General features: G+C 67.5%; 99 protein-coding genes and 1 tRNA gene (1 of these 100 running past the window's edge). 64 read left to right on the forward strand and 36 right to left on the reverse strand.

The genetic code is table 11. The annotated features are described in order from the left end of the window. The 5 genes from fmt to mobB form a co-directional block, all read left to right on the forward strand. Positions 1 to 395 carry the 3' end of a methionyl-tRNA formyltransferase gene (fmt, locus tag AzCIB_RS00220; protein ID WP_050414040.1) on the forward strand. Its footprint begins 568 nt before the window's first position, so only the last 395 of its 963 coding nucleotides appear in the window; the start codon falls outside the window, past its left edge; its stop codon occupies positions 393 to 395. 99 nt (positions 396 to 494) lie between these two features. Beyond that, positions 495 to 1,343 (forward strand): zinc metalloprotease HtpX, encoded by an 849-nt coding sequence (gene htpX / locus AzCIB_RS00225; protein WP_050414041.1) that lies wholly within the window; start codon positions 495 to 497, stop codon positions 1,341 to 1,343. 185 nt (positions 1,344 to 1,528) lie between these two features. After that, positions 1,529 to 3,604, forward strand: a complete 2,076-nt coding sequence (locus tag AzCIB_RS00230) for a sensor histidine kinase (protein ID WP_050414042.1) — start codon at positions 1,529 to 1,531, stop codon at positions 3,602 to 3,604. Positions 3,605 to 3,706: 102 nt separating this feature from the next. Continuing rightward, positions 3,707 to 5,095: a sigma-54-dependent transcriptional regulator gene (locus AzCIB_RS00235; RefSeq protein ID WP_050414043.1), complete on the forward strand. Its 1,389-nt coding sequence runs from the start codon at positions 3,707 to 3,709 to the stop codon at positions 5,093 to 5,095. Between the two features lie 34 nt (positions 5,096 to 5,129). Beyond that, positions 5,130 to 5,633 (forward strand): molybdopterin-guanine dinucleotide biosynthesis protein B, encoded by a 504-nt coding sequence (gene mobB / locus AzCIB_RS00240; protein WP_050414044.1) that lies wholly within the window; start codon positions 5,130 to 5,132, stop codon positions 5,631 to 5,633. 92 nt (positions 5,634 to 5,725) lie between these two features. On the opposite strand, the gene AzCIB_RS24000 is transcribed toward mobB, so the two are convergent. From AzCIB_RS24000 to AzCIB_RS00255, 4 genes are all read right to left on the reverse strand, one after another. After that, a complete protein-coding gene (locus AzCIB_RS24000) occupies positions 5,726 to 6,550 on the reverse strand; it encodes a hypothetical protein (protein ID WP_157058390.1) in 825 nt (274 codons plus the stop codon). A 168-nt stretch (positions 6,551 to 6,718) separates the two neighbouring features. Then, positions 6,719 to 7,642 carry a substrate-binding domain-containing protein gene (locus tag AzCIB_RS00245; RefSeq protein WP_050414045.1) on the reverse strand — a complete coding sequence of 308 codons (924 nt, stop codon included), beginning with the start codon at positions 7,640 to 7,642 and terminating at the stop codon, positions 6,719 to 6,721. Further along, complete coding sequence (mobA, locus tag AzCIB_RS00250) at positions 7,639 to 8,223, reverse strand: molybdenum cofactor guanylyltransferase MobA (protein WP_050414046.1); 585 nt, start codon at positions 8,221 to 8,223, stop codon at positions 7,639 to 7,641. Before mobA ends, AzCIB_RS00245 begins: the two co-directional genes overlap by 4 nt. Continuing rightward, positions 8,220 to 9,056 (reverse strand): formate dehydrogenase accessory sulfurtransferase FdhD, encoded by an 837-nt coding sequence (locus tag AzCIB_RS00255; protein ID WP_050414047.1) that lies wholly within the window; start codon positions 9,054 to 9,056, stop codon positions 8,220 to 8,222. Before AzCIB_RS00255 ends, mobA begins: the two co-directional genes overlap by 4 nt. 117 nt (positions 9,057 to 9,173) lie before the next feature. Here AzCIB_RS00255 and AzCIB_RS00260 point away from each other — a divergent pair, with 117 nt between their 5' ends. The 12 genes from AzCIB_RS00260 (at position 9,174) to AzCIB_RS00310 (ending at position 20,159) form a co-directional block, all read left to right on the forward strand. Further along, complete coding sequence (locus AzCIB_RS00260; protein WP_050414048.1) at positions 9,174 to 9,641, forward strand: DUF3305 domain-containing protein; 468 nt, start codon at positions 9,174 to 9,176, stop codon at positions 9,639 to 9,641. After that, positions 9,638 to 10,198 (forward strand): DUF3306 domain-containing protein, encoded by a 561-nt coding sequence (locus AzCIB_RS00265; RefSeq protein ID WP_050414049.1) that lies wholly within the window; start codon positions 9,638 to 9,640, stop codon positions 10,196 to 10,198. Before AzCIB_RS00260 ends, AzCIB_RS00265 begins: the two co-directional genes overlap by 4 nt. Positions 10,199 to 10,363: 165 nt before the next feature. Further along, entirely contained in the window at positions 10,364 to 12,433 is a 2,070-nt protein-coding gene (locus AzCIB_RS00270; protein WP_050414050.1) for a 4Fe-4S binding protein, read from the forward strand. Next, positions 12,430 to 12,693, forward strand: coding sequence for a hypothetical protein (locus tag AzCIB_RS24525; RefSeq protein ID WP_232299309.1), 264 nt, complete (start codon positions 12,430 to 12,432; stop codon positions 12,691 to 12,693). Before AzCIB_RS00270 ends, AzCIB_RS24525 begins: the two co-directional genes overlap by 4 nt. Next, entirely contained in the window at positions 12,686 to 13,081 is a 396-nt protein-coding gene (locus AzCIB_RS24530; protein WP_232299310.1) for a TorD/DmsD family molecular chaperone, read from the forward strand. Before AzCIB_RS24525 ends, AzCIB_RS24530 begins: the two co-directional genes overlap by 8 nt. A 52-nt stretch (positions 13,082 to 13,133) precedes the next feature. Then, positions 13,134 to 13,340: a hypothetical protein gene (locus tag AzCIB_RS00280; protein ID WP_050414051.1), complete on the forward strand. Its 207-nt coding sequence runs from the start codon at positions 13,134 to 13,136 to the stop codon at positions 13,338 to 13,340. A 14-nt stretch (positions 13,341 to 13,354) separates the two neighbouring features. Then, on the forward strand, positions 13,355 to 16,261 hold the full coding sequence (locus AzCIB_RS00285; RefSeq protein ID WP_050414052.1) for a molybdopterin-dependent oxidoreductase: 2,907 nt from the start codon (positions 13,355 to 13,357) through the stop codon (positions 16,259 to 16,261). Between the two features lie 16 nt (positions 16,262 to 16,277). Beyond that, entirely contained in the window at positions 16,278 to 16,883 is a 606-nt protein-coding gene (fdh3B, locus tag AzCIB_RS00290) for a formate dehydrogenase FDH3 subunit beta (protein ID WP_050414053.1), read from the forward strand. Then, positions 16,880 to 17,104 (forward strand): hypothetical protein, encoded by a 225-nt coding sequence (locus AzCIB_RS00295; RefSeq protein WP_050414054.1) that lies wholly within the window; start codon positions 16,880 to 16,882, stop codon positions 17,102 to 17,104. The genes fdh3B and AzCIB_RS00295 overlap by 4 nt, the downstream gene beginning before the upstream one ends. Positions 17,105 to 17,114: 10 nt before the next feature. After that, the gene (locus AzCIB_RS00300; protein ID WP_050414055.1) at positions 17,115 to 18,119 is read left to right on the forward strand and encodes a formate dehydrogenase subunit gamma; all 1,005 of its coding nucleotides are present in this window, start codon (positions 17,115 to 17,117) and stop codon (positions 18,117 to 18,119) included. 151 nt (positions 18,120 to 18,270) lie between these two features. Next, positions 18,271 to 18,771, forward strand: a complete 501-nt coding sequence (tpx, locus tag AzCIB_RS00305; protein WP_050414056.1) for a thiol peroxidase — start codon at positions 18,271 to 18,273, stop codon at positions 18,769 to 18,771. 137 nt (positions 18,772 to 18,908) lie between these two features. Further along, the gene (locus AzCIB_RS00310; protein WP_050414057.1) at positions 18,909 to 20,159 is read left to right on the forward strand and encodes an HD-GYP domain-containing protein; all 1,251 of its coding nucleotides are present in this window, start codon (positions 18,909 to 18,911) and stop codon (positions 20,157 to 20,159) included. Positions 20,160 to 20,168: 9 nt separating this feature from the next. Here AzCIB_RS00310 and pbpC read toward each other — a convergent pair whose 3' ends face one another. The 4 genes from pbpC to AzCIB_RS00330 all read right to left on the reverse strand — a co-directional run bounded on the left by pbpC (position 20,169) and on the right by AzCIB_RS00330 (position 31,168). After that, positions 20,169 to 22,469, reverse strand: a complete 2,301-nt coding sequence (pbpC, locus tag AzCIB_RS00315) for a penicillin-binding protein 1C (RefSeq protein WP_050414058.1) — start codon at positions 22,467 to 22,469, stop codon at positions 20,169 to 20,171. After that, on the reverse strand, positions 22,466 to 27,613 hold the full coding sequence (locus tag AzCIB_RS00320; RefSeq protein ID WP_050414059.1) for an alpha-2-macroglobulin family protein: 5,148 nt from the start codon (positions 27,611 to 27,613) through the stop codon (positions 22,466 to 22,468). The genes pbpC and AzCIB_RS00320 overlap by 4 nt, the downstream gene beginning before the upstream one ends. A gap of 100 nt (positions 27,614 to 27,713) precedes the next feature. Continuing rightward, a complete protein-coding gene (locus AzCIB_RS00325) occupies positions 27,714 to 28,847 on the reverse strand; it encodes an aminotransferase class V-fold PLP-dependent enzyme (protein WP_050414060.1) in 1,134 nt (377 codons plus the stop codon). Between the two features lie 62 nt (positions 28,848 to 28,909). Continuing rightward, the gene (locus tag AzCIB_RS00330; protein ID WP_157058391.1) at positions 28,910 to 31,168 is read right to left on the reverse strand and encodes a WD40 repeat domain-containing protein; all 2,259 of its coding nucleotides are present in this window, start codon (positions 31,166 to 31,168) and stop codon (positions 28,910 to 28,912) included. Positions 31,169 to 31,579: 411 nt separating this feature from the next. On the opposite strand from AzCIB_RS00330, the gene AzCIB_RS00335 reads away from it, so the two are divergent. The 4 genes from AzCIB_RS00335 to AzCIB_RS00350 all read left to right on the forward strand — a co-directional run bounded on the left by AzCIB_RS00335 (position 31,580) and on the right by AzCIB_RS00350 (position 34,747). Then, the gene (locus tag AzCIB_RS00335) at positions 31,580 to 32,476 is read left to right on the forward strand and encodes a transporter substrate-binding domain-containing protein (protein ID WP_050414062.1); all 897 of its coding nucleotides are present in this window, start codon (positions 31,580 to 31,582) and stop codon (positions 32,474 to 32,476) included. A 91-nt stretch (positions 32,477 to 32,567) separates the two neighbouring features. Next, positions 32,568 to 33,305: an amino acid ABC transporter permease gene (locus AzCIB_RS00340; RefSeq protein ID WP_050414063.1), complete on the forward strand. Its 738-nt coding sequence runs from the start codon at positions 32,568 to 32,570 to the stop codon at positions 33,303 to 33,305. 13 nt (positions 33,306 to 33,318) lie between these two features. Then, complete coding sequence (locus AzCIB_RS00345) at positions 33,319 to 33,999, forward strand: amino acid ABC transporter permease (protein ID WP_050414064.1); 681 nt, start codon at positions 33,319 to 33,321, stop codon at positions 33,997 to 33,999. A 19-nt stretch (positions 34,000 to 34,018) separates the two neighbouring features. After that, complete coding sequence (locus tag AzCIB_RS00350) at positions 34,019 to 34,747, forward strand: amino acid ABC transporter ATP-binding protein (protein WP_050414065.1); 729 nt, start codon at positions 34,019 to 34,021, stop codon at positions 34,745 to 34,747. A gap of 27 nt (positions 34,748 to 34,774) precedes the next feature. Here AzCIB_RS00350 and AzCIB_RS00355 read toward each other — a convergent pair whose 3' ends face one another. Next, entirely contained in the window at positions 34,775 to 35,116 is a 342-nt protein-coding gene (locus AzCIB_RS00355) for a zinc ribbon domain-containing protein YjdM (protein WP_050414066.1), read from the reverse strand. A 187-nt stretch (positions 35,117 to 35,303) separates the two neighbouring features. Here AzCIB_RS00355 and AzCIB_RS00360 point away from each other — a divergent pair, with 187 nt between their 5' ends. After that, positions 35,304 to 36,608, forward strand: a complete 1,305-nt coding sequence (locus AzCIB_RS00360; protein ID WP_050414067.1) for a tetratricopeptide repeat protein — start codon at positions 35,304 to 35,306, stop codon at positions 36,606 to 36,608. Here AzCIB_RS00360 and AzCIB_RS00365 read toward each other — a convergent pair. Further along, positions 36,605 to 38,014: a rhomboid family intramembrane serine protease gene (locus tag AzCIB_RS00365; protein WP_050414068.1), complete on the reverse strand. Its 1,410-nt coding sequence runs from the start codon at positions 38,012 to 38,014 to the stop codon at positions 36,605 to 36,607. The genes AzCIB_RS00360 and AzCIB_RS00365 overlap by 4 nt on opposite strands. 136 nt (positions 38,015 to 38,150) lie before the next feature. Between AzCIB_RS00365 and AzCIB_RS00370 the strand changes: the two genes are divergently transcribed. The 14 genes from AzCIB_RS00370 (at position 38,151) to AzCIB_RS00435 (ending at position 51,036) form a co-directional block, all read left to right on the forward strand. Next, a complete protein-coding gene (locus tag AzCIB_RS00370) occupies positions 38,151 to 39,533 on the forward strand; it encodes a DUF805 domain-containing protein (protein ID WP_050414069.1) in 1,383 nt (460 codons plus the stop codon). Positions 39,534 to 39,714: 181 nt separating this feature from the next. Then, positions 39,715 to 41,646: a tRNA uridine-5-carboxymethylaminomethyl(34) synthesis enzyme MnmG gene (gene mnmG, locus AzCIB_RS00375; RefSeq protein WP_050414070.1), complete on the forward strand. Its 1,932-nt coding sequence runs from the start codon at positions 39,715 to 39,717 to the stop codon at positions 41,644 to 41,646. Further along, entirely contained in the window at positions 41,643 to 42,278 is a 636-nt protein-coding gene (rsmG, locus tag AzCIB_RS00380; RefSeq protein ID WP_050414071.1) for a 16S rRNA (guanine(527)-N(7))-methyltransferase RsmG, read from the forward strand. The genes mnmG and rsmG overlap by 4 nt, the downstream gene beginning before the upstream one ends. Further along, on the forward strand, positions 42,279 to 43,049 hold the full coding sequence (locus AzCIB_RS00385) for a ParA family protein (RefSeq protein WP_050414072.1): 771 nt from the start codon (positions 42,279 to 42,281) through the stop codon (positions 43,047 to 43,049). It begins immediately after the preceding gene. Between the two features lie 28 nt (positions 43,050 to 43,077). Continuing rightward, entirely contained in the window at positions 43,078 to 43,938 is an 861-nt protein-coding gene (locus tag AzCIB_RS00390; protein WP_050414073.1) for a ParB/RepB/Spo0J family partition protein, read from the forward strand. A gap of 198 nt (positions 43,939 to 44,136) precedes the next feature. Further along, positions 44,137 to 44,478: an ATP synthase subunit I gene (locus AzCIB_RS00395; protein ID WP_050414074.1), complete on the forward strand. Its 342-nt coding sequence runs from the start codon at positions 44,137 to 44,139 to the stop codon at positions 44,476 to 44,478. Between the two features lie 2 nt (positions 44,479 to 44,480). Beyond that, on the forward strand, positions 44,481 to 45,311 hold the full coding sequence (gene atpB, locus AzCIB_RS00400; protein WP_050414075.1) for a F0F1 ATP synthase subunit A: 831 nt from the start codon (positions 44,481 to 44,483) through the stop codon (positions 45,309 to 45,311). 59 nt (positions 45,312 to 45,370) lie between these two features. Further along, a complete protein-coding gene (gene atpE, locus AzCIB_RS00405) occupies positions 45,371 to 45,616 on the forward strand; it encodes a F0F1 ATP synthase subunit C (protein WP_050414076.1) in 246 nt (81 codons plus the stop codon). A gap of 58 nt (positions 45,617 to 45,674) precedes the next feature. Beyond that, a complete protein-coding gene (locus AzCIB_RS00410; protein ID WP_050414077.1) occupies positions 45,675 to 46,148 on the forward strand; it encodes a F0F1 ATP synthase subunit B in 474 nt (157 codons plus the stop codon). Between the two features lie 3 nt (positions 46,149 to 46,151). After that, positions 46,152 to 46,688, forward strand: a complete 537-nt coding sequence (locus tag AzCIB_RS00415) for a F0F1 ATP synthase subunit delta (protein WP_050414078.1) — start codon at positions 46,152 to 46,154, stop codon at positions 46,686 to 46,688. A 12-nt stretch (positions 46,689 to 46,700) separates the two neighbouring features. After that, positions 46,701 to 48,239: a F0F1 ATP synthase subunit alpha gene (gene atpA / locus AzCIB_RS00420; RefSeq protein ID WP_050414079.1), complete on the forward strand. Its 1,539-nt coding sequence runs from the start codon at positions 46,701 to 46,703 to the stop codon at positions 48,237 to 48,239. A gap of 21 nt (positions 48,240 to 48,260) precedes the next feature. Beyond that, the gene (gene atpG / locus AzCIB_RS00425; RefSeq protein ID WP_050414080.1) at positions 48,261 to 49,130 is read left to right on the forward strand and encodes a F0F1 ATP synthase subunit gamma; all 870 of its coding nucleotides are present in this window, start codon (positions 48,261 to 48,263) and stop codon (positions 49,128 to 49,130) included. Between the two features lie 26 nt (positions 49,131 to 49,156). Further along, on the forward strand, positions 49,157 to 50,557 hold the full coding sequence (gene atpD / locus AzCIB_RS00430; protein WP_050414081.1) for a F0F1 ATP synthase subunit beta: 1,401 nt from the start codon (positions 49,157 to 49,159) through the stop codon (positions 50,555 to 50,557). A 53-nt stretch (positions 50,558 to 50,610) separates the two neighbouring features. Next, a complete protein-coding gene (locus tag AzCIB_RS00435; RefSeq protein WP_050414082.1) occupies positions 50,611 to 51,036 on the forward strand; it encodes a F0F1 ATP synthase subunit epsilon in 426 nt (141 codons plus the stop codon). Between the two features lie 192 nt (positions 51,037 to 51,228). Here AzCIB_RS00435 and AzCIB_RS00440 read toward each other — a convergent pair whose 3' ends face one another. The 4 genes from AzCIB_RS00440 to AzCIB_RS00455 form a co-directional block, all read right to left on the reverse strand. After that, on the reverse strand, positions 51,229 to 51,831 hold the full coding sequence (locus tag AzCIB_RS00440; RefSeq protein WP_050414083.1) for a ubiquinone biosynthesis accessory factor UbiJ: 603 nt from the start codon (positions 51,829 to 51,831) through the stop codon (positions 51,229 to 51,231). A 21-nt stretch (positions 51,832 to 51,852) separates the two neighbouring features. Next, on the reverse strand, positions 51,853 to 52,710 hold the full coding sequence (locus tag AzCIB_RS00445; protein ID WP_050414084.1) for a Tim44 domain-containing protein: 858 nt from the start codon (positions 52,708 to 52,710) through the stop codon (positions 51,853 to 51,855). A 79-nt stretch (positions 52,711 to 52,789) separates the two neighbouring features. Then, positions 52,790 to 53,527 carry a bifunctional demethylmenaquinone methyltransferase/2-methoxy-6-polyprenyl-1,4-benzoquinol methylase UbiE gene (gene ubiE, locus AzCIB_RS00450; RefSeq protein WP_050414085.1) on the reverse strand — a complete coding sequence of 246 codons (738 nt, stop codon included), beginning with the start codon at positions 53,525 to 53,527 and terminating at the stop codon, positions 52,790 to 52,792. Between the two features lie 2 nt (positions 53,528 to 53,529). After that, entirely contained in the window at positions 53,530 to 53,952 is a 423-nt protein-coding gene (locus AzCIB_RS00455) for a gamma-butyrobetaine hydroxylase family protein (RefSeq protein WP_050414086.1), read from the reverse strand. Positions 53,953 to 54,114: 162 nt separating this feature from the next. On the opposite strand from AzCIB_RS00455, the gene phoB reads away from it, so the two are divergent. Together phoB and phoR are read left to right on the forward strand one after the other, a co-directional pair. Continuing rightward, entirely contained in the window at positions 54,115 to 54,819 is a 705-nt protein-coding gene (phoB, locus tag AzCIB_RS00460; protein ID WP_050414087.1) for a phosphate regulon transcriptional regulator PhoB, read from the forward strand. 62 nt (positions 54,820 to 54,881) lie between these two features. Beyond that, positions 54,882 to 56,195 (forward strand): phosphate regulon sensor histidine kinase PhoR, encoded by a 1,314-nt coding sequence (gene phoR, locus AzCIB_RS00465; RefSeq protein WP_050414088.1) that lies wholly within the window; start codon positions 54,882 to 54,884, stop codon positions 56,193 to 56,195. On the opposite strand, the gene AzCIB_RS00470 is transcribed toward phoR, so the two are convergent. The 7 genes from AzCIB_RS00470 to gatC form a co-directional block, all read right to left on the reverse strand. Next, positions 56,137 to 57,777, reverse strand: coding sequence for a cyclic-di-GMP receptor FimW-related protein (locus AzCIB_RS00470; protein WP_050414089.1), 1,641 nt, complete (start codon positions 57,775 to 57,777; stop codon positions 56,137 to 56,139). The genes phoR and AzCIB_RS00470 overlap by 59 nt on opposite strands. Before the next feature lie 38 nt (positions 57,778 to 57,815). Continuing rightward, positions 57,816 to 58,238 carry an HIT family protein gene (locus tag AzCIB_RS00475; RefSeq protein WP_050414090.1) on the reverse strand — a complete coding sequence of 141 codons (423 nt, stop codon included), beginning with the start codon at positions 58,236 to 58,238 and terminating at the stop codon, positions 57,816 to 57,818. Positions 58,239 to 58,307: 69 nt separating this feature from the next. Beyond that, entirely contained in the window at positions 58,308 to 59,129 is an 822-nt protein-coding gene (locus AzCIB_RS00480) for a class II glutamine amidotransferase (protein WP_050414091.1), read from the reverse strand. 37 nt (positions 59,130 to 59,166) lie between these two features. Next, positions 59,167 to 60,624 (reverse strand): Asp-tRNA(Asn)/Glu-tRNA(Gln) amidotransferase subunit GatB, encoded by a 1,458-nt coding sequence (gatB, locus tag AzCIB_RS00485; protein WP_050414092.1) that lies wholly within the window; start codon positions 60,622 to 60,624, stop codon positions 59,167 to 59,169. 27 nt (positions 60,625 to 60,651) lie between these two features. After that, positions 60,652 to 61,176 (reverse strand): hypothetical protein, encoded by a 525-nt coding sequence (locus AzCIB_RS00490; RefSeq protein ID WP_050414093.1) that lies wholly within the window; start codon positions 61,174 to 61,176, stop codon positions 60,652 to 60,654. Positions 61,177 to 61,183: 7 nt separating this feature from the next. Continuing rightward, complete coding sequence (gene gatA / locus AzCIB_RS00495) at positions 61,184 to 62,647, reverse strand: Asp-tRNA(Asn)/Glu-tRNA(Gln) amidotransferase subunit GatA (RefSeq protein ID WP_050414094.1); 1,464 nt, start codon at positions 62,645 to 62,647, stop codon at positions 61,184 to 61,186. 3 nt (positions 62,648 to 62,650) lie between these two features. Next, positions 62,651 to 62,938, reverse strand: a complete 288-nt coding sequence (gatC, locus tag AzCIB_RS00500) for an Asp-tRNA(Asn)/Glu-tRNA(Gln) amidotransferase subunit GatC (RefSeq protein WP_050414095.1) — start codon at positions 62,936 to 62,938, stop codon at positions 62,651 to 62,653. A gap of 119 nt (positions 62,939 to 63,057) precedes the next feature. On the opposite strand from gatC, the gene AzCIB_RS00505 reads away from it, so the two are divergent. The 11 genes from AzCIB_RS00505 to lipA all read left to right on the forward strand — a co-directional run bounded on the left by AzCIB_RS00505 (position 63,058) and on the right by lipA (position 73,782). Next, entirely contained in the window at positions 63,058 to 64,101 is a 1,044-nt protein-coding gene (locus AzCIB_RS00505) for a rod shape-determining protein (RefSeq protein ID WP_050414096.1), read from the forward strand. A 57-nt stretch (positions 64,102 to 64,158) separates the two neighbouring features. Continuing rightward, positions 64,159 to 65,055 (forward strand): rod shape-determining protein MreC, encoded by an 897-nt coding sequence (gene mreC / locus AzCIB_RS00510; RefSeq protein WP_050414097.1) that lies wholly within the window; start codon positions 64,159 to 64,161, stop codon positions 65,053 to 65,055. A 3-nt stretch (positions 65,056 to 65,058) separates the two neighbouring features. Continuing rightward, positions 65,059 to 65,580 carry a rod shape-determining protein MreD gene (gene mreD / locus AzCIB_RS00515; RefSeq protein WP_050414098.1) on the forward strand — a complete coding sequence of 174 codons (522 nt, stop codon included), beginning with the start codon at positions 65,059 to 65,061 and terminating at the stop codon, positions 65,578 to 65,580. Positions 65,581 to 65,584: 4 nt separating this feature from the next. Beyond that, positions 65,585 to 67,573, forward strand: a complete 1,989-nt coding sequence (mrdA, locus tag AzCIB_RS00520) for a penicillin-binding protein 2 (protein WP_050414099.1) — start codon at positions 65,585 to 65,587, stop codon at positions 67,571 to 67,573. After that, on the forward strand, positions 67,570 to 68,712 hold the full coding sequence (gene rodA / locus AzCIB_RS00525) for a rod shape-determining protein RodA (RefSeq protein WP_050414100.1): 1,143 nt from the start codon (positions 67,570 to 67,572) through the stop codon (positions 68,710 to 68,712). Before mrdA ends, rodA begins: the two co-directional genes overlap by 4 nt. Before the next feature lie 16 nt (positions 68,713 to 68,728). Further along, a complete protein-coding gene (locus AzCIB_RS00530) occupies positions 68,729 to 69,733 on the forward strand; it encodes a septal ring lytic transglycosylase RlpA family protein (RefSeq protein WP_050414101.1) in 1,005 nt (334 codons plus the stop codon). A 133-nt stretch (positions 69,734 to 69,866) separates the two neighbouring features. Further along, positions 69,867 to 70,994, forward strand: a complete 1,128-nt coding sequence (locus tag AzCIB_RS00535; protein ID WP_050414102.1) for a D-alanyl-D-alanine carboxypeptidase family protein — start codon at positions 69,867 to 69,869, stop codon at positions 70,992 to 70,994. Positions 70,995 to 71,013: 19 nt separating this feature from the next. Further along, the gene (locus tag AzCIB_RS00540) at positions 71,014 to 71,871 is read left to right on the forward strand and encodes an aminotransferase class IV (RefSeq protein WP_050414103.1); all 858 of its coding nucleotides are present in this window, start codon (positions 71,014 to 71,016) and stop codon (positions 71,869 to 71,871) included. Further along, the gene (locus AzCIB_RS00545) at positions 71,864 to 72,136 is read left to right on the forward strand and encodes a YbeD family protein (RefSeq protein WP_050414104.1); all 273 of its coding nucleotides are present in this window, start codon (positions 71,864 to 71,866) and stop codon (positions 72,134 to 72,136) included. Before AzCIB_RS00540 ends, AzCIB_RS00545 begins: the two co-directional genes overlap by 8 nt. Continuing rightward, complete coding sequence (gene lipB / locus AzCIB_RS00550) at positions 72,136 to 72,783, forward strand: lipoyl(octanoyl) transferase LipB (RefSeq protein WP_083446825.1); 648 nt, start codon at positions 72,136 to 72,138, stop codon at positions 72,781 to 72,783. The genes AzCIB_RS00545 and lipB overlap by 1 nt, the downstream gene beginning before the upstream one ends. Before the next feature lie 51 nt (positions 72,784 to 72,834). Further along, entirely contained in the window at positions 72,835 to 73,782 is a 948-nt protein-coding gene (gene lipA / locus AzCIB_RS00555) for a lipoyl synthase (RefSeq protein ID WP_050414105.1), read from the forward strand. A 239-nt stretch (positions 73,783 to 74,021) separates the two neighbouring features. Here lipA and dksA read toward each other — a convergent pair whose 3' ends face one another. Next, positions 74,022 to 74,453, reverse strand: a complete 432-nt coding sequence (gene dksA / locus AzCIB_RS00560) for an RNA polymerase-binding protein DksA (protein ID WP_083446826.1) — start codon at positions 74,451 to 74,453, stop codon at positions 74,022 to 74,024. A 147-nt stretch (positions 74,454 to 74,600) separates the two neighbouring features. Between dksA and AzCIB_RS00565 the strand changes: the two genes are divergently transcribed. The 5 genes from AzCIB_RS00565 to AzCIB_RS00585 all read left to right on the forward strand — a co-directional run bounded on the left by AzCIB_RS00565 (position 74,601) and on the right by AzCIB_RS00585 (position 82,673). Then, positions 74,601 to 75,284 (forward strand): DUF4197 domain-containing protein, encoded by a 684-nt coding sequence (locus AzCIB_RS00565; RefSeq protein WP_050414106.1) that lies wholly within the window; start codon positions 74,601 to 74,603, stop codon positions 75,282 to 75,284. Positions 75,285 to 75,544: 260 nt separating this feature from the next. After that, positions 75,545 to 77,527 (forward strand): UvrD-helicase domain-containing protein, encoded by a 1,983-nt coding sequence (locus AzCIB_RS00570; RefSeq protein WP_050414107.1) that lies wholly within the window; start codon positions 75,545 to 75,547, stop codon positions 77,525 to 77,527. A 182-nt stretch (positions 77,528 to 77,709) separates the two neighbouring features. Next, positions 77,710 to 78,450, forward strand: coding sequence for a sulfate reduction electron transfer complex DsrMKJOP subunit DsrO (gene dsrO / locus AzCIB_RS00575; protein WP_050414108.1), 741 nt, complete (start codon positions 77,710 to 77,712; stop codon positions 78,448 to 78,450). A gap of 19 nt (positions 78,451 to 78,469) precedes the next feature. After that, positions 78,470 to 79,567, forward strand: a complete 1,098-nt coding sequence (nrfD, locus tag AzCIB_RS00580) for an NrfD/PsrC family molybdoenzyme membrane anchor subunit (protein ID WP_050414109.1) — start codon at positions 78,470 to 78,472, stop codon at positions 79,565 to 79,567. Positions 79,568 to 79,589: 22 nt separating this feature from the next. Next, positions 79,590 to 82,673 (forward strand): molybdopterin dinucleotide binding domain-containing protein, encoded by a 3,084-nt coding sequence (locus tag AzCIB_RS00585; protein ID WP_050414110.1) that lies wholly within the window; start codon positions 79,590 to 79,592, stop codon positions 82,671 to 82,673. 4 nt (positions 82,674 to 82,677) lie between these two features. Here AzCIB_RS00585 and AzCIB_RS00590 read toward each other — a convergent pair whose 3' ends face one another. Then, positions 82,678 to 83,310: a response regulator transcription factor gene (locus tag AzCIB_RS00590; RefSeq protein ID WP_050414111.1), complete on the reverse strand. Its 633-nt coding sequence runs from the start codon at positions 83,308 to 83,310 to the stop codon at positions 82,678 to 82,680. Continuing rightward, entirely contained in the window at positions 83,294 to 85,138 is a 1,845-nt protein-coding gene (locus tag AzCIB_RS00595) for a sensor histidine kinase (protein WP_050414112.1), read from the reverse strand. The genes AzCIB_RS00590 and AzCIB_RS00595 overlap by 17 nt, the downstream gene beginning before the upstream one ends. 233 nt (positions 85,139 to 85,371) lie before the next feature. Between AzCIB_RS00595 and AzCIB_RS00600 the strand changes: the two genes are divergently transcribed. After that, positions 85,372 to 85,929, forward strand: coding sequence for a hypothetical protein (locus AzCIB_RS00600; protein WP_050414113.1), 558 nt, complete (start codon positions 85,372 to 85,374; stop codon positions 85,927 to 85,929). Positions 85,930 to 85,986: 57 nt separating this feature from the next. Here AzCIB_RS00600 and AzCIB_RS00605 read toward each other — a convergent pair whose 3' ends face one another. Together AzCIB_RS00605 and AzCIB_RS00610 are read right to left on the reverse strand one after the other, a co-directional pair. After that, entirely contained in the window at positions 85,987 to 86,469 is a 483-nt protein-coding gene (locus tag AzCIB_RS00605) for a c-type cytochrome (RefSeq protein ID WP_198149591.1), read from the reverse strand. 124 nt (positions 86,470 to 86,593) lie between these two features. Next, complete coding sequence (locus tag AzCIB_RS00610; protein WP_050414114.1) at positions 86,594 to 87,079, reverse strand: OmpA family protein; 486 nt, start codon at positions 87,077 to 87,079, stop codon at positions 86,594 to 86,596. Between the two features lie 258 nt (positions 87,080 to 87,337). Here AzCIB_RS00610 and AzCIB_RS00615 point away from each other — a divergent pair, with 258 nt between their 5' ends. The 3 genes from AzCIB_RS00615 (at position 87,338) to AzCIB_RS00625 (ending at position 93,099) form a co-directional block, all read left to right on the forward strand. Then, positions 87,338 to 88,435, forward strand: coding sequence for a response regulator (locus AzCIB_RS00615; RefSeq protein ID WP_050414115.1), 1,098 nt, complete (start codon positions 87,338 to 87,340; stop codon positions 88,433 to 88,435). Between the two features lie 34 nt (positions 88,436 to 88,469). Next, complete coding sequence (locus AzCIB_RS00620) at positions 88,470 to 92,909, forward strand: response regulator (protein ID WP_050414116.1); 4,440 nt, start codon at positions 88,470 to 88,472, stop codon at positions 92,907 to 92,909. A gap of 113 nt (positions 92,910 to 93,022) precedes the next feature. Beyond that, a tRNA-Arg gene (locus AzCIB_RS00625) sits at positions 93,023 to 93,099 on the forward strand. Positions 93,100 to 93,447: 348 nt separating this feature from the next. On the opposite strand, the gene AzCIB_RS00630 is transcribed toward AzCIB_RS00625, so the two are convergent. From AzCIB_RS00630 to AzCIB_RS24535, 3 genes are all read right to left on the reverse strand, one after another. Then, complete coding sequence (locus tag AzCIB_RS00630; RefSeq protein ID WP_050414117.1) at positions 93,448 to 93,873, reverse strand: PIN domain-containing protein; 426 nt, start codon at positions 93,871 to 93,873, stop codon at positions 93,448 to 93,450. Then, positions 93,863 to 94,123 (reverse strand): prevent-host-death protein, encoded by a 261-nt coding sequence (locus AzCIB_RS00635; protein WP_050414118.1) that lies wholly within the window; start codon positions 94,121 to 94,123, stop codon positions 93,863 to 93,865. Before AzCIB_RS00635 ends, AzCIB_RS00630 begins: the two co-directional genes overlap by 11 nt. 167 nt (positions 94,124 to 94,290) lie before the next feature. Further along, a complete protein-coding gene (locus AzCIB_RS24535; protein ID WP_232299311.1) occupies positions 94,291 to 94,512 on the reverse strand; it encodes a helix-turn-helix domain-containing protein in 222 nt (73 codons plus the stop codon). Between the two features lie 209 nt (positions 94,513 to 94,721). Here AzCIB_RS24535 and dcm point away from each other — a divergent pair, with 209 nt between their 5' ends. Continuing rightward, on the forward strand, positions 94,722 to 96,797 hold the full coding sequence (gene dcm / locus AzCIB_RS24810) for a DNA (cytosine-5-)-methyltransferase (protein ID WP_198149592.1): 2,076 nt from the start codon (positions 94,722 to 94,724) through the stop codon (positions 96,795 to 96,797). Positions 96,798 to 96,800: 3 nt separating this feature from the next. Further along, entirely contained in the window at positions 96,801 to 97,175 is a 375-nt protein-coding gene (locus AzCIB_RS00645) for a hypothetical protein (protein WP_050414119.1), read from the forward strand. A gap of 286 nt (positions 97,176 to 97,461) precedes the next feature. Here the strand turns inward: AzCIB_RS00645 and AzCIB_RS00650 are convergent, their stop codons facing one another. Further along, on the reverse strand, positions 97,462 to 98,562 hold the full coding sequence (locus AzCIB_RS00650; RefSeq protein WP_050418133.1) for an NADH:flavin oxidoreductase/NADH oxidase: 1,101 nt from the start codon (positions 98,560 to 98,562) through the stop codon (positions 97,462 to 97,464). Between the two features lie 343 nt (positions 98,563 to 98,905). On the opposite strand from AzCIB_RS00650, the gene AzCIB_RS00655 reads away from it, so the two are divergent. Next, the gene (locus AzCIB_RS00655) at positions 98,906 to 104,062 is read left to right on the forward strand and encodes a RecQ family ATP-dependent DNA helicase (protein ID WP_050414120.1); all 5,157 of its coding nucleotides are present in this window, start codon (positions 98,906 to 98,908) and stop codon (positions 104,060 to 104,062) included. Between the two features lie 399 nt (positions 104,063 to 104,461). On the opposite strand, the gene AzCIB_RS00660 is transcribed toward AzCIB_RS00655, so the two are convergent. The 5 genes from AzCIB_RS00660 to AzCIB_RS00680 all read right to left on the reverse strand — a co-directional run bounded on the left by AzCIB_RS00660 (position 104,462) and on the right by AzCIB_RS00680 (position 109,370). Further along, entirely contained in the window at positions 104,462 to 105,652 is a 1,191-nt protein-coding gene (locus AzCIB_RS00660; RefSeq protein ID WP_050414121.1) for an ATP-binding protein, read from the reverse strand. A 106-nt stretch (positions 105,653 to 105,758) separates the two neighbouring features. Then, the gene (gene tmpT, locus AzCIB_RS00665) at positions 105,759 to 106,397 is read right to left on the reverse strand and encodes a thiopurine S-methyltransferase (RefSeq protein ID WP_050414122.1); all 639 of its coding nucleotides are present in this window, start codon (positions 106,395 to 106,397) and stop codon (positions 105,759 to 105,761) included. A gap of 79 nt (positions 106,398 to 106,476) precedes the next feature. Beyond that, positions 106,477 to 107,379 carry a fructosamine kinase family protein gene (locus tag AzCIB_RS00670; protein ID WP_050414123.1) on the reverse strand — a complete coding sequence of 301 codons (903 nt, stop codon included), beginning with the start codon at positions 107,377 to 107,379 and terminating at the stop codon, positions 106,477 to 106,479. A gap of 31 nt (positions 107,380 to 107,410) precedes the next feature. Beyond that, positions 107,411 to 107,824 carry a bacteriohemerythrin gene (locus AzCIB_RS00675; RefSeq protein ID WP_050414124.1) on the reverse strand — a complete coding sequence of 138 codons (414 nt, stop codon included), beginning with the start codon at positions 107,822 to 107,824 and terminating at the stop codon, positions 107,411 to 107,413. 127 nt (positions 107,825 to 107,951) lie between these two features. Next, positions 107,952 to 109,370 (reverse strand): MFS transporter, encoded by a 1,419-nt coding sequence (locus tag AzCIB_RS00680; protein WP_050414125.1) that lies wholly within the window; start codon positions 109,368 to 109,370, stop codon positions 107,952 to 107,954. Between the two features lie 273 nt (positions 109,371 to 109,643). On the opposite strand from AzCIB_RS00680, the gene AzCIB_RS00685 reads away from it, so the two are divergent. From AzCIB_RS00685 to AzCIB_RS00695, 3 genes are all read left to right on the forward strand, one after another. Then, positions 109,644 to 110,060 (forward strand): hypothetical protein, encoded by a 417-nt coding sequence (locus tag AzCIB_RS00685; protein ID WP_050414126.1) that lies wholly within the window; start codon positions 109,644 to 109,646, stop codon positions 110,058 to 110,060. Between the two features lie 14 nt (positions 110,061 to 110,074). Then, on the forward strand, positions 110,075 to 110,593 hold the full coding sequence (locus AzCIB_RS00690; protein WP_050418134.1) for a YMGG-like glycine zipper-containing protein: 519 nt from the start codon (positions 110,075 to 110,077) through the stop codon (positions 110,591 to 110,593). Between the two features lie 206 nt (positions 110,594 to 110,799). After that, positions 110,800 to 112,914 carry an AAA family ATPase gene (locus AzCIB_RS00695; RefSeq protein WP_050414127.1) on the forward strand — a complete coding sequence of 705 codons (2,115 nt, stop codon included), beginning with the start codon at positions 110,800 to 110,802 and terminating at the stop codon, positions 112,912 to 112,914. A 35-nt stretch (positions 112,915 to 112,949) separates the two neighbouring features. Here the strand turns inward: AzCIB_RS00695 and AzCIB_RS00700 are convergent, their stop codons facing one another. Further along, positions 112,950 to 113,525, reverse strand: a complete 576-nt coding sequence (locus tag AzCIB_RS00700; RefSeq protein ID WP_083446828.1) for a class I SAM-dependent methyltransferase — start codon at positions 113,523 to 113,525, stop codon at positions 112,950 to 112,952. Between the last annotated feature and the right edge of the window lie 206 nt (positions 113,526 to 113,731).

Here is a 113,731-nt window from a genome sequence, read left to right on the forward strand (position 1 = left end):
TGCGCGCGCTGCCGCAAGGCACACTGCAGGCCGAGCCGCAGCCCGCGGCGGGCGTGACCTACGCGGCGAAGATCGGCAAGGCCGAGGCGGCGATCGACTGGCGTCGTCCGGCGGTCGAGATCGGGCGCGCGGTGCGTGCCTTCAATCCCTTCCCGGGCGCGGTCGGCACGCTGCGCGATGTCGCCGTGAAGATCTGGCGCGCGGAGCCCGTCGCGGGAGCTGGCGCGCCGGGCACGGTGCTGTCGGCGGACGAGTCCGGGGTCGTCGTCGCCTGCGGTGAAGGCGCGCTGCGCCTCGTCGAATTGCAGAAGCCGGGTAGTCGGCGCATGCCCGCCGGGGAATTTCTGCGCGGATTCCCGGTCAGTGCAGGCGAACGCTTCGGCAGCGGGAGCTGAAGGCGCGCGGGGAGAAATTCCCGCCCCGCATTGAAGCCGCGGCGTCCGGCCCCACATAGGGGTCACACAAGCCCAATCACTGAGGAAGGAATTACGCACATGTTCGGCAACTGGCTCAAGACCTCGATCCTCATGGCAGGTATCGTCGCCCTGTTCGGTGCCGTGGGTGCCATGCTCGGCGGCAAGCAGGGCATGCTGATGGCGCTGGTGTTCGGCGGCGCGATGAACGTGTGGGCCTACTGGTTCTCCGACAAGATGGTGCTGCGCATGTACAACGCGCGCCAGGTCGACGAGACCAGTTCGCCCTACCTGTACAACATGGTGCGCGGGCTTGCGCAGCGCGCCGGCCTGCCGATGCCCAAGGTGTACCTCATCGACGAGGACCAGCCCAACGCGTTCGCGACCGGGCGCAATCCCGACCACGCGGCCGTCGCGGCGACCAGCGGCATTGTCCGCATGCTGTCCGAGCGCGAGCTGCGCGGCGTGATGGCGCACGAGCTCGCTCACGTGAAGAACCGCGACATCCTGATCTCGACGATGTCGGCGACGGTGGCCGGTGCGATCTCGATGTTGGCGCAGTTCGGCATGTTCTTCGGCGGCAGCCGCGACGGCGAGCGGCCCAACCCCGTGCTGGGCATCCTCGTGATGATCCTCGCCCCGCTGGCGGCGATGATCATCCAGATGGCGATCTCGCGCACCCGCGAATTCGGCGCGGACCGTGGCGGCGCGGAGATCTCGGGCGATCCCGAGGCGCTTGCGAGCGCGCTTGCGAAGATCGACGCCTACGCGCGCGGCATTCCGATGCACGCCGCCGATGCGCATCCCGAGACCGCGCAGATGATGATCATGAACCCGCTGTCGGGCGGCGGCCTGCGCGGATTGTTCTCGACCCACCCGTCGACGCAGGAGCGTGTCGCGCGCCTGCGCGAGATGACGGTCCGCGGCTAATAACCCGGCAGCAATTACGCGAGTCAGATTGAGTGCTGCACGGTCACTCCCTCCCCTTCAAGGGGAGGGTTGGGGTGGGGATGGGTCAAGCACGCGTGGCAGAAACCCATCCCCCTCCTAACCTCCCCCCTTGAAGGGGGAGGAACGGCGCTTTCCTGCGCTGGCTCCGCGCGGAGCTTGGACTGATGTCTCGGCAGCCGCGCCCGCGCTGGACCGACCGCCTGCGCAGCTCGGTGCGCGCCAAGCTGCTCGTGCTCGTGCTGGCCCCGCTGGTGGTGGGGGTGCCGGTGCTGCTGGGGCTGGTGTGGACCTGGGGCAACGAGGCCTACGAGCGCCTGCTCAACTTCAAGATCAGTTCCGATCTCGTCACCGCGCACGAGTATTTCGACCGCGTGCGCATCGGCGTCGGCTACGACGTGCAGGCCCTCGCCGAATCGCACCGCGTGGTCGGAACGCTGGCCGCAGCGCCGGGCGCCATGTCGGCCCTGCTTGCGGAACTCGCGCCCGGGCGGCGGCTGGACTTCCTGCTGCTGCTCGATCGCGAAGGTCGTCCGCTGGCGGCGTCGCAGCCGCTGCCGGGCACGGCGACCCCGCGCCTGGATTGGCCGGTCGTCGCCTCGGCGCTGCACGGATCGGCGCTGACGACGGTAGAACGATTCTCCGCCGACGCGCTCCAATATTTGTCCCCGGCGCTGCGCGAGCGCGCCTGGCTGCCGCTCGTGGAAACGCGCGCGGCCGCACCCGATGCGCGCACGGCAGAGGACCGGGGACTGGTGATCCACGCCGCCGCACCGGTGTATGACGAAAAGCGCAACCTCGTGGGGGTGCTCGAGGGCGGCGTCCTGCTCAACGGCAATCTGGAGATGGTCGACCGCATCAACGCCATCGTCTATCGCGACGGCTCGCTGCCGCTCGGCAGCCGCGGGACCGCCACCCTGTTCCTCGACGACACCCGCATCGCCACCAACGTGCGCCTGTTCGGCGACACGCGGGCGCTCGGCACGCGCGTGTCGCAGGCGGTGCGCGAGCGCGTGCTGGGGCGCGGCGAGACCTGGCTGGGCGCGGCCTTCGTCGTGAACGACGACTATGTCTCGGGCTACGAACCGATCGCCGATGGCCGCGGCGAGCGTGTCGGGATGCTATACGTGGGCTTCCTCGAGGCGCCTTTCCGCGATGCGGGCCGCATGGCGATGGGGGCCTTGTTCGTCCTGTTCATCGGCATCAGCGTGGCCGGCGCGGTGCTCAGCCTGCGCTGGGCGCGCAGCGTGTTCCGGCCGATCGAGCGCATGAACGCGGTGATCCAGCGCGTCGAGCAGGGCGAGGCGGACGCGCGCGTGGGCGAGGTCGCGAGCCGTGACGAGCTGGGGCGGCTGGCGGGCGAGTTCGACCAGCTCCTCGACACGCTGTCGGCCAAACGCGAGGAGTTGCAGCGGTGGGCCGAGGAGCTCGACCGCAAGGTCGCCGAGCGCACCGTGGAACTGCGCGAGGCCAACGAGACGCTGCGGCGTGCGCAGCAGCAGCTGGTGATGAGCGAGAAGCTCGCGGCGATCGGCGAGCTGACGGCGGGCGTCGCGCACGAGATCAACAATCCGGTCGCCGTGATCCAGGGCAACCTCGACGTGATGCGCGACGTGCTGGGGCCGGCCGCCGAACCGGTGCGCCAGGAAATCCGCCTGATCCACGAGCAGACGGACCGCATCCGCCAGATCGTCACGAAACTGCTGCAGTTCGCGCGCCCGGGCGAGTTCGCGGGCTATGCCGAGGCGGTGGACGTGAATGAGGTGGTCGCCGACTGCCTGTTCCTGACGCAGCACAATTTCGACCGCCGCGCGATCGAGGTCGCGACCGAGCTCGCAGCATGCGCGCGCATCGAGATCAACCGCAGCGAGCTGCAGCAGGTGCTGATCAACCTGATCGTCAATGCGGTGCAGGCGATGCCCGACGGCGGGCGCCTGAGTCTCGCGACGGCGGACTGGAGCGAGGACGGCGAGACCGTCGGCGCGGTGATCCGGGTGCGCGATACCGGCCATGGCATCGCGCCGGAGGACCTGTCGCACATTTTCGACCCCTTCTTCACGACCAAGAAGGGCAGCGGCACCGGCCTGGGCCTGTCGATCAGCTACACGATCGTCGAGCGTTACGGCGGCCGCATCACGGTCGACAGCCGGCCGGGCGAGGGCACGGAGTTCGCGCTGTGGCTGAGGCGCGAGCCGCGTTACGACGAATCCCCGAGCGCCCCGGGGTTTTTGCGGCGCTGGTGAGTCATAGTAGGGACAACGCCCCGACCGACTCGGTTATTATCAAAATGTAACTGCGTGCGGCGCGGCCGTGCGCACCGAGCCACGCCCATGACAAGGACAGCGATGCAGCACGAGCGCGAGGGGGGAGCAGCCGGCCCCGCCGGCACTCCGGAATTCAACTGGCAGGCGCATTCGGTCCTCATCGTCGATGACGAGGAAGGGATGCGCAGCTTTCTCGAGCGTGCGCTCAAGCCGCGCTGCGGGCTCGTCGAGACGGCGCCGGACGCCGAGCATGCGATGCGCCTGATGGCGCGGCTGCACTTCGACCTGCTGATCCTCGATATCGCGCTGCCGGGCAAATCCGGCCTCGACTGGCTGCATGAACTGCGCGAGTCGGGCTTTGCCGGCGACGTGATCCTGATCACCGCCTTCGCCGATCTGGACACCGCGATCAACGCGCTGCGCGGCGGCGCCTCGGACTTCATCCTCAAGCCCTTCCGCGTCGACCAGATCCTCAACTCGATCAAGAACTGCTTCCAGCGCGCCCACCTCGCGCGCGAGAACTTCATCCTGCGGCGCGAACTCGCGGGCCTGTCGGCGGACGTCGAGGGCCTGGTCGGGCGTTCGGCGGCGATGGAGAACTTGCGCACCGTGCTGCGCCGCGTCGCGCAGATGCCCAGCACCGTGCTGCTGCTCGGCGAATCGGGCACCGGCAAGGAAGTCGCCGCGCGCGCGCTGCATCGCATGAGTCCGCGCGCGCAACGCCCCTTCGTGCCGGTGAATTGCCCGGCGATCGCCGCCGGGCTGATCGAGAGCGAACTCTTCGGCCACGTGAAGGGCGCCTTCACCGGCGCGACCGAGACGCGCAACGGCCTGTTCTATTATGCTCACGGCGGCACGCTGTTCCTCGACGAGATCAGCGAGCTGCCGCTCGCGTTGCAGACGCGCCTGCTGCGCGTGCTCGAGGAGCGCAAGCTGAGGCCGGTCGGCTCGGAACGCGAGGTGCCGGTGGATGTGCGCATCATCGCCGCGTCGAACCGCGATCTAGCCGCCGAGGTCGCCGCGGGGCGCTTCCGCCAGGACCTGTACTTCCGCCTCGCGGTGGTGGAGATCGTGAGCCCGCCGCTGCGCGAGCGCGCCGAGGACATCCCGGATCTGGTGCGGCACTTCATGCAGCAGCTGACCGCGCAGTTGGGCGTTCCGGCGCTGGCGCTGTCGAACACGCTGTTCGCGCGCCTCGAGGCCTATGGCTGGCCGGGCAACGTGCGCGAGCTGCGCAACTTCATCGAGCGCTCGCTGATCCTCGGCGGCTTTCCGGTGGAGGCGCTGGGGGCACGCGCGGACGTGCTCGCGGGCGGCACGGACCTGCCGCTCGACGAGGTCGAGAAGCGCCACATCCTGCGCATGCTGGATGCGTGCGGGGGGAACAAGTCGGAGGCGGCGCGGCGGCTGGGGGTGTCGCGCAAGACGCTGGAGCGCAAGTGCGCGGAGTGGGGCGAGTCGGTCGCGTGAGCGCGCGCCGACGCCCGTGAGACAGGACAGAGCATTGAAAGTGATCGGATTCGCCGGCTGGTCCGGCAGCGGCAAGACTTCGCTGATCGAGAAGGTCGTCGCGGTGCTGTGCGAGCGCGGCCTCGACGTGTCGCTGATCAAGCACGCGCACCACAGCTTCGACATCGACCACGAGGGCAAGGACTCGTGGCGCCACCGCAACGCCGGCTGCCGCGAGGTGCTGGTCAGCTCGGGGCGGCGCTGGTCGCTGATGCACGAGCTGCGCGGCGACCCCGAGCTGCCGCTGGAAGCGCTGCTGCAGAAACTCTCGCCCTGCGACCTCGTGCTGGTCGAGGGTTTCAAGCGCGCGGCGATTCCGAAGATCGAGGTGCGCCGCACCGCGGTGCGCGAGGCGCCGTTCTACCTGCAGGACCCGCACATCGTCGCGGTCGCGACCGACGTCGCACTCGACACCGCGCTGCCGCAGCTCGACATCAACGACCCGCAGGCGGTGGCGGATTTCGTCGTGGATTACGCGTTCAGGATGGCTCCGGCCTAGTCATGGGGGGCGCGGCCGATCAGGGCCGCATACCCCCTTCCCGAGTTCGTGCGATAGCTCTGTGGCCTTGCCCTGTCATCCCGCAGGTGAGTTTAGTGCGAGTAGGCTGTTGCGGGTGTTGGTGCGGGTCGCCATAGCGGATTAACCCGGCGCATCTCTCGCTCAATCATGTTTTGCCGGGCAAGATCAGTACTTGCTTGATTAGTCTCGGGCACCGCGGCAGCGACGGGCTTATCGTCCGGGCATGCCGAGCGCTGCGCGACGCGCTGAATGAAAAGTTGTGCGTCAGCGTCCGGAACGTAATAAATATCGCTCCGACGTGTCACGAAACGGTTCTGGTCGGTGATCGATGTCGTCACAATAATCTCGGTGCGGGTTGGACGAGCCGCATGACCGAGGCCAAAGTCAGATAAGGCTCCGGCCGCGAGCAAGGCAGCATTCGTTTCGTTGTCAAATACCGCATTACGGATTACTGCCACACCTGCCGCGAGGGCGGTCAGTCGTCCGGGCGCGTAATTTGGCACATCGTTACCGTGCACGATCAGCTGACTGTCATACTGAATCTCCACGACCTGACCATCTGCCTGGAAACCCCTCCCGGTAGCGACGTCCATTTTGCAAACGCTAACTTGTGCGCCGGCAGTTACCAGGTGGGTGATCATGAATTCACGAAATGCGGTATTGAACGCGGTATTGCGGGCTGGCGCGACGATCAGAGCGCGCCCCTGCAACTGCGCTTTCGTGCTCACCTCCTGAAGCGTTTGCGAAACAACGTCATCGGCAACTACATCCCAATGATGTGCCGTACGTGCAACCTTTTGATATGAAATAGGGAAATTTTGTGCAACCGGCGCAGGGCTCGCACATCCGACAAGCGCAGCGATAGTTGGGATGATTACTGCGTAACTGGATTTCATGATTACTCCATGCGGACGTGATCGGTTCTCATACCCTAGTATGTACGCCTCATGATCCACCATGGCTAGATTTGCCCAATGACCCGTGACAAGTGTCATAGGACGTGGTGTGCTCGATCTGTCGCCCTGATGGAATCGGGGCTGAGTTCGCGGGGAGACCGTAGTCCTTCAGCCTGCAGCCAGCACCCGTCCCAGTGCCGTAAGCTCGTAGCCGCCCAGCTGGGCCGCGAGGTCGCGTATCGCGGCGCTGCCGAGGCGCGCGAGCAGGCGCTGGAAGAGGTGGCGGAAGTAGATTTCCTTCGGCAGCGCAAGGTCCAGCGCTTCCCAGCCCAGCGGCAGGAAGTCGAGGCCGAATTCGCTCGCGGTCGCGCGCGTGCCGGGGGTGCAGTCGGCGGCGTTACGCACGAGGAGTGCCGCGGCTTCGCGTTCGCCGGCGATCGTCGCGACGGCGCTGCAGTCTTCCGGGCGCAGGCCGCGCGCCTTGAGCGCCGAGGCGAGGAAGTGCGCGGCGCCGGAACCGGCTTCGCGCATGGCCCAGCGCACGTCGAAGGCGGCGAGCGTTTCGAGCTGGTCGATGCCCAGGCCGGGACGCAGCAGCACCCCCTGTTCGCGCTGGCCGATGCGTACCAGCGTCCAGCGCGCATGGCCGGGATGGGCGCGCAGCAGCGTTGCGTGCTGGGTCGCGCTGTGCTCGACGTCGCCCCAATGCACGACGGAGATGTCGGCGCGGCGGCGGGCGAGCTGTTCGAGGCCGGGCAGGGTTGCGGTCGGGCTGTAGGCGACGAAGGCTTCGGCGCCGAGTTCGGCGGCCAGTGCGCGCACCGCGGCGGCGAGCAGGGCGTCGTCGCCGCCAGCGATCAGCAGGCGGTCGGTGAGCACGCCGCCGTGCGCCTGTTCGAGCAGCCAGTCGTCGAGCAGGCGGCGTGGAAACAGCCACTTGCCGCCGACGCGCGCGGCCGGGACTTCGCCGCTGTTGGCGAGCTCGTACAGCTTCTTCTCGTTGAGGTGCAGGTAGGCCGCCGCCTGCCTCGCTGTGAGGCAGGGGCTTTCCGGCGCAAGGTGTTCGACGACTGGCGGCTCGGGCGCGCTCATCGTCCGACGTCGTCGAGCTCGTCGCGGGTGTTGATGTTGCGGAACGCGGCTTCCTCGTCGTCGAACTGCACTTCGACGACCTTCAGTGTGGCGTACCAGAAGTCGATCTTGCGGCCGCCGCCGGCGAGGAACGCGTCGAGGTGCGGCAGCACGTCGCGCCGGCACAGGCAGAACACCGGGTGGGGCTGGTCGAAGGTGCGCGCGACGGCGAGCTCGGCGCCGGCTTCCGCGAGGCCGCGATACAGGCGTTCGACGAGATCCGCCGGAAGGAAGGGCGAGTCGCAGGGGGCGGTCGCGACGAGCGGATGCTGCGCCCGCGACAAGGCTGCATGCAATCCGGCGAGCGGGCCGGCGAAGCCGCCGATGTCGTCGGGGAACACGGGATGGCCGAAGGCGGCATAGCGTTCGGCGTTCTGGTTGGCGTTGATGATCAGTTCGTCGACCTGCGGGCCGAAGCGCTCGATCACCCATTCGGCCATCGGCCGCCCGCGCAGCTCGACCAGACCCTTGTCGACGCCGCCCATGCGCCGTCCCTGCCCGCCGGCGAGGATGACGCCGGTGATTTTTTCGCACGCGCTCATCGGGTGAATCGCTCCTCGCCGGTGAATAGAAGGTAGTGCTTGCCCTGCGCGCGGCCGATCATCGTGAGGCCGATCTTGCGCGCGATCTCCCAGCCCATCTGCGTGAGGCCGGAGCGCGAGACGAGGAAGGGGATGCCCATCTGCGCGGTCTTGATGACCATCTCGGAGGTGAGCCGGCCCGTCGTGTAGAAGATCTTGTCGCCGCCGTCGAGGCCGTCCAGCCACATCTGCCCGGCGATCGCGTCGACGGCGTTGTGGCGGCCGACGTCCTCGACGAACATGAGGATGTCGCAGCCGTCCGCGGTGGCTTGGGCGAGCGCGCAGCCGTGCACGGCGCCGGCCTGCTTGTAGATCGATTCGTGGTGGCGCACCGCGTCCATCAGCGCGTACAGCGTCGCCTGCGTGAGTGTGCGGTCTTCCGGCAGGCGGATCGCGTCGATCTCGTCCATCAGCCCGCCGAACACCGTGCCCTGGCCGCAGCCGGTGGTGACGGTGCGGCTGCCGAGGCGTTCGTCGGCGTCCACGAGGCCGTTGCGCGTCTTCACCGCGACGGCATTGACCTCCCAGTCAACCTGCACCGCCTCGATGTCGTCGAGGCTCGCGACCAGGCGCTGGTTGCGCAGCCAGCCTATCGTCAGCGCCTCGGGCGCGGCGCCCAGCGTCATCAGCGTGACGATCTCGCGGCGGTCGACGTAGATCGTCAGCGGGAACTCGCCGGCGATCTGCGTCGGCACGTTCTCGCCGTTCTCGTCGACGGCCGGGATCGTCACCGTCAGCGGGTGGCTCGCGTGGCTCAGCAGCGGACGGCGCGGCGTGTCGGGGGCTGGGGGCATGGAGATGGACGGGTAGGTTCGAGGGGGTATTCTAGCCGCAGGCGCCGCTCGCGAGGTTCGCCGGCCGCGGCCGCTTCGCCTATCCTATGAGGGATCGAGTCACCCGGAGTTCGCCGCATGGACCGCTTTCCCGTCGCCGTCATCATGGACCGCCGCCGCCTGCAGAGCCGCTGGGCGGACGAGGCCTGGGAGGCCGTCGGCGTCGTGCCGGCCTTCGGCGACAACCCGGCGGCGACGCGCCAGCTGGTCGCCGAGACCGACCGCGACCAGTACCTCGTCGGCGGTTTTGCGCTGGAGCTGTTCCGCGACGAGGCGGACAACTACTTCCTCAACCTGAGTTCGCCGGTGCCCAAGGTGTTCGTGATGTGGCGCAAGGAGGACGGCGTCGCCAAGCCGCTCGTCGTCACTGTGAGCTACGGCGAGGCGGCGCGCCTGCTCGACTCGGGCGAACAGGTCGATGGCGTCGCGATGTCGCGCGAGATCGCCGACTGGGTCGGTGCGTTCGTGAACCTGCACTACAAGCCGGCACCGCGGAAGAAGATCCGCCGCAACGACCCGCTGGCGCAGGACCGGGAGCAGGGATGAGCCGTTTCCTCGAACGCTGGTCGCGGCTGAAGCGCGGCGACGCAGCCGCGGCCGAGCCCGTGGCCCCGGTGGTGCCGGCGACCCCGGCCGCGCAAGGCAGCGCCGCACCCGCCGTGGCGCCGCCCGCCGACGCCGGGTCCCCGGTGTCGCCCGCGGAGGCTGCGCTACCGCCCATCGACAGCCTGGATCTCGCGGCGGATTTCAGCGCCTTCATGAAGAAGGAGGTCAGCGAGTCGCTGCGCCGCGCGGCGCTGCGCAAGCTCTTCAGCGATCCGCACTTCCACTTCGAGCGCATGGACAAGCTCGACATCTACATCGACGACTACTCGGGCAGCGACCCGATCCCGGCCGACATGCTGAAGCGCCTGCGCCAGTTCGAGACGCTGCTCAAGGATGAGGATGCGGCCGCACCGGCGCCGGACTTCGTGGACGCGGACGCGGACGCGTCGACGGCGGCTGCGGACGCCGCAGCGCCGGCCGCCGAAGACCCGCCGCGCGAGCCGGCCCCCCAGTCGGTGTCCCCGCAGATGGGGCAAGAACGGGGAAAAACCCCGTAGCAAATGCGACATTTTGGGGACGCTGCGACTTTTAGTCCCGACTGACCCGATTTCGGGCTTGTTGCTACGGTAAATCAGGGATTCCTGCTCCCTTTTATTACCGCTTCCCTGGTACGTCCTCTGCTTGGGCTATAGCACCTCAATCAGCCAGGCAGACCATCCAAAGTGGAGAGACAGCTCAGACTGTGCGACTGCAATCGCAGTTTCGCGGTCGATGAAAAAGCCCTCGCGGCGGGCAGTACGGTGCCGCTCAAAGTCCATCACGAACTGTGCCGGCGGGAGATCGGCGAGTTCGAGTCTGCGCTCGCGTGCGGCGACGTGCTCGTCGGCTGTACGCAGGAGGCCGCGCTGTTTGCCGAAGTGGCGGCGGAGCGGCCGATGGCGCGCATCGACTTCTTCAACCTGCGCGAGAACGCCGGCTGGTCCGCCGAAGGCCGGGGCGCGACGCCCAAGATGGCGGCGCTGATCGCCGCGGCGATGCTGCCCGAGCCGGAACCGGTCGCGGGCGTGACGCTCGCGGCGGGCAACCAGCTGCTGATCGTCGGCGAGGCGGGCGCGGCGTTGGGCTGGGCCGAGCGGCTGGCGGCGCGCTTCGACGTGTCCGTGCTGCTCACCGGCACGAGCCGCGATGCCGAACTGCCGACCGAGCGGCGCTACGCGGTCTGGTCCGGCGCGGGCGTGGCGCTCACCGGCCACCTTGGAGCCTTCGACGCCGCGTGGACGCAGCAGAACCCGATCGACCTCGATCCGTGCGTGCGCTGCAACGCCTGCATCCGCGCCTGTCCGGAAGGTGCGATTGGCTGGGACTACCAGGTCGACGCTGCGCGCTGCCGCTCGCACCGTGCGTGCGTGACGGCCTGCGGCACGGTCGGCGCGATCGATTTTGCGCGCACCGACACGCGCCGAGAAGGGCGCTTCGACCTCGTGCTGGACCTCTCCGCCGAACCGCTGATCAAGCGCGTCGAGCCGCCGCAGGGCTACGCCGCGCCGGGGCGCGACCCGCTCGACCAGGCGCTCGCGGCGCAGGCGCTGGGCGAGCTCGTCGGCGAGTTCGAGAAGCCGCGCTACGTCGCGCTGGATGCCAAGCTGTGCGCGCACAGCCGCTCGCGCAAGACCGGCTGCACGGCGTGCATCGAGTCCTGTTCGGCGGAGGCGATCGCATCGGCGGGCGACACGGTGCGCGTCGATCCCTACCTGTGCCAGGGTTGCGGCACCTGTTCGACGGTGTGCCCGACGGGCGCGCTCGCGTCGCAATATCCGCGCGTCGAGGACCTCGGTCTGCGCGTGAAGACGGTGCTGACGCGTTATCGCGACGCCGGCGGCGAGGCGCCCGCGCTGCTGTTCCATTCGGCCGAGGCCGGCCGCGCGCTGATCGAGCGGCTCGCGCGCCGCGGCAAGGGCCTGCCGGCGCGCGTGATCCCGCTCGAGACCTGGAGCGCCGACGCGGTGGGGCTGGACCTGATGCTCGGCAGTCTCGCGCTCGGCGCCTGCCAGGTCGCCGTGCTCGCGGCCGGCACGCACGACGCGGCGCCGCTGCGCGCGCAGGCCGCGCATGCGCAGGCGATCCTCTCCGGCCTCGGCTATGGCGGCGAGCACGTCCGCGTGATCGATGCCGGCGACTGGCCCGAATTCGAATCCGCGTTGTGGGACTGGGCGCCCGCGCAGGGCGTGAGCCGCCCGGCGACTTTCCGCCTCGTGCCGAGGAAGCGCGACACGCTGGACCTCGCGCTGCGCCACCTGCACGCGCTGGCACCCGTGCCGGTCGCGGCGCTGGTAACCGAAATCCCGCTGCAGGCCGGCGCCCCCTTCGGCGCCGTCGCCGTCAGCGATGCCTGCACGCTGTGCATGTCCTGCGTCGGCACCTGTCCGACCGGGGCGCTCAGCGCTGCGACGGACGCGATGCGCCTCGGCTTCCTCGAGAAGAGCTGCGTGCAGTGCGGACTGTGCGCGAACGCCTGTCCCGAGAACGCGATCGCGCTCACGCCGCGCCTGTTGCTCGACGACGTGGCGCGCCGCGTGGTGCCGCTGAAGGAGGCCGAGATCTTCCACTGCATCCGCTGCGGCACCGCGATGGGCGCGAAGCCGATCATCGACGCGATGTTCGCGCGCCTTGCCGGCCACTCGATGTTCGCGAGCGAGGCGCAGCGCCGGCGCCTGCACATGTGCGCCGACTGCCGCGTGATCGACCTGATGGAAACCGAGAACGGCACCAAAGCCTGGGACATGACCGAATGAACGCCCCTGTCACGATCTTCCAGCCGCAGCACCCGGCGCCCGACGACGTACCGGTGCTCACCGACGAGGACCGCGCGCGGGCGCACCACTACGCGCTGCTGGGCAACCTGTTCTTCGCCGCGCCGGAGGGGCCGCTGCTCGGCGCGCTGGTCGCCTCCGCGCACGTGCTCGGCAGCGGCGACACGGCGTTCGCGGCCGCTTGGGCGGGGCTCGGCGAGATCGCCGCGGGCCGCGGGCAGCGACGCGGCCACCGTGCATGACGAGTACGACGCCCTGTTCTACGGCATCGGCCGGCCCGACGTGATGCTCTTCGGTTCCTTCTACCTCGCGGGATTCCTGATGGAGGAGCCGCTCGCCGAGCTGCGCGACGACCTCGCCGAACTCGGTCTTGCCCGCCGCTACGGCGTCGCCGAGACCGAGGATCACATCGCCGCGCTCGCCGAAGTGATGCGCCACCTGGTGCTGACCGGCCCCGACGAGGCCGGCCTCGCGCGGCAGCGCCGCTTTTTCATCCGTCACCTGCAGCCCTGGTACGCGCGCCTCGCCGACGCGCTCGCCGTGGCGCCGCAGGCACGGTTCTATGCTCGCGCCGGTGCGCTGATGCGGGCGTTTTTCGACATCGAGAGCGAAGCTTTCGCAATGGAGTAGGTCGCACCCGGTCCGCTGGGCCGGCCAAGCGATCCGATACGGGAGAAGGACCATGGAAGACAAGAAATCCGGCCTGCAGCGCCGTCATTTCCTGCTGACCCTCGGCGCCGGCGGCGCCGCTGCCGCGGCGGCCGTCGCGACGGTCGCGGGCAAGCCGGCCGCGGTCGCCACCCCGCTCGCACAGGCGGCGGGCGAAACGGGGGCGGAGCGCGGCGTCAGCGAGCACGCCCGCAACTACTACCGCACTGCGCGCATCTAGGCGGGGGACACGCGATGCTTACGAGGAAATCCACCCAGGCGACGGGCGCGGCCCGTCAGCTGCGCAGCTCGGCGGCGCGGCACTTCGGCCAGACTATGGACCGGCGCACCTTCCTCAAGCGCTCGGGCCTCGGCATGGGCGCCGGCGCGCTGGCCGCACAGTTGCCCTACAACCTGATCGGCAGCGCCGACGCGGCGAGCCCCGAAGCGGCGGGCGCGACCGGCGACGCGACCGTGCGTCGTACCGTGTGCACGCACTGTTCGGTCGGCTGCGCGATCGACGCGGTCGTCAAGAACGGCGTGTGGATCCGTCAGGAGCCGGTGTTCGATTCGCCGATCAACCTCGGCGCGCACTGCGCCAAGGGCGCGTCGATCCGCGAGCACGGCCACGGCGAGCACCGCCTGAAGTACCCGATGAAGCTGGTCGACGGCAAGTACCAGAAGATCACGTGGGACCAGGCGCTCCAGGAAGTGGGCGACCGCCTGCTGAAGATCCGCGCAGAGTCCGGCCCCGACGCCGTGTACTGGATCGGATCAAGCAAGCACAGCAACGAGCAGGCCTACCTGCTGCGCAAGTTCGTGTCCTTCTTCGGCACGAACAACATGGACCACCAGGCGCGCATCTGCCACTCGACCACCGTCGCCGGCGTCGCCAACACCTGGGGTTACGGCGCGATGACGAACTCCTACAACGACATGCAGAACGCGAAGGCGATGCTGTTCATCGGCTCCAACGCCGCCGAGGCGCATCCGGTGTCGCTGCTGCACATCCTGCATGCGAAGGAGAACGGGTCGAAGATGGTCGTCGTCGACCCGCGCTTCACGCGCACCGCGGCGAAGGCCGACTATTACGTGCGCATCCGCTCGGGCACCGACATCCCCTTCATCTGGGGCATGCTGTACCACATCTTCCAGAACGGCTGGGAAGACCAGGAATACATCCGCCAGCGCGTGTACGGCCTCGACAAGGTGCGCGAGGAAGTCGCGAAGTGGACGCCGGACAAGGTGCAGGAAGTCACCGGCATCCCCGAGGAACAGGTGCTGAAAGTCGCCGAGACGCTGGCGAAGAACAAGCCCTCGACGGTCGTATGGTGCATGGGCCAGACCCAGCACACCGTCGGCAATGCCAACGTGCGCGCGATGTGCATCCTGCAGCTGGTGCTCGGTAACGTCGGTGTCGCCGGTGGCGGGACCAACATCTTCCGCGGTCACGACAACGTGCAGGGCGCGACCGACGTTGGCCCCAACCCCGACTCCCTGCCCGGCTACTACGGCCTCGCGGCGGGCTCGTGGAAGCACTGGTGCAAGGTGTGGGGCGTCGACTACGAGTGGGTCAAGGCGCGCTACGCCTCTGAAGACCTGATGACCAAATCGGGCATCACGGTGTCGCGCTGGATCGACGGCGTGCTCGAGAACCCGGAAGCCATCGACCAGCCCGGCGGCAACCTGCGCGCAGTGGTCTACTGGGGCCACGCGCCGAACTCGCAGACGCGCGGCGCCGAGATGGTCGAGGCGATGAAGAAGCTCGACACGCTGGTCGTCATCGACCCCTACCCGTCGGCCACCGCGTCGATGGCGGCGATGGTCAGGAAGGACGGCGTCTATCTGCTGCCGGCGTGTACCCAGTTCGAGACCTCCGGCTCGGCCACCGCGTCGAACCGCTCGCTGCAGTGGCGCGACAAGGTCATCGAGCCGCTGTTCGAGTCCAAGCCCGACCACACCATCATGTACGCCTTCGCGAAGAAGTTCGGCTTCGCCGACGAGCTCGTGAAGAACATCCCGCTGGTGAAGGACAAGCAGGGCTGGGACGAGCCGGTGACCGAGGACATCCTGCGCGAGATCAACCGCGGCACATTCACGATCGGCTACAGCGGCCAGTCGCCCGAGCGGCTCAAGCTGCACATGCAGAACATGGCCACCTTCGACGTGAAGACGCTGCGCGCCACCGGCGGCCCGTGCGACGGCGACTACTTCGGCCTGCCCTGGCCGTGCTACGGCACGCCCGAGCTCAAGCATCCGGGCACGCCCAACCTCTACGACACCTCGAAGCACGTCATGGAAGGCGGCGGCAACTTCCGCGCCAACTTCGGCGTCGAGCGGGACGGCGTGTCGCTGCTGGCCGAGGAGGGCTCCGCCTCCAAGGGCGCCGAGCTGCAGATGGGCTATCCCGAGTTCGATGACGTGTTGTTGAAGAAGCTCGGCTGGTGGGACGAGCTCACCGACGCCGAGAAGGCCGCCGCCGAGGGCAAGAACTGGAAGACCGACCTCTCCGGCGGCATCATCCGCGTCGCGATGAAGAACCACGGCATGCACCCCTTCGGCAACGCCAAGGCGCGCGCGCTGGTGTGGAACTTCCCCGACCCGGTGCCGCTGCACCGCGAACCGATCTACTCGCCGCGCCCGGATCTGGTCGAGAAGTACCCCACGCACGACGACAAGATGAAGTTCTGGCGCCTGCCGACGCTGTACAAGTCGCTCCAGGACAAGGTCAAGGACATCTCCAAGGAGTATCCGTTGATCATGACCTCGGGGCGTCTCGTCGAGTACGAGGGTGGCGGTGAGGAGACGCGCTCCAACCCGTGGCTCGCCGAGCTGCAGCAGGAGATGTTCGCCGAGGTGAATCCCAAGGACGCCAACGACGCCGGCTTCCGCAACGGCGACTACATCTGGGTCGAATCGCCGACCAAGGCGAAGCTGAAAGTCCGCGCGCAGGTCACGCAGCGCGTCGCGCCCGGCACCGTGTTCCTGCCCTTCCACTTCTCCGGCTGGTGGTCGGGCAAGGACATGCTCGAGTTCTACCCGGAAGGGGCGGCGCCGATCGTGCGCGGGGAATCGGTCAACCACGCGACGACCTACGGCTACGACTCGGTGACGATGATGCAGGAAACCAAGACGACGCTTTGCCGCGTGTCGAAGGCCTGAGCAAGGGGACAAACAAATGGCACGCATGAAATTCCTGTGTGACGCCGAGCGCTGCATCGAGTGCAACGGCTGCGTCACCGCCTGCAAGAACGAGCACGAGGTGCCGTGGGGCGTAAACCGCCGACGCGTCGTCACGATCAACGACGGGGTGCCGGGCGAGCGCTCGATGTCGGTCGCCTGCATGCATTGCGCCGATGCGCCGTGCATCGCGGTATGCCCGACCAACGTGATCTACCAGACCGAGGAAGGCGTCGTCCTGCATGACAAGGACGGCTGCATCGGCTGCGGCTACTGCTTCTACGCCTGTCCCTTCGGCGCGCCGCAGTTCCCCAACGGCCCGGCGGCTTTCGGTGCGCGCGGCAAGATGGACAAATGCACCTTCTGCGCCGGCGGCCCCGAGGAGAACGGCTCGCAGGCCGAGTTCGACAAGTACGGCCGCAACCGCCTGGCCGAAGGCAAGCTGCCGCTGTGCGCCGAGATGTGTTCGACCAAGGCGCTGCTCGCCGGCGATGCGACCGAGATCTCCGATATCTTCCGCGACCGCGTCCTGCGCCGCGGCAAGGGCGTCGAGGCCTGGGGCTGGATGACCGCCTACGGCAAGGAAAAGGAGGGGGCGAAATGAAAGCGCGCATTGCGTACGTGATTGCCGCCGTGTTCGCGGCCGCCCTTCTCGCCGGCTGCGGCGAGCAGCCGCAGGTCGGCAAGTACGAACAGGGCAAATATGCCGGCAAGGCCGACACCCGGCCGTGGGAGGGCGGAACGTTCAAGGGCGACAAGGGGGCCTGGGAGCAGGCCCAACGCGACCGCATCCGCGCGCAGAACGAATACAAGCGTGTCGAATGAGGAGGCGGCCATGAGCACAATCCTCGGACGGCGCAGCGGCTTCGGGCTGCTGCTGGCGCTGGTGGTGTGGCTGTTCATGCTGGGCAGCGGGTCGGCGCAGGCGCAGGCCGATCCGGCCGCAGCACAGGTCGAGCGCCAGCAGGCGCAGCCGCTCAACAACGCCCCGATGTGGCGCGAGGTGCGTTCCGGCGAGGCGCACTTCACCACCGTGCGCGGCCCCGAAACCGGCGTGCTGATCCAGACCGAAGGCCAGGTGTGGCGCCAGTGGCGCAACGGTCCCATGACCTTCTGGGGCGGCGTGCTGCTGCTGGTCGTGCCCACCGCGATCGGGCTGTTCTTCGCGGTCAAGGGCGCGGTCAAGCTGCACGGCGCGCCGACCGGGCGCAGGATGCAGCGCTTCAACCGGTTCGAGCGCTTCGTGCATTGGGGCACCGCCGGCAGCTTCGTCGTGCTGGGCCTCACCGGCGTGTGCATCCTGTTCGGCAAGCACTTCATCGAGCCGGTGTTCGGCAACGCGGTGCTCGGCGGGCTGCTGTGGGCGGGCAAGACCGTGCATAACTACCTCGGCCCGGTGTTCGGCGTGTTCACGTTGGTGATGATCCTCGCCTTCCTGCGCGACAACGTGTGGCAGGCGATCGACAGCGTGTGGATCCGCAAGGCCGGCGGCATCGCCAGCGGCGAGCACGTGCCCTCGGGGCGCTTCAACTTCGGCGAAAAGACCTGGTTCTGGATCGGCGTGACCTTCCTCGGCCTGATCGTCGCAGGTTCCGGCCTGGTGATGGATTTCCCCAACTTCGGCCAGACGCGCGCGACGATGCAGCTCGCGAACATCATCCATGGCGTCGGCGCGATCCTCCTGATCGCCCTGTCGCTGGGCCACATCTACATGGGCACGATAGGCGTCGAAGGCGCGTACCAGTCGATGAAGACCGGCTACGTGGACGAGACCTGGGCCAAGGAGCATCACGAGCACTGGTACGACGAGGTCAAGGCCGGCCGTTCGGGCCATCCCTGATCCGCCGCATGCGGGAGGCGCGCCCCTCGGCCGCCTTCCGCGAAGACCCCTCCGTCCGCGCGGTTCCCCTGCGCGCTGTTCCCGACTAGACTGATCGGATAAAGCCGGCGCCCGCCGCCGGCCCCGACATCTCAACGGAGGAGACGTACTTATGAGTACCGTGACCCTGGGTGGCAACCCGATCGAAGTCGCCGGCAAATTCCTGCAGAAGGGCGACACCGCCCCGCCGCTGTCGCTGGTCGGCGCGGACCTCAAGGACGTGACGCTCGCCGACCATGCCGGCAAGCGCAAGGTCCTCAACATCGTCCCCAGCCTCGACACCCCCACCTGCGCGACCTCGACGCGCAAGTTCAACGCCGAAGCCGGCAAGCTCGACAACACCGTCGTGCTGATCGTCTCCGCCGACCTGCCTTTCGCGTCGAAGCGCTTCTGCGTCGCCGAAGGGTTGGAGAACGTCGTCACGCTGTCGACGATGCGCGGGCGCAACTTCATGAAGGACTACGGCGTCGAGATCGCCTCCGGCCCGCTCGCGGGCGTCACCGCCCGTGCCGTTGTCGTGCTCGATGCCAATGACAAGGTGCTGTACTCGCAGCTCGTCGGCGAGATCAAGGACGAACCGGACTACGCGGCGGCACTCGCGGCGCTGAAGTAGGCGCCCGGCGGAATCCGTTAGTGCAATTGGGTTTATGATGCGGGTACGGCGCGCGCGACCGGTTTCCGGCCGCCCTGCCGTTCCGCATCCGGCTGGCGGAAACAGCCGCTTCCCGAGCCGTCGCCCGATGTAACAAGATGCCGGACCCACTCCCGAAAGTCGGCGTCGAACAACTGCAGGTAGGCATGTTCGTGTCGCTGGACATGCCTTGGCTCGACCACCCCTTCCTGGTCAATTCCTTCCGCATCAACAGCGAGAAGCAGCTGCGGGCCTTGCGCGAACTCGGCCTGCCCCGCATCGCCTACGATCCCGCCCGCTCGGCGGTCGCGCCGCGCGAGTCGGCAGGCGCCCCGCCGGCGCCGCCCGCAGCGGCGCCCGGACCGGACAGCGGCACCCTGATCGCGGCCAAGCGCCAGGGCGCGACACGCATGGCGGAGCAGCGCGAACTCATCCGCAGCTGCGAGAAGGCCTACGGGCAATGCGTCGATTCGACCCGGAACCTGATCGCCGACCTGCTGCGCGAGCCCGCGGCGGCCACCGCACTGGCCGGTGCCATGGTCGGAGAGCTCACATCGACCTTCCTCGACGACCCCGGCGCGACCGTGATGCTGGTCGCCTCGCGCAAGCGCGACGATGCGACGAACCAGCACGCGCTCAACGTCATGATCCTGACGATGATCCTCGCGAAGGGCCTGGGGCTGAAGCGCGAGGTGTTCGAAGCGGCCGGCATGGGCGCGCTGCTGCACGACATCGGCGCCAAGCGGATCAATCCCATCGTGTTGCGCACCAAGGAACGCAGCCGCCCGGAAGAGTCCCTCTACCGCATGCACGGCGAGTACGGACTGCAGATTGTCGGCAAGCACGTCTCGTCCTCGGTGTGCGCGATCATCCGCGAACATCACGAATGCGTGGACGGCAGCGGTTTCCCGGCCGGCCGCAAGGGTCCGGACATCAACCCGCTCGCGCGCATGGTTGCGATCGCGAACCGCTACGACAACCTGTGCAATCCCCATTCGCTCGCCGAGGCCCTGACGCCCGCGGAAGCGCTGTCGCAGATGTATGCGCGCGAGGCCGCGCATTTCGACGCCTTCATGCTGTCGACCTTCATCAAGGAGCTGGGGATCTATCCGCCCGGCTCCTTCGTGCGCCTGTCGACCGGCTCGATCGCGATCGTCGTTGCGGTCACGCGGGGCAACACGCTCAAGCCGACCGTGCTGGTGTACGAACCCGGCGTGCCGCGCCGCGATGCGCTGGTGCTGAGCCTTGCCGACTCCGACGAGGTCACGATCGACGCCGTGCTCAAGCCGCGCGGGCTGCCGCGCGAAATCGTCGATTACCTCAATCCGCGCATGAACCTCGCGTACTTCGCGCAGCGCGCGCACGGCTGAGGCTGCGCCTCACTCGCGGACGCTGATCTCCACGCTGTCGAAGCGGCCCGCTTCGTCCAGCGCCGTGATCCGGTACGGGCCGGCGACGGGAAATTTCCACAGCAGCGACCGGCCGGCCGCCACGCGCCCGACCTGCACGCCGTTCACGAGCCAGGTCAGGGTGTCTTGCCCGCCGCGGGCCTCCAGCCGCAGCTCGGGGGCAGGGCCGGTGCCGGCGCGACGTATCGTCTCCCCGTCGGTGACGCCGACGATCTTCAGTCCCGCCTCGGGCGCGACGGCATCCTTGCACGCCGGCGCCCATGCGGGGGGCAGGGCGTGTCGTCGGGTCCCGCTGTCCAGCCAGGGTTCGAGCGCGGCCGGCCAGCGTGCCATCTCCACCGCGCGCATCTCGCCGGGCGCGCAGCCGGCACGCACCCGCAGGCCGCTTTCCGCGTCGCGGTAGTCCGTGTAACGGGGCGTGCCGCCGCGCAGGCGGTCGGGAAAGGTCGGCGGCGCGGCGCCGTTGAGGATCCAGGCGGTGCGCTGTTCGTGGCACAGCCCGGGCGGGAGGTCCGCGCTCCAGGTGCCCAGCGGCCAGCAGATCTTTGCCTGCGATACCCCCTCGGGCGGGACGCGTGGGCCGGGCGGCGCGCCATCGACCGCGGCGAAAACGTCGATCAGCAGCGGCGCGGCGATGTTCGCGCCGAAGAAACCGGGGTTGGGCGTGCCGTCGGGGCGGCCGACCCACACGCCCACCGTCAGGCGGTCGCTGACGCCGACCGACCAGGCGTCGCGGAAGCCGAAGCTCGTGCCGGTCTTGAAGGCGATGCCGCGCCGCACGCCGACCCCGCCTTCGACCGCGCGCGCCAGCGGCCCGCCCGATTCGAGGATGTCGCGCACGATGAAGGCCGCGCCCGCGCTCATCATGCGCGTCTCCTCGAGCGGGGCGTCCTGCGCGTAGCGCGGCCGGGCGGCGATGCCGCCGCGCGCGAACGAGGTATAGGCGCCGACCAGGCCTTCCAGGCTCGTCGCGGCGCCGCCGAGGATCACGCTGAGGTTGGGCCCGGCGCCCCGCGGCAGTTCGAGCCTGAGGCCGCCGCGGCGCAGCTGCGCGACGAAGCGCTGCGGCCCGAGATGGTCCAGCACCTCCACGGCCGGCACGTTCAGCGACTTCTGCAGCGCCTGCGACACGCCGACCGGGCCGCTGAAGTTCGCCTGGAAGTTGCCCGGCTGGTAGCCGGAAAATGACTGCGGTACGTCGGCCAGCAGCGATTCGGAATGGATCAGGCCCTCGTCGAGCGCCAGCCCGTAGAGGAAGGGCTTCAGCGTCGAGCCGGGCGAGCGCATCGCCCGCACCATGTCCACGTGCGAGAAGCGGCTCTCGTCGGCGAAGTCGGCGGAGCCCGCGTACGCGAGCACTTCCAGCGTCGCGTTGTCGACCACCAGCGCCGCCATCGACACGCGCGGCGGCAGCACCGACAGCCGCGATGCGATGAGCTGTTCGACCATACTCTGCATGCCCGCATCCAGCGTCGTCTCCACGCGCGGCTGGCGGGGGCGCTCGCGGCGCACGCGCTCGGCGAACAGCGGCGCGAGCAGGGGTTCGCGTACCGTCTGTGCGATCACCGGCTCCTCGCGCGCCTCGCGCACGCGCTCGGCGCCCCAGTGCGGCGCCATGCGCGCCAGCACCTTGTCGCGCGCCGCCCGCGCGCGTTCGGGATAGCGGTCCGGGCGCAGCAGCGAGGGGGCCTGCGGCAGCACCGTCAGCAGCGCGGCCTCAGATTCGGTCAGGCGTGCCGCGGGCTTGCCGAGATAGGCCCGGCTGGCCGCCTCGACCCCTTCGAGCACGCCGCCCATCGGCGCATAGCCGAGGTAGAGCTCGAGGATCTCGCGCTTGGACAGCCGCAGTTCCAGCTGCAGCGCGCGTGCCATCTGGCGCAGCTTGCCGCGCAGCGTGTGCGGCGTCGGATCGAGGATGCGCGCGACCTGCATCGTCAGCGTCGAGCCGCCCGAAACGACACGGCCGCTGGTCGCCCACTGTCCCGCGGCGCGCAGCAGCGCCAGCGGATTCACGCCGGGATGCCAGTGGAAGAAGCGGTCCTCGTAGGCGATCAGGGCCTCGAGGTAGCGCGGCGACACCTCGTCCTCACGGACGGGATGGCGCCAGATGTGGGTGCGGTCGGGGAAGGCGCGCAACGGGGTGCCGTCGCGCGCCAGCACCACCTGCGCATGCGGTGCCGCGCGCCCGGGGAGGGGCGGCGGGAAGAGCTGGTCCGCCAGGAGCAGCAGGGCCAGCGCCGCCGCGAGCGCAAGGCGCAGGCGGTGGCTCATTGCCCGTTGCCGGCCCCGTCGCTGCTTCCGCCACTGCTTCCGTCGCTGATCTGCAGCGTTTCCTCGCCCCCGGCCAAGCCGTAGATGTGCGGCTGGTACATGTCTTCGGCGTAGGTCGGCGGCACGACGAAGCGCCCCGGCGTGACGACGCGCACGCGGTAGAAGAAGTTCATCTCGCCCCGCAGCCTGGCGGCGACGACGAAGCGGTCGTCGCGGAACTCGACGTGCTGGATCGCGCCGTCCTGCATCGCCTGGCGCGGGTCTATCCCGGCGATGTTCATCGCCGACTGCTCGCCCTGCACGATGTTGGCATTCTCGATCTCGACCCCTGCCGGCACGTAATCGACGACCAGGCCGTTGGCGTGGCGGCCGGGCGTGTACACGCGCAGGCGGACCATCAGCGTTTCGCCGACGCGCAGCGGACGCTTGCCGAGCGGCTGGCCGTCCGGCGTGTACCACTCGCGCTTGAGGTCGAAGGCATCGCGCCGCGCCGCGGGCATCGCCGCGGGGTTGCCCGCGAGATCGAGCTCGGCGAAGAGCTTTTCCTGATGGGTATTGGTGAGGCGCACGCCGCCGGCGACGTCCTCGGCGGACAGGGACAGGAACTGCGTGCCCTTGCCGCCGATCGCCTGCGTCCTGCCGCCGCCGGCCGTTTCGGCCGTCCAGTTGCCGCCTTCGCCGGTCATGAAGCTGCGGCCGAGCAGGAACAGCGCGAGTTTTTCCTGGGTGCTGTGGTAATGGTGCCGGCCGCGCTCCAGCTCCCCGGCGACCAGGTTCACGAGGTTCTCGCGGCCTTCCGGCTTGAGGCCGTGCTTCTCGAGCAGCACGTACGTCAGCGCCCAGTCGCGCAGGTTGCTGCCATAGTCGCCCCACCAGTGATTGTCCGGCCGGCCTTTCCGGATGCCGGCGTCGACCGCGCTGGTCGCGCGCGCCTCGTCGCCCATGAGCTTCAGTGCGATCCCGAGGTGCACCAGCCCGAGGCCCGAGTGCGCCGCGGCCTGCGACTCGTGCAGCTGCCGCAGCGTCGCCAGCGGGGCCTTGCCCTGCCGCGCGAGGACGTAAGCGCCGTAGGCGAGCACCGCGAAGCGCCCCGATCCGGCGTAGCGGTGGTCGGCCCACACCGAATCCGCGCTGTATTTCACCGCTTCGCGCGGTAGGCCGGCGACGCCCTCCTGCAGGCCCTTCAGCAGGAATTCGACGGCGCGTTTTTCCATCTCGGCCGGGACATTGAAGCCCTGTTCGCGCGCGTCGAGCAGGAAGTTCGTGACGTAGGCCGACAGCCAGTACTCGTAGTTGCCGACGTTGCCCCACAGGCTGAAACCGCCGTTGGGCGCCTGCATCCCGGCCAGCCGCCCGATCGCCTTCTCGAGCATCTCGGCGCGCTGGGCCTGCGTGTAGGGCTTCAGGCCGAACTGCTTCGCGGCCGTCTCGTCGATGAACACGTGCGGGTAGGCGGTGCTCGTCGTCTGCTCGGTGCAGCCGTACGGGTAGGTCAGCAGGCCGCGCACAGCATTGCGCACGTCGATCGGCGCCTTGTCGGATACTGCCAGCGTCGCAGCGACGCTGTGCTTGAGGAATCCACCCAGTTCGGTGTCACGCAATTCCACCGTTTCGCCCGGTGCGACGACGACGCGCTTCATCACCGACTGGCGCGGCGTCGGTGCCTGCACCTGTAGCGGGAAGCTGCGGTCGAGCTTCACCGCGTCGCTTTCGACATGCACGCGCACCTCGGTGAGTCCCAGCGCCGTCCCCGCTTCGACGGGGATGCGCAGGATGCGCTTCTGCTGGTCCTTGAGCGCAATGCGCTGTTCGCCGGCCCGGATCACGAGGCCGTCGCCGTTGGTCACGCTGATGCGCACGTCCTGGGCGGCGCCGGAGAGGTTTTGCACGTCCATCGCGAGCACGGCGCTGTCGCCGACCGACAGGAAGCGCGGGGTCGCGAGTTCGACGACCAGCGGCGCCGCCACGACGACCTCGGCCTCCTGCATGCCGAAGCGCTCGCCGCTGGTCGCCACCGCCATCAGGCGCAGGCTGCCGTTGAAGTCCGGCACCGGCAGCGAGATCTCCGCCTCGCCCTTGTCGTCGAGCGCCACCGGGCCGCTGAAGAGATCGACCAAGCGCACCTTCTTGGGCAGGCTCTTGGTCGGCTTGGGGGCCGCGTCGCCGCCGAACTTGAGCCGTCCCTTGTCGCCCGCCATCTTCTCGATCAGGCGCCCGTACACGTCATGGGCGTCGGCGCCGTAGCGCAGCTTGGCGAAGAAGAAGCCGAACGGGTCGGGGCTCTTGAACGCGGTGATGTTGAGGATGCCGGCATCGACCGCGGACAGCGTGACCATCGCCTTCTGGCCCTTGGCCTCGGGCACCTTCACGCGAACCTTCAGCGGCTGCTCGGGCTTCATCTTCTGCGGCGCTTCGAGCGCCACGTCGAGCTTGCGCTGGCTGCGGTCGAGCGGCAGGTGGATCAGACCCAGCGCGCGCGCCGGTGTGACCGTGTCGCCGCTGCTGCCCGGACGCAGCACCATGACCGAGACGTACAGGTCGTGGCGCTTCCACTCCTTGTCCACGGGGATGTCGATCGTCGTGCCGTCGGCGCCGATCGACAGGCGGCGCACCCACAGCGCCTGGTTGCCTTCGACGGTCACGAGCGCCTCGCCGGCATGCGGCGGCGTGATCGTCAGGCGCGCCGTTTCGCCGTCGGCGTAGCCCGCCTTGTCCAGCTTCAGCGCGACGAGGTCCGGGCGCACGCCCCGGGTTTCGTCGTCCTGCGCGTACCAGCCGGCGTAGAAGCGGTAGCGTGCGGTCTGTTGCGTTTCCGGGTCGAACACCTCGAGCCGGTAGCGGCCGTACTTGACCGGCAGCGCGAGCTTGCCGCGGCCGCCGGCGGGCATGGACACCTGCGTGGTGGACACCAGCTCATCGGTTTCGGTGAAGCCCGAGTTCCAGCCGCGCTGGTCGTCGAAACGCCAGTAATAGTTGCGGCTCTCGCGGAACAGCCGCACCGGCAGCGCGGTGCCGGCCCTGAGGGTGCCGGCGGTGTCGGCGCGCACCACTTCGAACTCCGCCGCGGCGCCTTCGCGCGCGTAGGCGCCGACGAACAGCGGGCGTACGCCGACCAGCACCGGCGCGGGCCAATGCACGCGCTCGATGCTGCGGATGACCGGCCGGCCGCCGCTCTCGAGCAGGCCGATGGTGGCGCGCACGGTGAAGGGCGAGCGCCGTCCGGCGACCGGCTCGAGATCCACGTCGACGCTCGTCTTGCCCGTGTCGTCGAGTGCGGTTTCCGACAGCTCGGTGCGCGATTTGACCGTATCCTCGTCCGCATCGCCGAACACGAAGCCGGGCAGCTTGTGTGCGAGCGGATTGCGGTTGCGCTCGGTGTTCACGACGCCGACGAGGCTGTTGCCGGCGGCGGGGGCGCCGTACAGGTAGCGCCCGCTGACGTCGATGCGCCAGCTCGCGCCGTCCGCGAGACTGTCCTCGGTGCTCGCGAGGTCGAGCTTCATGCGTTCCGGCAGGAATTCCTCGACGCCGAAGCGCATCACCGCCGCGGCCGTGCTGGCCGCCGGGTCGGTGCGCAGCTCGAGGGCCCACGAGCCGGTCGCGGCGTCGATCGGCAGCTCGATCGCCTGGGTGTAGTAGCCGGGGTCGAGGTCCTGCGGCTTCCACGTCCGGGTCCATTGCAACTTGCCGTCCGGTCGGCGCAGCGCGGCCTGGATCGGCTGCGGCGGCACGGTGCGTCCGTCGGCGTCGCGGGCGATCACCGACACGTCGAAGCGCTCGCCCGGGCGGTAGAGATTGCGTCCGCTGTAGGCGAACAGGCGCACCGGGACGAAGGGCGTGCCGGCGATGTCGAATTCGCCGAGGTCGAGCGCGGGCTCCTTCAGGGCGACGAGCGACAGGTGCTCGCCCTTGCGGGCCGTCAGCACGCGCGCGCCTTTCGGGCGTTCGGCGAAGTTCGCCCGCCCGTCGCCGTCGGTCTCGCCGCGCGCCAGGGTCTTGCCCTCGCTGTCGATCCAGCTCAGCTCGGCGCCGCTCACGGCCTTGCCGCTGGCCAGCGAACTCACGTAGGCGTCGGCCCCGGCGGCGTACTGGCGCACATGCAGGCCGAGATCGCTGACGTAGAAATAGGTGGTCTGGAACTCGTGGCGGAAGCGGTTCGGCTGCGACATCACGGCGACATAGACGCCCGGTTCGCGCAGCGCGGGGATGTCCTCGACGGGAATGAAGGTCACGCGGCGCCGGTCGGACTTCTGTTCGGTGACGAAGCGCCCGATGAAGGCGCTGGTCGTGAGGCGGTGCAGCTGGTCGAGTTGCCAGCCGTCGACGGCGCCCTTGAGGCGGGTGCCCGAATCGCCGTAGTAGTACGCTTCCTCGTCATCGGATTCGCCGTCCTCCTCGCCGGCCGACGCATCGCGGGACGGCTGGCCGGCCACGACCTGGTCGAGAAATTCGGACAGGCGTTCCGGCTTGACCTTGAGGAACTGTATATCGACCTCGGGCACGTTCACGGTCGTGACCGGCAGACCACCGTTCTGCCCGGCGGGCAGCACCATGCCGCGGCTGGCGAAGTAGAACGCCGGGGCGACCGTGCCCATGCGGATCGAGAAGCGCGCTTCCGCATCGAGCTTGCGGCCGTCCTTCGCCGGCAGGCCGGCCAGCACGCGCACGACGTAGCGGGTCTGCGGTTTGACGTGCGGGAAGAACAGCAGCCGCGGGTTCTCGCCGACGACCCAGGCGCCCGCGACCGGCGTGCCGCCCTCGGTCACCGTGTCGGCCGGGTCGCTGCTGCTCGCGTTGCTGACCCCGGCCGTCGTGCTTCCGTCTTCCTCTTCTTCATAGTGCACGCCCGCCGACGACCCTTCTGCCGCGTGGGCGGGCGACGGCATCTCCAGCACCTGCAGGAACTTGTCGTGATCGCCGCGGGCGTCGAGCGGCAGGCTGAACGACAGTGCGAGGGCGGGCGATCCGTCGAGCTCGCGCGGGGCGCCGTCCACCGCCTCGAAGGGCACGCTGCCGGCCTCGGCGTCCTCGCCCGTCCGGTCACGCGTAGCGACGAAGTAGCCACCGAGTGCGGCCACCAGAACGATGACGAGCGCGATCGGCGCAATGCCGAACCCCCTCGATCCTGCCTTTCCGAACCGCATGCAATTCCCCTGTTATATGCGGGCGGAATTGTAACCGAGGAACTCGGAGAGTTCCCCGGGCCGGAAGGAATTCAGCGGCGGTCGTCTCAGGCCGTGTCGGCTACGCGGTGCGGATCTCGTCGAGCGCTGCTTCCAGCGACTTCACGCTGCGCTCGACCGCATGCAGCTTGTCGAGGCCGAACAGGCCGATGCGGAAGCTGCGGAAGTCCGCCGGCTCGTCGCACTGCAGCGGCACGCCGGCGGCGGTCTGCAGGCCCTGCGCGATGAATTTCCGCCCGGACTGGATCTCGGGGTCGTCCGTGTAGCACACCACCACGCCCGGCGCCTCGAAGCCCGGCGCCGCGACGCTGCGGAAGCCGCGTGCGGCGAGCAATGCGCGTACGCGCCGGCCCAGCTCCTGCTGTTCCGCCTTCACCTTGTCGAAGCCGTAGGCCTCGGTCTCCAGCATCACGTCGCGCAGCGCGGTCAGCGCGTCGGTCGGCATCGTCGCATGGTAGGCATGGCCGCCCTTCTCGTAGGCTTCCATGATCTGCAGCCATTTCTTCAGGTCGCACGCGAAGCTGGTGCTGGTCGTCGCATCGAGCCGCTCGCGCGCGCGCTCGCTCAGCATCACGAGGGCGCAGCACGGTTGCGCGCTCCAGCCCTTCTGCGGCGCGCTGATCAGGATGTCGACACCGCACGCGGCCATATCCACCCAGATCGTGCCGGACGCGATGCAGTCGAGCACGAACAGGCCGCCGACCTCATGCACGGCGTCGGCGACGGCGCGCAGATAGTCGTCGGGCAGGATCATCCCGGCCGCGGTCTCGACGTGCGGGGCGAACACCAGATCAGGTTTGTGCTCGCGGATCGCCGCGACGACCTCGGCGATCGGCGCCGGCGCGAACGGCGCCTGCGGACCGGCTTCGACGGGCCGCGCCTTCAGCACCGTGCATTGCGACGGGATGCCGCCCATGTCGAAGATCTGCGTCCAGCGGTAGCTGAACCAGCCGTTGCGGATCACCAGGCACTTCTTCCCGGTCGCGAACTGGCGCGCCACCGCCTCCATGCCGAAGGTGCCGCTGCCGGGCACGACGACCGCCGCATGTGCGCCATAGACCGTCTTCAGCACCCGCGAGATGTCGTGCATGACGCCCTGGAAACGCTGCGACATGTGATTGAGCGCGCGGTCGGTATACACGACCGAGTATTCGAGCAGACCTTCGGGATCGGGTTGGGGCAGCAGGCTGGGCATGTTCTTCTGGCTCCGCAAACAATGAATCCGACATGGCCGCCCAGCTTAGCACGCAGTGCGGTTCAGGGCGGACAGGGGCTGCGGTTCAGGTATCGCGCGCATTCCGTGTCCGTGAGGCCGTCGGCGACGCGGTCGTGCAGTGCCGTCGCGACTTGCCCCGGGTCGAGCGGATGGAAATGCACGCGCCTGCCGTCGCCGCCGGTCGCGAGCAGGCGCCCGTCGGGCGAGAAGGCGACGGCATTCACGGCGCCATCCTGCGGCGGCAGCACCAGCCGCTCGCCGCCGCTGGCGATCTCCCACACGCGCGCGCTGCGGTCGCGCGCTGCGGTCGCGAGCAGGCGGCCGTCGGGGCTGAAGGCGAGCGCGCCGATCGCGCCCGCATGACCCGCGAGGCTGCGCACCGGTTTTCCGCCCGTAAGGCCCCACAGGCGCGCGACGCGGTCCGTGCCGGCGGTCGCGAGCAGCGAGCCGTCCGGACTCAGCGCGAGGTCGAGGATCTCGTCGCCGCGCTCCTGCAGGCTGCGCAGCCGCTTGCCGTCCGCGGCATTCCATTCCGTGAGGGCGCCATCGGCACCGGCGCTCAGCACGCTGCGCCCGTCGCGGCTGAAGATCACACAGTTCAGCGGGGCCGCGCCGGTGCGCAGCCACAGCCGTCGCGCTCCGCTGGCGGCATCCCACACGCCGACCATGCCGTCGTGTCCGGCGGTGACGACGAGGTGGCCGTCGGTACTGAAGGCGATGCCATTCACGCGTCCCGCGTGCCCGCGCAGCATGAGCGGCGGCCGCTCGCCGGTGGCGTCCCATACCGTTGCGGTGCCGTCGCCTTGCGCGGTCGCGATGCGACTGCCGTCCGGGCTCCATGCGACGCGCGACGCGGCGCTCGCCTCCCCCGCGAGCCTGTACCGGATTTTCCCGCCTTCGACTTCCCACACGGCGGCGTCCGTACCGGCCGCAGCCGTGGCGAGCCGCCTGCCGTCCGGACTGAAGGCGAGGCTGCGGATCGCCCCCGCGTGGCCGAAGGCGAGGTCCCACAGCTTCACGCTGCCGTCTGCGCCGGTCGTCGCGAGCCGTGCTCCGGCCGTGTCGAAGGCGAGGTCGGTCACAGGGTTGCCCTCCCCGGCGAGCGTCGCGAGCGGCTGGCATTCGCCGGCCGGACGCGTGCAGCCTGCCGTGTCCCACAGTCGCGCCGACCCGTCGTGACCCGCGGTCGCCAGCAGACTGCCGTCCGGACTGAAGGCGACGGCACGGATGGCGTCGGGCTGTTCGGGCAGCTCGCGCACCGGCGCGCCGCTGCCGGCATCCCACAGGCGCGCCCGGCGGTCTTCGCCCGCGCTCGCCAGCCAGCGTCCATCCGGACTGAATGCGAGCGCGACGACTGTGTCGGCATGGCCTTCGAGCACATGCAGCGCCCGGCCACTCAACAGGTCCCAGATGCGCAGCACGGCATCGTCGCCCGCCGTCGCCAGGTGCCGGCCGTCGGGACTGAAGGCGACCGCATGCACCGGGGCCTTGTGGCCGGTAAGGTTTGCGAGCAGGCCGCCCGTATCCGCGTCCCACAGCCGCACGACCGGGCTCATCCCCACCGTCGCCACGATCTCCCCGTCCCGCCCGAACGCGACGCCGTTCAGGCGCTCCGGCTGGCGCGGCAGCTCGCGCAGCCGTTCGCCGCGCGCGGCGTCCCACAGAATGATCCGACCGTCATCGCCCACCGATGCGAGCGTTTTCCCGTCCGGGCCGAAGGCGAGATCGCGGGCCTCGCCCTCGTGTCCGTGCAGTTCGGCGGACGCTGCGCCGTCGGCGGCATTGCGGATGCGTACCATGCCGTCCTGCCCGGCCGACGCGATGAGTGCCCCGTCGGGGCTGAAGGCGATCGCATTCACGCGGTTCGCGTGTCCGTGCAGCGTCAGGCGCAGGCGGCTTGCGTCGAGGGCGCGCCGTGCCGCGTCTTCGGCCTGGCCGCGCACGAAGGGCGCGGCGTCCCCGGTGCGTCGCAGCGCCTCGAACGCCGCGCGCGCGGCGAGGTCCGGGTCGGTGTCGAGATGGCGCAAGGCCGTGGCGACGAGCTGGAGCGACAGCACGACATCGGCTTGCTGGCGGCGCTGCAGCTCCGCGACCTGCTGCGCGACCAGCGCGGCGATGGCCGCGGCCGCCAACAGGAAGGCGAGGATGCCCAGCCCGATTGCGCGCCGCCGCATGCGCCGGGCGAGAGCGGCTTGTTCCGCGGCGCGTGCCTGCGCGGCGGCGATGCGGTCTTCCCTTCCGCCCGCGGGACGCTCGTCCTGCAGCAGTTCCGAGATCACGCCATCAGGAGATGATGCCACCGCCGTCCTCCATGACTATTCGTCGCAAGGCCCGCCGTTACGCGATCTGGCGCGTGCCTTCGCTGCTGAACTATATTTGAAGCACGCTCCCGTTCGAAGGAGTTCCGTCACGTGTTCCCCGACAACCGTCCATCGCGCCCGGGCCCGCAATCCGCTGCTGCGTCCGCGGCGCGGCAGCCGCCCCCGGCAGGCTGTCCATACAATGCCGCGGACATGGTGTGCGTGCCGGTTACAATGTGTAAATCCGCCCGGCGGCGCGCACCAGCAGGGACTCGGGTTGATCCCTATGCCCGCGCGCTGCGCCATGCCTTACGATGGAGGCGGGCGGCCGTCACCCGCCGACTGCCCCTGCCTGACCGGGCAAAAGAGCCGTCCTCCGCATTTCCGAACCAACACAATTGGAGTCCGTTCATGCGCAAGTCTCTCACCGCCGTCGCCCTGTGCCTGTCCATCACCGGTCTCGCCGCGCCCGCCAATGCCCAGCTCACTGGCACGCTGCAGAAAATCAAGGATTCCGGCGCGATCACGATCGGCCACCGCGAATCCTCGGTGCCCTTCTCCTACCTCGACGCCAACCAGAAGCCGATCGGCTACGCGATGGATCTGTGCGGGAAGGTCGTCGACGCGATCAAGGCCGAGCTCAAGATGCCCAGCCTGCAGGTGAACTACCAGGCGGTGACCTCGCAAAACCGCATCCCGCTGATGCAGAACGGCACGATCGACCTCGAATGCGGCTCCACCACCAACAGCGTCGCACGCCAGCAGCAGGTCGGCTTCAGCGTCGCCTACTTCATCACCAGCGTGCGCATGGCGGTGCGCAAGGACTCCGGCATCAAGGACATCGGCGACCTCAACGGCAAGCCGGTTGTCACGACCACCGGCACGACGTCCGACCAGCTCATCAAGATGAACGAGAAGGGCAAGACGATCGACGTCAGGAACATCTACGGCAAGGACCACGCCGACTCCTTCCTGATGGTCGAGAGCAGTCGCGCCGCCGCCTTCGTGATGGACGACATCCTGCTCGCAGGCCTCATCGCCAGCTCCAAGAACCCCGCCAACTTCGACATTGTCGGCCCCTCGCTGCGCGACGAGCCGTATGCGGTGATGATGCGCAAGGACGATGCGCCGATCAAGGCGCTGGTCGACAAGACCCTCATCGGCCTGATGAAGTCCGGCGAGGCCGAGAAGCTGTACGCCAAGTGGTTCATGAACCCGGTCCCGCCGCGCAACGTGAACCTCAACTTCCCGATGAGTCCGGCGGTGAAGGCCGCGTTCCAGAACCCGACCGACAAAGGCGTCGAGTAAGCAACGCCCGCGCGGCGGCCCTCGCGCGGCCGCCGCGCTCTGACATCCGAGCAACCCGGCGCCCGAGCGCCGCCCAGGGAGGGGAGTTCGCATGAACTACCATTGGGACTGGATGTTCTTCTTCCAGGAGACCGACGACGGTCTCAAGTACTACGACTGGATCCTGTCCGGCCTCGGCTGGACCACCTTCGTGTCGCTCGCTGCGCTCGCCGTCGCGCTGATCCTCGGCTCCGTGCTGGGCGTCATGCGCACAACCCCGAAGCGCTGGCTCGTCGGCCTCGGCGATGCCTACGTCGACCTCTTCCGCAACATCCCGCTGATCGTCCAGCTCTTCATGTGGTTCTTCGTCGTGCCCGAGCTGGTGCCGGAGAACATCGGCCTGTGGATGAAGCAGGATCTGCCCTATTTCGTCATCGCGATCGTCGGCCTCGGCCTCTACACCGCCGCGCGCATCGCCGAGCAGGTGAAGGCCGGCATCAACTCGCTGTCGCGCGGCCAGCGCTTCGCGGGCCTCGCGCTCGGCTTCACCGAATGGCAGACCTACCGCTACGTGCGCCTGCCGATGGCCTACCGCATCGTGCTGCCCGCGCTCACGTCGGAGGCGATGAACATCTTCAAGAACTCCGCGGTGACCTACGCGGTAGGCATCCTCGAGCTCTACTTCCAGTACAAGCAGATCATCGAGAAGACCTCGCAGGTGCTCGAGATCACCATCGTCGTGACCCTGTGCTACTTCGTCCTCGCCTTCGTCATGAACCGGCTCCTCGCCTTCGTCGAGGCCCGCACGCGTGTGCCGGGCCTCATCGTCGGCACCAAGGGCAGCAAGTGAGGAGGCCCCGGACATGAGCGACTTCGACTTCTCCGTCATCACGCAGAACTGGGCCTTCCTCGCCGAGGGCCTGCGCTACACGCTGCAGGTCACCGTCACCGCGATGATCGGCGGCATCCTCATCGGCACGGTCCTCGCGCTGATGCGCCTGTCCTCGATCACGCCGCTGCAGTGGTTCGCCGCCGGCTACGTCAATATCTTCCGCAGCGTGCCGCTGGTGCAGGTGATCCTCGCCTTCTACCTGATTCTTCCGCTAGTGCTGCAGATGATCACCGGCAAGCAGATCCCCGTCGGCGCGGCGAATTCGGCCTACTTCACCTTCACGATCTTCGAGGCCGCGTACTACTCCGAGATCATGCGCTCGGGCATCCAGTCGGTACCGCGCGGGCAAGTCGGCGCGGGCTACGCGCTGGGCTTCACCTACAGCCAGGCGATGCGCTACGTGGTGCTGCCGCAGGCCTTCCGCAACATGCTGCCGGTGCTGCTGACCCAGACCATCATCCTGTTCCAGGACGTGTCGCTCGTGTATGCGATCGGCGCCACCGACTTCTTCGGCGCGGCCGACAAGATCACCCAGCGTGACCTGCGTCCGGTCGAGATGTACACGACCGTCGCGGTCGTCTACTTCATCATCTGCTTCACGCTGTCGCGCCTCGTCAAACGGCTGCAGTCGCGCATCGCCATCATCCGTTAAGCATCGGGAGCCCAGAACGATGATCGAGATCAACAACGTTTCGAAGTGGTACGGCAGCTTCCAGGTGCTCACCGACTGCACCACGCAGGTGAGCAAGAGCGAAGTGGTGGTCGTGTGCGGCCCCTCGGGCTCGGGCAAATCGACGCTGATCAAGTGCGTGAATGCACTCGAACCCTTCCAGCAGGGCAGCATCGTCGTCAATGGCATCGCCGTCCAGGATCCGAAGACGGATCTGCCCAAGCTGCGCGCCAAGGTCGGCATGGTGTTCCAGAACTTCGAGCTGTTCCCGCACATGACGATCACCGACAACCTGGCGATCGCGCAGATCAAGGTGCTCGGCCGCAGCCGCGACGAGGCGATCGACAAGGGCCTGAAGCTGCTCGACCGCGTCGGCCTCAAGGCGCAGGCGGCGAAGTTTCCCGGCCAGCTCTCGGGCGGCCAGCAGCAGCGCGTCGCGATCGCCCGCGCACTCGCGATGGACCCGATCTGCATGCTGTTCGACGAGCCGACCTCGGCGCTCGACCCCGAGATGATCAACGAGGTGCTCGACGTCATGGTGCAGCTCGCCCAGGAAGGCATGACGATGATGTGCGTCACGCACGAGATGGGCTTCGCGCGCAAGGTCGCCAACCGCGTGATCTTCATGGACCGCGGCGCCATCGTCGAGGACGCCGCGAAGGAAGACTTCTTCGGCCAGCCGCGCTCGGAGCGCGCGCAGGCCTTCCTCGCGAAGATCCTCAACCACTGAGGCATCGGGGCGCGCGGCGCCCCGAGCTCACACCTTCTTCAGATAGCAGGCCTTCAGCATGAAGTTGCCGGCATCCATCTTGCAGTCGACCTCGTGGTCGCCGCCGACGAGGCGGATGCTCTTCACCTTGGTGCCGACCTTCAGCGTGATCGACGAGCCCTTCACCTTCAGGTCCTTGATCAGCACCACCGCGTCGCCGTTCTGCAGCACGTTGCCGTTGGCATCCTTGACGACCGCCTCGGCATCGTCGTCGGCCGCTGCGGCCTCGGCCATCGGCCACTCGTAGCCGCAGTCGGCGCACACGTAGTTCGCGCCGTCGGGGTAGGTGTTCTCGAGGGTGCATTGGGGGCAGGGCAGGATATTCGACATGACTTCCTCGCGGCTCGCGGACGAGCAAAGCGGGCGAGTATCCGCGTCGCGGGAAGGGTTGGCAACCTCGGGGCATGTTGGCGACCGCCGTTCCGGCGAGGAATGAAACGCTTCGGCATATTCCGCTGTTCCTGGCGCAGGACCGTGGAATAGACTCGGGGTTGTGCTCCCGCGACCTGCATCCACGATGCCTCCCTCACCACCGATCCAGCCCTACTGGCGCCGCTTCGGCAGCTTCTTCCTCTATCCGCTCTCGCTCGAGCCGCTGCTCGCATGCCTGGGGTTCGGCGTCCTCGCCGGCCTGGCCGGGGCCGTCTTCTTTCCCGCCAACCTGGTCCTGCAACTCGTTGTGCTGGTGGCGACGCTGCGTTACGGCTACAAGGTGCTGGAGCGCACCGCGCGGGGCCACCTGGACGATGCCCAGGTGCTCGTGCAACCGGGGCACGGCGGCAAGTACCTTCCCTACAAGCAGTTCGTCGTCATCGCGATCGGCCTCAGCCTGAGCGCCTACGCCGCGAGCTTCGGCGGCGCGCATCTTGCGATGGTCCTGCTCGTGTTCCTCGGCTTGATGCTCCCCGCGAACACGATGCTGCTGGCCCTGACGAACGACCTCGGCGAGTCGATCGCACCGCCGCGCCTGTGGGCGCTGATCCATGGCATTGGCATGCCTTATCTGGGCCTGTGTGCCTGCCTGCTGCTGTTGTCGTCGAGCAGCGCGGCCCTGCTCGGCTGGCTGGCGCCGGTCGTGCCGCCTATGCTCGTCGGCGCGCTCGGGGGCTTCCTCGGCGCCTATTTCATGGTCGTGATGTTCCGCCTGATGGGCTACGCGCTCTACCAGTACCACGACGTGCTCGGGCTGGCGGTCGATGTCGGGTTCGAGCGCCAGACGATCTCCGTCGCGCGTTCCGACCCCGCCACGCAACGCGCCGCCGAAACCGCTGCGCTGATCAGGGAAGGCCGCTTCGCCGACGCGATCGCCCTCGCGCGCAGCGAGCTGGCAGAGAACCCCGGCGATCAGGCGGCCAACCAGCGTCTGCACCGCCTGTTGTGCGCGGTACCCGGGGAGGAGCGTGCAATGCTGGCGCACGCCACCGAATGGCTGCCGACGCTGATGCGGAACGGCAGGGAGCGTGTCGCGATCGATGTCGTCGACGCCGTCTGGCAGCACGAGCCCGAGTACAGCCCTCCGCTCGGCGCCTTCATCCTGCCCCTCGCGCGGGCCTTCTTCGATGCCAGGCGCTACGCTGGCGCAGCGCGGCTGATCAAGGACTTCGACCGGCGCTTCCCCGGCCATGCGGACACGCCCGCGGTGTATCTGCTCGGTGCCCGGCTGCTGATCGAGCACCAGCGTGACGAGATCCAGGCGCGACGCGTGCTGGCGGCGATCCGCGAGCACTACCCGGAGAGTCCCGCGGCAACGGAAGCGCTGCGACTGGGCGAATTGCTCGACAGGCTCGCCGCGGCGGCCGCGCATCCTTCCAGCGCGGGCTAGCGGGACCGCTCCAGGACGGCGACCAGTCGCCGCAGCGGGTCGGCGCGGTCGCCCAGTCCCCGGGCGTCGAAAACGCGCGCGAGTCGATTTGCGAGGCGCACCGCGATTCCCTGTTTTTCGCGACGGGCGAAGAAGCGCAGCACGAGGCCTTCCGCGACGTCGAGTTCGCCCGCATCGATCAGGCTTGCGGTCAGCGCCTCCCACTTGGCCGGGTCCAGCATCGGCAGGCCCTCGGACTCGCCGCCCAGCACTTCCGCCAATAGTTTCGGGTCGGTTGCGCCCGGACGGATCGCTGCGCATTCCAGTAGCCGTCGACGCGCGTCGTTTTCCAGCTCGCCCCGTCGCGCGAGGCGGGCGACACGCCAGTATTCCGCGGCGAGTTCGGGACTCAGGTCCGGGTGCTCATCGAACAGCTTGCGGTAGAGCAGCGCCGCGGGCCCGAACTGCATCGCCGCGACCTGCTTCTCGGCACGCGTGCGCAGCGTCGCGACCGCCTCCTCGGTGTCGTGCCGATGGACGAGTTCCGCGCTCCGGCCGTGCCTTCGCCAGCGGTACACGGCGATCAGCAGCGCGCCGCTGAGCAGGCCGGCGAAGTGCGCGAGATAGTTCACATTCCCGTCGCGGTCGAGGACGAAGTTCTGCAACAGCTCGTTGCCCAGCCACAGCGGCAGGATGGCGAGGGCCGGTCCGCGAACGGTGCCGAAGAAGAACAGGATCCAGTAGAAGAATTCGATGCGTCGGCGGCCGAACAAGCCTAGATACGCCGCCATCACCGCCGAGATCGCCCCCGAGGCGCCCAACGACAGGCGGTGCCCCGTCACGGGAAGCAGCAGGTCGGGCAGCGCCGCTCCCAGCCCGCCGAGGAGGTAGAGGGCGACGAAGCCGAGCGGACCGAGAGCGGCTTCGACCGTATATCCGACGACGAACAGGACCGCCATGTTTCCGCTCAGGTGCAGGACGTCGCCGTGCAGGAACATGTGCGTCAGCAGCGTCGCGGGCCGCGGGTCCTGCCCTTCGAGCGCGAAGCGCTCCGTCAGCACGCGCTGGCGCAGCATCTCGTAATGGTTCCGCTGCGCCCGCCATGTCGAGTAGTCGGGGCTCTCCGGGCGGATGACCCGGTCCGCCCGCAGCGCCGTCATGAAGTCCCGGGCGGCCTCCATCTCCTGCAGCAGCGCCGCGCCGTTCCCGGGAGTCGCCTTCACGCCGCGCCGCGCGAGTTCGGCCCGGTACGCCGCAGCCTCCGTCCTCGCCAGTCCGGATTGCTGGTAATAGCGCCACGCCGCCTCGGACCGCTCCGCGTCGCCGCCCTGCATCAGGAACGCGACCAGGCACAGCAGCATGATCGCCAGGGTCGCGAGCGGGGGCCGGCTCCAGTCGGGCCGCGCGGGAAGGGGCAGGATCAGCATCGGGACCTGGGGAAGCAGCCGGAAGCCACGGATTATACGGGGAGCATGGCGCGGGTCGCACGGAACCACGCTTTGCAGGCAGAATGCCGCCTTTGCTCGCGATTCCCTTCGATTCATGACAGAACACTGCAGGGTGATGATTTCCGGCCGCACGCTCTCGGGAGCGCCGCTCGACGATGTGCGGGAGATGGTCGGTCTCGCCTTCCAGCTGCAGGACGGGCAACTCGACCGCATGCTATGCGGCAAACCAATCGCGGTTTCGCGCAGTGCAACGGCGGACGTGGCCGAAAAGCTCATTGCCCGCCTGCGCGCGCTGGACCTCGAGGCCTACGTCGAATCGCCGCCGGCGGTGAAGGCCACGGTGGTTCAGCCCGCCACCCCGCTTGTCGCCCCGGCGCTCGCGGAAGCCGAGCCCCCGGTCGCGCCCGTCGACACCCGCCCCAACGTGGACTCGCAACCCGACGAACTCTTCGCGCTGGCCCGCCCGACTGCGGCGTCCCGGGATGTCCTCCCGCAGGGTCTCGCACCCACGGGGGCGGATGCCGACGCGCTGTGCCCCAAGTGCGGCGAAGCGCAGCCCAAACGCACCTTGTGCCGCAAGTGCGGCCTCGACATGCCGCGCTACGCGGCCGCGCAGGAGGCGCTCGAACGCGAGGCGCGCGAGCAACGTGCCGCCGAGGTCGCGGCGCGCTCGCAGGCCCCAGCCCGCGGGCGCCGGCCTGCAGGCGAGGCGACTGCGGGCGAGGCGACTGCGGGCGTGCTGGGCGTCGGATTCTCGGGGCGGCTGGGCCGGCTGGACTACTTCACGAGCTCGCTCGTCAGCACGCTGCTGTGGCTCGTTTTCGTGCTGCTCGCGGCGAAGACGGGCAAGGCGTCCTTCGCCGGCTTCGGCATGTTCCTGTCACTGATCTACGGCGTCCGCTGCATCGCCCTGAGACTGCACGATACCGGGCGCAACGGCTGGCTTTCGCTGATCCTCCTCGTGCCGGTGCTCGGCGGCCTGATGGCGCTCGCGCTGGTGTTCATCGGCGGCGACCACGACGATAACGAGTACGGCCCGGTTCCTGCCGACGGTGGCGGAAGGCGGGCGCTCGTTGCACTCGCCGCCGTGCTCGCGCTGGGTACCTTGAGCTACCGCAACATCGCCGGGAACCCCGAGAACGCGGCCCGCTTCCTTGCCGCGATGAGCGCCGGCGAGGACGGCGCCGCCCATGCCGACGACACCGGGGCGGCGGGAGCCCTCTCCCAGGCGAGTTACGCCAGCAACAACCGCATCGACATCTACGTGATCACGGGATGCACCGATTGCGACGACATGCGCGAGTGGCTCGACGGCAACGGGCTGCGCTACACGGTGTACGCGGTTGACAAGGAGCAGGCTTCGGCCGAGCGCCTGCACTCGATCGTGGCGGGCAACGGGGACGCTCGCATCCAGCTACCGGTGCTCGAAGTGAACGGCAAGGTCCTTCCGGGAAATCCCGATGTCGACACGGTGCATCGACAATTGCGTCAGGAATGACGCCTCGCGCCGCACCCGCGTCGACGCGGCGCTCATTGCAGCTCGAAATAGGTTCGAGATGTAACGCAAGTTGCTGTTTGCGAAATACTTTTTCGTGGAACAGGAGCGAGGAACACTAGGCTTTCGCACTGCAACAGCGTAAAATCCCCCGTCTTTCGCTTCATCCGCGCCGGGGTGCGCCATGCTCTATCCCTCCCGTTTCGATGTCATCGTGGTTGGCGGCGGTCACGCCGGTACCGAAGCCGCGCTCGCGGCCGCCCGCATGGGCGCGAAAACCCTGCTGCTCACGCACAACATCGAAACTCTCGGCCAGATGAGCTGCAACCCGTCGATCGGCGGCATCGGCAAGGGCCATCTGGTCAAGGAAGTCGATGCGCTCGGCGGCGCGATGGCCGCCGCCACCGACGAGGGCGGCATCCAGTTCCGCATCCTGAATGCTTCGAAGGGCCCCGCAGTGCGTGCCACCCGCGCCCAGGCCGACCGCGTGCTGTACAAGGCCGCGATCCGCACGCGCCTCGAAAACCAGCCCAACCTTTGGCTGTTCCAGCAGGCCGTCGACGACATCACGGTCGTGGGCGACCGCGTCACCGGTGTCGTCACGCAGATCGGGCTCGCCTTCGAAGCGCCCGCCGTCGTGCTAACCGCCGGTACCTTCCTCAACGGCCTCGTGCACGTGGGCCTCGAACACTACTCCGCCGGCCGCGCCGGCGACCCGCCCGCGATCACGCTCGGCCAGCGCCTCAAGGAACTCAAGCTGCCGCAGGGCCGCCTCAAGACCGGCACCCCACCGCGCCTCGACGCGCGCACGATCGATTTTTCGGTGATGCAGGAGCAGCCCGGCGACGACCCCGTGCCGGTGTTCAGCTTCCTCGGCTCGGCCGCCCAGCATCCCGCGCAGCTGCCGTGCTGGATCACGCACACCAACCAGCGCACCCACGACATCATCCGCGCCAACCTCGACCGCTCGCCGATGTACTCCGGCGTCATCGAAGGGGTCGGCCCGCGCTACTGCCCGTCGATCGAGGACAAGATCCACCGCTTCGCCGACAAGGACAGCCACAACATCTTCCTCGAGCCCGAAGGCCTCACGACGCACGAGATCTACCCCAACGGGATCTCCACCTCGCTGCCCTTCGACGTCCAGCTCGCCGTCGTGCGCTCCATCCGCGGCCTCGAGAACGCGCACATCCTGCGTCCCGGCTACGCCATCGAATACGACTACTTCGATCCGCGCAACCTCAAGAGCAGCCTCGAGACCAAGACCTTCCACGGCCTCTTCTTCGCCGGCCAGATCAACGGCACCACCGGCTACGAGGAAGCCGCCGCGCAGGGCCTGCTCGCCGGCGCCAACGCCGCGCTGCAGGTGCAGGGCCGCGAAGCCTGGTGTCCGCGCCGCGACGAGGCCTACCTCGGCGTCTTGGTCGACGACCTCGTCACGCGCGGCGTCGCCGAGCCCTACCGCATGTTCACGTCGCGCGCCGAATATCGCCTCTCGCTGCGCGAAGACAACGCCGACTTGCGCCTCACCGAAAAGGGCCGCGAACTGGGCCTCGTCGACGACGTGCGCTGGGAAGCCTTCTGTCGCAAACGCGAAGCGATCGAGCGCGAAACCGCGCGCCTCAAGGCCACCTGGGCGAATCCCGAACGCGTGCCCGCGGCCGACGCCGAGCGCGTCGTCGGCAAGGCGCTCGAACGCGAATACCGCTTCTTCGAGCTACTGCGCCGCCCGAACACCCGCTACGTCGATCTCATGACGCTGCCCGGCGCGCCCGACACCCCGGAGACCGACCCGCAGGTCATCGAGCAGCTCGAGATCGCCGCGAAGTACCAGGGCTACATCGACCGTCAGCAGGACGAGGTCGCCAAGCAGCTGCAGGCCGAATCGACCCGCCTCCCCGCGGAGCTCGACTACGCCGAGGTGCGCGGCCTGTCCAAGGAAGTGCAGCAGAAGCTCAACCTGCACAAACCCGAGACCATCGGCCAGGCCGGCCGCATCCAGGGCGTCACGCCGGCCGCGATCTCGCTGCTGCTCGTGTGGCTCAAGCGCCGCGAACTCGTTGCGCGCAGCCGCCGCACCGCCGGTGACGACCCGGTGCAGGCGAAGTCGGCATGAGCGCGATGACGCTGGAGCGCGGCCTCGCCGAAATGGGTCTCGTCCTGCCGATCGACGTGCAGACGCAGCTCCTGGCTTTTGCCGCGCTGCTGCAGAAGTGGAACAAGGTCTACAACCTCACGTCGATCCGCGATCCAGGCCAGATGCTCACGCATCACCTGCTCGATTCGCTCGCGGTCCTGCCGCAGCTCGCGGGCATCGAACGCCTCGCCGACGTCGGCTCCGGCGGGGGGCTTCCCGGCATCCCGCTCGCGATCGTGACGGCCGGGCGGCAACCCGCGCTCGCGATCTCGTCGATCGAAACCGTCAACAAGAAGGCGAGCTTCCAGCAGCAGGCGAAGATCGAACTGGGTCTCGCGAACTTCACCGTCGTGAATGAACGTGTCGAGAACGTGCACCCCGACGTCCCCTTCGACGCCATCGTCTCGCGTGCCTTCTCCGAACTCGCGGACTTCGTCGGCCTCACGCAGCACCTGCTGCGCCCCGGCGGTCGCTTTCTAGCCATGAAGGGCGTGTATCCTCATGACGAAATCGCGCGCCTGCCTGCCGACTTCCGCGTCGTCGAGGCCGTGCCGCTGACGGTGCCGGGACTCGGCGCCGAACGACACCTGATAATCGTGGAAAAGAGCTGAATGGCCCGAATCTTCTGCGTCGCCAACCAGAAAGGCGGAGTCGGCAAGACGACCACCTGCGTGAACCTCGCCGCCGCGCTGCAGCTCGCCGGCCAACGCACCCTGCTCGTCGACCTCGACCCGCAGGGCAACGCGACGATGGGCAGCGGCATCGACAAGCGCGAGCTGCAGAAGTCCGTGTATCACGTCCTCGTCGGCCTCGCGACGCTCGACGAAGTGCGGGCAAACTCCCCCTCCGGCGGCTATGACGTCCTGCCCGCGAACCGCGACCTCGCCGGCGCGGAGGTCGAGCTCGTTGACCTCGAACGCCGCGAGAACCGCCTGCGCGACGCCTTCACCCAGTTCGACGCCGACTACGACTTCGTCCTCGTCGACTGTCCGCCCTCGCTGTCGATGCTCACGCTCAATGGCCTGTGCGCCGCCCACGGCGTCATCATCCCGATGCAGTGCGAGTACTACGCGCTCGAAGGCCTGTCCGATCTTGTGAACACGATCAAGAAGGTGCACGCCAACCTCAACCGCGACCTCAAGATCATCGGCCTGCTGCGCGTCATGTTCGACTCGCGCATGACGCTCCAGCAGCAGGTCTCCGCCCAGCTCGAGAGCCACTTCGGCGACAAGGTGTTCGACGCTATCGTCCCACGCAACGTGCGCCTCGCCGAAGCCCCCAGTCACGGCATGCCCGGCGTCGTTTTCGACCGCGCCGCCAAGGGCGCGCAGGCCTACATGGCCTTCGCGAACGAAATGATCGAACGCGTGAAGACGCTGTAACCCGCCCACGATCCAGCAGACCAAGCCCATGTCCCGACCCAAACTGAAAGGCCTAGGCCGCGGCCTCGATGCCCTGCTCGCGGCCAACAACGATGACGCCGCCGTCGGCGAACTGCAGACCCTCGGCGTTTCCGCGCTGCGGCCCGGCAAGTACCAGCCGCGCACGCGCATGGACCCGGGTTCGCTCGAGGAATTGGCCGCCTCGATCAAGGCCCAGGGCGTCATGCAGCCCATTCTCGTGCGCCCCGTCGATGGCAGCGGCTACGAGATCATCGCCGGCGAACGCCGCTGGCGTGCCGCGCAGATCGCCGAGCTCGCCGAAGTGCCGTGCCTCGTGCGCGAGATCCCCGACGAAGCTGCGCTGGCGATGTCGCTGATCGAGAACATCCAGCGTGAGGACCTCAACCCCCTCGAGGAAGCGAGCGGCATCCAGCGCCTCATCGACGAATTCGGCATGACCCACCAGCAGGCCGCCGACGCCGTCGGCCGATCGCGTCCGGCCGCATCCAACCTCCTGCGCCTGCTCAATCTCGCGCGGCCCGTGCAGGAACTGCTCATGGCCGGCGACATCGACATGGGTCACGCGCGCGCCATCCTCCCGCTCGACGGCGCGAGCCAGATCCAGCTTGCCAATCAGGTCGCCGCGCGCGGCCTGTCGGTGCGCGACACCGAACGCCTCGTCCAGCAGAGCGTCAATCCGCGCCCCAAAAAACCGACGCAGGCTCCCGACCGCGATCTCCAGCGTCTCGAGGAGGAAATCGCCGACGTCATGGGGGCGACGGTCCGCATCCGGGCCAATCGCAAGGGAGCGGGGGGAATCACCCTGCAGTTCGGCAGTCTCGACCAGCTCGACGGCCTTCTCGCGCGTCTGCGCGGCCCCCTCGACTGACCCCGGCGGCGCGGCCGCGGCGTGTCTGTCGGGCCCTGTTCCCTACGCAGAACTGCGTATCTTGTATAAGATGCAGGACTGCCCGAAATATCCATGCTGCACCGCGATACCTATTTGACTTTGTTACGGTTAACCCCTAGTATTCGCGGAATTTTTGAGGCGGTCGGCGCCTGAACGGCGCGGCGCGACGGCAGATCCATGCTGAAGATGGTTTTACTGCAGTTGGGCGCAACGATCGTTGCAACGGCCATTGCGGCCGTTTTTTTCGGCCCGGCCGGAGCGATCTCCGCAGCATTCGGAGGTCTGTCCTGCGTGCTTCCCAGCGCCCTGTTCGCGCTGCGGCTGCACCTCGTCGCCAAGCGCGGCGGGTCAGGTCATGTAGCAGTTTTTTTTGTCGGCGAGTTCCTCAAGGTCGCGTCGATAGTGGGATTGTTGGCGCTGGTTGGGCTGCAGTATGAAGACGTCCACTGGGGTGGCCTCTTCATCGGCCTGATTCTGGCGCTGAAGGCGAATTTATTTGCATTTTTGGTGAAGACCTGAATATGGCTACCGAAGCACCCACCGCAGGCGAGTACATCGTCCACCACCTCACCCACCTCAACTCCACCGGTCATGCCCAGAAGGCGGTCATCGACTGGAGCGTGTGGAACCTCGACACCCTGTTCTTCTCGGTTTTCCTGGGCGTCGTTACACTGTTCTTCCTGATCCGCGCCGCCAACAAGGCCACCGCGGGCGTTCCGGGCCGCTTCCAGGCTGCCGTCGAGATCCTCGTCGAGATGGTCGCCGACCAGGCCAAGGGCATCGTGCATAGCGCCGAATCGCGCAAGTTCGTCGCCCCGGTCGCCCTCACCGTGTTCCTGTGGATCTTCCTCATGAACTCGATGGACTTCCTGCCGGTCGACCTGCTGCCGCGCATCTGGCAAGCCATCACCGGCGACTCGCACGCCTACCTGCGCGTCGTGCCGACGGCCGACCTCAACGGCACGCTCGGCATGTCGATCGGCGTGCTGCTGCTGTGCCTCTACTACAACATCAAGATCAAGGGCTTCTCGGGCTGGGTGCACGAGCTCTTCACCGCGCCCTTCGGCAGCCACCCGCTGCTGTACCCGATCAATTTCCTGATGCAGATGATCGAGTTCCTCGCCAAGACCGTTTCGCACGGCATGCGACTGTTCGGCAACATGTACGCCGGTGAGCTGATCTTCATGCTGATCGCGCTGCTTGGCGGCACGGCCACCGTCTTCGGTTTCGTCGGTCACATCGTCGCGGGTTCGATCTGGGCCGTGTTCCACATTCTGATCGTTGCGCTGCAAGCCTTCATCTTCATGATGCTGACGCTGGTCTACATCGGCCAGTCGCACGAAAGTCACTAACGCTTTATTTGTAGTAACTGGTTTCTCTTTAACTTCAATCTCTTTACTAAGGAGTCGTCATGGAAAACGTTCTGGGTTTTGTCGCGCTGGCCGCTGGTCTGATCATTGGTATGGGCGCTATCGGTGCTTGTATCGGTATCGGCATCATGGGTTCCAAGTACCTCGAAGCTTCGGCCCGTCAGCCTGAACTGATGAACGCGCTGCAAACCAAGATGTTCCTGCTGGCCGGTCTGATCGACGCAGCGTTCCTGATCGGTGTCGGTATCGCGATGATGTTCGCCTTCGCCAACCCGTTCCAGCTCTGATCGGTTCGCTCATTTGGCCTACATTGGCCTCATTGAACACAACTGAGGAGCAAGAACAGTGAATTTGAACGCAACCCTGATTGCCCAGCTCGTTGTGTTCTTCATTCTGGCGTGGGTCACGATGAAATTCGTGTGGCCCCCCATCGTGAAGGCACTCGACGAGCGCGCGAAGAAGATCGCGGACGGGCTCGCGGCTGCGGACAAGGCAAAGGCCGACCTCTCTCTCGCCGAGAAGAAGGTCGTCGAGGAACTGCGCAAGGCCCGCGAATCCGCGGGTGACGTGCGCGGTGCTGCCGAGAAGCAGGCAGCGACAGTCCTCGACGAAGCCCGTGCCGAAGCCGCCCGCATCATTGCCGTGGCGCGCGAAGCCGCGCAAGGCGAAGCCGGTGCTGCTGCGCAGCGTGCCAAGGAAGTCCTGCGCGACCAGGTCGCGAACCTCGCCGTCGCCGGTGCCGAGCGCATCCTGCGTCGCGAGATCAACGCCCAGGTGCATGCCGACCTGCTCGCCAACCTGAAACAGGAACTGCAATAAGTCATGGCCGAGAACGTCACCATCGCGCGCCCCTATGCGGATGCCGCCTTCGAGCTGGCCCGCGGGGCAGGTGCGCTGGGGCCTTGGTCGGAAGCACTCGATCGGCTGGCCGCGATTGCCGCGGACAGCTCGATGCGGGCCTGCATCAGTGACCCGAAACTGTCGGCGCAGCAGCTGAACCAGCTGTTCCTCGACGTTGCGGGTCAGGGCCTGACCCCCGAACTGCAGAATTTCGTCCGCGTCCTCGTGGACAACGAACGCCTGCAGGTGCTTCCGGAGATCCGTGACCTGTTCGTCGATCTCAAGAACGAACATGAGGGCGTCAAGGAGGCAGAAATTGCCTCCGCCTTCCCGCTCGACGATGCGACTCTGGCAACGCTGAAAGCCGATCTTGAAAACCGTTTCAAGACCAGACTGAACATCAGCGTGAGCCTCGACCCCGAACTCATCGGGGGGGTCCGTATCGCCATCGGCGACGAAGTGATCGACGCCTCGGTCCGCGGCAAACTCGCGAACATGGCCGCTGCGCTAAAGAACTAGGAGCATACCCAGATGCAACTCAACCCCTCTGAAATCAGTGACCTGATTAAGAGCCGGATCCAGAACCTGCAGCTCGCAGCCACGTCGCGCAACGAGGGTACGGTGGTGTCGGTTACCGACGGCATCACCCGCGTCCACGGCCTGGCTGACGTCATGCAGGGCGAAATGCTGGAATTCCCTGGCAATACCTTCGGCCTCGCGCTGAACCTCGAGCGTGACTCGGTCGGTGCGGTGGTTCTCGGTGAATACGAGCACATCACCGAAGGCGACGCCGTCAAGGCGACCGGTCGCATTCTCGAAGTGCCGGTCGGTCCCGAACTGATTGGTCGCGTTGTCAACGCGCTCGGTCAGCCGATCGACGGCAAGGGCCCGATCAATGCCAAGCTGACCGACAAGATCGAAAAGGTCGCGCCGGGCGTGATCTGGCGTCAGTCGGTGTCGCAACCGGTGCAGACCGGCCTGAAGTCGGTTGACGCCATGGTGCCGATCGGCCGTGGCCAGCGCGAGCTGATCATCGGCGACCGCCAGACGGGCAAGACCGCCGTCGCCGTCGACGCGATCATCAACCAGAAAGGCCAGGACATGTTCTGCGTCTACGTTGCGATCGGCCAGAAGGCCTCGACGATCGCCAACGTGGTGCGCAAGCTGGAAGAGCACGGCGCGATGGAATACACCATCGTCGTCGCCGCGACCGCTTCCGAGTCCGCCGCGATGCAGTTCATCGCCCCGTACTCCGGCTGCACGATGGGCGAATACTTCCGCGACCGCGGCCAGGACGCCCTGATCATTTACGACGATCTGACCAAGCAGGCCTGGGCCTACCGTCAGATCTCGCTGCTGCTGCGCCGCCCGCCGGGCCGCGAAGCTTACCCCGGCGACGTGTTCTACCTGCACTCGCGTCTGCTCGAGCGCGCCTCGCGCGTTTCCGCCGACTACGTTGAGAAGTTCACCAACGGCGAAGTCAAGGGCAAGACCGGTTCGCTGACCGCGCTGCCCGTGATCGAAACCCAGGCCGGCGACGTTTCCGCGTTCGTTCCGACCAACGTGATCTCGATTACCGACGGCCAGATCTTCCTGGATACCGACCTGTTCAACGCCGGTGTCCGTCCCGCGATCAACGCCGGTATCTCGGTGTCGCGAGTCGGTGGCGCTGCGCAGACCAAGGTCGTGAAGAAGCTCTCCGGCGGTATCCGTACCGACCTCGCGCAGTACCGCGAACTCGCCGCGTTCGCCCAGTTCGCGTCCGACCTCGACGATGCGACCCGCAAGCAGCTCGAGCGTGGCCGCCGCGTGACCGAGCTGATGAAGCAGCCCCAGTATGCGCCGCTGTCGGTCGCCGACATGGCCATCACGCTGTTCGCGGTGAACAACGGTTACTTCGACGATGTCGAGGTACCTCGCTTGCTGGCCTTCGAAACCGCGCTGCAGCAGTTCGTCAAGACCAAGAACGCCGCGCTGGTGAGCAAGATCATGGCCTCCAAGGAGCTCGACGCCGACGGCGAGAAGCAACTGGTCGCCGCGATCGAAGAGTTCAAGAAGAGCTGGGCCTAAGGCCGCGGACGGAGACGGAATATGGCTAGCGGGAAGGAAATCCGTACCAAGATCAAGAGCGTGCAAAACACGCGCAAGATCACCAAGGCCATGGAAATGGTGGCCGCATCCAAAATGCGCAAGGCGCAGGACCGGATGCGCGCTGCCCGTCCCTATGCCGACAAGATCCGCCGACTCGCCGCGAACCTGTCCCAGGCCAATGTGACCGACTACAAGCACCCCTTCCTGGTCCACAAGGATCAGGTCAAACGGGTGGGGCTGATTCTTGTCACGACCGACAAGGGTCTGTGTGGCGGTCTCAACACCAACGTCCAGCGTATCGCGCTGAACGCGATGAAGGACTGGAACGCCAATGGCGTTTCCGAGATCCGTGCCTGCTGCATCGGCAACAAGGGTTTCGGCTTCATGCAGCGGATGGGCGCGAATGTCATGTCGCACGTCGTGCAGATGGGCGACACGCCGCACCTGGAAAAGATGATCGGCCCGGTCAAGGTCATGCTCGATGCGTTCCAGAACGGCGAGCTCGATGCGGTCTACGTTGCCTATACGCGCTTCATCAACACGATGAAGCAGGAGCCGGTGCTGGAGCAGTTGCTTCCGCTCTCCGGCGAACAGCTTGGCACGCCGGAAAGTTCGTGGGATTACCTCTACGAACCCGACCCGCAGGTGGTCATCGACGAAATGCTGGTGCGTTACGTCGAAGCGCTGGTGTACCAGGCCGTCGCCGAGAACATGGCTTCCGAACAGAGTGCGCGAATGGTGGCAATGAAGGCCGCCTCCGACAATGCCAAGACCGTGATTGGCGATCTGCAGCTGGTCTATAACAAGACCCGTCAGGCAGCGATCACGAAGGAGCTGTCGGAGATCGTCGGCGGCGCCGCTGCGGTGTAACGGAATATTGAATTAAGGAAACGACGATGAGTCAAGGAACGATCGTTCAGTGCATCGGCGCCGTGGTGGATATCCAGTTCCCCCGCGAAGCGATGCCCAAGGTGTATGACGCGCTCAAGCTCGAGGACGCGTCCGACTCCTTCGCGGAAGCTGGCTTGACCTTTGAGGTTCAGCAGCAGCTCGGCGACGGTGTCGTGCGTACCATCGCGCTGGGTTCTTCCGACGGCCTGCGCCGCGGCATGAAGGTTGGCAATACCGGCACGCAGATCTCGGTGCCGGTCGGTCACGGCACGCTGGGCCGGATCATGGACGTGCTGGGTCGCCCGATCGACGAAGCCGGCCCGATCCAGTCAGAGCAGCTGCGTCCGATTCACGCGAAGGCGCCGAAATTCGACGACCTGTCGCCGTCGGTTGACCTGCTCGAAACCGGCATCAAGGTTATCGACTTGGTGTGCCCATTCGCAAAGGGCGGCAAGGTCGGCCTGTTCGGCGGCGCCGGCGTGGGCAAGACCGTGAACATGATGGAGCTGATCAACAACATCGCCAAGCAGCACTCCGGTCTGTCGGTGTTCGCTGGCGTGGGTGAGCGTACTCGCGAGGGTAACGACTTCTACCACGAGATGAAGGACTCCAACGTTCTCGACAAGGTTGCGATGGTGTTCGGTCAGATGAACGAACCCCCGGGCAACCGTCTGCGCGTGGCGCTGACCGGCCTGACGATGGCCGAAGCGTTCCGTGACGAAGGCCGTGACATCCTGTTCTTCGTCGATAACATCTACCGCTACACGCTGGCCGGTACCGAAGTGTCCGCGCTGCTGGGCCGGATGCCGTCCGCGGTGGGTTATCAGCCGACGCTGGCGGAAGAAATGGGCCGCCTGCAGGAGCGCATCACCTCGACCAAGGTCGGCTCGATCACCTCGATCCAGGCCGTGTACGTCCCTGCGGACGACTTGACCGACCCGTCCCCTGCAACGACCTTCCTGCACCTCGACTCGACCGTCGTTCTGTCGCGTGACATCGCCGCGCTGGGTATCTACCCCGCAGTCGATCCGCTCGACTCCACGTCGCGCCAGCTCGACCCGCTGGTTGTTGGCGAAGAGCACTACAACGTCGCCCGCCAGGTGCAGATGACGCTGCAGCGCTACAAGGAACTGCGTGACATCATCGCGATTCTGGGCATGGACGAACTGTCGCCGGAAGACAAGCTGGCCGTGTCGCGTGCGCGGAAGATCCAGCGTTTCCTGTCGCAGCCCTTCCACGTTGCGGAAGTGTTCACCGGCTCGCCGGGCAAGTACGTGCCGCTGAAGGAGACGATCAAGGGCTTCAAGATGATCGTCAACGGTGAGTGCGATCACCTGCCGGAGCAGGCGTTCTACATGGTCGGTGGCATCGAAGAGGCCATCGAGAAGGCCAAGAAGCTCCAGTAATCTGGCCCGCCGCGCGGCAGTCCACTGCCGCGCGGCCTTGAAAAGGAGTCAACATGGCAATGACGGTCCACGTGGACATCGTCAGCGCGGAAGAGCAGATCTTTTCCGGCCTGGCGGAGTTCGTTGCGCTTCCCGGCGAAGCGGGCGAACTCGGGATCCTGCCCGGCCACATGCCGCTGATGACCCGGATCAAGCCGGGCGCGGTGCGTGTGAAGGTGCCGGATCAGGCGGAAGAAGAGCTGATTTTCGTCGCTGGCGGCATCCTGGAAGTTCAGCCGGGGCTGGTCACCGTTCTGGCGGACACCGCGATCCGGGGCAAGGATCTCGACGAGGCCAAGGCCCTCGAAGCCAAGCGTATGGCGGAAGAGGCGATGCAGAACAAGTCGTCGGAGCTGGACTACGCGAAGGCCCAGGCAGAACTGGCCGAAGCGATCGCCCAGATCGCCGCGATCCAGAAACTGCGCAAGCGCGGTCACTGATCGGCGTTCGCCGCGTCGGCGGCGAGCATGAAGTACGAAGGGCAGTCCGCGAGGACTGCCCTTTTCATTTGTGCCCGACGCATGACAGGCAGGCGTTCAACGGGATGCCGTTTGGTCCGGGTCCGACGCAGCAGGGCGGGCGCGGGTTTAGGGGGCGCCGGCGGGCAGCGGAGGTTGGTGTGTGGTGCGGGCTCAGCCGTGGCGTCCAGCCGCGGAGAGCCGGCCGACGCGTTTGTCGAGGCGCGCTAGGTCGTCACGTAGCGCGCGCAGTTCGTCGCCGAGGGCGGCGAGCGCGCCGCGGGTGACGAGGGCCTGCTGCTCCTCTGCCAGGTATTCGGCGAGGTTGCCGGTGAGGCCGGTCCACGCACGTTCATGCATCTGCCGCAGGCTCCCGGCGCCCTGGATCATGCGGTGCGCGACGATGTCGCCGAAGACGCGCGACAGGTCTTCCTCGGCGTCCCAGCGCAGGTTGCGGAAGACGAAGCCGAGCGTGTCCGCGAACTCGGCGTTGCCTTCGATGCGCACGGCGTTCATTACCTTGTTGGCATCACCCCCGACGAGGCCCGGCAGGGCCGAGAGCGGGACCGACAGGGTGACGCCGGGCTCCAGCTCGGTCTCGGCGTCGATGAGGTAGCCGTCGCGGTCGATCGTGAACAGCAGCTCTACCGGCTCGGCGCGCAGGCGCGCGCAGCGGCCGGCGTGCGGGGCGAGGCGTTCACGTGCCCAGTCGGCGCGCGCAAGAAGGTGATTGATGGCGGCGAGGGCGCCGCGGGTGCCGAAATTCAGTGCGGACATGTTCTCGAAGAAGAGGCCCGATCAGGCGACCTGCTGGATGCCGGCGACGAGCCAGCCCCCCGAGCCGCTCACAGGTTTGGTGAGGTGCCAGACTTCGTCGAAGGGCGCGGGCGGCGCGTCAGGCTCCTCGCGCAGCAGGCCGGTGAAGCGCACGCTGACGACGTAGCGCTGCGCTTCCTCCGCGACCTCGAGCACCTGGGCGTTGAGTTCGACGACGTCGGTGCGCTGCTCGCTCATGCCGCGATCGGCCATCTGCAGGCGGATCTCGGCATACATCTCGGGACTTGTGAACTCGCGGATGTCGTCGAGGTTGCCGGCGTCATGGGCAGCCTGCAGGCGGATGAAATTGACCTTGGCTTGGCGGGCGAAGGCTTCGGCGTCGAAATCGTGCGGAAACGCGCGGGCGCCGGCGTCGCCGGTGCCGCCGGGGAGGACGACAGCGGGCGAGTCGGATGCCGGCGTGGCGCCGCCGCCATGGACGGCGCCGGCGTACTGCATGCCGGGGCCGGCGCGGGACTCGCCGGTGCGGCGAGTGAGCATGCGGAAGAGCGCGAAGGCGGCGAACACGAGCAAGGCGATCATCACGATGGACGCGAGTTCTTCGCTCAGGCCGAGGTGCGAGAACAGCGCGGCGAGGCCCAGACCTGCAGCGAGACCCGCGAGGGGGCCCATCCAGGAACGCCGGGGCTGCGTCGTTGCGGTGGTGGTCGGCGACGGTTGCGGGGCGGGCGTCGCGGATTGCCGCGGCGCCTGCGGTGGGCTGATTTGCCGTTGCATGCCCAGGCTGCTGCCGCCGCCGAGGCGTTTGGCCTCGACGTCGGCGACGCCCAGGCCGAGGGCGAAGACGACGGCGATGAGGGCGAGGATCGACTTCTTCATGGCGCGTGTCACTCCATGGCGTGTTGCGGTTTGGCCGGGATGCCCGGCGTCGTGTGCGCTGCGGGTTCAGCGTCCGCGGTCAGACCTTGTAGCCGCGGTGCAGCGCGACGATGCCGGCGCTGAGATTGAAGTAGTCGACCCGCTTGAACCCGACTTGTTCCATCAGCGCCTTGAGTTCCTCCTGGGGCGGATGCATGCGGATCGACTCGGCGAGGTAGCGGTAGCTGTCGGCGTCGCCGGCGACCTTCTGGCCCATCCACGGCAGGATCTTGAAGGAGTAGAGGTCGTAGGCGGGGGAAAGCGGGCCCCATACCTTGGAAAATTCGAGCACCAGCAGGCGCCCGCCCGGACGCAGCACACGGCGCATCTCGGCCAGCGCGGCGTCCTTGTGGGTCATGTTGCGCAGGCCGAAGGCGACCGTGACGCAATCGAACCAGTTGTCGGGGAAAGGCAGCTTTTCAGCGTTGCACTGGGCAACCGGCAGCGCGTAGCCGCGGTCCAGCACGCGGTCGCGGCCGACCGAGAGCATGGCGTGGTTGATGTCGGTGAGCCAGACCTGGCCTTCGCGCCCGACGCGCTTGGCGAAGGCGAGCGAGAGGTCGGCGGTGCCGCCGGCGACGTCGAGCACGCGGTCGCCGCGGCCGACGCCGGAGATCTGGATCGTGAACGCCTTCCACAGCCGGTGCATGCCGAAGGACATCAGGTCGTTCATGATGTCGTACTTGGTCGCGACCGAGGAGAAGACCTCGGCGACGCGTTGCTGCTTCTCGCCTTCGGCGACCGTCTGGAAGCCGAAGTGGGTGGTCTTGTCGTTCATGTTCAGTGCTTGTGGCCGCAGCCGTGCTTGGGCGCGGGCGGTGGGTTGTCGGCGGGATCGCGGCTCGCCCCGGCCGCGGCGAGGCGGTCGAGGTACTGCTGCCACAGCGTGTCGTGCTGCGTGGCGAGCATGTGGAGGTAGTCCCAGGAATACAGGCCGCTGTCGTGGCCGTCGGAGAACACCAGCTTCACGGCGTAGTGGCCGACCGGCTCGATGTCGAGGAGCTCGACGTCGCGCTTGCCGACCTGCAGCGTTTCCTGCCCGACGCCGTGGCCGCGGACTTCGGCGGACGGCGAATACACGCGCAGGTATTCGAAGGGCAGCGCGTACTGCCGGTCTTCGCCGAAGGCGATTTCCAGTACGCGCGACTTGCGATGCAGCGTGAGTGCGGTGGGGATGGGGGTGTCGTCGTCGAGGCCGGCCATGCTTGCCCCTGCTTGCGGATGGAGGGGGTGTCAATCATACCCGAATCGGGGCCCGCCCGTGCCCTGCGGGGCGCGGGCACTGCGCTTGTTGCGGGTTCGTGACCTGTCACAAAATCGTCAATTTCCTGCAATACACTAAGTGCAATGACATGGAGTGTAAATATGGCCGCGAACATCCTGCTTGTGGAAGACGAACCGGCGATCCAGGAATTGATTGCCGCCAACCTCGGACGTGCGGGGCATCATGTGGTGCGCGCCGGCGATGCCGAGACGGCGCAGCGCATCGTGCGCGACGCGCTGCCGGATCTGGTGCTGCTCGACTGGATGCTGCCCGGGATGTCGGGTATCGAGCTGGCGCGGCGCCTGCGGGCGGACGAGCGCACACGCACGATCCCCATCATCATGCTGACGGCGCGCGGCGAGGAGCAGGACAAGGTCGCGGGCCTGGAGATGGGCGCGGACGACTACATCACCAAGCCCTTCAGCCCGCGCGAGCTGGTCGCGCGCATCAAGGCCGTGCTGCGCCGGCGCGCGCCGCAGGCGACGGAAGACCCGGTGGAACTCGGCGGGTTGTGCCTCGATCCGGCGACGCACCGTGTCGCCGCCGGGGAACGGCCGGTGACCCTCGGGCCGACGGAGTTCCGCCTGCTGCATTTCCTGATGACCCATCCCGAGCGCGTGCATTCGCGTGCGCAGCTGCTGGACCAGGTGTGGGGCGACCATGTCTTCGTCGAGGAGCGCACGGTGGACGTGCATGTGCGGCGCCTGCGCGCTGCGCTGGAGCCGGTCGGCCATGACGGGCTGATCCAGACGGTGCGCGGCAGCGGCTATCGCCTCTCGGCCCTGCCGGCCGTGGCCGGCGTGTAAGATTCCGCACTGGCAGCTTCGAGCGGGAGTCCCTCATCAGACCGGAATCGCGATACGTGTGGATGCAGGCCGTGCGCATGCTGGGTCTGGTCGCCCTGCTGGCGCTGATCGTCGGCGCAATCGGCGGCAAGGTCGCGGCGTTGGCGATGCTGTTTGCCGGCCTGTTGGCGATGCTCGCCTACCAGCTGCTGAACCTGCAGCGCCTGGTCGAATGGATGCACGCACCGGCGGGGATGCCGTTGCCTGCCGGGGTCGGCATCTGGGCGCACATTTTCTATGACCTGGACCGGCGTTCGCGCACCTCGGTCGACCTGCGCGAGCGCCTGACGGGCGCGCTTGACCGCTTCCACGAGGCGAGCCAGGCGATGCCGGACGGAGTGCTGTACCTGTCGGCGAACGACCGCATCGAGTGGCTCAACCGCAAGGCGGAGCAGCACTTCGGCATCGACGGGCGGCGCGACCACGGGGTGCTCGTGACGACGCTGGTGCGCGAGCCGGAGTTCGTGCGTTTCCTGCAGGCGGGCGATTATGCGGATCCGCTGGTGCTGCATTCGACGCGCCGGGCGGGCCTCACGCTGTTGCTGCAGGTGGTGCCCTTCGGCGACGAGCAGAAGATGGTGGTGTCGCGTGACGTCAGCCAGCTGGAGAAGCTGGAGACGATGCGGCGCGACTTCATCGCCAACGTGTCGCACGAGCTGCGCACGCCACTGACGGTGGTGACGGGTTTCCTCGAGACGCTGATCGACGGTCGCGACGATTTCGCGCCGGAGGACGTGACGAACTTCCTGCAGCTCGCGCTGGAACAGTCGCTGCGCATGCAGACGCTGATCGAGGACCTGCTCACCCTGTCGGCACTGGAGACGGGCGCACCGGCTGCGGTGGAGGAGCGCGTTGACGTCGCCGCGCTGGTGCATAGCATCGCCGAGGATACGCGTATGTTGTCCAACGGCCGGCACGAGATCGATGCCGACATCGACGTGCGTGCGGGCTGTGCGACGCTGCTGGGCAGCGAGAAGGAGCTGCGCTCGGCGTTCGCGAACCTCGCCAGCAATGCGGTGCGCTACACGCCGTCCGGTGGGCGCATCCGCTTGAGCTGGAGCTGCACCGATGGTCGAGGGGAGTTTGCGGTCGAGGACAACGGCATAGGCATTGCCGCCGAGGACATCCCGCGCCTGACGGAGCGCTTCTACCGTGTCGACCGCGGCCGCTCGCGCGAGACGGGCGGCACCGGCCTGGGGCTGGCGATCGTCAAGCACATCCTGTCGCGCCACCAGGCCGAGCTGCGCATCGCCAGCGAGCCCGGCAGGGGGAGCCGCTTCAGCGCGCGCTTCCCGGTTTCGCGCCTGGGGCCTGCGATTCCAGCGCTTCGTAGCTGACCTGGACGAAATCGGGGCCGCGCAGGATCGGTTTGGTGAGCCGCAGCTGGTAGCGCTCGGGGCCGTCGACGACGTCGATGACCCGTTGCGGCTGGAACCATTTCGCCGGCAGGATCAGCGAGGCGCCCGTCTTGAGTGCCGGCGTGGGGGGGAGCAGGAAGGCCTCGAGGAAGGCTTCGTGCAGATTGCTCGTGAGGCCGAAGGGGCGCACCGCGACGACCCGGGGCAGGCCGGGAAGCACCTGCACGCCCGCTTCCATGACGCCGTCGGCGCGATACATCAGCCAGCTGAGCTGCGCGACCAGGAAATGCTCGCCGTCGGGCGGGCGCACGCCGACGAGCTGATGGTGTTCGAGGCGCTGTGTGTGGGGATCCTGGTACAGGCGGAAGCCGCTCACCGAATGGTCCGCGACTTGCCAGTGTTCGCAGGTGAAGCCGAGCCGCGTTGCCGCACGCCGGCGCTCGTTTTCGTTCCAGCGCGGGTTCTCGGCCTGGGTGACGCGTTCGCCGAAGGTGAGCAGCGAGATGTCGCTGCGCAGGCTGCGCTGCGTCGCGTAGATCGGGGGCTGTTCGAAGGGTTTGCCGCTGATGTGGAAGGCGATGGACGACCAGCCGACGGTGAGGTCGGCGCGCCCCTGCGTGCCGCGCCGCGGGAAGCGGCGTCCGGCGGAGGCGAGGCCCCACGGGCGGTACAGCGACAGCAGCAGCCGGGAGCAGGCGTCCACGGGGCAGTCGGCGCCGAGCCCGAGCGAGGATGGCGTGACGCCCTGCTTGAACTGCTTGAGTACGGCCTGGATCTGCCCGGCGAGCTTGCTGCCGTCGAAGCGACGCAGCGCCGTGGAGGGCGCGAGCACGCCGAGCGGGCGAAGGCCGTGGTCGGCGCCGAGGTCGAGTCCGTAGGCGGCAGGCTGCGGGGTTTCGCCGTCCGGCGCGCCGAGGAGCTCGCAGTAGGGGGCGAAGCGCTGCGTCCAGCGGCACACCCATCCGAGGTCGCGCGCGCTGCGGCCGTAGGGGTTGGCGAGGTCGACGAGCAGTACGGCGGCGAAGGCCTCGGCCGGGCTTTGCGCCTTCCAGATGTCGTTGAGTGCATCGGGGACGCGGATCGTGGCGACGCCGAGCGCCTCGGCCGCGCAGTAACTGTCGTGCAGCGCGCTCCACGTGCCCTTGGGGATGGAGCGGTGGGCACGGAAGTATTCGAGCGGGACCATGCCCGCGTAGTGGATGCGCCGCTGCGCCAATAGCGCGCGCTGGTCGGTCGGCAGGCGTTCGGCACCCCACGCGCGCGCGACGCGTTCGTAGGACCGGGTCATGGCCTGCCACAGCGCGACGACGCTGCGCAGGGTTGCGTTTTCGACGCTGTCCGGCGGCAGCGGATGGGCGGCATAGCGGTCGGCCATCGCGGACTGGGCGAGTGCGATGTGCGGACGCGCTGCTTCGAGGATTTCGAGCTGCTGTTCGGGTGGCGGCGGGCTGCGCAGCAGCGTCTGCACCATCTCCGACAGCAGTCTGTGGGTCTCGTCGACGTTCAGCGGGTGCAGCCTGTTCAGCAACTCCAGGCAGTCGACGGGATCGTGATAACCCATGGGTTCTCCGTTGTGCGTTGGGTCCGCGCTTGCAGCGGTCATCCGGCGGTCTGTTCGGTGAGCATCGCGACCAGCGTCGCGGCGAGGGTGTCCAGCGGCGGGGCCGCGCGCTGCGCGCCGGTGCGCTGCGGCGCGCTCCACACCGACTGCGGGAAGTGGGCATCGTCGGCGAAGCGCGGGATCACGTGCCAATGCAGGTGCGGAACCATGTTGCCGAGGCTCGCGAGGTTGATCTTGTCGGGGCGCATCAGCTGGCGCAGTGCGGCTTCGGTCGCGAATACGACGTTGAGGAGGTGGCGCTGCTCGCCGGCGTTGAGGTCGGTCATTTCCGCGACGTGGTGGTTCCACACGACGCGGCAGAAGCCGGGATAGCCGGGCTCATCGACGAGGATGACGCGGCAGCTGCCGTCGCGCCAGACCGGGGTCTCGTTCGCAGCCAGGCACAATGGGCAATCGGACACGGTTTTCCCCTTCGGCGGTATGGTGAAAGTCGGACTTTAGCCTTTCGGCATGAGGCTGCGAAGCGAAATCTACACGCTGCCCGCGCCGGCGGCGGGATTGCCGGCGATGGTCGTCGCTTCGCCCAGCGTCTCGATGGCGCCGTGGCGGAACGCGAGCAGCGTGCCGGGCGGTATCGCGTGCCACGCCTCGTTGTCGGTCAGCGGCGTGGTCGCGATTACGGCGACGCGGTCGGCCGGGGTCGTGAGCTGGCTGAAATCGACACTGAGATCCTGGTCAGAGAGGTGCGCGGTGGCGAATGGTGCCTGGCGGATGATGTAGGTGAGTTTTGTCGAGCAATGGGCGAAAAGGTATTCGCCGTTCGACAGCAGGAAGTTGAACGGACCGTGCGCGCCGATGCGAATCGCGAGCCGGCGCAGCGCCGCGAACAGGGTTTCGGCCGGCGGCGGGCCGTCGGGGAATTCGGCGGCGAGGTTCTGCAGGATGTCGCAGAACGCGGACTCCGAGTCGGTGCTGCCGACCGGCAGGAAGCGGCCGTCGAAGGGCGGCGTGTAGTCGAGCAGGTTGCCGTTGTGCGCGAAGATCCAGTAGCTCCCCCACAGCTCACGCTGGAAGGGGTGGGTGTTGTCGAGCGTGACCTGACCTTGCGTTGCCTTGCGGATGTGCGCGATGACGTTGAGCGAGCGGATCGGGTAGTTGCGCACCAGCTCCGCGACCGGCGACGAGGCGCTGGGCTGGGGGTCGAGGAAGACGCGCACGCCGCGTCCCTCGAAGAAGGCGATGCCCCAGCCATCGGCGTGCACGTCGGTGGCACCGCCGCGCGCCTGGAAGCCGGCGAACGAGAAGCAGATGTCCGTCGGTACGTTGCTGTTCATTCCGAGGAGCTGGCACATCGCGCGTCCCCCGAGGGTGTGGCGGTGAGAGGGTGGTTCAGCCTTCCAGCTTGCGTTTCAGCAGTTCGTTGACCTGCGCCGGGTTGGCCTTGCCCTTGCTCGCCTTCATGACCTGGCCGACGAGCGCGTTGAAGGCCTTCTCCTTGCCGGCGCGGAACTCCTCGACCGACTTCTGGTTCGCCGCGAGGACTTCGTCGATCATTGCCTCGATCGCGCCGGCGTCGTTGGTCTGGCGCAGGCCCTGGGCTTCGATGATGGCGTCCGCACTGGCACCCTCGCCGTTCCACAGGGCTTCGAACACCTTCTTGCCTATGTTGTTCGAGATGGTGCCGTCGGCGATGCGCTGCACGAGGCCGGCGAGCTGGGCGGGCGAGACCGGGGACGCGGAAGCGTCGAGTTCGGCCTTGTTGAGACGGGCGGCGAGATCGCCCATGACCCAGTTGGCGCAGGGCTTGGCGAGCGGCACGCCGGCGGCTTCGACGGTGGCTTGATAGAAGGACGCGATTTCCTTCGAGGCGGTGAGCGTCGTCGCGTCGTAGGCCGAGAGGCCCCATTGCTCGATGAAGCGGGCTTTCATCGCGCCCGGCAGCTCGGGCATCTCCGACTGCACGCGCGCTTTCCATTCCGGCGCGATCACCAGTGGCAGCAGGTCGGGATCGGGGAAATAGCGGTAGTCGTGGGCGTCTTCCTTCGAGCGCATCATGCGCGTCTCGCCGGTGTCGGGATCGAACAGCACGGTCGCCTGCTGGATCTTGCCGCCGTCCTCGATGGTGGCGATCTGCCACTGCACTTCGAAGTCGATGGCCTGCTGCAGGAAGCGGAAGGAGTTCAGGTTCTTGATCTCGCGGCGCGTGCCGAGCGGCCCGCCGGGGTGGCGCACGGAGACGTTGGCGTCGCAGCGGAACGAGCCTTCCTGCATGTTGCCGTCGCAGATGTCGATCCAGCGTACCAGCGCATGGAGCGCGCGGGCGTAGGCGACCGCCTCGGCCGAGGAGCGCATGTCGGGTTCGGAGACGATTTCCAGCAGCGGCGTGCCGGCACGGTTGAGGTCGATGCCGCTCATGCCGTGGAAGTCCTCGTGCAGGGACTTGCCGGCGTCTTCCTCGAGATGGGCGCGCGTTAGCTGCACGGTCTTCTCGTAGGCTTTCTCCCCTTCACCGACGCGGATCGTGATTTCGCCGCCCTGCACCACCGGCAGCTCGAACTGGCTGATCTGGTAGCCCTTCGGCAGATCCGGGTAGAAGTAGTTCTTGCGCGCGAACACGCTCTTCGCCGCGACGTTCGCGCCGATTGCGAGGCCGAAGCGGATCGCGCGCTCGACGGCGCCGCGGTTCAGCACCGGCAGCACGCCGGGCAGCGCGATGTCGACGGCGCAGGCCTGCACGTTCGGCTCGGCGCCGAAGGCGGTGCTGGCGCCGGAAAAGATCTTCGACGCGGTGTTGAGCTGGGCATGCACTTCCAGCCCGATGACGACTTCCCAATCCGATCTGCTCATCTTCGTATCTCTAGATTCTTGACGCGGTCAGGTGCACTGGCCGCTCGACCGGTCCACGAGGATCGGCCATACGTATTCGAACGTGCCGCGGGTGCAGCGTTTCGCGCATTCGGAGAATGCGACGGTGACCTGTTCGCCCTGTTCCCACATGCGCACCGTGCAGCCGTCGCGGGCCTGCAGTTCGACGTGCGGTTCCTTCAGCACCTGCTTGAAGTCGGCGAGGTCGAACTTGCAGCTGCCGCGTTTGGGAACATTGACCGTGGCGGCGAAGGCGCGCACCTCGGAGTAGCTGACGTCGAGCACGGCGCTGCCGCCGTAGCCGACCTCGTCCTTGAAGCGGCAGTCGGTCTTGATACTCAGCGGCCGCACCGGCATCGGCTTCAGCCGGCCACGCTGCAGTGCGCGTTCGGGCTCGGCTTCGGCCGCGGCCTGAGCGGCTGACGGAGCGGTCGCGGCGGGTTCGGGCTTGCGCTCGGGCGGGGTCGCGCAGGCGCCGAGCAGCACGGCGGCGGCGAGCGTCGCGGCACGGAGGGCGGGATGAAGGCGGCGCATGGGACGCTCAGGCCGGACGGCGCAGGTGCCAGTCGGTCGCCTGCTGGTACTGGTGCGCGGTGCCCAGCAGGCGCGCTTCGCCGAAATAGTCGCCGATGAGCTGCAGGCCGACCGGGAGATTCCCGGCACCGAAGCCGCAAGGATGCGAGAGACCCGGCAGGCCGGCGAGGTTCACGGCGATCGTGTAGATGTCCGAGAGGTACATCTGCACCGGATCGTCGGTCTTCTCGCCGATCGACCACGCGGTGGTCGGGCTGGTCGGGCCGGCGATCACGTCGCATTCGCGGAAAGCGGCCTGGAAGTCCTGCGCGATCAGGCGGCGCAGCTTCTGCGCCTGCAGGTAGTAGGCGTCGTAGTAGCCGTGCGACAGCACGTAGGTGCCAACGAGGATGCGGCGCTTGACCTCGGCGCCGAAGCCTTCGGCACGGCTCTTCGCATACATCTCCGCGAGGTCGCGGTACTCGGCGGCGCGGTGGCCGTAGCGCACGCCGTCGAAGCGCGACAGGTTGCTCGAGGCCTCGGCCGGGGCGATCACGTAGTAGGCGGGGATCGCGAGCTTGGCGTTGGGCAGGCTCACCTCGACGGTGGTCGCGCCGAGCCTGCGGTACTGCTCGAGCGCGGCTTCGACCGCGGCGCGCACGTCCTCGGCCATGCCTTCGGCGAAGAATTCGCGCGGCAGGCCGATGCGCAGGCCGGCGAGCGGTTTGTCGTTCGCCGGCGCGGCGATCTCGCGCGCATAGTCCTCGGCCGGGCGCTCGAGGCTGGTGGAGTCGCGCTCGTCGAAGCCGGCCATCGCGGTGAGGAGCTGCGCGCAGTCGGCCGCGGACGCGCCGAAGGCGCCGCCCTGGTCGAGCGAACTGGCGTAGGCGATCATGCCGTAGCGGCTGACGACGCCGTAGGTGGGCTTGATGCCGGTGATGCCGGTGTGGCCGGCGGGTTGGCGCACCGAACCGCCGGTGTCCGTGCCGGTGGCGATCGGGGCGAGGCGCGCGGCGACCGCGGCAGCCGAGCCGCCGGAGGAGCCGCCCGGGATGCGGGCGGTGTCCCACGGGTTCTTCACCGGACCGTAGTGCGAGTTCTCGTTCGACGAGCCCATCGCGAACTCGTCCATATTGGTCTTGCCCAGGTTGACCGCACCGGCGGCCTTGAGCAGCGAGACGACGTGGGCGTCATACGGGCTGACGAAGTTCGACAGCATCTTCGAGCCGCAGGTCGTGAGCACGCCTTCGGTGCAGAACACGTCCTTGTGCGCGAGCGGGATGCCAGTGAGCGGGCCGGCGTTGCCGGCGGCGATGCGGGCGTCGGCGGCACGGGCGGCCGCGAGGGCGCCGTCGCGGTCGACGGTGATGAAGGCGTTGAGCGCCGGGTTCTGCGCGGCGATGCGGTCGAGGAAGAGCGTCGCGAGCTCGACGCTGGAGATCCGCTTCGCGTCGAGTGCGGCGCGCAGTTCGGTGAGGCTGGCGTTGATCATGGCTTACTCGATGACCTTCGGGACGAGGTAGAGGCCCGCTTCGGTCTGCGGGGCGACGCGCTGGAAGGCCTCGCGGCGGTCCGCTTCGGTCGCGACATCGGCACGCAGGCGCTGTGCGACGTCCTGCGGGTGGCTCATCGGTTCGACGCCGCTGGTGTCGACCGCCTGCATCTGTTCGATCAGGCCGAAGATTCCGTTCAGTTTGGCGCGCGTGGCCTCGACGTCGCCATCGGCGAGTGCGATGCGCGCGAGTCCGGCGATGCGCAGGACCTGTTCAGTGGTAAGCGACATGAGGAAACAAAACCCGCTTAAATCACAAAGATTTGTAGGTTATCATACTCGTTTGCCGCCAGTCCGGCCGGGCATCAGCCCCACCGCCCACCTTCCTCACCGGTTTCGGGATTTTCCGCATGTTTGGCTTCCTTCGTTCCTATTTCTCCAACGATCTGGCCATTGACCTTGGCACCGCGAACACGCTGATCTACGTGCGCGGCAAGGGCATCGTGCTCGACGAGCCGTCCGTCGTCGCGATCCGTACCGAGGGCGGGCCCAACGCCAAGCGCACGATCCAGGCGGTCGGCCATGCGGCGAAGCAGATGCTGGGCAAGACGCCGGGCAACATCACCGCGATCCGCCCGATGAAGGACGGCGTGATTGCCGATTTCGTCGTCACCGAGCAGATGATCAAGCAGTTCATCAAGAAGGTGCACGACTCGCGCATGTTCTCGCCGAGCCCGCGCATCATCATCTGCGTGCCCTGCGGTTCGACCCAGGTCGAGCGCCGTGCGATCCGCGACGCGGCGCTGGCGGCGGGTGCGTCGCAGGTGTACCTGATCGAGGAACCGATGGCGGCGGCGATCGGCGCCGGCCTGCCGGTGTCGGACGCGACCGGTTCGATGGTCGTCGATATCGGCGGCGGCACCACCGAAGTGGGTGTGATCTCGCTGGGCGGCATGGTGTACGCCGGCTCCGTGCGCGTGGGCGGCGACAAGTTCGACGACTCGATCGTCAATTACATCCGCCGCAACTACGGCATGCTGATCGGCGATACGACCGCCGAGAACATCAAGAAGAACATCGGCTCGGCCTTCCCGGGCTCCGAAGTGCGCGAGATGGAAGTGAAGGGGCGCAACCTCGCCGAAGGCATTCCGAGGAGTTTCACGATCTCGTCGAACGAGATCCTCGAGGCGCTCACCGAGCCGCTCAACCAGATTGTTTCGGCGGTGAAGATCGCCCTCGAACAGACCCCGCCCGAACTGGGTGCCGACATCGCCGACCGCGGCATGGTGCTGACCGGCGGCGGCGCGTTGCTGCGCGACCTCGATCGCCTGCTGATGGAAGAGACCGGTCTGCCGGTGATCGTTGCCGAGGAGCCGCTGACCTGCGTCGCGCGGGGCTGCGGCATGGCGCTGGAAAAGATGGACAAGCTCGGGTCCATCTTCGCGTCCGAGTAAGTCGCGTTGTTGCGGCGGGCTTCCGGGTCTGCCGCACTCCGCCACACACGCCTCACGATGTCCCTCGCCGGTCATCCGTCTCCGCCTATCTTCAAGCAAGGACCCACGCCGCTGGTGCGGCTGCTGGTGCTGGTGTCGGTGTGCCTGGCGATGCTGGTCGCCGACCTGAGGTTCCGCTACCTCGAAGTGGTGCGCCAGGCGCTGTCGGTGGCGACCTGGCCGCTGCAGATGGCCGCCGCCGCACCGGCTGACTTCGTGCGCAACGCGGCGGTGTATTTCGGGACCCTCGTCGAGGTGCAGAAGGATAACGCCGCGTTGCGCGGGCGCGAGCTGGAAGCGGCGCAGCGCCTGCTGCGTTTCGAGCAGCTCGAGGAAGAGAACAGCCGCCTGCGCGGCCTTCTCGACATGGGCCCGGCGGTCGCGGCGAAGAGCGTCGCCGCCGAGATTCTCTACGACGCGCCGGACCCGTTCGATCTCAAGGTGATCCTCAATCGCGGCAGCCAGCAGGGCGTCGAGGCCGGCATGGCGGTCGTCAATGAACAGGGCATGATCGGCCAGGTCACGCGCGTGTATCCGGTGCAGGCCGAGGTGACGCTGCTGACCGACAAGGACCAGGCGGTGCCGGTGCAGGTCGCGCGGAACGGTTTGCGTGGCGTGCTCGCCGGAGCCGGCCAGGGACGGCTGGAGCTGCGCTTCACGCTGTCGGGTGCGGACGTGCGTGTGGGCGACCGTCTCGTGACTTCGGGCCTCGACGGGCTCTTCCTCGCCGGCTTGCCGGTGGCCGACGTCGTCAGCGTCGATCGCGACGGGCAGACTTTCGCGGTGATCGTGTGCGAACCGGTCGCCGGGGTCGAGCGCACGACCCAGGTGCGGCTGCTGGGGCGCGCCGAGCCGCCGCCGCCGCGTCCTGCGCCGGAGCCGGAACCCGAAGCGCGCAAGGGCCTCAAGGGGTAAGCGATGCAACCGACCCACCGTTCCAGCCGCATCCTGCTGCCCGCCAAGACCTGGTTCGCCTACCTGAGCCTGCTGGTCGCGCTTGCGCTGAGCTACATCCCGACCGGCCTCACGCCCGGCGTGCCCGACTGGGTCGCGCTGGTGCTGGCCTTCTGGTCGATCCGCGAGCCCTTGCGCGTCGGCATGGGGGCGGGATTCCTGTTCGGTGTGCTGGTCGATATCGGCCACGGCGCCGCAATGGGTCAGCACGCCCTCGCCTACGTCGTGCTGTGCTATCTGGCAACCTCGGTGTCGCGCCGCGTGCTGTGGTTCCCGCCGACGCAGCAGGCCTTGCAGATGTTCCCGCTGCTGCTGCTGACGCAGGTGATCATGGTCGTCGTGCGCCTCCTCGCCGGCGCCGAATTCCCCGGGTGGTGGTACTTCCTGTCCAGCCTGACGAGCGCGGCGCTGTGGGTGCCGCTGAACTACCTGTTGCTGCTGCCGCAGTACCAGCCGGTGGACCGGGACGACAATCGGCCGATCTGATCCAATGATGGAATTCCGTACCCCCGACGAGGAACTGGGGCGCTTCCGCCGCCGCGTCCTGATCGCGGGGATCTTCATCGCGGTGTGCTTCGGCCTGCTGGTCGCGCGCTTCTGGTTCCTCCAGGTCGTGCGCTACGACTATTACCACACCCGCGCCGAGGACAACCGCATCGCGCTGCTGCCCATCGTGCCGGGTCGCGGTTCGATCACCGATCGCAACGGCGTGCCGCTCGCACGCAACTACGCTGCCTACACTTTGGAGATCACGCCCTCGCGCGTGCGCGACCTCGAGGCAACGATAGACGGGTTGGCGGAGATCGTCGAGATCGACGCGCGCGACCGGCGCCGCTTCAAGAAGCTGCTCGAGGAGAGCAAGAATTTCGAGAGCGTGCCGATCCGCACGCGCCTGACCGAGGAGGAGGTGGCGCGGGTGATCGCGCGGCGCTACCAGTTCCCCGGCGTCGAGGTGCAGGCGCGCCTGTTCCGTGACTATCCGCATGGCGAAATCGCGTCGCACGTGATCGGCTACATCGGCCGCATCAACCAGCGCGACCGCGAACGCATCGAGGAGTCGGGCGACGAGGCAAACTACCGCGGCTCCGAGTACATCGGCAAGAGCGGCCTGGAGTTGAGCTACGAGGCCGTGCTGCATGGCATCACCGGCGCCGAGCAGGTCGAGGTGAATGCCGGCGGCCGCGCGGTGCGCCAGCTCGCGCGCACGCCGGGTGTGGCCGGCAACGACCTCGAGCTCACGCTGAACATCGAGATGCAGAAGGTCGCCGAAGCCGCCTTCGGCAAGCGCCGCGGGGCGCTCGTCGCGATCGAGCCGGCGACCGGCGGCGTGCTGGCGCTGGTGTCCAAGCCCGGGTACGACCCCAACCTCTTCGTCGACGGCATCTCGACCGAGGACTGGAAGTCGCTCAACGAATCGCCCGACCACCCGCTGGTCAATCGCGCGATCTTCAGCGCCTACCCGCCCGGCTCGACCTTCAAGCCCTTCATGGCGATCGCGGGCCTGTCGGCGGGCAAGCGCACGATCACGCAGACGATCGCCGATCCGGGCTATTTCATGTTCGGCGGCCACCGTTTCATGGACGACAAGATCGGTGGGCACGGCATGGTGGACCTGCCCAAATCCATCGTCGTGTCATGCAACACTTACTACTACCAGCTCGCCAACGATCTGGGCATCGACGGCATCGCGAACTTCATGCGCCCCTTCGGCTTCGGTGCGCGCACCGGCATCGATGTGCCCGGCGAGGCGGAGGGCGTGCTGCCGACGCCGGAATGGAAGAAGAAGCGCTTCCGCAAGAAGGAGCACCAGAAGTGGTTCGGCGGCGAGACGATCTCGGTCGGCATCGGCCAGGGCTACAACGCCTACACGCCGCTGCAGATGGCCAACGCGGTGGCGGCGCTGGTCAATGACGGGAAGCTGTTCCGGCCGCACGTCGTGCGCCATGTCGTCAATCCTGCAACGGGCGAACGTCGCGTCATCGAGCCCGAGCCGATCCGCACCATCCCGTTCAAGCCCGAGCATGCGGCCGCGGTGCGTCAGGCGATGGTGGACGTGAACAAGGTCGGCACCGGCGCGCGCGCCTTCGCCGGCGCGCCTTACTCGGCCGGCGGCAAGACTGGCACCGCGCAGGTGTTCTCGCTGCGCGGTCAGCGCTACGTCGAGGGGCGCGTGAGCGAACGCCTGCGCGACCATTCGTGGTTTATCGCCTACGCGCCAGCCGACAAGCCGACCATCGCGCTCGCGGTGCTGGTCGAGAACGGCGGCTTCGGCGCGCAGTCGGCGGCGCCGATCGCTCGCCAGATCATCGATTTCCACCTGCTCGGCAAGCGCCGCGACCAGCCGGCCGGCGAGGATGCCGATGCGGCCGACGAGGGCGACGAGCACGCCGGCCATCCGCACGCAGGAGCGCCCGCGGTGGCCGCGGAACCCGCAGCGCCGGATGCGGGTGGACCAGACCGGGAGCCTCGTTCCGAATGACCGACACGCGTTTCCAGCCGCGCGAGCTGCTGCTCGGCTTCCTGCGCCCGATCGACCTGCCGCTACTGCTGCTGCTCGGCCTGCTGCTCGCCTACGCCTTCGTCGTGATGATGAGCGCCTCGCCGGAGCGCGTCCCGTCCCTGCAGGTGAACACCGTCGTCGCGCTCGCGGCGATGTGGGCGACGGCGCGCCTGCCGGCCCAGCGCCTGCTGAGCCTCGCGCTGCCGCTGTACCTGATCGGCGTGCTCTTGCTCGTCGCGGTGGACCTCTTCGGTGAGACCTCGAAAGGGGCGACGCGCTGGCTCGACGTCGGTGTGACGCGCATCCAGCCGTCCGAGATCATGAAGATCGCGATGCCGTTGATGCTCGCGTGGTACTTCCAGCAGCGCGAGGGCCAGATCGGCCTGCGTGAGTTCATCGTCGCGGGCCTGCTGCTGGTCGTGCCGGTCGGGCTGATCATGGTGCAGCCCGATCTCGGTACGAGCCTGCTCGTGACCGCCGCCGGCGTGTATGTGATCTACTTCGCCGGCCTGTCGTGGAAGCTGATCGTTCCCGTCGTCGCGGTCGGCGTGATCGGCATCGTCGCGATCGTCGGCTTCGGCGACCAGATCTGCCAGCCCGGCGTCGACTGGCCGGGCCTGCGCGAATACCAGAAGCACCGCGTGTGCACCCTGCTCGATCCTACGCAGGATCCGCTCGGCAAGGGTTTCCACATCATCCAGTCGACGATCGCGATCGGCTCCGGTGGCGTGCTCGGCAAGGGCTGGATGGACGGCACGCAGACCCACCTCGCCTTCCTGCCCGAGCGCCACACCGACTTCATCTTCTCGGTGCTCGCCGAGGAGTTCGGCCTGATCGGCATCGTCGTGCTGCTGGCGATCTACGTGCTGCTGTTGCTGCGCGGCTTCTACATCGCGGCGATGGCGCCGACGCTCGCGACGCGCCTGCTCGGCGGGGCCATCACGATGATCTTCTTCACCTATGCTTTCGTTAATATGGGCATGGTCAGCGGTATCCTGCCGGTCGTGGGCGTGCCGCTGCCCTTCATCAGCTACGGTGGAACTGCGCTCGTCACGCTGTGTCTCGGGATCGGGATACTGATGAGCATCCAGCGCAGCCGCGTGCTCGCGCAGGCGTGAATACGGAGACAGACCGATGCCGACGCATACCCTGCAAGCCGGCCCGTCCGGATACAAGCTGCTGTTCGCGGGCCTGGTCGCGGCGGTGCTGACGCTGGCCGGCTGCAGCACGACGCCGCCGGTGGCCGGCACCTCCGAGATACAACCCCAGCCCGAATCGGCTCCGGGCAAGAGCGCCGTCGTGCAGAAGCGCGGTGGCGCCTACTACAAGGATGACGGTCCGGGCGACAACCCGCCGGCCAACCTCGACGACATTCCCGACGCGCAGCCGCGTGCGGAGCCGCTGCACCGCTTTGCCAACCGCCCCTACAACGTGTTCGGCGCGGACTACGTGCCGGCGAAGGCCGTGATGCCTTTCCGCCAGCTCGGACGCGCGAGCTGGTATGGCAAGCGCTTCCACGGCAAGCCGACGTCCAGCGGAGAGCCCTACGACATGTACTCGATGACCGCCGCCCACCCGACGCTGCCGATCCCGAGCTACGCGCGCATCACGCACCGCGCGAGTGGGCGCTCGGTGGTGGTGCGCATCAACGACCGCGGGCCCTTCCACAAGGGCCGCATCATGGATCTCTCCTACGCCGCTGCGCACCGCCTCGGCTATGTGAATGTGGGTAGTGCGGAGGTCGAGGTCGAGGCCATCGTCCCCGACGGGGTCGAGATGGTCGCGACCGAAAAACCGGTCCCGCCGCTACCCGGCCGCCGGCCGGCAGCCCTCGTGCCGCCGCCGGTGCCCGCCGAACCGCCAGTGCAGCTCGCGCTGGCCGAGCCGTCCACGCTCACGGATGCGACGCGCGGCATCTTCCTGCAGCTCGGCTCGTTTTCCTCCGTCGCGAGCGCGGAAGGCTTCCGCGGCATGGTGCGCGACGCCTTCGCCGAGCACGCCGAGCGCCTCGAAGTCCTCGCCGACGGCAAGCGCTACCGTCTGCACCTCGGGCCCTTCGCGTCGGTGACGGAAGCGAAGGGCGAGGCCGAGCGCATCGCGCGGGAACTGAAGTTCCGCCCCTTCGTCGTTACGCGCTGATGCAATCTGAACCAATTGCGGCGTGCGCCAGTCTCCTGTCGGGGACCGGGCAAGCCTCTATAATCGAACCTTTGCCCCGGCCCTGAGGTCTTGCCGCCTCTGTCTGCCCACTGCCACCCGCCAGCCGATCCTCATGCGCTTCCTCGTTGCCCTGCTGTTTGCCGTCGCCTCCTTCGCAGTTTCCGCCCAGACCGTCCCGCCCCCCACGCTCGCCGCCCGCAGCTGGTTGCTGATGGACCAGGCCACCGGCCAGGTGCTCGCCGCGCGCGAGGCCGATACGCGCATCGAGCCCGCGTCGCTGACCAAGCTGATGACCGCCTACCTGACCTTCGCGGCGCTCAAGAGCGGCAGCATCACGCTGCAGCAGACGGTGCCGGTGTCCGAGCGCGCCTGGCGCATGGAAGGCTCGCGCATGTTCATCCAGCCCGACAAACCGGTCACCGTCGAGGAGCTGGTGCAGGGCATGATCATCCAGTCGGGCAACGACGCCTGCGTCGCGCTCGCCGAGCTGATCGCCGGCAGCGAGGAATCCTTCGCCCACCTGATGAACCGCGAGGCGCAGCGCCTGGGCATGAAGAACACCAGCTTCATGAACTCCTCCGGCCTGCCCGACCCCAACCACTACACCACCGCGCGCGACCTGTCGCTGCTCGCGTCGGCGATCTCGCGCGACTTCCCCGAGTACTATCGCTACTACTCGCAGAAGGAATACACCTACAACAAGATCACGCAGCCGAACCGCAACCGCCTGCTGTGGCTGGATCCGACCGTCGACGGTCTGAAGACCGGCCACACCGCGGCGGCCGGCTACTGCCTGATCGCGTCGGCGCTGCGCGGCCCGCGCCGCCTCGTGTCGGTGGTGCTGGGCACCGATTCCGACACCATCCGCGCGCAGGAATCGCTCAAGCTGCTGAACTACGGCTTCCAGTTCTTCGACACCGCCAAGCTGTATTCGGCGAACCAGGAGCTGTCGCGCTTCCGTGTGTGGAAGGGCGAGAAGAACGAGCTGCCGGTGGGCTTCCTCAACGATTTCGTGATTTCCCTGCCCAAGGGCCAGGCCGAGAAGGTTCAGAGCCAGCTCACCAGCCAGCAGCCGGTCGTAGCGCCCCTGCAGAAGGGCCAGCAGGTCGGCACGCTGCAGCTCACGCTTGACGGCCAGCCGATCGGCGAATACCCGGTCGTCGCGTTGCAGGACGTTCCCGTCGCCGGCTTCTTCGGCCGCCTGTGGGATACGATCGTGATGTGGATCAAGAGCCTGTAAGAAGCCCGCGGAGGCGCTCATGAGCATCTGTTACCTCGATGGCACCTACCAGCCGCTGACCGAGGCGCGCATCTCGCCGATGGACCGCAGCTTCCTCTTCGGCGACGGCGCCTACGAGGTGATCCCGGTGTATTCGCGCCGCCCCTTCCGCATCGCCGAGCACATCGCGCGTCTCGGGCGCACGCTGGACGCGGTGCGCATCCCGAACCCGCACACGGCCGCGGAATGGGACGCGATCGTGAACGAGCTCGTCGCGCGCAACACCTGGGTGGACCAGTCGATCTACCTGCACGTGTCGCGCGGTCCGGACGAGCGGCGCAACCACGCCTTCCCGGCCGTGATGCGTCCGACGGTGTTCCTGATGAGCGAGGCGCTCGTGACGCCGTCGGCCGACGTGTTGGCGAGTGGCGTTGCGGCCGTGAGCGCGGCCGATTTCCGCTGGGCGCGTTGCGACCTGAAGACCACCGCGTTGCTCGCGAACTGCCTGCTGCGCCAGGTCGCTGTCGACAAGGGCTGCGCCGAGACGGTGCTGTTCCGCGACGGCTTCCTCACCGAAGGCGCGGCCTCCAACATCTTCGTCGTGCGCGATGGCGTGATGCTTGCGCCGCCCAAGAGCCACCTGATGCTGCCCGGCATCACCTACGACGTGGTGCTGGAACTGGCGGCCACGCACGGTCTCGAACACCGGGTGCGGGAGATCCTCGAGGACGAGGTGCGCACGGCCGACGAGCTGTGGCTCACCTCGTCGACGAAGGAAGTGCTCGCGATCACCAGCCTGGACGGCCGCCCGATCGGCGACGGCCGGCCCGGGCCGGTGGGGCGCGAGATGCATGCCTGGTACCAGGAATTCAAGAACACGGTGATGCGCGTTGGCTGATCAGAACCCCGAAACCCTCCTCGAGTTTCCCTGCGATTTCCCGATCAAGATCATGGGCGCGCGCGTGGACGAGTTCGCGCAGGTCGTCGTCGACGTCGTGCGCAAGCACGCACCGGATTTCGATCCCGCGACGGTGCAGATGCGGCCGTCGAGCAAGGGCAACTACATTTCCCTGACCTGCACCGTCCGCGCCGTGTCGAAGGCGCAGCTCGATGCGCTATACCGCGAGCTGTCCGGTCATCCGCTGGTGAAGGTGGTGCTGTAGTGCAGGTGGTGGACGCCTTGCCGCTGGTCGTGCGCCGTCTCGGCCTGGTCGAGTACGAACCGACCTGGGCGGCGATGCGCGCATTCACCGACGCACGCACCGACGAGACGATCGACGAGCTGTGGTTGCTGGAGCACCCGCCGGTGTTCACGCTGGGCCAGGCCGGCAAGCCCGAGCACCTGCTGCGCGAGACCGGCATCCCGCTGGTGAAGATCGACCGTGGCGGCCAGATCACCTACCACGGCCCCGGCCAGATCGTCGTTTACCTGCTCATCGACCTGCACCGTCGCCGCCTCAAGGTGCGCGAGATGGTCACGCTGATGGAGCAGGCACTCATCGACTGCCTCGCCGACTACGGCCTTGCGGCCGCGCGCAAGGACGGTGCGCCGGGCGTGTATATCGGCGGCGACAAGATCGCGGCGCTGGGCCTGCGCGTCAGGAACGGCTGCAGCTACCACGGCCTTGCGCTCAACGTCGATGTCGACCTCGCGCCGTTCTCGGCGATCAACCCCTGCGGTTACGAGGGGCTGAAGACGATCAGGATGAAGGATTTCGGCGTGACCGACGGCGTCGCCGAAGTGGGGGAGCGCCTGCGCGCCCATCTCGAGCGGCTGCTCGCACCCCGGCCGGCCACCGACAGGCCATAATGCGGCGGGCGCCACAAGCGCCCGTTACCCCGAAGAGACGAGAGACATCGCATGGACAACCAGAACCGCAAGCAGCGTGGCGCAGAGAAGACCGCGCGCATCCCGATCAAGATCGTGCCCGCCGAGCGGCTGAAGAAGCCCGAGTGGATCCGCATCAAGCTGGGCGCCGGCCAGGAGGCCGAGCGCTTCAACGAGATCAAGGCGACGCTGCGCGACCACAAGCTGCACACGGTGTGCGAGGAAGCCTCCTGCCCGAACATCCATGAATGCTTCGGCAAGGGCACGGCGACCTTCATGATCATGGGCGACATCTGCACGCGCCGCTGCCCGTTCTGCGACGTCGGTCACGGCCGTCCCGAGCCGCTCAACCCCGACGAGCCGAAGGATCTCGCGGCGACCATCGGGGCGATGCGCCTCAACTACGTCGTGATCACCAGCGTCGACCGTGACGACTTGCGCGACGGCGGTGCCCAGCACTTCGTTGAATGCATCCGCGAGACGCGCGCCGCCTCGCCGAAGACCGCGATCGAGGTGCTGGTGCCGGACTTCCGCGGCCGCATGGAGATCGCACTGGAGATCTTCGACCAGGCGCCGCCCGACGTCCTGAACCACAACCTCGAGACCGTGCCGCGCCTGTACAAGCAGGCGCGCCCCGGTGCGGATTACGCGTATTCGCTGAAACTGCTGAAGGAATTCAAGGCCCGCCACCCGGAGGTGCCGACGAAGTCCGGCCTGATGGTGGGTCTGGGCGAGACCGACGAGGAGATCCTCGCGGTGATGCGCGACCTGCGTGCGCACGACGTCGAGATGCTGACGATCGGCCAGTACCTGCAGCCGTCGACCGGCCACCTGCCGGTGCTGCGCTACGTGCACCCGGACACCTTCAAGATGTTCGAGACCGAAGCGCTGAAGATGGGCTTCAAGAACGCCGCCTGCGGCCCGATGGTGCGTTCGAGCTACTGGGCCGACCAACAGGCGCACGGCGCAGGGGTCGTCTGAGCCCGGCGTTCTCCGGTAGGCGCAACCTAGTGTAGTGGTGCTCGCTCTACGGCACGGAAGTTGGCGCAACTCGGCTCCCTCCCCTTCAAGGGGAGGGTTGGGGTGGGGATGGGTAGACTCCGCAGCGTCTGCAAGAAACCCATCCCCATCCTGTCCTTCCCCTTGAAGGGGAAGGAACCTGCTAATCGCGCCTTGCGAACTCCAATCACGAGGAGGCTACCGCGCCGGGAGGCGTTCCTTTAGCGGTAAAGGCGTTCCTCGCGCTCGTGCCGTTCCTGCTCCTCGATGCTCAGCGTCGCGGTCGGGCGCGCGAGCAGGCGGCCGACGCCGATCGGCTCGCCGCTGACCTCGCAGAAGCCGTAGCTGCCGTCCTCGATGCGGCGCAACGCCGCTTCCACCTTGTGCAGCAGCTTCAGTTCGCGGTCGCGGATGCGCTGTTCCAGCACCTGCTCTTCTTCCTGCGTCGCGCGGTCGGCCTCGTCCGGGGTCGCAACGGTTTCGCGCAGGTGCGAGCGGGTTTCCTCGCTGTTTTCGCGCAGCTCGACTTGCAGCTTGAGCAGGCGCTGGCGGAAGAATTCGAGTTGTGCGGCATTCATGTAGTCGTCCGCCGGCATCGCCAGCAGTTCGGCTTCGGAGAGTGTGCCGTTGCGTGTTGCAGTCGCCGTCATCATGAGTTCTCCGTGTCACCACCCCTTGCACCACAGTGCCTCGGGGCCAAGTCCATTAATGAAAAAAGGGTAACTCCGGCACGCGCACGATACCCGTCGCGGGGTTATGCTCACTGGCGCTTCGAGCGAAACCCGTCCCTGGAGACCATCATGCGTTCCATTCTGCGAGCTTTCGTCCTGCTTGTCATCTGTGTGCCGGCTTGGGCGGCCGGACTGGGGAGCATCACCGACTCCGAGGCCTCCGGTGGTTTGCGCGAGGCGCTGACGCAGGGCGCGGGCCGCGCGGTGGACCTGCTCGGCAAGAAGGACGGTTTCCTCGGCAACAAGAAGGTGAAGATTCCCCTGCCTGACGGGCTGGCGCAGGTCGAGCCGGTGATGCGCATGGCCGGGCGCGGCAAGGATTTCGACAGTCTCGTGACGACGATGAACCGTGCGGCCGAGGCGGCGGTGCCCGAGGCGAAGGTGCTGCTGGTCGATGCGGTGAAGCAGATGTCTGTCGACGATGCGCGCAACATCCTGAGCGGGGGCGACGATTCGGCGACACGCTACTTCAAGTCCAAGACGCAGGCGCGCCTCGCCGAGAAGTTCCTGCCCATCGTGAAGCAGAGCACCGACCGCCTCGCGCTTGCCGGGCAGTACAACAAGCTCGCGGGCCAGGCGGCGGGCTTCGGGCTGGTGAAGGGCGAGGACGCGCAGATCGAGGGCTACGTGACGCGCAAGGCGCTCGACGGCCTCTACGTGATGATCGCCGAGGAGGAGAAGGCGATCCGCAGGAACCCGATGCAGGCGGCGGGTTCGCTGGCGCAGAAGGTGTTCGGGATGCTGGGGCAGTAAGGGGACTGAAGGGGCTGTAGGGCGGAAAACGAAGTTTCGGCGGAGCCAAAAGCGAAGCGCCTTCCGCCGTATGCGAACCGCGGATGCCGCACATTCGGCGGATAACGCCTTCGGCTCATCCGCCCTACGTTCAGCGGGGCGCGCCCGCTTCGGGTTGTAAGCGGGCCGATGCACCGGAGGCGATGCGGTAAAATCCGGCCTGGCGCCGCCATCGGGCGGCGCTGTCTTTTCCCGCCGTCGCACCCTCTGCTGTAACGCCCATGTCCGCTCTCCTGAATGCCCCGCAGCGCGAAGCGATCCGCTACCTCGACGGACCGAGCCTCGTGCTGGCCGGCGCCGGCAGCGGCAAGACGCGGGTGATCACGCACAAGATCGCGCATCTGATCAACGAGTGCGGCCTGAACCCTTCGAACATCGCGGCGATCACCTTCACCAACAAGGCGGCGAAGGAGATGCAGGAGCGCGTCGCGGGTCTGATGGGCGGGCGGGTACCGGGCGGGCTGACGGTGTGCACCTTCCACGCGCTGGGGGTGCGGATGATTCGCCAGGAGGCGCTGCACTGCGGGCTGAAGCCGCAATTCTCGATCCTCGACGCGTCCGACACGGTGCAGATCGTCGCCGACATCTCGCGCGACTCGGACAAGGCACGCTCGAAGGCGATGCAGTGGCAGATCTCGGGCTGGAAGAACGCGATGATCACGCCGGCCGAGGCCGCGCAGCTGGCCGACGACGAGATTTCGTCGGCCGCGGCGATGCTGTACGCGGAGTACGAGCGCACGCTGCGCGCCTATCAGGCGGTCGATTTCGACGACCTGATCTCGCTGCCGGTGCGCCTGCTGGAGGAGAACCCGGACGTGCGCGAGCGCTGGCAGAACAAGCTGCGCTACCTGCTCGTCGACGAGTACCAGGATACGAACAAGGCGCAGTACCGGCTGCTGCGCCAGCTCTCCGGCGTGCGCGGGGCGTTCACGGCGGTGGGCGATGACGACCAGGCGATCTACGCGTGGCGCGGGGCGGACGTCGAGAACCTGAAGCTGCTGCAGCAGGACTATCCGAAGCTCAAGGTCATCAAGCTGGAGCAGAACTACCGCTCGTCGCGGCGCATCCTGACCGCGGCGAACACGGTGATCTCGAACAACGAGAAACTGTTCGAGAAGCGCCTGTGGTCCGAGCACGGCGACGGCGAGCAGATCGCGGTGACGGCGTGCCGCGACGCGGACCACGAGGCGGAGTGGATCGCGTCGAAGATCAGCGCGCACAAGTTCGAGCACCGCACGAAGTTCTCGGACTACGCGATCCTGTACCGCGGCAACCATCAGGCGCGGCTGATCGAGCAGCAGCTGCGCAACCAGAAGATCCCCTACGTGATGTCGGGCGGGCAGTCCTTCTTCGACAAGGCGGAGATCCGCGACCTGATGTCGTGGCTGCGCCTGCTGATGAACGAGGACGACGACCTGGCCTTCATCCGCGCGATCACGACGCCGCGGCGCGGGGTCGGTGCGGCGACGATCGAGGCGATCGGCAACTATGCGGGGCGTCGCCACGTGAGCCTGTTCGCGGCGGTGTTCGAGGAAGGCGCGGCCCATGCGCTGAACGCGCGCCAGCTCGAGCAGCTGCAGGAGTTCGGCAACTTCATCAACCGCATGCAGTACCGCGCCCACCGCGAGCCCGCGGCGCGCGTACTGGAAGACCTGCTGGCGGCGATCCGCTATGAGGCGTGGCTGTTCGAGCACCTCGACACGCGCGAGGCGGAGTCGAAGTGGAGCAACGTGCGCGACTTCGTCGGTTGGCTGGGCCGCAAGGGCGAGGCGGACGGCAAGAACCTGATCGAGCTCACCCAGACGATCGCGCTGATCTCGATGCTGGACAAGGACGACGCCGAGTTCGACGGCGTGCAGCTGGCGACTCTGCACGCGTCGAAGGGACTGGAGTTCAAGCACGTGTTCCTGGTCGGCGTCGAGGAAGGTCTGTTGCCGCACCAGTCTTCGATCGACGAGGACAAGGTGGATGAGGAGCGCCGCCTGATGTACGTGGGCATCACGCGCGCGCAGCGCTCGCTGAACATCACGTGGTGCGAGCGGCGCAAGGCCGGCAAGGAGACGCGCACCTGCGAGCCGTCGCGCTTCATCGCCGAGATGGGCGGCGACATCAAGATGAGCGACCGCAAGACGAATGCGCCAGTGTCGAAGGAAGAGGGGCGGGCGCGCGTCGCGAACCTGATGGCGATGCTGGAGGGGCGCTGAGGGGCACTGGCGGGGTGGCGACACGCTCGGCCGCGACGCGGTTCCGCTGCGGGTCAAGTGCTGGGGAATTTGCCCCGCGGCAATAGGGAAAAGCGTCTAGCGCGGTTCTTCATCCCTCCAATTTCGGCCGTTTCCCCGCGGGCCTAGAGTGGCAGCGACTTCCAACCCCTTGGAGCGTTGTCATGAAAGACCAAGATCCGCGTGAGGTGTCGGCCTCCCGCCGCGCCTTCCTGCGCGGCATGCCGGTGCTCACCGCCGCTGCGGCCGCCCTGCCGGCCCCGGTGCTGGCGGCGCACGGCCGGCACCACTGGGCGATGCTCGTCGATGTGCGCAAGTGCATCGGCTGCCAGGCCTGCACCGTCGCGTGCATCCAGGAAAACGCGGTGCCGGAGGGGAGCTTCCGCACCGTCGTGTCGACCTACAGCGTGAAGCTTGCCGACGCAGAGCAGCCGGCCGGTACCTACATGCTGCCGCGCCTGTGCAACCACTGCGAGGAGCCGCCGTGCATCCCGGTGTGCCCGGTCGGCGCGACCTTCAAGCGCGAGGACGGCATCGTCGCGGTCGACGGCGAACGCTGCGTCGGCTGCGCGTACTGCGTGCAGGCCTGCCCCTACGACGCGCGCTTCATCAATCACGCGAGCAACAAGGCGGACAAATGCACCTTCTGCGCGCATCGCGTGGATGCGGGGCTGCTGCCGGCCTGCGTCGAGACCTGCGTCGGCGGCGCGCGCATCTTCGGCGACCTGAACGACCCGCAGGGCGAGCTGCGTCGCCGCCTCGATGCGGCGAAGGCCGAGGTGAAGGTGCTGAAGCCCGAACAGGGCACCGAGCCGCGCGTGTTCTATATCGGCCTCGACGAGCGCTTCCAGGGCAAGGTCGAAGGCCAGGGCACGCTGTGGCAGCCGCGCAAGGCGCATGCGTGACGCGAACAGGAGAGCGATCATGACCCCGGATATCATTGAAACCGTCAATGTCGCGCGCGAAGTCGCGTGGTTGCCGTGGGCGGTGCAGTACTTCTTCCTCATCGGCCTGTCCTACGGCGCCTATCTCGTGTCGCTGCCCGGACTGGTGTTCCGCCGTCGCGGCTGGGAAGGCATCTCGCGCCTGGCGTTGCTTGCGGCGCTGCTGTGCGGGCTGACCGCGCCGGTCGCGCTGCTTGCCGACCTGCATCAGCCGGGCCGCTTCTGGCACTTCTACGCCTACTTCACGCCCAGCTCGTGGATGTCGTGGGGGGCGTTCTTCATTCCGGTGTATCTCACCGGGCTGATCCTGTACGCGTGGCTCGCCTTCCGTCCGACGCTCGCACGGCATGCGGACGAAGGCGGCAGGCTCGCCGGCCTCGCGCGCCGGCTCGCTTACGGCGGGCACGAGAGCCGCAAGGCGCTGGTCGCGGCGGCGCTGCTCGCCTTCGTCGGCGCGGCGCTGGTCGCGCTGTACACGGGCGTCGAGGTGATGCTGGTGCGCGCCCGCCCGTTGTGGCACACGCCGCTGCTGCCGGTGCAGTTCTTCGTCACCGCGGTGGCCGGCGGGGTGGGTCTTGCGCTGGTGTTCAACCGCGCGCTGCCGGGCGGCGGCGATCCGGCGGCGACGCGGCGCATGGCGGTCGCGCTGGCGCTCACGCAGTGCGCCGCGCTGCTGGTCGGCGCGGTGTGGCTGGTGCTGGGCATGAGCGGGATGTCGCCGGTGCATGCGCAGGCGCTGGCCGAGGTGGCGCCGTCGGCGAACTGGAAGATCAGCGCGGTGTGGGCGGTCGTCGCGACGGTCGTGACGCTGGCGATCGCGCTGAAGCGGCCGGGCTCGGGTCTGCTGATCGGGCTGCTCGCGCTGCATTCGGCGTGGATGATGCGCTGGACGATCTTCATCGGCGGGCAGGAGCTCCCCAAGACCGGCGCGGGCTACTACAGCTACCAGCTGCCGCTCGGCCCCGAAGGCCTGATGGGCATCGTCGGTACGGCCGGGCTGTGGATCTTCCTCTTCGTCGTGCTGACGACGCTGCTGCCGCTCGAGCGCATCGGGCGGCCGGACCGTGCCGGCGCGTGAATCGGATCAAGGAAACCAGATCATGAAAATCCAACGTCGCGAACTGATTGCGGCCGGGGGCCTCGCTGCCTTTGCCGCGGGCTTCTCCCAGACCTTCGGCCGCATGGTGTCCGGCCTCGTCGGGGAGGAACCGAAGGCGCACAGCATCCACGGCCGCTCCGCCGAGCCGGAGTTTTCTGTCGACCATACGACCGGCGAGCTGCGCGTGAATTCGAACCGGCAGGTGAGCTACACCGCCTGCCTCGGCTGCACGACGCAGTGCGGCGTGCGCGTGCGCGTCGACAAGGCGAGCGGCAAGGTGATCCGCGTCGCGGGCAACCCCTACAGCCCGTTGTCGACCGAACCGCATCTGCCGATGAAGGCCTCGGTGAAGGAGAGCTTCGTCGCGCTGTCACGCTTCCAGGACAAGGGGTTGGCGGGGCGCTCGACCGCCTGCGGGCGCGGCAACGCGGCGATGGACCAGATCGACTCGCCCTTCCGTGTGTTGACCCCCTTGAAGCGCATCGGTCCGCGCAACGGCGGCAAGTGGCAGCCGATCTCCTTCGAGCAGCTCGTGCGCGAGCTCGTCGAGGGCGGCGACCTGTTCGGCGAGGGCCACGTCGACGGCTTCAGGGCGCTACGCGACCTCGCGACGCCGATCGATCCGGCCGCACCCGAGCTGGGGCCGAAGGTGAACCAGGTCGCGCTGATCTCCAGCGTCAATGATGGCCGCGAGGCCTTCGCGCGCCGCTTCTGGAACCAGGCCTACGGCACGCTGAACTTCGTCGGCCACGGCTCGTACTGCGGCGGGGCATACCGCTCCGGCTCCGGCGCGCTGTTCGGCGACATGAAGAAGATGCCGCACGCGAAGCCGGATCTGGCGCACGCCAAGTTCGTGATCTTCATCGGTACCGCGCCGGGCAACGCCGGCAACCCCTTCAAGCGCACCGGCACGCTGCTCGCACAGGGGCGCAGCGAAGGGCGGCTGGAGTACGTGGTCGTCGATCCGGTGCTGACCAACGCCGACAATCGCGCGGCGGGCGAGCGCGGGCGCTGGGTGCCGATCCGCCCCGGTACCGACGGCGCGCTGGTGATGGGCATGATGCGCTGGATGTTCGACAACGGCCGCGTGAACACCGCCTATCTGGCGTACCCGAACCTGCGGGCGGCGGAAGCCGCGGGCGAGCCGTCCTTCACCAACGCGAGCTGGCTGGTGGTTGCCGAGAAGGGGCATCCGCGCGAAGGGCGCTTCCTGCGCGGCTCGGACATCGGCATGACGGTGGCGGACGAAGAGAAGTACAAGGAGGCGGACCCCTACCTCGTGCTGGGGCCGGACGGCAGGCCGATGCCGGCCGAGACGGCGACCGGTGCCGCGCCGCTCGAAGCGGGCGGGTCGGTGATGGTCGGCGACGAGGCGCTCGCGGTGAAGACCTCGTACGAACTGCTGCGCGAATCGGCGCTGCAGCAGGGCATCGCCGAATACTCGGCGATCTGCGGCGTGCCCGAGGCGGTCGTCACCGGCCTCGCCGACGAATTCAGCCGCCACGGCCGCAAGGCCTGCGCGATCGCGCACGGCGGCATGATGGCGGGCAACGGCTTCTACAACGCCTACGCGGTCGTCACGCTCAACGCGCTCGTCGGCAACCTGAACTGGAAGGGCGGTTTCGTCATCAATGGCGGCGGCTTCAAGGACGCCGGCGCGGGCCCGCGTTACGACCTCGAGACCTTCCCCGGGATGGTGAAGCCGAAGGGCACACCGCTCGGGCGCAACGTGCCGTACGAGAAGTCCGCCGAGTTTGCGCGCCGCAAGGCCGAAGGCAAGCCTTACCCGGCGCGCGACGCGTGGTTCCCGAACGCGCCGGGGCTGGTCACCGAGTGGTTCCCGGCGATGCTGCGCGGCTACCCTTACGGGCTCAAGGCGCTGGTGCTGTGGAGTTCGAACCCGGTGTACGGCCTGCCCGGCGTACGCCCGCTGATCGAGAAGGATCTCGCCGATCCGAAGAAGATTCCGCTGATCGTGTCGGTCGACCCGCTGATCAACGAGAGCAACGCCTTCGCCGACTACATCGTGCCGGATTCGCTGATGTACGAGAGCTGGGGCTGGAGTGCGCCGTGGAACGGCGTGCCGACGAAGGCGACGACCGCGCGCTGGCCGGTGGTCGAGCCGAAGGCGGCCCATACGCCCGAGGGCGACGCGATCGGCATGGAGACCTTCTTCATCGCGCTGGCGAAGGCGATGGCGCTGCCGGGCTTCGGGCCGGAGGGGCTCGCGGACATGGACGGCAAGCGCCTGCCGCTGGAGCGCCCCGAGCACTGGTACCTGCGCGGCGGCGCGAACATCGCCTTCCTCGGCAAGGCGCCGGTCGGGGATGCGAGCGACGAGGACCTCGCGCTGTCGGGCGTCGAACGCCTGCGCCCGCTGCTGGAGGCGACGCTGAAGGAGGACGAATGGCGCAAGGTCGCCTTCCTGTACACGCGCGGCGGCCGCTACCAGCCGGCCGGCGAGGCGCAGGATGAGGCGAATCCCGAGTGGCAGAGCAACCGCTTCCGGAATGCGCTGTGGCTGTGGAACGACAACGTCGGCGGGGCGAGGAACAGCCTTACCGGCAGGCGCTTTGCGGGTTGCGCGAGCTGGCAGGTGCCGGCCTTCGCCGACGGCACGCCGATGCGCACACTGCACAGCGAGGCCGACTGGCCGCTGCTTGCGGTGAGCTACAAGTCGGCGCTGCAGAACTCGTACAGCATCGCGACGCGCATCACGTCACTGCATCCGGACAACCCGGTGATCGTGCATCCCGAGGACGCCGCGCGCCTGGGGCTCGCGACCGGGGACCTCGCGCGCATGCAGACGCCCGGCGGCGAGGCGACCTGCCGCGTGATCGTGCATGCGGGGGTGATGCGCGGCGTGCTGGCGGTCGAGCACGGCTACGGCCACCGCGAGCTGGGTGCGCGGGCGCACCGGCTCGGCGAGGCGCGTCAGCCGGAGCGGCCGGACCTGCGCGCGGGCATCAACCTCAACGATCTGGGCCTGGTCGATCCGACCCGCGGCGGCGAGGCGCTCTGGGTCGATGCGGTGTCCGGAACCTCGGTACGCAACGGCCTGCCGGCGAGATTGCAGAAGATCTGAGCGGTCAGTCGAGCGCCGCGGGGTCGGCGCGCAGCATCAGGCGCGCGAGTTCGGCGGCGCTGCCGATCTCGGCCTTGTCCATCACGTGCTGGCGGTGCACATGCACCGTCTTTTCGCTGATGTCGAGTTCGCGCGCGACGAGCTTGTTGGGTAGGCCCTGCGCGACCAGGCGGGCGACTTCCCGCTCGCGCGGCGACAGGCGGGCCAGGCGCGCCTTTGCATCGTCGCGCTGCGCGTCACGTGAGCGGTCCTCGGCGCCGCGCCGCACGGCCGTGGCGACGGCGTCGAGCAGCGCCTGATCCTTGAACGGCTTCTGCAGGAAGTCGCACGCGCCGTGCTTCATCGCCTGCACCGCGAGTTCGACGTCGCCGTGGCCGGTGATGAAGACGATGGGCGGCACGGCGCCCGCCGCCCGCAGGCGCTCCTGCAGCTCCAGCCCGCTCATCGTCGGCATGCGGATGTCGAGCACGAGGCAGCCGGGCGCGTCCGGCGAGCTCGCCTGCGTCGCGAGGAAGTCCTCCGCCGAGGCGTGACTCGCGACGCGCCAGCCGACCGATTCGAGCAGGAACACCAGCGAGCGGCGGAAGGGCGCATCGTCATCGACGACATGGATCACGGCTTCATCGGTCGGCAACATGGTCGGTTCGGCGCTCCGGTGGTTCGCTGGCGGACGGCCCCAGCGGCAGGCTCAGGATGAATTCGCAGCCCGGCCCGCCGCCGGCGTCGTCGACGGTCAGGCGGCCGCGGTGGGCCTCGGCGATCGTGCGGCAGATCGACAGGCCCAAGCCGAGGCCGTCCGGCTTGGTCGTGAAGAAGGGCTCGAACAGGCGTTCGCGCGCCGCGGTGTCGAGGCCGCTGCCGTGGTCGCGCACGGCGATGCGCGCGTGGCCGGCGCTCTCGCCCTTGCCTTCGTCGATGCGTACCACCAGGCGCTGGCGCGCGGGCGGTTGGCCGCGCGCCGCATCGTACCCGTTCTTGAGCAGGTTCAGCAGCACCTGCTGGATCTGCAGCGGATCGACCTCGACGATCGCATCGGCGGGCAGCGAGTCGTCCACGGACACTTCCGGCGCGTTCGCGAGCATGCCGCGGAACAACGCGACCGCTTCGACGACGAGTGCTCCGGGGGCGACGCGCTCGCGCACCGCCGCGCGTTTCTTGGCGAAGCCGCGGATGCGGCCGAGGATGCCGGCGGCGCGTTCGGCCTGGCCGGCGATCTCGCCGGAGGCCTCGCGCACCGCGTCGTCGGTGAGGCGGCCGTTGTCGATGCGACGGATGAGGCTGTGCGCGTAGTTGGCGATCGTCGCGAGCGGTTGGTTGAGCTCGTGCGCGAGCGTGCCGGAAAGCTCCCCCAGCACCGACAGGCGCGCGAGGTGGTCGGCCTGCTCCTGGTTGGCACGGATGCGCACCTCGAGCGCCTCGCGCGCCGCGAGTGCCGCGCGCAGCTCGGCGGTGCGCGCGTGCACGAGGTGCTCGACGCGCACCGTGTACAGGATCCAGGCGGCCAGCAGCACCGCGAGCGCGGCGATCCAGCGCCAGTAGCGCTCGGCCAGCACCATCAGCGTCGGCTCGCGCAGGTAGGCGTAGGGGCCGATCTGCAGCTCGCGGAACATCTCGTGCACGGCCTGGTAGTCCGCGGGGACGGCCCATTCCATGCCGTCGCGCGCGGCGGACATCGCCAGCAGTGCGAGCGTGACTTCCTTGGCGAGTGCCGGCGGGGTGTGGCGCAAGGCCGCGAGCGGCCAGTCGGGGTAGAGCCGCGTCGAGGTCGCGCAGGGGAAATCTGGCTCGCTGCGCGCACCCAGCACCGTGAAGGCGGAGCGCCATTCGGCGCGGCTTTCGAGCAGGCAGCTGCGCACGATCCCGGCATCCGCCTCGCCGCGCGCGACGGCCTCGAACACGCCCGTCATCGGCAGACCGACGACCTTCAGTTCGGCGAAGTCGCGCTGCGGGTCGATGCCCTGCGCGGCGAGTTCGCGCCAGATCGTCTGGAAGCCGCCGAATCCCTCGGTCGACACGACCGCGACGCGCCGCCCGCGCAGGTCCGCGAGCGTGCGCAGCGCGCCGTTGCCGGCCTTGACGATCACCGCCGAGCCGATCGAGCGTTCGGGCGCACGCGGCGGGCCGGGATCCAGCGTCAGAATGCGGCTCGCGCCGAGTTCGGCTTCGAGCTCGACGTAGTGGCCGGGGTTGGTGATGAGGAAGTCGATCTCGCCCGCGGCGGCGGCGTCGCGCAGGCCGCGGTGGTCGAGCTGCACGAGGCTGACCGTGCGCCCGGGTAGCGCGGCCTGCAGCCGGCGCAGCACCGGCGACCATTCCCCGATGGCGGCTTCCGCGCCGAGGAAGGCGAGCACGCCGATGCGCACCGCTGCGGCATTGTCGGCCGGGGTCGCGCGGGCCGGTGCGAGGGCGGCGAGGAGGAACAGCACGGCGCCGAGCAGGCGCCGCACGCCGGGGTAGGCAGGCATCGGGCAAGCATCCCGCGTTCGTCGCAGCCGGTCAAGCGGCCGTCATGGGTCCCGGCGGCTGCGCCGCAGCAGACGCGGTGTGACGGTTTTCACGGGGGGCTGCGCATAAGTTGCGCGATTTCACCCACCCGCAACGCGTCTCCGTAGAATGCTTCGCGGGATTTTCCTGTCCGTTCGCCATCGTATGGATCGCTGCGGGCCTTCGAAACGACATTTCCGGTGGAACTGAACTGATGAACAATGAGCATCCGGTGTTGGTGAATTCCATGGTTCGGGGCGCAGCGGCGGCCATCATTGCGGCACTGGCTCTGGCGTCCGGCGCCGCAAGCGCCGAAGAACGTGCCTGCCAGGGGCGGCTCGCGCCCATCAGTGCAAAGGTCACGACGAATGCCATCGGGCCGGGCGATACGCTGGGCGTCCTCGCCGGCAAGATCGACGACCGGCTCAAGCTGAACTGCGGCATCCAGGGCAAGGCCTTCTTCAACCCGGACGGCACTTTCGGCGGCTTCACGCACACGCTGGTGTGCGGCGACGCGATCTTGGCGTTCGGCCAGACCGTGCATTCTCAGATCGTCGCGACCAGCCGCTACGACGGCATGCCGCAATTCACGAGCTGCGGCATTCCGGGCATGGACCTGCAGTACGGCAGCTTCCGCGAGATCACCGAGCCGCAGAGCGGACGCGGCATCTTCTCGCCGACCGGCGGGGGCCGCCTCGAGGTCGAGGGCGCGGTCAATTGCGCCGGTGCCGTGGACATGAAGATCGAGGGCAAGGTCTGCGTCGTCTACTGACGCAACGCAGACGGCGCAGGGGGTCGGTTAGCGCCGTTCCCCGCTGCGCTTCTCGTCTTACTTCGCGACCGGCGGTTCGGCGAATTTCGCCCCGCCGCTGTTCGCCAGGTAGGCCACCGCACGCTGCACCTCGGTATCGGTGAGATCGGCACCGCCACCGCGCGGCGGCATCTGGCGGATGCCGCTGATCGCGTTCTTCGTCAGCGTGTCGAAGCCCTGCGCGATGCGCGGCGCCCAGCCGGCGGCGTCGCCCGTCTTCGGTGCGCCGAGTGCGCCCGCGGCGTGGCAGCCGGCGCAAGTGCCCTGATAGACCTGTTCGCCGGTGCGGCTGCCCGGCGCGACTTTCTGTACTTTCAGCGAAATTTTCGCGACCGGTTCGATCCGGCTGGCGCGGGCTTCCGCGTCGCCTTCCTGCGGTTGGCTGCAGGCGCCCAGCAGCGCGGCGATCAGCGCGAGGGCGGGCAGCGCGAGGGCGGGCAGCGCGGCGTGGCGCGGGAGACTGTCGGGGGACGGGGCGGGCCGATTGCGCAGGGCGGACATGCGGGCTCCTTGTTGGTGTTGTTTGGGCAAGCCGAAAGTATAGCCGCCGGGCCGGCCGCGGGCCGCGCAAACAAAAAAGCCGGGGAGTCCCCGGCTGATTCGTGTGCGGCGGAACGACGTCCGCTTACTGCACGCGCACCTCGACGCGGCGCGCTTCGGCGGCGTCGCCGCCCCCCAGCGTTACCGCCGGACGACGCAGCAGCACGCGTTCGGCCGGCACGCCCGCCGCGATCAGCGCCTCGCGTACGGCCAGCGCGCGGTTCTTCGACACTTCGGCATTCACCGCGGCGCCGCCGGTCTCGTCATGGAAGCCCGACAGCAGCACCTTCTTCTCGGGCGCCGCATCCAGCGCGACGACGATGGTCGCGATGTCCGGCGACGCATCCGCCGGCAGCGTCGCCTCGCCGACCGCGAAATGGAATTTCACCAGCGCTTCGCCCACTTCCGCCACGTCGGCGAACTCGCCCGCAGCGGCCGCAGCCGGCGCCGGCACGTCGGCCGCACGCAGCTTCCAGGTCCCGAGGCCGATCACCAGCGCGATCACCAGCGCGATGACGCCGAAGAGCACACCGATGACAACGTTGAGTTCTCCGTCTTCCTGATCGAACATGTTCTACGCTCCAATCACAGGGTTATCCCGCGTACGCAGGGTCGGCGGGCAGTTTAGCCCAAACGTCGGCGACTCGTATCCAATCATTTGACGGACGATCGCTGCCACGCCGCGGAATTCGCCGCACCGAACGACCGACGAGGCGGCAAGCCTGTTGCCTCGAGCGCGCCGTGGCGTTTGAATATGCAAAGTTCAAGTAGTTGCGCACGGACCGGAGCGGCGTGGATGCCCCGGACGGGTGCAGCAGCGAGGAGAAAAATGGACATACCGACGATCATCGAGAAGCCCACGGTCCTGGTGGTCGACGACACCCCGGACAACCTGTCGCTGATGTCCGGCCTGCTCAAGGACCGCTACAAGGTCAAGGTCGCCAACAACGGCGACAAGGCCCTGCGCGTCGCCCGCGGCGAGCCGTCGCCGGACTTGATCCTGCTCGACATCATGATGCCCGGCCTCTCCGGCTACGACGTGTGCGAGGCGCTCAAGGCCGATGCGGCCACGCGCGACATCCCCATCATCTTCCTCACCGCGATGACCGCGACCGAGGACGAGACGAAAGGCCTCGCGATGGGCGCGGCCGACTTCATCACCAAGCCGGTCAATCCGCCGGTGGTGCTGGCGCGCGTCGCGACCCACCTGCAAATCAAGGCCGCCGCCGACTTCCTGCGCGACAAGAACGCCTACCTCGAAGCCGAGGTCGCCCGGCGCACGCGCGAGCTCGCCGCGATCCAGGACGTTGCGATCCTCGCGATGGCCTCGCTCGCGGAAACGCGCGACAACGACACCGGCAACCACATCCGCCGCACCCAGTTCTACGTCAGGGTGCTGGCCGAGCACCTGCAGCCGCACCCGCGGTTCCGCGATTTCCTCACCGACGGCACGATAGACATGCTGTTCAAGTCGGCCCCGCTGCACGACATCGGCAAGGTCGGCATCCCCGACCGCATCCTGCTCAAGCCCGGTCGCTTCGACGCCGCCGAGTTCGAGACGATGAAGGCGCATACGACGCTCGGCCGTGACGCGATCATCCACGCCGAGCGGAAACTCGGCATGGACGTCGACTTTCTCCGCCTCGCCAAGGAGATTGCCTATTACCATCAGGAGAAGTGGGACGGCTCGGGCTACCCGGAAGGCATCGCCGGCGACACGATCCCGATCTCGGCGCGCCTGATGGCGCTGGCCGACGTGTATGACGCGCTGATCAGCCGGCGCGTGTACAAGGAGGGGATGTCGCACGAGGACGCGGCCGCGATCATCCGCGACGGCCGCGGTTCGCACTTCGACCCCGACATCGTCGATGCCTTCGTCGAACTGCAGGACGAATTCCGCGTCATCGCCGCGCGTTTTGCCGATTAGATCGACACCGCCACGCCACACAGGAGCCGCAAGGATGAACCTCTCGATGACCGCGCTCGAGCGCCGCACGCTCGCGGCGAAACTGATGCTGGGTTTCGCCGGCCTGCTGCTGGTCGTCGGCGGCATCAGCCTGTATTCGCTGCACAACCAGAACCTCCTGAACGACGAACTGCAGGCGCTGTATGAACGGGAGCTGATGGGCGTGTCGCACGTCAAGGAGGCGCGCATCCAGTTCGCGCAGATGGGCCACGCCCTGCGCCAGGCCATCCTGCCGCAGGCGCCCGGCGAACGCGATCACGCCTTTCGCCAGCTCGCCGAGTCGGAGAGCCGCCTGCGCAGCGAACTCGACGCCGCCGCAAAACTGTTTCACCGCCAGGACAACAGCGAACGGCTCGCGCGCTTCGACGAGCGCTTCGCGCAGTACAAGGCCAGCGTCGCGCGCATCGTCGACCTGCAGAAACAAGGCGATCTCATGGATGCGCTGGGCGCGGTCGCCTCGCCCGGATTCCAGCTCGCCGGCCAGGCCGCGGGCGACACGCTGGTCGACATCGCGCGGGTCATGGAGGAGGAAGCGCGCGATGCCGCCATCGCCGCCGACCGGCACATGCTCGAGATCAAGCGCACCACCTACGCCCTGCTCGGCGGCGGCGGCGTCCTCGCGTTGCTGCTGGGAGCCCTCGTCGCGCTGTCCATTCGCCGGCCGACCGAACGCCTGCGCACCGTCGTCGAGCAGATCGCTGCCGGCCACTTCGAGCAGCCCGTCCCGCACACCGAATACCCCAACGAGATCGGCGATCTCGCGCGCGCGATCGAAGTGCTGCGCGTCGAAGCGCGCAAGGTCGAGACGCAGCGCTGGCTCAAGACCCACCTCGCGGCGATCTCGGGCGACCTGCAGACGTCCGCCGGCCTTGCCGAACTCGCGCAAAAATTCCTCTCCAACCTCGCGCCGGTCCTCAAGCTCGGCCACGCCGCCTTCTACTACCACGACGAAGCCGCGCAACGGCTCGTCCTGCTGGCGGGCTATGCCCTGCGCGGGCCCACTCAACCCATCCCGCAATTCGCCCCCGGCGAAGGCCTGGTCGGGCAATGTGCGCTGGAGCGCGCGCCGATCATCTTCACCAACCCACCCAAGGACTACATCCACATCGGCTCCGGGCTGGGCGAAGCCGCCCCGCGCGCGATTGCCGTGTTCCCCGTGCAGCGCTCCGAACGCCTGCTGGCGGTGGTCGAGCTCGCCACCTTCGACGGATTCGGCGCCCCCCAGCAAGCCCTGCTCGACGGCGTGATGCCCATCCTCGCGATGAGCCTCGAGATCCTCGAACGCAACGCCCGCACGCAAACGCTGCTCGAGGAAACGCAGCGCCAGGCCGAGAACATGGAACAACAGGCGTGCCAGCTCGAGGAGCAGACCGTCGAACTCGAAACCCAGCAGGCCTCGCTGCGCGATACCTCCGCCAACCTCGCGATCCTCGAAGAGCGCAGCCGCCTGATCCTCGGCTCGGTCAAGGACGGCATCATCGGCCTCGATCAGGACGGCGTGATGACCTTCGCCAATTCCGCCGCGCCCGCGATGCTCGGCTATGCGGAGGCGGAGTTCGTCGGTCAGCCCGTGCATGCCCTCATCCACCACAGCTACGCCGACGGCCGCATCTTCCCGCGCGACGAATGCGCGATGTATCGCACCGGCATGGACGGCCAGGCGCGCACCGTCGACAGCGAAGTCCTGTGGCGCAAGGACGGCACGCCGCTACCGGTCGAATACTCGACCACCCCCATCCACAAGGACGGCACCCTCGTCGGCACCGTCGTCGTGTTCCGCGATATCACCGAACGCAGGGCGGCCGAGAAGGCACTCGCCGACCAGCGCGCCTCGCTGCAGTACATCCTCGACCACAGCCCGGTCGGCACCGCCTTCACCACCGACGGCCTGTTCCGCTACACCAACCCCGAATTCACCCGCATGTTCGACAGCCGCCCGGGCGACCCCGCGCTGCACATCTACGCATCGCCCGAAGACCGACTGCGCATGGTCGAGGACCTGCGCCGCGACGGCTACATCCGCGACCGCGAAATGCGCCTGGTGGCTGCGGGCGGCGAGCTGCGCGACTTCCTCGTTACCTTCATGCCCTTCGCCCACGAGGGCGAGAAAGGCGTCATGGGCTGGCTGCTCGACATCACCGACCGCAAGCGCGCCGAGGCCGAAATCCTGCGCGCCAAGGAAATCGCCGAAGAGGCCACGCGCGCCAAGAGCGACTTCCTCGCCAACATGAGCCACGAGATCCGCACGCCGATGAACGCCATCATTGGCATGTCGCACCTCGCCCTGCAGGGGCCGCTCGACCGCAAACAGCGCAACTACATCGAGAAGGTGCACCGCGCCGGCGAGAACCTCCTCGGCATCATCAACGACATCCTCGACTTCTCGAAGATCGAAGCCGGCAAGATGTCGATGGAAACGGTCGAATTCCGTCTCGAAGACATCATGGACCACCTGGCCAACCTCGTCGGCCTCAAGACCGAGGACAAGGGGCTGGAACTGCTGTTCAACGCCGCCCCGGACGTCCCCACCGCCCTCGTCGGCGACCCGCTGCGCCTCGGTCAGATCCTGGTCAACCTCGGCAATAATGCAGTCAAATTCACCGAAGCGGGCGAGATCGTTGTCGGCATCGACACCGTCGAACAGACTGCCGACGAGGTCGAGCTGCACTTCTGGGTGCGCGACACCGGCATCGGCATGAACCCCGAACAGTGCGAATCGCTGTTCCGCAGCTTCAGCCAGGCCGACGCCTCCACTACGCGCAAGTACGGCGGCACCGGCCTCGGCCTCGCGATCTCGAAGAACCTCGTCGAAATGATGAAGGGCCGCATCTGGGTCGAAAGCACCGTCGGCCGTGGCTCCACCTTCCACTTCACCGCCCGCTTCGGCCTGCAGGCCGAACCCATGAGCCGGCGCATGTTCCGCGCCGACGAACTGCAGGGCGTGCGCGTCCTCGTCGTCGACGACAACGCCTCCGCGCGCGAAATCCTCTCCGCGATCGTGCGGCACTTCGGCCTCACGGTCGATGCCGCATGGGACGGCAGCCAGGCGCTCGACATGATCGCCGCCGCCGACGCCCGCCGCACCCCCTACGACCTCGTGCTGATGGACTGGAAGATGCCCGTCATCGACGGCGTCGAAGCCGTGCGTCGCCTCCAGGCCGGCCACCCCGCGCGCCAACCGGCCGTCATCATGGTCACCGCCTACGGCCGCGAAGAGGCGCTCGGCTCGGCCGAACTGCGCGGCGTTGCGGTCAAGTCCGCCCTCACCAAGCCGGTCACCGCATCCCGCCTGCTCGAAGCCATCGGCGAGGCCCTCGACAAGCGCGGCCTCGTCGATACCCGCGCGCATGAAAGCATCGACGGCTCCAGCGCCGCAATGGCGAGCCTAGCCGGCGCCCGCGTGCTGCTCGTCGAAGACAACGAAATGAACCAGGAACTCGCCACCGACCTGCTGCGCCAGGCCGGCATGGAGGTCGTCGTCGCCGGCAACGGCCAGGAAGCGCTCGACATCCTCGCCCGCGACGCCCGCTTCGACGGCATCCTCATGGACTGCCAGATGCCCGTCATGGACGGCTACACCGCCACGCGCGAAATCCGCCGCAACCCCGCGTGGGCGGGGCTCCCCGTGCTCGCGATGACCGCCAACACCATGGCCGGCGACCGCGACAAGGCCATCGCCGCCGGCATGGACGACCACATCGCCAAGCCGCTCGACGTCGCCGGCATGTTCGTCACCCTCGCGAAGTGGATCCACCCCGCGGCCGTCCCCGGCGCCACCGCAATCGCAACCGCCACGGCAGCACCGACGGCGCCGGAACACAGCGCAGCCGCCCTGCCCCCCCTACCCGGCATCGACGTCGCCGCCGGCCTCGCCACGACGATGCACAACCACAAGCTCTACCGGCGCATGCTCACGCGCTTCCGCGACACCCAGAGCCGTTTCGCCGAACAGTTTGCCGCCGCCCAGTCCGACCCCGACCTCACCGCCCCCCTGCGCGTCGCCCACACCCTCAAGGGCAACGCCGGCAACATCGGCGCCCGCGGCGTCCAGACCGCCGCCGAAGCCCTCGAACACGCCTGCCGCGACAAGCTGCCCACCGCCCAGCTCACCCCGCTGCTCGAATGGACGCTCGCCGAACTCGCCCCCGTCATCGAAGGCCTGCAACAGCTCGGTTCGGCCGAAAGTGCGCAAGCGTCGGCAGAGGCAATCGTCGCGACCATCGACGTCGCGAACCTGCAACAGGATCTGGAGCATCTCAAGGCCCTGCTGGAAGACAGCGACCCCGCAGCCGCCGAGGCCGCCGACGCCCTCACCGAACGCGCCGCCGGCACCTCGCTCGCGCCTGCCCTGAAGCACGTCGCCGCCAGCGCCGCCACCTACGACTTCGACAAGGCGCTGGAGAGCCTCGCAGTCCTGAGTGCGAGGGACGGGTGAGAGGGCTTCCGGAGGATACTGCCGCCGCGACGACCGCCCTCCGAAGGCCGGATTCGTCATGCGCCGCAGATCAGGTATAATGCTGCGTTCCGTTGCCACGCCAGTGGCACAAGGCGCCCGTAGCTCAGCTGGATAGAGTACTGCCCTCCGAAGGCAGGGGTCGGACGTTCGAATCGTCTCGGGCGCGCCAGATACTAGAAAGGCCTTGATTTCGCGAAGAAATCAGGGCCTTTTGCATTTCGAGTTGCCGGATGACTCTGGGCACGGATCGCTCGAAGGGGATCGGATCCCAAGGGGTGCCCGGGGAGGGTAACTGGCAAAGCAAAGCGTGGCAGCGACCAGAAGTGAGAGGAGTTGCCGCTCTTCTTAAATCTCCGCGATTCCGTTCATTTTCCGGGCATAAATGAGTAGATTGAATCTATCTCCTCACTTTTTGAGGAGATAGGTAACATGCCGGTCGGTAATTTCGGTATGAGCGAGGAGTTCCACGAGATGGTTGGCGCTGATTTGGGTCATCCCGGCACGTGGACACCTTCCCTCACTGCGCCGTGAGGTAAATTTCGACGGTGGCAGTCGTCCAGGTCGGCACTCCGGTGCCGAAAAAGTCCCTGTCTTCGGTCCAGATCGGGCAATTCATCAGCAGTGCGGCAGCGAGGCCGGGCCAGTCGCGTTCGTCACGCTGGCCGATGCGTGCGCGGGCGTCGGCTTCAACCAGCGTCAACTCCTCTTTCCCGACAAGCTGGACGGCGCTCATCAGGGTTTCGAGCGACGTTTGCCAGACCTCGTCCGAAATCCCCCGCCGGGGAGCAAGCTGGGCGACGTAGTGACGGGCTTCCTCGAAATTGGCTTCGGCCACATAGAAAGCGACCTGCTCGCTGGCGCCGGCGATCAAAGACCGCACCCGTTGCCCGAAAACGGCGCGAATGAGGATATTCGCGTCGATGACGAGTCGCTTATGTTGCATCTTGCTTATTGCGCCAGGTCTTGAAATCCGCCGCCAGCTCATCTTCGGTGATTCCCAGACGAGCCATTTCCTCTTGCATGCGCCGCCCCGCTTCGAGGAGTGCATCGCGTTCGGATTGGTTGGGTCGTTTGGGGACGGGAATATAGAACCCGATCGTCCGACCGTGACGTGTGACCTCGATAGGCATCGACGCCTCGAGATATTCGGCCAGTTTCTCGCGCAACTCCCGCATGCCGATGCGCAGACTCATGACTTCCCTCTTGTGTATCAATTGCGTACGCAATTTATAGCACACGTAATCGTTGTCCGCCGAGATCTATCACGACCACCTTGATATGGACTGGGCACCTGCGTCCAGTGTATTCCCCTGCTGTTACGCCTCAAGCGCGCTCAGCACTGCCGTGTGGCTCTTCTCGATCACGTTGAGACCAAGGCCGGGCCTTGCGGCCGCCGGGCTCCTCGTTCCCAATGCCTCACGGTCGCGACGGAGAACCCGATGCGAGCAGCGAACTGCTCTTGCGTCATATGTTCGCCGCGCAGCAACGCGGGCAGTTTGGTCTTGGCTTCGTACAGCCGATCTCGAGCTTTATTGCCGGCCTCCTGTGTGACATATAGACCAGATTTCTGACTGGTCTTCATGGTGTCGAGTTCGCACGCGACATTGCCAGCGCTTACCGGCGCAAGGGCTGCGCGATGCGGCGCAGACATCCGTCAGCAGCGGTGCGTGGCGCAGGTGCGGCGGTTTCGCTCGCACGAACGCCGCCACAAAGTGGAAAATCTGGGCCCGGTGTAGTCAGCTCGGGGTAAAACTGAGGGCATAATGTCCGCAGTTATACCCAGAGATACTCATGACTGCGACTGTACTCACTACCGGCGTCAGCGGGAACGACGCGCTGCGCTACCTCCACGAAGCATTGAAGCACCGCAGCCAAGCGGATATCGCGCGGCATCTCGGCAAAGATGTCCGCACCGTGCGGCGCTGGGTCGCGGAGCAGACAATTCCGGCGCACTACGGCTATGCGCTGCAGGCGCTGCTGCCGTTCGCGCCCCCGGTCCGCCACCAGTCTGCGTTCACGTTCATCGATCTGTTCGCCGGCGTTGGCGGGATTCGTTCAGCGTTCGAGGGCATCGGCGGGTGCTGCGTGTTCACCAGCGAATGGGACGAATATGCGCAGAAGACCTATGCGGAAAACTATCGCGACGGTCACGTCATCCACGGCGACATCACGAAGATTCCCCCCGAGGATGTGCCGGATCATGACGTGCTCCTCGCAGGTTTTCCCTGCCAGCCGTTCTCGATCGCCGGCGTCTCGAAGAAGAATGCCTTGGGCCGTGCCCACGGGTTCGCCTGCGAGACGCAGGGCACACTGTTCTTCAATATCTGCACCATCCTTGAAACCAAGCGCCCGCGCGCGTTTCTGCTTGAAAACGTCAAGAACCTGATGTCCCACGACAAGGGGCGCACCTGGGACGTAATCAAGCGCTCGCTGGATGACCTTGGCTACGACATCTCGCCGAAGGTCGTCGATGGTGCCCATTTCGTTCCGCAGCACCGTGAACGCATTCTCATCGTCGGATTCCGGAAGGAGGACCGCATCGCATTCGATTGGGACGCCCTGCCGATGCCACCGAAAGGCGTGCACAAGCTCCGCGATGTCCTGCATCGTAGCGATGGGACCGAGCCCGTACTCGAATGGGACGGCGACAGATTCTTCGATCATGCCGCGTACAAGGTTCAGGATAGATACACCCTGACGCCCAAACTGTGGCGATATCTGCAGGACTATGCCGAGAAGCACCGTGCCAAGGGTAATGGCTTCGGTTTCGGTCTGGTGTTTCCGGACAGCGTGACGCGCACGCTGTCGGCCCGGTACTACAAGGACGGCTCGGAGATCCTCGTCTATCAGGGCGAAAACATGAACCCCCGGCGGCTCACGCCGCGCGAGTGCGCGCGGCTGATGGGGTTTCCGGATACGTTCAGGATTCCGGTGTCGGATAGTCAAGCGTACCGCTTGCTATCACATGCCGCGGTCGTACCAATGACGTCGTGGGCGGCTAAACTCATGGGTTCCAATCTTCCCGTACGAGACGGCGAATCGGCGCAGGTGCCTGTGGCCGTGCCAAAGGACATCATGAGAAATGGTCGTTGGACTGGGGAGCAACTCAAGCTCGCCTTTCATCTTTATTGCCAACTCCCATTCGGGAAACTGCATTATCGAAATCCCGAGATTGCCGAATTGGCTGAGCTGATTGGGCGTACGCCATCGGCCGTCGCAATGAAGCTCGTCAATTTCGCGAGCCTCGATCCGGCAATCACGCGCAGCGGGCGCAAGGGCCTTGGCAATGCGTCGAGCGCAGATCGCGAAATCTGGGACCAATTCCATGCCGATTGGGAGGGGCTCGCGTTGGAGTGCACGCGCCTGCGCGAGGCAATTCGCCTAGATCACGGCAAAGCCATCACGACCGTTAGCAGCGATATCGAGCTGGAGGAAATAGCCGATTTCACCGGGGAAACCAGGCGAGTCATTGTCGAGCAGCGTATCAAGCAAGACTTCTTCCGCAGAGCGGTATTGAGCAGCTATCGGGGAAGATGTTGCATGTCGCATCTTGCGGAGCCGCGATTGTTGATCGCGAGCCACATCGTTCCGTGGAGCCAGGACAGGGCGAACCGTTTGAACCCGAGTAATGGGTTGTGTCTTTCCGCGATACACGACAAGGCGTTTGATCAAGGGTTGCTCACGCTGTCAGACGACTTCCGGGTCGTGGTGTCCGATGAACTAAAACGGCGCAATGAGCCGTTCCTTAATCAATTCATCATCCCGCTCGATGGACGGCCAATCGAGTTACCCGAACGCTTCACTCCGGATCTGGCGTTCGTGCGTCGTCACCAGTCGGATGTTTTTGTCGATAGCCAACGGAGATGAGCCATGAATGCATCCGATTTTTCGGTATTCGAGTATTTGTACCGCGACAGCGGGAACTACAAGTCTTGGGGGGAGCTTCTCCTCAGGGGCTGTCTTACGGATGACGAAATTGAGAAGATGCGCGAAAAATTTTCTGCCAAGGAATACTTTATTGCCGAGCAGATTGGCGTTCCCTCCGTTGCCGAGCAGTTGTGGGGAGCGGATGGCTCGCCGAACGAATCCGATCACACATGGCACGAATTCAGTGCAGTACGTGACGCCACCGATCAAGACGTGAACACCTTGCCCGTGTGGGGGGACGCCAAGACGCTCTTATTGAGGATCTTGAGTGTCAAGCAATGGGATGAAACTCAGTCATGTAACTGGTCTCGCCATTAGCATCTGGCGGTCAGGTCGGCACTCTACGTCGCATATGCGATGAACTCTGTTCAGCGGCACTTTGGAGGGGGCTAGAAATGACAATGCCGTCCCGAGGCGCCCGTCGCCCCATGAGCATCAGGCTCTATGCGGCTTGCGGCGAAAGCCCGCTTGATTCGCCGCAAATACTGCGGTGAATAGTTGTCACTGCGCCGAAAAGCACCGACCACGCCTTGAGCGATCTGCTTCTTGCCCGAGAAAGATCCCCGGGCAAGCGTCTCCATGCGCGCTTACCCGGGTCCATCTATCAGATGCTCGGGCGGTAATTCGCCAGCCAGTGAGCATAGGGGGCCGGCAGCACCCAGGACGGCTTCTCTTCCTTCAGCTGCAAGGCTGCGTGGTAGCTCCAGTGCGGATTGGCGAGATGTGCGCGGCCGATCATCACGAGATCCATCTGCTGGTCGGCAACGACGCGGTTGGCCGTGGCCGGCGCGTCGATGCCCCAGGACGAGGCGACGGGCAGTTCGGCCTCGCGGCGGACCCGTTCGGCAATCGGTGCGAGGAAGGCCGGGCCCCACGGGATCTGCGCGTCGGGTGTGGAAAAGCCGACGCTGACGTTGAGCAGGTCGAGGCCGCTGCGGCGGAAGGCGCGGGTCAGTTCGATGGATTCCGTCAGCGTCTCTTCGTCCCGGCCATCGTATTCGATGACGCCGAAGCGGACCGTCAGGGGCAGGCGCTCCGGCCACACCTCGCGGACGGCGGCCAGGGTTTCGAGCAGGAAGCGGCTGCGTCCGGCATAGTCGCCGCCGTACTGATCGGTCCGCTGATTGGCATGGACGGAGAAGAAGCTTTGCGCCAGGTAGCCGTGGGCGAAGTGTAGTTCGAGCCACTCGAAGCCGGCATCCCGCGCGCGGCGCGCGGCCGCGACGAAATCGTTTCTGACGCGGGCGATGTCGTCCACGGTCATCGCGCGCGGCACTTTCGGCAGGTGGGCGCCAAATGCCACCGCGGACGGGGCCAGCGGCGTCCACGCCCGGGTGTCGCCATCGGGGATGTGGTCGTCACCTTCCCACGGGCGATTCGCGCTCGCCTTGCGGCCCGCGTGTCCGATCTGGATGCCGGGAACGGCGCCGCCGGCCTTGATCGCGGCCGCGATGCGGGCGAGGCCCTGCGCCTGCTCGTCGTTCCAGAGACCGAGGCAGGCCGGGGTGATGCGCCCTTCCGGCGCCACCGCGGTCGCCTCGACGATGACGAGGCCGGCGCCGCCGCGTCCCAGGCTCGCGTAATGGCCCCAGTGCCAGTCGTTGCTGACGCCGTCCGCGGCGCTGTACTGGCACATGGGCGGGATGGCGATGCGGTTGCGCAGGGTGACGTCTTTCAGTTTGAAGCTGCTGAACAATGCGGACAAGGTGCTGACCTCCGGAAATGGCGGACCGCATGCACGGCAATGCATGTCGGCGGTGGACTCGGACTGGATGGAATCGTAAATCATTGGCCGACGATGGTGGCGGCTGCCCCGTTCCACAGTCTGCTCCTTGAACTCGGCGGTGTACTCCTGCTTCGGGATGTGTTTCACGTCATTCTTCCCGTCGTTGCGTCGATCGGATGACGACTACGGTGGAAGACGAAATTCGTGGGGCAGGTCACTGTCGACGCACCTCCATGTTCCGCCGACTTTGCCGGCATATGCCGTTGATCTCGTTACATCCGGATAGAATTGATCGGATCGATTCCCGCCAAATCATTTGCTCATGGCCGTTCCGCCCGCTGCGCCCCGTGCGCGGTGCCTGTGCCTCGACATTGAAACCGCCCGCCAGGACCGCTTGGTCCTGCGCGAGCTGGGCATGTTTCGCCCCGATCTCGATGCGCGGCTGAGGCTCCCGGGCAAGGCGCCGGATCTGGTGCCGCGGCTGGATGCGTTGACCGAAGGGGCCGCCTTCGTCCTCGGCCACAACGTCGTCGCCTTCGACCAGCCGGCGCTGGCGGCGCTGCATCCCGAGCTCGCGCTGCACCGCCTGCCGCTGATCGACACGCTCGAACTCTCGCCCGTCGCTTTTCCGCAGAACCCGTATCACCGGCTGGTGAAGGACTACAAGCTGTGCAGGACGACGCGCAACGATCCGGTGCGCGATGCGGAGCTCGCCTACGCGCTGTTCGTCGACCAGAGCGAAGCCTTGCAGCAGCGCGTCGCCGACCATCCGGACGAGGCGTTGTGCCTGCATTACCTGCTCGCGCCGGAGAACGGCAAGGGCGTGGCGAACTTCTTCGCGACCTTGCGTCGCGCGCTGCGGCCATCGCTCGCGGAAACTGCGGCGGCATGGCGGCGCGTGACCGCTGGCAAGGGCTGCATCACCGGGCAGCGCTGGGTGCTCGATCACTGCCTGGCCGATCCCGCGTGGCACAAACCGTTGGCGTATGCGCTGGCGTGGCTGCGCGTCGCGGGCGGCAATTCGGTGCTGCCGCCGTGGGTGAGCCTGAGTTTCCCGAAGACGCGCGAGGTGATTGCGGCCCTGCGCGACGTGCCCTGCCCGGACCTGGCCTGCGCGTGGTGCCGCGACCAGCACGACCTCGACACCGTGCTGCCGCGCTACTTCCCCGGCATCACGCGCTTCCGCAGTACGCCGACCACCGCGGACGGCCGCTCGCTGCAGCAGGCGATCGTCGAGAACGGCTTCGCCGGCCGCCCGACGCTCGCGATTCTGCCGACCGGCGGTGGCAAGTCGCTGTGCTTCCAGCTTCCCGCGCTGGCGCGCTATTACCGCAACGGCAGCCTGACGGTGGTGATCTCGCCGCTGCAGTCGCTGATGAAGGACCAGGTCGACAACTTGGAGGCGCGCGGCATCACCTGCGCGGGCTACCTCAACAGCCTGCTCAACCCGATGGAACGGCGGGTGATGCTCGACAAGCTGCGCCTGGGTGATCTCGGTCTGATTTTTGTCGCGCCGGAGCAGTTCCGCAGCACCGCCTTCGCCAATGCGCTGATGCATCGCGAGATCGGTGCGTGGGTGTTCGACGAGGCGCACTGCCTGTCGAAGTGGGGCCACGACTTCCGGCCGGACTACCTCTACGTGTCGCGCTTCATCAAAGCACGCCAGAAGGACAAACCCTCGCCAGTGTTCGGCTTCACCGCGACCGCCAAGCCGGATGTGGTCGACGACATCTGCGCGCACTTCGAGAAGCGCCTCGGCGTCGTGCTCGACCGCCTCGAAGGCGGAGTGAGCCGCGAGAATCTGAGCTACGAGGTCAGGACGGTGCCGGCGCAGGCGAAGTACGCCGAGACCTTGCGCCTGCTGCAGGACGCCCTGCGCGAGGAGGGCGGTGCGATCGTGTTCTGCGCGCGGCAGAAGACGGTCGAGGAGGTCGCGGAATTCCTGAAGAATGCCGGCCTCGACTGCGGTTACTTCCACGGCGGCATGCTCCCGGCGAACAAGCGCGCGGTGCAGGAAGCCTTTCTTGCCGGCACGCTACGCGTCATCGCTGCGACCAACGCCTTCGGCATGGGCGTCGACAAGCCCGACGTGCGGCTCGTGATCCACCTCGACACGCCCGGTTCGCTGGAGAACTACCTGCAGGAAGCCGGCCGCGCCGGGCGCGATCAGGCGCCGGCGCGCTGCATCCTGCTCTACGACGACGCCGACCTCGACGTCCAGTTCCGCCTGCTCAGGAACTCGCGCCTCACGCAGCACGACATCGGCGCCATCCTCAAGGCGCTGCGCGCGATCGAGCGCAAGGACCGCAGCGAGGGCAAGGTCGTCGTCACCAGCGGCGAGATCCTGCTCGAAATCCCCGACGCGCACCGCATCGATCCCGACGCCAGCGACGCCGACACCAAGGTGCGCATCGCGGTGGCCTGGCTCGAGGAAGCGCGCCTGCTCGAACGCCACGAAAATCACACGCGCGTCTTCCCCGGCAGCCTGCTCGTCGCGACCGAGGAAGAGGCGCGCGCGCTCCTGCACAGGAAGCTCGGGCCGGACGCGGACGTCGAGCCCTACGTGCGCATCCTCACCATCCTGATCCAGGCCGAGGACGACGAGGGCCTGTCGACCGACGAGCTGATGCTCGCGACCGGCAAGGACTCGCGCACGCTGCAGCACATGCTGCGCGAACTCGACCGCTGGAAGCTGCTGTCGAACGACACCGAGATCGGCGTCACTTTCTATCGCGATCCTGACACCGCGCAGCGCATCGACGAGCTCGCGCGCATCGAGGACGCCCTGCTGAAGAACCTGCGCGAAGAGGCGCCCGACGCCGACCAGGAAGGCTGGCAGATCCTCAATGTGCGCCGCCTATGCGACACCTTGCGGCGCGACGCGCAGGTCGATTTCGACCCGGACAAGCTCACCCGCCTGCTCAAATCGTTCGCCGAACCTTTCGGGCAAGGCGCGACCCATCGCGGCTTCTTCGCGTTGCGCCCGCAGACCGCGGACAGCCGCTATCTGAAGGTGCTGCGCAACTGGCAGGACATCGAGACGATCCGCGAACGGCGCATGCGCCTCGCCCGTGCGCTGGTGCAGGAATTCCAGCGCCGCCGCCAGGGCAACACGCTGCTCGTCACCTGCAAGCAGGGCGAGCTCGAAGCCGCGCTGCAGGCCGACACGACGCTCGCCGACCTCGAAATCGACAAATGGGATGTCGCCCTCTCCGCGGCGCTGCTCTACCTCGACGCCAACGAGGTGCTGCATCTCGCGCGCGGCAAGGCGGTGTTCCGCTCCGCGATGAGCATCGAACTCAACGCCGAGGCGCGCCGCCGCCAATTCAAGAAGTCCGACTACGCCGAACTCGCGCTGCACTACAAGGACAAGATCGTCCAGGTGCACGTGATGGCCGAGTACGCCAAGCTCTCGATCCGCAAGATCCAGGCGGCGATGGCCTTCATCGTCGACTACTTCAGCCTCGACCGCGCCGAGTTCGTGCGCCGCTACTTCGCCGGGCGCAAGGACGTGCTCGAGATGGCGACCACCGAGGCCGCGCACCGCAGAATCCTCACCGACCTCGCCAACCCGGAGCAGCAGGCCATCGTCGCCGCACCCCTCGAAGGCAACCACCTCGTGCTCGCCGGCCCGGGCGCCGGCAAGACGCGTGTGATCGTGCATCGCGTCGCCTGGCTGCTGCGCGAATGCATGGTGCTGCCCGAAGCCATCATGGTCCTCGCCTACAACCGCTCCGCCGCCAACGAAATCCGCCGGCGCCTGTGGGCGCTGGTCGGCGCGGACGCGGCCGGCGTCGCGGTGCAGACGCTGCATGGGCTGGCGATGCGCCTCACCGGCACCAGCTACGCCGTCGCGATCGAGCGCGGCGAGGCGGTCGACTTCGGCGAGGTGATCCGCCAGGCCACCCGGCGCCTGCGCGCCGCCGAGCAGGACCCGAGCGTGAACGACGGTGTTGGCCCCTCCATCCTGCGCGACCGCCTGCTCTCCGGCCTGCGCTTCCTGCTGGTCGACGAGTACCAGGACATCAACGGCGACCACTACGAGCTCATCAGCGCGGTGGCCGGCCGCACGCTGCAGACCGAGGAAGACCGCGTCTCGCTGATGGTGGTCGGCGACGACGACCAGAACATCTACGCCTTCGACGGCGCGAGCGTGCGCTACATCCGCCAGTTCGAAACCGACTACGCCGCGCGCCGCTACGCGCTGATCGAGAACTACCGTTCGACGAAACACATCATCCACTGCGCCAACCGCGTCATCGAACGCGCGCGCGAGCGCATGAAGGCGGGACAGGCGATCCGCGTGAACCACGCCCGCCGCGACCAGCCCGACGGCGGCGAGCACGCCGCGCTCGACCCGCTCACCGAAGGCCGCGTGCATGTCCTCGAAGTGCCGCGCAACCCGCATCAGGAAGTGCAGGTCGCACTCGTCGAACTGCAGCGCCTCCACGACCTGCTGACGCATCGCGCAACCGGCGCGCCCGGCCAATGGGGCCGCTTCGCCGTCATCGCCCGTCGCTGGGAAGACCTCGAACCGATGGCCGCGCTGTGCCGCCTGCGCGGCATCCCGGTCCGCCTGCAGCGCGACGCCGGCCAGGTCAGCCTGCACCAGACGCGCGAAGGCAACGCCCTCGTCACCCTCTTGCGCGGCTCACGCAGCAATGCCCGGCGCCGCCGCGTGCTGGTGCGCGTGGGCGTCCTGTCACGCTGGTTCCGCCGCCGCTTCCACGCCCCGCCCGACGGCCTCATCGACCACCCCTACCGCGCCGCGCTCGCGCAGTTCATTAGCGACGCTGAATCCGCCGCCCCGGGCCGCGAGCTCGTCGTCGACGACCTCATCGAGTCCCTGTACGACTTCGGCGCCATCGGCAAACCCCCCGCCGATGCCCGCCCCAACGCGCCGCTGGTCCTGATGACCGCCCACCGTGCCAAGGGCCTGGAATTCGACCACGTGCTGGTCCTCGACGGCGGCGGCTGGCAGGGGCGCGGCGATGACGAGCGGCGGTTGTTCTATGTCGCGATGACGCGGGCGCGGAAGTCGCTGACGCTTTGCGAGGTGGTCGGAGGGCAGCATCCGTTCGCGCGCGATCTGGAGGGGCTGGTGCTGCGTTCGCGACCGAAGGCGCTGCCGCCGCAGCCGGGCGTTGTGCATCGCATCTGGTGTGCCGATCCGGAGAAGGTCGTGCTGTCGTGGCCGGGGCGCTTCGCGCCGACTGCTCCGATTCACGGTGCGCTGGCGGCGCTCGACGTCGGTAGTCCGCTGGCGCTGCGGCAGCGGAGCGGTGGCCGTCCCGGATGGGAAATCACCGATGCGTCGGGCGTCGCGGTTGGCCGGATGTCGTCTAAGTTCCGGCCGCCGCAGGGCGAAATCGTTGCAGTGCGGGTGGCAGCGGTGCTGGTGCGCCATGCGAGGGAAGACGAGCAGGGCTTGCAATGTGAGTCGTGGGAGCTGGTGCTGCCGGAGATCGAGTATGGATAGCGAGAGCGTGCCGTCGGACCACAAACCGCGCAACTTTGTCGCGCAGCGCCTCGAAGAGCTCACTTGCATCTTTTCAGACAAATGACATGATCCCTTTTGGATTTGTGTGTGGAAATGTAATATCCCGAATGATCAAGTGAGTCGGCTTTGATTCTGACGTTCGGGGTCTGCATTGACTTCTTCGCATCGCTCGAAAAGTCGCTTTTCCTCACCGCACATGCTGGAGAGTAGGGTGCCGAGCGCATAGGGAGAAAAGGCATTTGATATTCGAGCGCGCCCAGTCGCGTGAGGACTTCAGGTGCCTTCTAGACGGCATCATGATCATCGGTCGCGGTGCTCAGTGAAATTTTGTCTATTGCATCGATCGATGCAGGCGTGCCGGCAGCGCGACTCTGCCATTTAACCCTCGGCATTAAGCTTGAGCGAGCTTTGCAGACTCTTCGGTGGCCACTTCGCGGCCGCCTTGCGATCCTCGAACCAGCGGTGCATCGCCGCATCCTCGACGGCGTATTCCCCGCGCGCTGATTTCCACACCAGAGCGGGCATTCGCTGGCGCAAGGATTCGAGGGCGTTCTGCGCGCGTTGCGCCGTCACCTTTTCCTGGGTCTGCACGCGGTAGAAGGCTAGGGCCTCGGCATCATAGGGGCGGAAACGTGATCCGACTTCCAGCATCCGCCACAGAACGGCCTGCTCCAACGGCTTCAGGCCCAGGTAGTCGGACTCCATCTGCGCCTCGTCATCCCGCTGGCGCTGCAAGGCGGCGGCAAGCATGGCCAGTTCGAAGCGTTCGGTGATCCCGGACAGCGGGCTAAGCGCCTGGCCCAGTGCCTCCATGAAGAACTGGGGCCGATAGCCGAATCCCTCGAATGCCTTGTAGAGCGTGCCGCGATCAACGCGTCCAAGATCCGGGCGCTGCGCTTCGACCAGATGCGCGAGGAAATCGATAAAACGTTCATCCAACAAGGGCATGCGCTGAATCTGGGAACCATAGAACGGAGCGCCGTTGGAATTCACCAGCCGCAGCAGCTTGTCGCGATCCGAGCCGGACATGACCAGCATCAACTGCACGTTCCCCGGCCGGTTCATCTGGTCGCGTGCGGACTTCAGCGCCGACATCGAGTTTTCGCCCGCGGCGCTGGTGAGGGCGTGCTGCGCCTCGTCGATGATCAGCGCCACGGGTTTGCCGGCGGTTTCGTTGAGCGCCCGCAGCGCGTCGACCAGCGTCAGCCCATCGACCTTGCCGATGCGGGTGGTATCGACGTGCAGCCAGCCGCCGAGATTCACCTTTTCGAGCCCTGCACTCTTCGCCGTCCGGGCGATCACGCCCAGATGCGGTTGTAGTGCGCGCCCGATCGCTTCGGCGATCAGGATGCCGGGGTCGCGCGCGGCATCGGCCCATAGGTCGACGTACACCACCGCGACGCCGGCCGCTTCCAGGGCGGGGCTCAGGTCGCCGCGCAGAAAGGTCGTTTTACCTGTACGGCGTGGCGCGGCGAGGAACAGGCCGTTATGCGCATCGCTGAATCCGGCCTTGCCCCGCAGGGCGGTGACCAGTTCACCGGCTAGCTCGGCTCGGGAGAAGGAGATCATGATTTATCGCCTATTATCCGCATTCTGATAAATTATCAGAATCAGGATAAAAAGCAATAATCACCCACCGACCCGCTGACACCCGGTACCCGCCTCCCCGCGCACGTCAGTCCTTCCTCAGCAGCCAGACGTTCTCCGTGGCCGGGCACTTCCCTTTGAGTCCACCTTCTACATCGACGTGGGCGAGCAATGTCGGGCGGAAGCGGCCAGCGTAGTGCTGCCGCACCTCCTCGGCGTCGATCGAGAACGGGGGCCCGGCGTGCTGGCTCTGGTCGTATTCGAAGCAGATGAGTAGCTGCGGCGCTTCGCGCGTGATGGCTGCGAGATGGGCCGTGTAGCGCGGGCGCATGGTGTGCGGCAGCGCGACCAGTGCGGCGCGGTCGTAGACCGCGTCGACCGGGCCGAGTATCTCCGCGGTGAGATCGAAAATGTCGCCCACGTACACGTCGAGACCTTCGGCCGCGTAGCGGTCGAGCGCGCCGACGCGTGACACCGTCGGTTCCACACCGAGCTCGGCGAAGAGCTGCTGGATGGCGAGCGGACTCAGTTCGGCGCCGACGACGCGATGACCTTGGGCGAGCAGCCAGTGGATGTCCAGTGTCTTGCCGCACAGCGGCAGGAAGATGCGGCTGCCCGGCGGGAGCGCGAGCGCGTCGAAGTGTTCGACCAGTAGCGAATGGGCTTCACTGCCGTGGAAGCCGATCTCGTTGCGTTCCCATTTTGCGTGCCAGAAGTTGGCGTCCATGAGCAGAGCCCTTGCGGTGATGGTGCTGCGGACCGGTCAGTGTATCGGAGGTGCGAACGGGACTGAATGCCCGGACGAATCAGCGCAGCAGCTCCGCCGCCAGCGTGCGGATCATGCGTTCGGCCTGGCCGAGGTAGGCGCGGCCGAAGAGGTTCAGGTGGTTGAGGATGTGGTACAGGTTGTAGAGCGTCTTGCGCAGTTCGTAGCCTTCGGCGGGCGGCCAGGCGCTGCGGTAGGTGGCGTAGAAGGACGCGGGGAAGCCGCCGAAGAGTTCGCTCATCGCGAGATCGGCATCGCGGTCGCCGCGGTAGACGGCGGGGTCGAAGATCACGGGTTTGCCGTCGGCGGCGATGGCCGCGTTGCCGTTCCACAGGTCGCCGTGCAGCAGGCTGGGGCGGGGCCGGTAGTCGAGGAACAGCGCGGGGATGCGTTCGAGGAGCTTGTCGGCGTCGCGGCCGAGGGCTCCGCCGTGGCCTTTCGCACGCGCCATCTGCAGTTGCGGCAAGAGGCGGCATTCGACGAGGAACCGGGCCCAGGCGTCGTGCGGCGTGTTGTGCTGGGGCGTGGCGCCGATGTAGTTGTCGCGCGTCCAGCCGAACCGTTCGCCGGTGTCACGGTGCAGTTCGACGAGCGCCGCGGCGAAGCGCCGGCCGTCTTCGGCGCTCGCGAGTGGGCGCAGCGGTAGGTGTTCGAGCAGCAGGAAGGCTTCGTCCTCGGTCGCACCGCAGGCGAGCGGGCGCGGCACGCGGAAGGCGTCGCAGTTGGCCAGGGCGGTGAGGCCGTCGACCTCGGCTTCGAACATCGGCAGGGCGGCGGCGTCGTTGAGCTTGAGGAAGTAGGTCCGGCCGCCCGCCTGCACTTCCAGCGTGCGATTGATGCAGCCGCCGCCGACCGGGGTCAGGCGTGCGTCGGTGAAGTCGATACCGCTGGCGGCCGCGAGGGCGCGGGCGAGCGCGTCGTCCGGGGTGTCAGGGGACGTCAACGGCAGAGGCTCCGATCGAGGCCGGCGCGCGTCAGAGGGCGGGGGCGGTGTTGTGCGCGGCGATGCTGTCGACGAGCTTCTTGTCGGCGACGGTGGTGTGCATCGCGAACCAGTCGAACATGAAGTGCGCGAGTTCCTGAAGGGGGGCGCTGTCGGTGTAGTAAAGATTGCATTCGTGCTCCAGCCGGCGCAGCAGCCACGCGTGTTCCTCGCGGTGTTCTTCGTAGTGCGGATAGTCGACGTCGAGCATGATGTTCTCTTCGCTGACGAAGTGGAATTCCGCGTACTTGCGCACCTCGAGGAGCAGGCGCATGGCCTTTTCCTTCGGGCAGTTCCGGTCTGCTTCGACGGATACCGCGCGGATCAGGTCGACGAAGGCGCGGTGCTCGGCGTCGATGCGCGGGTGTCCGACTTCGAATTTGCTGTCCCACTTGATGTCAATCACGTCCGTCTCCGCCTCGCGAGTCGGGGCGGTGCCTCGCGGTGCGGCAGGATCCGCGCGGAGGGGTGCCCCGCGCATATCCTAACCGAATATGAACGCGGGGGCAGCGGGAGGGCGGCCCCGGGGGGCGTCAGGCCCCCGGGCGCGAAGCGCTCACCGCGAAGGACGGCGTGGCTGCGGCCGGTTCCGCTGCCGGCTCGGCGCGGACTTGCGTGTGCAGCCCCGGGATGTGGCGCTTGACGACGGCCAGCGCGAGGAAGGTGAGCACCATGGCGCCGCCGAGCAGCGACAGGTAGCTGTCCGCACCGCCGGAGGTGATGACGGCGGCGCCCGCGAAGGAGCTCAGGATCGCGCCGAGGCGGCCGAAGGACAGGGCCGAGGCGGTGCCGGTGGCGCGCATCATGGTCGGGTAGACGTAGGCGCACAGCGCATACATGGTCGCCTGGACGGCGATCACGAACATGCCGTGCACGCCGAGTCCGATCATCAGCCAGGTGGTGTTCGTGGCGAAGTCGACGCCTTGCAGCACGAAGGCGCTGGCTGCGGCGCCGATGCTGCACAGGATCAGCGGCCAGCGCGAGCCGTAGCGCGTGATGGCCAGCGCGCAGCCGAGCGAGCCGATCACGCCGCCAAGATTGTAGGCGGTGAGGCCGGAGCCTGCCAGGGCGGTGGGCAGGCCTTCGGCGGCGAGCATCGTCGGCAGCCAGCTGAAGGCGGTGTAGGTGGCGAGCATGACGAGGAAGAAGCCGACCCAGATTGCCAGCGTGTCGCGCGCGCGGCCGCTCTGGAACAGGGCGGCGAAGCCGGCGCGCTGGTCGCTGCCGGTTTCGGCCACGTCGACGAATACCGTGCCGGGGTCGGCGGGGCGTTCCATGCGTGCGAGCAGCCGGCGCAGCTCGGGCCAGCGGGCGGTCTTGCGCGCGAGGTAGCGGGCGGATTCGGGCAGCAGCGCGAGCAGCACCAGGCTGTAGATGACGGGCAGCGCGCCACCGATCCAGAACAGGCCGCGCCAGCCGAGCACGGGCAGGACGGCGCCGGCGAAGAGGCCGGCGAGCATGCCGCCGAGGGGATAGCACACGATGGTCGCGGTGACGGCAAGGGTGCGGCGGCGGGCCGGGGTGAATTCGGCGGTCATCGTCGAGGCGCTCGGCAGCGCGCCGCCGATGCCGAGGCCGGCGAGGAAGCGCAGCACGGCGATCGCCGTGATGTCGGGCGCGAAACCGATCGCGATCGTCGCGGCGCCGAACAGGAACACGCTGGCGATCAGCACCAGCCGCCGGCCGATGCGGTCCGCGACGATGCCGGCACAGGCGCTGCCGACGGCCATGCCGACCAGGCCCGCGGCCACGGCGGGCGCGAAGGCGGCCTTGGTGATGCCCCATTCCTTGATCAGCGCCGGGATCGCGAAGCCGATGAGCTGCCCGTCGAAACCGTCCATGACGATCGCAAGGGCGGCGAGCATCACGACGAGCCGTTGCATCGACGTGAACGGGCCGTAGTCGAGTATCCCGCCGATATCGACGGGGGCGGACGAGGACTTCTGCTGCATCGGTGTGTCTCCGGTGATTGGCGGGTTCGCTCCGGGTCCGGGCGATCCTCTTCGTGGGAAACGATACTATTTTGATTGATGGACAGCAAGCGAGTTGTATCACATCAGTAACACGTGGACACGGCAACTCAGCACCACGGTGCGGCGCATAGGTAACGCAGTCGGATGAAAAAATACGTCACACTCGGGCGGGAATTCCTTGGCCGGGTTGTGGTCTTTTGGATGAGTTCGCACGTTGAATGGACGTGTCATCCTGCCGACAGGGAGGTCACCATGAAATGGTTCAGACTTGCGCTTGCCGCGCTCCTGGTGCTGGGCACCGCGTTGCCGGACCTCGCGTCTGCCGATCGCGGCCGCATCGGCCGGCACCGCAGCCACTCGAGCCTGGGCGTGCACATCGGGATTCCGCTGTTCTGGGGCTGGCCCGGCCCGTATTACGGCTATTCGCCCTACCGCTATTACGAGCCCTACCCCTACTATGCCTACCCGCCGTATTACGCCTATCCGCCGGCCGTGAGGGCGCCGTCCTCGCCGCCCGTGTATATCGAGCGCGAAGATGACGACGCGGATGATGACCGGAAGTCCGCCGGCAATTACTGGTATTACTGCGACCGCCCCGAGGGCTACTACCCCTACGTCAAGGAATGCCCCGGCGGGTGGGAACGCGTCGCGCCGCGGCCGTCGCGCTGAGGGAGGATCCGAACATGAACATCCGTATCTGTCTTGTGCCGCTCGCGGCAGTGCTCGTGACCGCGGGCTGCGTGTCGATGCCGTCCGGGCCGAACGTGCTCGTGCTGCCCGGCACCGGTGCGAGCTTCAATGAGTTCCGCGCCGACGACTCGGCCTGCCGCCAATACGCGTACGAATACATCGGCGGACGCTCGGCCGGGCAGGCAGCGGCCGATGCCGGCGTGCGCAGCGCGGTCGTCGGCACCGCGGTCGGCGCGGCGGTCGGTGCCGCCGTCGGCGGCGGGCGCGGCGCGGGCGTGGGTGCCGGCACCGGGTTGCTGGTCGGCAGCGCCGCCGGCAGTGGTGCGGCCGAGGTGTCGGGCTACGACGCGCAGCGGCGCTATGACCACGCCTACGTGCAGTGCATGTACGCGAGCGGCCATCGCGTACCGGTGTCGGGCCGCTACTCGCCCAGCCGCTCGGATCGCTACCGCAGCACGCCGCCGCCCCCGCCCGCGGGCATGCCCCCGCCGCCGCCGCCCGGCGTGCGCTGACGCGCGTCGCGGCGGTGATCGTCACGCCTGCGTTCAATACTTCACGCCAGGCCGGCGCGACGGCTCGCTATGCTGGATCTCCCCGACGCCGGACAGCGAGCGCGTCGGGGCGAGCAGCGCTGTACACGCGGCCATGCCGGGTGCCGCCGCGCCGATCGGCGATTCCGTGCCGTAAGCCTGCGGTGCGACCGTAGCGGAGGACCGCCATGTCAGATGAGTCGAATTCCCGCACTGCCGGGCCGGCCGGCCCCTGGCACAGGCTGAGGAAGTCCGCCGGCCGGCTGCAGGACTGGTTCGCGATCCAGTCCGCGCTGGTCAAAGTCCTGGTCGTGGCGATCGCGCTGCTGATCCCCCTCACCGGCATCTATTCCCTGATGCTGGCGCAGAAGCGCGCCGTGCTGGCCGAGGAGGTCAAGGCGATGGCGGTCGCCGGCGGGGCGGGGGTGTGGACCTTCGACGAGAGCGTGCCGGTGGTGCTCGGCAGCGGCTCGGTGCTCGGCTTCCTCGACGCGAACCCCGTCGAGCGCGTCACGGTGATCTACGAGCCGCTGATGTGGAACCTGTCCGAGCGCATCATCCTCGTGCAGTCGCAGGGGCAACAGCACGCCTACTATCCGAGCGACCTGGAGACGAAGATCTTCGCCGACAGGGCGGTCTCCGCGCCGTGGTCCGGCCGGCTCGCCTTCATTCCCCGCGCCGAACTCGGCGAGGGAGCGCTCAAGGTGTTCGAGCGTCTCGACCAGCGCTTCGCCAACGGGCGCCCGCGTTCGGCCGACGACGGCTGGCGCTCCGCGGCCAGCGGCGTGCTGTCGGGCGCGCTGATGCTGGGCCTGCTCGCCTTCCTGTTCATGCAGCTGCGCGGTCAGTTCAAGTCGCTGAAGTTCATCGAGCCCGGGCAGGTGAGCGGCTCCATCGACGAACTGGTCGGCATGGACGACATCAAGGCCGAGGTCGCACAGATCAAGGACCAGTACGAGCGGCGCGCGCTGTACGCCGAATACGGCATCCGCAAGCCGTTCAACGTGATGTTCAGCGGCCCTGCGGGCACCGGCAAGACCAAGCTCGCGAGCTACCTCGCGAAGGAGCTCAAGCTGCCCATCCTGTTCCACTCGGCGGCGAACCTGGAGACCGGCTTCGTCGCGGGCGGCGCGAACACCCTCAATCGCATCGTGTCGATGGCGAAGCGGCGCAAACGCTGCATCGTGTTCCTCGACGAGGCGCAGGATCTCTTCATGAAGCGCGGCGGACGGCGCAAGTTCGACGACGATACCGCCAACACCCTGCTCGCCGTGCTAGACGGCGTGCGCAGCAAGGACGAGGCCGAGATCATCTGGATCGTGGCGAGCAACTTCAACAGCCAGACGATGCAGATGGACGAGGCGATGCTGCGCCGCTTCCAGATGAAGGTGGATTTCCGCCTGCCCAACCGCGAGGAGCGGCTCGCGATCATCCAGCACTACCTCTCGCAGCGCGCCGACAAGGTGCTGCCCGGCCTCGATCTGAGCCACCTCGTCGGCGTCACCGAAGGGCGCAGCCCCGCCGACCTCGAGACGATCGTCAACCAGGCCGGCATTACCGCGGTGCAGGCGGGCGAGATGATCGGCGCGGACACCCTGATGCAGGCCGCCGAGCGCGTGCTGGTCGGCAACGTCAATTCCAACACCACCGACGAACGCGAGCGCGACCGCCGCATCATCGCCGTGCATGAGTGGGGCCACTTCCTCGTCGACCTGCAGCGCGAGCGCGAGGTCACCAACGATGATTGGGACCGCATCCTCGCCGACATGAAGACGATCAAGATCTCGCTCAAGGCCATCCCGCGCAGCAACGCGCTGGGCTTCGTGTTCCACAAGCAGGGCACCAACCTGCTCAAGACCAAGGGCGACATCGAGCACGACGTGCGCGTGCTGCTCGGCGGCATGGCCAACGAGGAGCTCTTCTTCGGCGAGGACGGCACGACCAACGGCGCCCACAACGACATCACCCGCGTCACCCAGCTCCTGCATCACGCCGTCGGCGAGATGGGTATGTACCGCAAGACGCGCCTCAACTTCGGCGCGCTGACGAACGACGGGCAGGGCGGCAGCCGCGCCCTCGACGAGGAAACGCGCGGCATCATGGAAGCGCAGAGCGAACGCCTGTATGGCGAGACCAAGGCGGTGCTGGCGGAGCTCAAGCCGCTGACGGAATTTCTGGCGAACAAGCTGATCGAGGCTGGCGAGATGAATCTGGACGAGGCGCTGGCGGAGATCCGGCGCTTCGAGGAGGGGCGTGCGGCAGCGGCAGCTGGAAAGGGGGCGATGCTGAGCGCTGCGGGATGAGACCATGATCCTGCGATGCGGGTAGGGCGCGTCGGTCAGGGCGCGAGCCGCAGTTCCCAGATCCCCGCCGGCGGCGTGTTGCGCCAGATCACCGCGGTGCGCTTCCAGCGCAGGAGGCGCGGCGCCGCGAAGGGCGCACGCGTGCGGTAAGTGAATTGAACGAGTTTGCGTTCCGGGTTGTGCGCGAGAAAGCGACACAGGCTGTGCGCGGTCTCGGATGCGACATGTGCCGGAAGCGAGCGGAACGGCAGGCTGGAGACGAGGACGATCCGCCCCGGGTGGTCGAACAGCGAATCGACCACATGCCGTGCCGTCGCCTGGCGCACGTCGACCGACGGGTAACGATGGCGCAGGCGCTGCGCGAGGGCGGCCTGCAGTTCGACCGCGATCAGCGGCACGTCGGGCAGCTTCGCCAGCAGCGCGTCGGTGACCGGACCGGTGCCCGCCCCGAGTTCGACGACGAGGTCCGCGCCTTCCGCGGCAGTCGCCAGCGCGTTCGCGAGTGTGCGCGATGACGGTAACAGCGTGCCGGTCGAGCCCGGATTGCGCAGCATCGCGACCAGCAGCTGCAGGTGTGCGGACGGGGTGACGAGGCGGAACATGGATGCCATATTAATCAGGCCTCCTGGTCCTTGGGCGGATGCTTGCGTGTGAATATGTAACGGAGCGCTGCGGCGACGGCCACCCGCGGGCGTTTCCGCAGGCTCGGCCGCAGCGTCGCGATACCTTTTGGCGGTAGTGATGCATGCGCGTCTCCCGCGAATCGGGGGCGACCCCCATGCTGCAGTGTAGTACCGCAGGACGGTCGAGGCGCGCG

The organism is Azoarcus sp. CIB, assembly GCF_001190925.1.
In the GTDB taxonomy this organism is placed as follows: domain Bacteria; phylum Pseudomonadota; class Gammaproteobacteria; order Burkholderiales; family Rhodocyclaceae; genus Aromatoleum.

Excerpts from the sequence above, each read along its gene's own strand:
- htpX (WP_050414041.1), top strand. The coding sequence starts at position 495 with ATGTTCGGCAACTGGCTCAAGACCTCGATCCTCATGGCAGGTATCGTC.
- AzCIB_RS00230 (WP_050414042.1), top strand. The coding sequence starts at position 1,529 with ATGTCTCGGCAGCCGCGCCCGCGCTGGACCGACCGCCTGCGCAGCTCG.
- AzCIB_RS00235 (WP_050414043.1), top strand. The coding sequence starts at position 3,707 with ATGCAGCACGAGCGCGAGGGGGGAGCAGCCGGCCCCGCCGGCACTCCG.
- AzCIB_RS24000 (WP_157058390.1), bottom strand. The coding sequence starts at position 6,550 with ATGAAATCCAGTTACGCAGTAATCATCCCAACTATCGCTGCGCTTGTC.
- AzCIB_RS00245 (WP_050414045.1), bottom strand. The coding sequence starts at position 7,642 with ATGAGCGCGCCCGAGCCGCCAGTCGTCGAACACCTTGCGCCGGAAAGC.
- mobA (WP_050414046.1), bottom strand. The coding sequence starts at position 8,223 with ATGAGCGCGTGCGAAAAAATCACCGGCGTCATCCTCGCCGGCGGGCAG.
- AzCIB_RS00255 (WP_050414047.1), bottom strand. The coding sequence starts at position 9,056 with ATGCCCCCAGCCCCCGACACGCCGCGCCGTCCGCTGCTGAGCCACGCG.
- AzCIB_RS00260 (WP_050414048.1), top strand. The coding sequence starts at position 9,174 with ATGGACCGCTTTCCCGTCGCCGTCATCATGGACCGCCGCCGCCTGCAG.
- AzCIB_RS00265 (WP_050414049.1), top strand. The coding sequence starts at position 9,638 with ATGAGCCGTTTCCTCGAACGCTGGTCGCGGCTGAAGCGCGGCGACGCA.
- AzCIB_RS24525 (WP_232299309.1), top strand. The coding sequence starts at position 12,430 with ATGAACGCCCCTGTCACGATCTTCCAGCCGCAGCACCCGGCGCCCGAC.
- AzCIB_RS00280 (WP_050414051.1), top strand. The coding sequence starts at position 13,134 with ATGGAAGACAAGAAATCCGGCCTGCAGCGCCGTCATTTCCTGCTGACC.
- AzCIB_RS00285 (WP_050414052.1), top strand. The coding sequence starts at position 13,355 with ATGCTTACGAGGAAATCCACCCAGGCGACGGGCGCGGCCCGTCAGCTG.
- fdh3B (WP_050414053.1), top strand. The coding sequence starts at position 16,278 with ATGGCACGCATGAAATTCCTGTGTGACGCCGAGCGCTGCATCGAGTGC.
- AzCIB_RS00295 (WP_050414054.1), top strand. The coding sequence starts at position 16,880 with ATGAAAGCGCGCATTGCGTACGTGATTGCCGCCGTGTTCGCGGCCGCC.
- AzCIB_RS00300 (WP_050414055.1), top strand. The coding sequence starts at position 17,115 with ATGAGCACAATCCTCGGACGGCGCAGCGGCTTCGGGCTGCTGCTGGCG.
- tpx (WP_050414056.1), top strand. The coding sequence starts at position 18,271 with ATGAGTACCGTGACCCTGGGTGGCAACCCGATCGAAGTCGCCGGCAAA.
- AzCIB_RS00310 (WP_050414057.1), top strand. The coding sequence starts at position 18,909 with ATGCCGGACCCACTCCCGAAAGTCGGCGTCGAACAACTGCAGGTAGGC.
- pbpC (WP_050414058.1), bottom strand. The coding sequence starts at position 22,469 with ATGAGCCACCGCCTGCGCCTTGCGCTCGCGGCGGCGCTGGCCCTGCTG.
- AzCIB_RS00320 (WP_050414059.1), bottom strand. The coding sequence starts at position 27,613 with ATGCGGTTCGGAAAGGCAGGATCGAGGGGGTTCGGCATTGCGCCGATC.
- AzCIB_RS00325 (WP_050414060.1), bottom strand. The coding sequence starts at position 28,847 with ATGCCCAGCCTGCTGCCCCAACCCGATCCCGAAGGTCTGCTCGAATAC.
- AzCIB_RS00335 (WP_050414062.1), top strand. The coding sequence starts at position 31,580 with ATGCGCAAGTCTCTCACCGCCGTCGCCCTGTGCCTGTCCATCACCGGT.
- AzCIB_RS00340 (WP_050414063.1), top strand. The coding sequence starts at position 32,568 with ATGAACTACCATTGGGACTGGATGTTCTTCTTCCAGGAGACCGACGAC.
- AzCIB_RS00345 (WP_050414064.1), top strand. The coding sequence starts at position 33,319 with ATGAGCGACTTCGACTTCTCCGTCATCACGCAGAACTGGGCCTTCCTC.
- AzCIB_RS00350 (WP_050414065.1), top strand. The coding sequence starts at position 34,019 with ATGATCGAGATCAACAACGTTTCGAAGTGGTACGGCAGCTTCCAGGTG.
- AzCIB_RS00355 (WP_050414066.1), bottom strand. The coding sequence starts at position 35,116 with ATGTCGAATATCCTGCCCTGCCCCCAATGCACCCTCGAGAACACCTAC.
- AzCIB_RS00360 (WP_050414067.1), top strand. The coding sequence starts at position 35,304 with ATGCCTCCCTCACCACCGATCCAGCCCTACTGGCGCCGCTTCGGCAGC.
- AzCIB_RS00365 (WP_050414068.1), bottom strand. The coding sequence starts at position 38,014 with ATGCTGATCCTGCCCCTTCCCGCGCGGCCCGACTGGAGCCGGCCCCCG.
- AzCIB_RS00370 (WP_050414069.1), top strand. The coding sequence starts at position 38,151 with ATGATTTCCGGCCGCACGCTCTCGGGAGCGCCGCTCGACGATGTGCGG.
- mnmG (WP_050414070.1), top strand. The coding sequence starts at position 39,715 with ATGCTCTATCCCTCCCGTTTCGATGTCATCGTGGTTGGCGGCGGTCAC.
- rsmG (WP_050414071.1), top strand. The coding sequence starts at position 41,643 with ATGAGCGCGATGACGCTGGAGCGCGGCCTCGCCGAAATGGGTCTCGTC.
- AzCIB_RS00385 (WP_050414072.1), top strand. The coding sequence starts at position 42,279 with ATGGCCCGAATCTTCTGCGTCGCCAACCAGAAAGGCGGAGTCGGCAAG.
- AzCIB_RS00390 (WP_050414073.1), top strand. The coding sequence starts at position 43,078 with ATGTCCCGACCCAAACTGAAAGGCCTAGGCCGCGGCCTCGATGCCCTG.
- AzCIB_RS00395 (WP_050414074.1), top strand. The coding sequence starts at position 44,137 with ATGCTGAAGATGGTTTTACTGCAGTTGGGCGCAACGATCGTTGCAACG.
- atpB (WP_050414075.1), top strand. The coding sequence starts at position 44,481 with ATGGCTACCGAAGCACCCACCGCAGGCGAGTACATCGTCCACCACCTC.
- atpE (WP_050414076.1), top strand. The coding sequence starts at position 45,371 with ATGGAAAACGTTCTGGGTTTTGTCGCGCTGGCCGCTGGTCTGATCATT.
- AzCIB_RS00415 (WP_050414078.1), top strand. The coding sequence starts at position 46,152 with ATGGCCGAGAACGTCACCATCGCGCGCCCCTATGCGGATGCCGCCTTC.
- atpA (WP_050414079.1), top strand. The coding sequence starts at position 46,701 with ATGCAACTCAACCCCTCTGAAATCAGTGACCTGATTAAGAGCCGGATC.
- atpG (WP_050414080.1), top strand. The coding sequence starts at position 48,261 with ATGGCTAGCGGGAAGGAAATCCGTACCAAGATCAAGAGCGTGCAAAAC.
- atpD (WP_050414081.1), top strand. The coding sequence starts at position 49,157 with ATGAGTCAAGGAACGATCGTTCAGTGCATCGGCGCCGTGGTGGATATC.
- AzCIB_RS00435 (WP_050414082.1), top strand. The coding sequence starts at position 50,611 with ATGGCAATGACGGTCCACGTGGACATCGTCAGCGCGGAAGAGCAGATC.
- AzCIB_RS00440 (WP_050414083.1), bottom strand. The coding sequence starts at position 51,831 with ATGTCCGCACTGAATTTCGGCACCCGCGGCGCCCTCGCCGCCATCAAT.
- AzCIB_RS00445 (WP_050414084.1), bottom strand. The coding sequence starts at position 52,710 with ATGAAGAAGTCGATCCTCGCCCTCATCGCCGTCGTCTTCGCCCTCGGC.
- ubiE (WP_050414085.1), bottom strand. The coding sequence starts at position 53,527 with ATGAACGACAAGACCACCCACTTCGGCTTCCAGACGGTCGCCGAAGGC.
- AzCIB_RS00455 (WP_050414086.1), bottom strand. The coding sequence starts at position 53,952 with ATGGCCGGCCTCGACGACGACACCCCCATCCCCACCGCACTCACGCTG.
- phoB (WP_050414087.1), top strand. The coding sequence starts at position 54,115 with ATGGCCGCGAACATCCTGCTTGTGGAAGACGAACCGGCGATCCAGGAA.
- phoR (WP_050414088.1), top strand. The coding sequence starts at position 54,882 with ATGCAGGCCGTGCGCATGCTGGGTCTGGTCGCCCTGCTGGCGCTGATC.
- AzCIB_RS00470 (WP_050414089.1), bottom strand. The coding sequence starts at position 57,777 with ATGGGTTATCACGATCCCGTCGACTGCCTGGAGTTGCTGAACAGGCTG.
- AzCIB_RS00480 (WP_050414091.1), bottom strand. The coding sequence starts at position 59,129 with ATGTGCCAGCTCCTCGGAATGAACAGCAACGTACCGACGGACATCTGC.
- gatB (WP_050414092.1), bottom strand. The coding sequence starts at position 60,624 with ATGAGCAGATCGGATTGGGAAGTCGTCATCGGGCTGGAAGTGCATGCC.
- AzCIB_RS00490 (WP_050414093.1), bottom strand. The coding sequence starts at position 61,176 with ATGCGCCGCCTTCATCCCGCCCTCCGTGCCGCGACGCTCGCCGCCGCC.
- gatA (WP_050414094.1), bottom strand. The coding sequence starts at position 62,647 with ATGATCAACGCCAGCCTCACCGAACTGCGCGCCGCACTCGACGCGAAG.
- gatC (WP_050414095.1), bottom strand. The coding sequence starts at position 62,938 with ATGTCGCTTACCACTGAACAGGTCCTGCGCATCGCCGGACTCGCGCGC.
- AzCIB_RS00505 (WP_050414096.1), top strand. The coding sequence starts at position 63,058 with ATGTTTGGCTTCCTTCGTTCCTATTTCTCCAACGATCTGGCCATTGAC.
- mreC (WP_050414097.1), top strand. The coding sequence starts at position 64,159 with ATGTCCCTCGCCGGTCATCCGTCTCCGCCTATCTTCAAGCAAGGACCC.
- mreD (WP_050414098.1), top strand. The coding sequence starts at position 65,059 with ATGCAACCGACCCACCGTTCCAGCCGCATCCTGCTGCCCGCCAAGACC.
- mrdA (WP_050414099.1), top strand. The coding sequence starts at position 65,585 with ATGATGGAATTCCGTACCCCCGACGAGGAACTGGGGCGCTTCCGCCGC.
- rodA (WP_050414100.1), top strand. The coding sequence starts at position 67,570 with ATGACCGACACGCGTTTCCAGCCGCGCGAGCTGCTGCTCGGCTTCCTG.
- AzCIB_RS00530 (WP_050414101.1), top strand. The coding sequence starts at position 68,729 with ATGCCGACGCATACCCTGCAAGCCGGCCCGTCCGGATACAAGCTGCTG.
- AzCIB_RS00535 (WP_050414102.1), top strand. The coding sequence starts at position 69,867 with ATGCGCTTCCTCGTTGCCCTGCTGTTTGCCGTCGCCTCCTTCGCAGTT.
- AzCIB_RS00540 (WP_050414103.1), top strand. The coding sequence starts at position 71,014 with ATGAGCATCTGTTACCTCGATGGCACCTACCAGCCGCTGACCGAGGCG.
- lipA (WP_050414105.1), top strand. The coding sequence starts at position 72,835 with ATGGACAACCAGAACCGCAAGCAGCGTGGCGCAGAGAAGACCGCGCGC.
- dksA (WP_083446826.1), bottom strand. The coding sequence starts at position 74,453 with ATGATGACGGCGACTGCAACACGCAACGGCACACTCTCCGAAGCCGAA.
- AzCIB_RS00565 (WP_050414106.1), top strand. The coding sequence starts at position 74,601 with ATGCGTTCCATTCTGCGAGCTTTCGTCCTGCTTGTCATCTGTGTGCCG.
- AzCIB_RS00570 (WP_050414107.1), top strand. The coding sequence starts at position 75,545 with ATGTCCGCTCTCCTGAATGCCCCGCAGCGCGAAGCGATCCGCTACCTC.
- dsrO (WP_050414108.1), top strand. The coding sequence starts at position 77,710 with ATGAAAGACCAAGATCCGCGTGAGGTGTCGGCCTCCCGCCGCGCCTTC.
- nrfD (WP_050414109.1), top strand. The coding sequence starts at position 78,470 with ATGACCCCGGATATCATTGAAACCGTCAATGTCGCGCGCGAAGTCGCG.
- AzCIB_RS00585 (WP_050414110.1), top strand. The coding sequence starts at position 79,590 with ATGAAAATCCAACGTCGCGAACTGATTGCGGCCGGGGGCCTCGCTGCC.
- AzCIB_RS00590 (WP_050414111.1), bottom strand. The coding sequence starts at position 83,310 with ATGTTGCCGACCGATGAAGCCGTGATCCATGTCGTCGATGACGATGCG.
- AzCIB_RS00595 (WP_050414112.1), bottom strand. The coding sequence starts at position 85,138 with ATGCCTGCCTACCCCGGCGTGCGGCGCCTGCTCGGCGCCGTGCTGTTC.
- AzCIB_RS00600 (WP_050414113.1), top strand. The coding sequence starts at position 85,372 with ATGAACAATGAGCATCCGGTGTTGGTGAATTCCATGGTTCGGGGCGCA.
- AzCIB_RS00605 (WP_198149591.1), bottom strand. The coding sequence starts at position 86,469 with ATGTCCGCCCTGCGCAATCGGCCCGCCCCGTCCCCCGACAGTCTCCCG.
- AzCIB_RS00610 (WP_050414114.1), bottom strand. The coding sequence starts at position 87,079 with ATGTTCGATCAGGAAGACGGAGAACTCAACGTTGTCATCGGTGTGCTC.
- AzCIB_RS00615 (WP_050414115.1), top strand. The coding sequence starts at position 87,338 with ATGGACATACCGACGATCATCGAGAAGCCCACGGTCCTGGTGGTCGAC.
- AzCIB_RS00620 (WP_050414116.1), top strand. The coding sequence starts at position 88,470 with ATGAACCTCTCGATGACCGCGCTCGAGCGCCGCACGCTCGCGGCGAAA.
- AzCIB_RS00630 (WP_050414117.1), bottom strand. The coding sequence starts at position 93,873 with ATGCAACATAAGCGACTCGTCATCGACGCGAATATCCTCATTCGCGCC.
- AzCIB_RS00635 (WP_050414118.1), bottom strand. The coding sequence starts at position 94,123 with ATGAGTCTGCGCATCGGCATGCGGGAGTTGCGCGAGAAACTGGCCGAA.
- AzCIB_RS24535 (WP_232299311.1), bottom strand. The coding sequence starts at position 94,512 with ATGAAGACCAGTCAGAAATCTGGTCTATATGTCACACAGGAGGCCGGC.
- dcm (WP_198149592.1), top strand. The coding sequence starts at position 94,722 with ATGACTGCGACTGTACTCACTACCGGCGTCAGCGGGAACGACGCGCTG.
- AzCIB_RS00645 (WP_050414119.1), top strand. The coding sequence starts at position 96,801 with ATGAATGCATCCGATTTTTCGGTATTCGAGTATTTGTACCGCGACAGC.
- AzCIB_RS00655 (WP_050414120.1), top strand. The coding sequence starts at position 98,906 with ATGGCCGTTCCGCCCGCTGCGCCCCGTGCGCGGTGCCTGTGCCTCGAC.
- AzCIB_RS00660 (WP_050414121.1), bottom strand. The coding sequence starts at position 105,652 with ATGATCTCCTTCTCCCGAGCCGAGCTAGCCGGTGAACTGGTCACCGCC.
- tmpT (WP_050414122.1), bottom strand. The coding sequence starts at position 106,397 with ATGGACGCCAACTTCTGGCACGCAAAATGGGAACGCAACGAGATCGGC.
- AzCIB_RS00680 (WP_050414125.1), bottom strand. The coding sequence starts at position 109,370 with ATGCAGCAGAAGTCCTCGTCCGCCCCCGTCGATATCGGCGGGATACTC.
- AzCIB_RS00685 (WP_050414126.1), top strand. The coding sequence starts at position 109,644 with ATGAAATGGTTCAGACTTGCGCTTGCCGCGCTCCTGGTGCTGGGCACC.
- AzCIB_RS00690 (WP_050418134.1), top strand. The coding sequence starts at position 110,075 with ATGAACATCCGTATCTGTCTTGTGCCGCTCGCGGCAGTGCTCGTGACC.
- AzCIB_RS00695 (WP_050414127.1), top strand. The coding sequence starts at position 110,800 with ATGTCAGATGAGTCGAATTCCCGCACTGCCGGGCCGGCCGGCCCCTGG.
- AzCIB_RS00700 (WP_083446828.1), bottom strand. The coding sequence starts at position 113,525 with ATGGCATCCATGTTCCGCCTCGTCACCCCGTCCGCACACCTGCAGCTG.